Here is a 114,028-nt window from a genome sequence, read left to right as displayed (position 1 = left end):
TCCCCGGGCCCTCGCGGAGCTGGAGCTGCCCGTGCCCAGCCGCATGCTGGCCATCGCGGAGCTGGAGTCGCGCGGCTACGAGGTGAAGGGCGACGTGGCCATCCTCCGCCGCAAGCACCCGGGGCTCGTGAACCGGCTCGCCGAGTGGCTCAACCCCGAGAAGCTCACCGTCCCCCGCGAGGCCGGCACGCCCGAGTTCCTCGACCTGGCGCGTCAGGCCCTGGACGTACTTCCGGGATGGCCGAGCGAGACGGAGCGCGCGCTGCGCTCCCGGGAACGCGCCGGTCCAATCACCGTCCCGAGCCCCACGCCCCTCGCGCCCTCCGCGCCACGCCCGCCTCCCGCGCCCCTGCCGCCCCGCGCTCCGCCCGCCCCCGCCCGCCCGAGCGACTGGATGCAGGACTTCCTCGACGCGCACGCCCGCCCGGGTGGCACCCAGCCACGCATCACCCGCTCGCGCGCGGCCGTCACGCCTCCCCGGCCCGCCACCTCCGCGGAGTGGATGAAGGACTTCGCCCCAGAGCCCGCGAAGCCCTCGAAGCCCGCGCCGAAAGCCAGGCCCGCCACCTCCGCGCCAGAGCAGACGTCCAAGCCAGAGTGGATGTCGGATTTCGAGGACTGACCCGATTGTCGCCCGCCCCCGTCGAGCGTTAGCGTCCGGGCGCAAAAGGAGGGGACACATGGGACACGAAAAACCAGTCGAACCGTTCTCCGATCTCCACGTCGAGGACGGAAAGGTCCGCGCGGTGTTGCTGCACGATCCCACGGTGGAGGGCCTGGACATGGCCATCTACATGGACGCCTCGGGCAGCATGAAGGAGGAGTACACGTATACGCGTCCCAAGCGCTCCTTCCTGGAGTGGTTGCAGGACGCGCCGCTCAAGGAGGAGTCCAACCAGGTCGAGCCCCAGGTGCGCTGGATGCTCGAGTACCTGGCCACCAAGGATCGCAACGGACTGCTGCGCGTGGCCTACTGGGCCTGCGGCGCCTCGGGCCGGGATGTCGACGTGCTCGGCGAGTACAAGGGCACGGACGTCAAGCAGCACAAGTTCCCCGGTCCCCAGCGGCTCGGCAACCACACGTACCTCGAGCCCGCGCTGCGCGACTACGTGAGCTACCTCAAGGAACAGGTGTCCCAGGGCGCCCGTCGTGGCTGCGCCGTCATCGTGACCGATGGCCGTCTGAATGACGCGGACGAGGTGAAGAAGTTCTCGGCGAAGGTCGCCAAGGACATCGCCTCCGGCAAGCTACCCCGGCTCAACTTCGTGCTCGTCGGCGTGGGGGACAACATCGACGAGGAGCAGCTCGAGGACATCGCCCACCAGGAGTTCCCCGGCGTGGGTCACCTGTGGTGCCACCGCATCGCCCAGGAAATCACCCAGGTGGCCGAGCTCGTCGCGGTGCTCGTGGACGAGAACATGACCGTCGCCGCGGGCGGCACCCTCTATGACGACAAGGGCCGGGTGGTGAAGACGTACGAGGGCCGCCTGCCCGCGGTGCTCGAGTTCGACGTCCCCGAGGGCACCCAGAGCTTCACCCTCGAGGTCAACGGCCAGCGCTTCACCCAGCCGCTGCCCGACGAGGACGACCACCACGACGAAGACGAAGACGAGGATCACCACTGATGGCCGGCCACGAAGTCATCATGAAGCCGTTCTCGGACGTGCACCGCCTGGGCAACAAGGTGGTGGCCACGCTGCTGCATGATCCGACGGTGGAGGGGCTCGACGTGGCCCTCTACATGGACGGCTCGGCGAGCATGGAGGACGAGTACGGACCGCGCGGCATCCTCGCCAGGCTCGCGCCGGTGAAGAACCTGGTCGAGCCGCAGATGCGCTGGATGCTCGAGTACCTGGCCAACAAGGACCGGGACGGCAAGGTGCGCGTGGCCTACTGGGCCACGGGGGACGGCAGCCAGCTCGAGGAGGTGGGCGAGCTGACCGGCCCCCAGGCCAAGGACTTCCGCTTTCCCGGCCCGCGTGCCTACGGCAAGGCCACGGTGATGCTGCCCGTGCTGCGTGACTTCGTGGCCCACATGAAGCAGCAGGTCCAGGTGGGCGCCCGGCGGGGCCTGGCCGTCATCGTCACCGACTCGCAGATCTCCGACGCGCCCAATGTCATGGCCTACGCCACGCAGGTGGCCAAGGAGATCGCCTCCGGCCGCCTGCCGCGGATGAACTTCGTGTTCGTCGGCGTGGGTGAGCAGGTGGACGAGGAGCAGATGGAGGAGATCTCCCACGAGACCTACCCGGGAGTGGGCCACCTGTGGTGCCACCGCATCGCCGACCGCATGGAGGAGATGGCGGAGCTCGTCGCGGTGCTCGTGGACGAGACCATGACGGTCGCCGCCGGCGGCACCGTGTATGACGAGCAGGGCAACACCCTGAAGGCCTACGAGGGCCGACTGCCCGCGGTGCTCGAGTTCGACGTGCCCGCCACGTGCAAGGCCTTCACCCTGGAGGTCGCGGGCCAGCGCTTCACCCAGCCCATCCCCGAGGAGCACGAGGAGGATGAGGACCACCACGAGGAGGAGCGCGCCCCCGAGCCCGAGCCGGTGAGCTCCCCCGCCCCCCGCAAGAAGCACCGCGGCCACGGCCATTAGCCGTCGCGACTTCCAAGGTCAGGAGGAGGGTGCTACCATAGCGGTCGGATGGAAGCGTGGTAGCCCCTCTCTGGGCAGCTTGTGAACAGCGCTACGACCGCGATGTGAGGGGCGATGAGATGGCCAGCGAAGGAACGCCGCACAATCTGTCCAAAGACAAAAAAGATGAGTTCAATCGACGCGCCGCGCAATCAGCGCCGGAGCTTGTCATTGGCCTGGTTGGCGCCATCGGGACAGACCTGGAAGCAGTCTCCAAGGTGCTTTCCACGGCCTTGATGGCAGAGGCGGCCTATCAGGCGAGAACCATCCGGCTCTCGTCCTTGCTGCACGAAATCGAAGGACTTGGCGTCGACCTGAACTCAAAGGGGGACAAGCTCACCTATTACGAGAAGCACATGGAGGCAGGAACCCGACTGCGCCAGAAGATGGAGCGCCCGGACGCGATGGCATGGCTGGCCTTGAGTGCCATCCGGCAAGCGAGAACCGAGATGCTCATGGCGGATCGCCGCAATGGGCGGCGCGCGTACATCCTGCATTCGCTCAAGCGACGGGAAGAGGTCGAGTCGCTCCGGGAAATCTACGGGTCGGCGTTCTTCCTCATGTCGGCTTATGCCCCGAGGGACAAGCGAGTCGACAAGCTCTCACGGAGCATCTCCGAGAGTCGCGGTCAATGGCGTCCAATGGATCTACGCAGCGAGGCCGAAGCCCTCGTGCGTACCGATGAACGCGACCTGGACGAGCCCATGGGTCAGGACGTTCAACGAGCCTTTCCGGAGGCGGATGTTTTCATCGACGCGACGAATCCGAGGGAAATGGACCTCAGTATCCGGCGCTTCGTCCGGCTCATCTTTGGTCACCGCTTCCACACGCCAACTCGGAGTGAATGGGGCATTTTCTTCGCGAAGGCCGCGGCCATGCGCTCCGCCGCTTTGGGACGGCAGGTGGGTTCAGCCATCACGACCCCAACAGGGGAACTCCTCGCCGTGGGCACCAATGAAGTCCCCAAGGCCGGCGGAGGTTTGTACTGGGAGGGCGACGAGCCAGATGGACGAGACTTCGTGGGAGGTGTGGATACGAGTGACCGGCACAAGCACGATCTCATCTCCGAACTCCTCCGGCTCTTGCAGGAAAAGCAGTGGCTATCCGAGGCCTACCGCTCGATGGATGTCCAGGAGCTGCGCACGCAGGTCTTGAAGAAGGACGCGGTGGGAACAGGACCCTGGCGGGACTCGCGAGTGACGAATCTCATCGAGTTCATGCGTCCCGTTCACGCGGAGATGGCCTCGCTCATGGAGGCCGCGCGGCGCGGTGTATCCGTCCAAGGCAGCGTGATGTACGTCACGACCTTCCCCTGCCATGAGTGTGCACGGCACATCATCGCCGCGGGCATCTCCCGGGTCGTCTATGTCGATCCCTACCCCAAGAGCCTCGCGGCGGACCTCTACTCGGATTCCGTTTCCCTGGAGGGCTCGGAGGGAGGCTCCACCGGGAAGCTCATCTTCTCGCCGTTCGTGGGTGTTGCGCCGAGGCGGTACATGGAGTTCTTCGAACTCAAGGGAGAGCGGAAGGACAAAGACGGCAGTGTGATCGCCTGGGTGCCCACGGAGGTGGTTCCGAAGCATTCAGGAAACTACACTGTGTACCAGAGCATGGAGGTCGAACATCTTGGTCGATTCGCCTCCATCGTGGAACGAATCGGACTTAACTTCAGGACGGCAGCAGAATCAGGTGAGGAGGACTCCAGTGAGTAAGCCGGGATGGCTCAAAGCACAGATCGATGACGCCAAGGAGGAGATTCGTCACTGGCCGCAGTGGCTGCGGCAGGCACGAGGCCTTGAGTCGCTGGAGGATGCCCCCCCCAAACAGCCCGAGGAAGGCTCGGAGAAGAACCTCCCGAGAAATGAACCCCAGGGCATTGGGGCATGAGAGGGAGGCAGTGGCTGACCTGGGTGGAGTGCGGACAAGCGCGCTCCCCGAACAGCCGCGCCACCTCGCCTTGAGCGCACCTCCCCACCAGGAACACCGCGCCTGGCCGCCCTCCCAGCAGGGGAACGCAGAGGGCTAGAGCTGTTGGCTGGCGGCTCGAGCGTCCGAGGGAGATGGACCCATTCCTCCAGTTCCCTCAGTTCTCGCCAGAGAAGGGCCGCGCCCCGCCGAAGGGAACTACCGAGTAGTATCGAGGCCAGTTCCAGCCCATGGCCGCCAGCAGCAACTTGTCGACCTACCCGCGCCACCGCCTGCCAGCAGCTGGTGCTCGGTTCCCCTCTCGGAATCGCGCCCGCCTGTCTTCGTACCTCCATTGATATCCAGGTGCTTAGGAGCCCCATGTCCGAGCCCAAGAAGAGCGCCCGCTTCAGCAACATCCGGGAGAAGAAGCCCCACGTGCACGGCCCCGGCTGCAAGCACGACCATGATCATGACCACGACCACGGTCATGCCCATGTCCACGAGGCCAAGCCGCACGTGCACGGCCCCGGCTGCAACCATGATCATGACCACGACCACCACGCGCCCCGGCCGAAGCGGATCCGCCCGCCCGGCAACCGACCCGCGGAAGGTGGAGGCACGGCGCTCCAATTGGACCTGGAAGGCGCGCTCCCGGGCGAGACCGATGAAGTCGGCCGCTTCGAGAAGCTGGAAGCGGCCCTGAAGTCCCACCACGGTGTCACCGACGTGCACCTGCGCCGCGACGCGGGCCACACCGAGGTGTGCATCCACTACCAGCCCGAGGGCGTGGCGCCCCAGCAACTGCTCACGCTCGCCCAGCTCACCAGCGCCACCGTCGCCGAGCGCTACCACCAGCACACCTGGTTCGTGCGCGGCATGGACTCGGGCGACGCGGCGGCCGTCATCGAGCACGCCGTGAGCCGCATGAACGGCATCCTCTCCGCGAGCGTGGCGTACGCCAGCGAGCGGCTCGTCATCGAGTACGACCGCGAGTCCCTCACCCTCGAGGACGTCGAGGCGCGCGTGAAGGCGCTCGGCTACGGGCTGGAGGTGCCCACCGCGGGCCATGTCTGCTCGCACCACGCCCATGGCGGTGGCCTCGCGCCCCTGCTCGAGATGCCCCTCGTCGTGGCCGCCGGCGTGCTGCTCGCCACAGGCTGGCTGCTCGAGCGCTTCGCCCCCGTGCCCGCCCTCGTCCCCACCCTCGTCTGGGCCCTGTCCATGGCCAGTGGTGGCTTCTTCGCCATCAAGGGCTCGGTGCAGTCGCTGCTCCAGCGGCGCATCGACATCGAGACCATGATGGTGGTGGCCGCCCTGGGCGCGGCGGTGCTCGGCGCCTGGTTCGAGGGCGCCTTCCTGCTCTTCCTCTTCAGCGCGGGCCATGCGCTCGAGCACCGGGCGATGGACAAGGCACGCCGGTCCATCGAGTCGCTCAGCGCCCTGCGTCCCGAGGTGGCGCGCGTGCGCCGGGGCGAGGAGCTCGTCGAGCTTCCCGTGGAAGAGGTGGCCCAGGGCGCGCGCATCGTCGTGCGCCCCGGCGACCGCGTGCCCCTGGACGGCATCATCCGCGAGGGCAAGAGCTCACTGGACCAGGCCGCCATCACTGGCGAGTCCATCCCCGTGGCCAAACAACCCGGCGACGAGGTGTTCAGCGGCACCATCAACTGCGAGGCCCTGCTCGAGGTGGAGGTGACGCGGCCCGCCTCGGAGTCGGTGCTCGCGCGGGTGGTGGACATGGTCGCCCAGGCCGAGGCCCAGAAGGGCCCCAACCAGCGCTTCGCCCAACGCCTGGAGCGCACCTTCGCTCCCCTGGTGATGATCGCCGCGCTCGTCTTCCCGGTGGTGCTCATCCTGCTCGGCACCCCGCTCAAGGAGGCCGTGCTGCGCGCGGTGGCACTGCTCGTGGCGGCCTCTCCCTGCGCGCTCGCCATCTCCACGCCCTCGGCGGTGCTGTCCGCGGTGGCGGCGGCGGCGCGCGGCGGCGTGCTCGTCAAGGGCGGCATCTACCTGGAGCTGCTCGCGGGCGTGCGCGCCATCGCCTTCGACAAGACGGGCACGCTCACCGTGGGCCGGCCCCAGCTCCTCACCGCCTCGCCCACCCCGGGCGTGTCCCGCGAGGAGCTGCTCGGCACCGCCGCGGCCGTCGAGTCGCTCTCCGCCCATCCGCTCGCCCACGCCGTGGTGCAGGCCGCCTCGCGCGAGGGCCTCTCCCTGCCCCCGGGCGCGAAGGATCTCGAGGCCATCCACGGCCAGGGCATCCGCGCGAAGCTCGGCGAGGAGGCCGTGGAGGTGGGCAGCCTCGCGCTCTTCGCGGGCCAGTCCCTTCCCCCCGAGCTCACCCCCGAGGTGAACCGGCTCGAGGAGGCGGGGCAGACGACCATGGTGGTGCGCCGCGCGGGACGCTTCCTCGGCGTGCTCGGGGTGGCGGACACGCTGCGCTCGGGCGCGCAGCGCACCGTCCAGGAGCTCAAGGCAGCGGGCATCGAGCGCACGGTGATGCTCTCCGGAGACAACGCGCGCGTCGCCCGCTCCATCGCCTCGCGGGTGGGGCTCGACGAGGCGCGTGCGCCGCTCATGCCCGCGGACAAGGTCACCGCGGTGCGCGAGCTGGGCAAGGAGCGCTCGGTGGCGATGGTCGGCGATGGGGTGAACGACGCGCCCGCGCTCGCCGCCGCCGCGGTGGGCGTGGCCATGGGTGGCGCCGGCTCGGACGCGGCGCTGGAGACCGCCGACGTGGTGCTCATGAGCGATGACCTCTCCCGGCTGCCCTTCGCCCTGGGCCTCGCCCGCGCCGCCACGTCGGTGATGCGGCAGAACCTGATGATCGCCCTGGGAGTCAGTGGCGTGCTGATCATCGCCGCCATCCTCGGGCTCACGCGGATCAGCGAGGCGGTGGTGCTCCACGAGGGCAGCACGCTCCTGGTGGTCGCCAACGGCTTGCGCCTGCTCGGCTACAAGTCCTCGGGTCCACGCGACGTGTCCGAGGCGCCCGCCATCGGTCAGCCCACGGCGGGCTAGGGACGGGGCGCGGGCCTGGCTCCTCCACCGGAGCCGGGTCCCCTCTTCCCCACTGCTCTCCGGCCCGCCCGCCAAGCGGGCTGCACCCGGGGACGCTGGTCCTGTCGGGGAGTCCTCCCCACTTTCTCGTGCGTACACCGGCAGGGGTCCGTCCGGGTCCCCCCACAGAGAGAGAGTCGCGGGATGCGCATCCATCATCTGAATTGCGTGACCATGTGTCCCCCTGGCGGAGCGTTGATGGATGGCCGACAGCGGCCCAAGGGAGTCCCGGCGGCCCTGGTGTGCCACTGCCTGCTGGTGGAGACGGAGCAGGGGCTGTTGCTGGTGGACACGGGCTTTGGCCTGCAGGACGTGCTGCACCCGAGGCCCCGGCTGAGCTCCTTCTTCCTCGGGCTCAACCGGCCGCAGCTCCACGAGGGCCTGACGGCGGTGCGGCAGATCGAGCGTCTGGGTTTCAAGGCCAGTGACGTGCGGCACATCGTGCTCACGCACCTGGACTTCGACCACGCGGGAGGACTGGATGACTTCCCGATGGCGCGGGTGCACGTGATGAACGCCGAGGTGGAGGCCGCGGCGGCGCAGCGCACGTGGCTGGACCGCGAGCGCTTCCGGCCGAGGCAGTGGAGGACGCAGCCGCACTGGGTGACGTACGCGATGCCACGCGGAGGCGAGCGCTGGTTCGGCTTCGAGTGCGTGCGCGAGCTGTCGGGCCTGCCGCCGGAGATCCTCCTGGTGCCCCTGGTGGGGCACACGCTGGGACACGCGGGCGTGGCCATCCAACAGCCGGACGGCTGGCTGCTGCACGCGGGGGACGCGTACTTCCACCATCAGGAGATGAATCCGGATCGTCCCACGTGCACGCCGGGGCTCCTGCTGTACCAGGAGCTGATGCAGAAGGATGGGCGGATGCGCCGGCTCAACCAGGAGCGGCTGCGCGCGCTGGTGCGCCACCACGACCGGGACGTGAAGGTGTTCTGCGCGCATGACGCCGTGGAGTTCGAACGCCTGGAGGAAGATGCGCGCTTCCACGAGGAACATGCCCTGCGCGGCCTGGGCTCGGTGCGGCCCGAGACAGGCCTGACGGAGCCCTCCCTGCCCACTTGAGGACATTGACACGGTTCAACCCGGCGTTTCGCGCACTTCCAGAGTACCCGGGAAAGACGGATTGTATGTCTTTGAGCCCGGGGGATTCAGTGGACGGCTCCTCGCATGCGATGATGGACAGTCAATCCATCACTCGCCTGGGAGGGGCCTGTGAACGCTACTTCAACCATCTTTTCGGATTTCCATGACCTCGATCAGGCCACGACCTCGAAAGAGGCCGTGCGCTTCCTGGATGCGCTGAACACGTCTCAGCAGGTGCAGGAGATGCAGCAGCTCACGCACCTCATGCTGGGAGTGGCGCCCGGCCAGCGCATCCTGGACGCGGGCTGCGGCGTGGGCGATGTCACCCGGGATCTGGCCACGCTGGTGGGCCCTCGGGGCCACGTGGTGGGCGTGGACCTGAGCGAGGCGCTGCTGGCCGAGGCCCGCGCGCGCACGCAGGGCACGGGGCTGTCCGTGGAGTACCGCAAGGGAGACCTGCACACCCTGGACTTTCCCTCGGAGAGCTTCGATCGCTGCCGCTCCTCGCGCGTCTTCATCTATCTGGATGATCCGCGCAAGGCGCTGAGCGAGCTGCTCCGGCTCACGCGTCCAGGCGGGGCGGTGGTGCTCTTCGAACCCGAGTTCGACACCTGGGCGTTGGACGGACCGGATCGGGGGGTGGTGCGCGCGCTGATCCACTTCTGGACGGATCAACTGCGCAACCCGTGGATTGGCCGGCAGTTGCCGCGGATGTTCCACTCGCTGGGGGTGGACCAGGTGGCCATGCGACCCGTGGTGGGCACGTGGGTGCCGCGCATGCTGGAGACGTTCGGCATGTACCCGGTGCTGGAGAAGGCCATCGCCGAGAGGGTGGTGACGCGCGAGCAGGTGGACGCCTGGCTCCAGTTCCTCAAGGAAGGCGAGAAGAATGACAGCTTCTACGGCTGCATGGCCGGCATGGTGGTGCGCGGCATCAAACCGGGTCCCTGAGGGACTCGGGGGTGCCTAGGATGGGGCGCATGTCGATTGCGCATGAGGAAGGGTTCTTCGAGAGCACACCGGGGGTACGGCTGCACGGCCAGGCCTGGCGGCCCTCAGGCGAGCCGCGCTCGGTGGTGGGAATCGTCCACGGAGTGGGCGAGCACGGTGGCCGGTTCACGAACGTGGTGGAAGCACTCGTCTCGAGGGGCCATGCGGTCCATGCGTTCGATCTCCGGGGGTATGGCCGCTCGTCGGGGCAGCGTGGCCATGTGAGGTCCTGGTCCGAGTACCAGGACGACATGCGCGCCTTCCTGAAGCGGATCTCCACGAGCGAGCCCGGCAAGCCCGTCTTCCTGTACGGCCACAGCATGGGGGGCCTGGTGGTTCTGGACTACGTGCTGCGCTACCCCGAGGGGCTCGCGGGCATCATCATCAGCGGCGCGGCGCTGGAGTCCGTGGGGGTGGCGAAGCCGTGGCTGGTGAACTCGGCGCGGGTCTTCTCCCGCCTCTTGCCCCGGCTGCCGCTCCCGGTGCCCCTGGAAGCCGAGGCGCTGAGCAGCGATCCGGCCTGGGTGAAGCGCTACCGGGAGGATCCGCTGGTGCACCGCAAGGGCACGGCGCGCTGGGCGGTGGAGGCCCTCGACGCCAACGAGTGGATCAAGGCCCACGCCGCGGAGCTGCGCGTGCCCCTGCTGATGCTCCACGGCGCCGAGGACCGCATCAACACCGTGGAGGGCTCGCGGCGCTTCTTCGACGCGGTGAAGCTGACGGACAAGAAGCTGCACCTGGTGCCGGGCGGCTACCACGAGCCCCACAACGACCCCGGCAAGGAAAAGGTGTTCGAGCTGGTGGAGGAGTTCCTGAGCGCCCACCTGCCCCACTGAGCCGCCCGTTCCGGCGGCATTTCTATTCACGTTTCCTGGTGCCCAAGCGGAAGAACCGTTAGATTCCGAGGGGTTGGAGCACCAGCGAGCCGCTGGTTTCTATTCACCTTTCTATTCATGAGTTCGCTCGAACGGATGCTGGGGGTGCTGTCCCGCCTGCAGGTGGCGCAGGCGAAGGACCTGGCGAGCGAGCTGGGCGTGTCCCAACCCACGGTGTCACGCCTCATCCAGGAAGCGGGCGAGCGGGTGTGCCGGATGGGCCAGACGCGAGCCACCCGCTACGCCCGCACGCGCACACTGCCCCGGCTCGGCACCCGGCAGCCCCTCCACCGCATCAGCGAGACGGGGAAGGTGGAGCGGTTCGGGGAAGTGCACCTGCTGGAGGGAGGGCGTCATTGGTTCACACTGGAGCAAGGACGTTCCTGGCTTCACCTGCCCGCGGGCACCGGCTCCCTGTTCGAGGGACTCCCGCCCTTCATCGTCGACATGTGCCCACAGGGGTACGTGGGGCGGACATTCAGCAGGCAGCACCCCGAGTTGGGATTGCCGCTCCGCCTTGGAGATTGGAACGATGATCACCACCTCATCGCCCTGGCCGTGCATGGGGCGGATTGCGTCGGCGACCTCATCCTGGGTGAGGACTCGCTGAATCAGTGGCTCGCCCACCCACGCGAACCAACCGATCGCAGCGCGTACCCGGAGCTGGCCCGCCGCTCCGACCGGGAGCAGCCCGGTTCCTCCGCGGGAGGAGAACACCCCAAGTTCCTCACGTACTCGGAAGGACGGCATGTGCTGGTCAAGTTCGCGAGCGACGATGAGGGCGCGATTGCCCGCCGATGGAGGGATCTGCTGGTGTGCGAGAGCCTCTCGCTCGAGGTGATTCGAGAGGCGGGCATCGAAGCCGCCACGGCACACTGGTTCGACGAGGGCGACTACCGCTTCCTGGAGGTCGAGCGCTTCGACCGCGTGGGGGAGAGAGGAAGACGCGGGATGATCTCACTCAAGGCCCTGGACAACGAATACATCGGAGACATGGGCCCTGGGTCCTCGTGGACGAGTGTTGCACCAAAGCTCCAGGCGGCAGGATTCATCCAAGCCGAGGATGCAAGGCGCATGCGGTGGCTCGATGTCTTCGGACAGCTCACCGGCAACGATGATCGCCACTTTGGCAATCTGAGCTTTCTGGAAACAGGCGAGGGTCGGCTTCGGCTCGCGCCCGCGTATGACATGCTACCGATGAGGTTCGTGCCCTCGACGACAGCGGTGGTTGATCGCCCCTTCGTGCCGGATCCTCCCACCGCGAGAACGCTCGACATCTGGCCGGAGGCCGCCCACCACGCGAGCCTGTTCTGGACCCGGGTCATCGAGCACGAGGCGCTCAGCGATGGTTTCCGGGCCCTCGCCAGACAAGGCAAGGAGGCGCTGGAAGCACTCCGGGAACGACTACCTCTTTGAGCGCCATTACCGAGAGCGCTTGGACGAGGTGGCCCGGTGGGACGGTTCAACGAAACGAGTCCACGACAAAGACCGAGGCATTGGAGAACTCGATAATGGCCGTCCCGGGCTTCGACTCGGGGCGTTTCCTGAGTTGACCATCCCCGAGTCGGGCCACCGCGCAAATGGGCACGGTATCCCCGTCCGGTGGTTTCGCTTCGTAGTACCGAACGACAACCTGTGGTCCACTCGTCCACACCCGCCCATAAAGCCGCGTGGCGGGATCGAGCGTACCAAGCGAGCCGTCAAGGACGCTCTCGACCGGCCCCTCATAGAGGGTAATGGGCCTTGCGCCAATCTGGTTGGCGTCGAGTTCCACGTCCGCAGCGTCACTGACGTGCATCCGAAGAATCCGCATCGTTTTCAGGGCTTCTTCCGGACACTTCTCCGGTCCAGGAGTACCATCCGCTCTCAGGGGCACTCCCGCCGACGGACAGCCAAGGGACATAAGAATCAGGCCAATAATGGGAAGTAGGGGTGCTCTATTCGCTGACATGATGGGCGCTCCTACTGGCGCGTGAGGCGTTCATCTAGAACGACGTAAGCCTGCCTCCAACCGTCCTTCCGGTAGATTTCCAAAATCAGTTCCGCGTTTCCGTTCTCCGTCGTGAACGCGCTCCGGTCCACGACGACGGCCACGTTTCCGGATTCGCCGGGTGCGATTTCGTCCCGGTCCGCACGTAAGGCGAATGGCTTCTTGTCACCAAATACGTAGGGCTCCGGGTTCTCCCCCGGCCGAATCGTCACCAAACGAGCTTCAAGCAGATTCCACGGCTTCGATGGGTCATGGTTCGTCACGGTGAAAAGGACCGCAGCCTTTGCTTTGCCCTTGTAGATGCGAACAGTCGTTTCCTCACCTTCGCTCTTGATGACGCGCTTCTTCAGCAGTTTGAACGGGGTCTGCTTGCTGGCACCCGCAGCCAGGAGTTTTGCGAGCGCATGGTCTGGCGTGTCTTCCCGATAGAAACGGCGCACGTCATCCATCAAGCCGTCTCGCATCTCACGGGCGGTTTTCAACTGGTCCTTGAGTTCCTCTCGGGTATCCGGCGCAAGGAAGACGTTCACCTGCTGGTCCGGCCACTCGCCCTCCTTCCTTGTGGCACCTGACAAGGTGAAAGGTACTTCTGTCCCATCCGCAAGCCTCACCACCAGAAGAAATCGGTCCTCGGGCTCAATGCGAACCAGCGGCACGACGACCACCGATTTCCCGGTACAGCCTACCGGTTCAAAGCGACCTTCCCATCCCAACATCTTCGTTCCCGCCGCATCGCATGGTTGCTGAAACCGGAGGATGGTTGCTGCGTCAGGGGTCACGTACAGCCGATCAACCCCCTCGTCATGGCGGCCAAAAATGTAGGCACTCCGCACGTTGACATCACGTCCACGAGCCATGGCCGCCGACGCCAAGAGGACGAGAAGAAGAGCAGACCGGGGAGGTAAGAAGTTCCACATCCTGTAGGTGAACCTACCAGATAAGGAGCGCGAGCGGCCAGTCATCTGTGCGAGAGCCCATCGTAGCGTCTCGAAAAGAGACTACCCTGCGCTGGCAGCATGAAACACTTGACTTCCGTTGCGTTCGTGAGTGTGGCCCTGCTTTGGGGGCTGTTCGTGTCTGGTTGCTCGGCCAGTAGGGCGCACTCCACCTGTTCCGGTGGGACGCACTGTACCTCGAAGCGCCCCATACTCCTGACGCAAGCGGCCACGATGGACTGCCGCCCCGGCGACTCAACAATGTCCTGTTGCATCAAGACGAATGACCGAAGAAACGGACTGGGAAGAACTCCGGACACTGGCTCAGGATGTTTTCGAAAGTGGCGCCCCGTTGGAACTCACCGACGAGACGCGCGCCCTTCTTTCGCGGACCGCTCAGCAGGTGGCCATCAGCCAGCAGGACGCGGAAGACGCTTTGCGCGGCCTGTCCACCGCGACGACGTTGCTCAGGGAAATCCGCCAGCGCATCCGGGATGGGTCGCATCGACTTGGGGATGCCTTGGACCGGGCGGGCACACGCCAAAGGAAAGGGGACCTCGACGGGGCACAGCAGGCCATGCGCGACCTGCTCGCCGTGGAGGTGGTCCCCCTCTACCGGAAGCACGCCGAAGTCCAGCTTGAGGAGTTGACCGGACTGATGGAGGTGCGCGCAACCGGGCGGCTCAATCCAGACCTGCCCGATCGGCCGCAGCTTGCCGTTCTCGCTCAACGCATCCAGCAGGGGCACGCCCTGGAACTCACCGACGACTTGCGCGTCCTCCTACGCCGGACCACCCCCACGGCAGCTATCAGCGAGGCCGAGACGGAAGAGGCCCTCAAGAGCCCCGAAGGCGCCGAAACCCTCATCGGGATGATTCTCTCGCGCTTCCAGAAGGGAGAGCGTCGATTCCTGCGCTCGATGTATCGGATGACGAGCCTCCGGGACGCGGGAGACCTTGAAGGCACACGCCAGCAGATGCGCGACGTGCTCGCCGTGGAGGTCGTGCCGATATACCGCGAGATGGCCGAGGAGCAGCTAAGGGGCCTCGACAGCCCACCCCCAGAGTAGTGAGTCCTCGAGACCGGCGGCGGGAGCGGGGCACCCATCGCAGGAGCCTCGTAACGCGTCGCTAATGACCAGAACAAGTTGGCGGCGGACAGCCCATCACGCCCTGTCCCCGGCTATCGTTCCCCAGTTGACTGACCTAGCCTTGGACGCGTGAAAAAACTGAATTGTACCCCACGCCTCTGGGTAGCGGTGCTGGTGGGTGGGCTCGTTTCGGGCTGTGCAGCGGCCATCGCGTGCCGACCGTGAGACTCCACGGTGGACTGCTGCATCAAGAAGTACCCGCTGAGCCCTCTGGAGAACTGCACCGCCAGCCGCTCGGACGTGATCCGGGTCCTACGGGACATTTCGCTGAAGATCGACGATGAGGAGTTCGAGAACAACAAAGACCTTCCGGAGTGGAAGCAGGAGTGCATCAAGAACTACGTCAGGTGCCAGGACGACAATTGGGGCGGGCCATGTTACGACTGCATCCGTCGCTGTGAGGGCCAGCACAAATGGCCTGCGGACATGTGCCCTCCACCAGAAGACGAATAACCATGTCGGCCAAGATCAATTGGGATTCCATTCGTGCACTAGCCCGACGAGTGCTTGAACACGGCAATCCGCTGGAACTGACGGAAGACACGCGGGTTCTCTTGCTCAGGACCGCTCTAGAGGTGGGCATCAGTCAGCAAGAGACAGAGGATGCCCTCCGAGGCGTGGATACGGCCACCACGCTGCTAAAAGAGGCCATGCGGCGCATCAACGACGGCTCCGACCGGATTACCCGAGCACTACGCCGGATGTCCGATCTACGGGACAAAGGGGACCTCGACGGTGCCTGCCAGCAGATGCGCGACGTACTCGCCGTGGAGGTTGTTCCCCTCTACCGCAAGCAGGCCGACAAAAGACTCAAGGAGTTGACCCAACTGTCGGAGGTGGCCGCAACCGGGCGCGTGAGTGCGGACCTGCCCGACCGGCCACAGCTCGCCGTTCTCGTGCACCGCGTTCAGCAAGGGCACGCACTGGAACTCACCGACGACCTGCGCGCCCTTCTGCATCGAACCGCGCCCACTGCTGGAATCAGTGAGGCCGAGACAGAAGAGACTCTGAAGAGCCCGGGAGGCGCCGAGTCCCTCATGGGAATGATTCTTTCGCGCTTCCGTGACGGCCGGGAGCGGATCACCCGCGCCCTGTTCCGGATGACGAGCCTCCGAGACGCGGGGGATCTCGAAGGTGCGCGCCAGCAGATGCGGGACGTACTCGCCGTGGAGGTCGTGCCGCAATACCGCCAGATGGCCGAGGAGAACCTGGCGGGCCTCGACAGACCACCCTTGGAGTCGTAATGCGTTGGAGGAATAGAAAAGGCCAGACGCCCGAAGCGCCTGGCCTTTCCATCAACCCCGCCTCCCACTCACAGCGGGATGTTCTCGTGCTTCACCAGCGCGTCGAGCGCCTCCTCCATCACCGCGCGCGCGCTCGCCGTGTACCGGTAGAGCAGTCCGTGCACCTCGCGGTCCGCGTCGTTCCGGTTCTCGCACTGCTTCGAGTACTCCTCGAAGGCCTGCAGGCTGCTCACGATTTGTGACAAGTGATTGGGGCACTCGCACTTCACGCTGCTCGCGTACTCCAGCAGCGTGCCCAACTGCTCCTGCGTATAGCGCGGCGGCTTGGGCCTGGCCAGCACCGTCACCGTGGCCATCGTGGCCGAGCCCGGCGCGTTCATCTGGATGGGCGAGACCGGCGCCGGAGGCGGCGTGGGTGGAGGCGGAGGCGTCCGGACAATCTCCAGCGCCGGGACCGTCTGGGGCTTCAACACGTCGTCCAGCACCGCCAGGTGCACGTGTGCCCGCAGCAGCGAGAGCGAAATGGGCCCCTGCAGCAGCCGCACCTTGCCCTCCGGATACTGCTGCAACACCCCGCGCCGCGCGAAGCGGTACGTCACGATGGCGTGCCTGGCCCGCGAGTTCTCCAGCAGCGCCGGCACCACGTCCGACTGCACCGCGTTCAGCTCCAGGAAGTCCAGGGCCAGCACGTCCGGCCGCTTTGCCGGCACTTCGTTCCGGAAGGCCTCGATCGACGTTCCCGACCACACCACCTGCACGTCCCGAAGCGCCTGCGGATTCTCCCGCAGCTGCGACGGAAAGGACTCTCCCAGAAGGGCCAGCTTCACCATGACACTCACCTCGTGATCGCCACCCAGCGTGAACCGATCCATCCCCTCGTTCAACGCGCCCCTCGCTCCCCTCCCGGAAGGCGGAGACAGGCATCCACTTCCCGACGCCCCACTCCCTCGGGACGTTCAGCAATGAACGCCTCCCGTGACCCCAGGTTGCTCCCTCGGACTCCCGTCCAACGAGGCCCGCAAGCTCCCCGACGTCGCCGCGTCCACGACTCCCGGGCAGGGCACGGGCCCCACGGTGTTGGCCAGGACACCTTCACCCCCCACCGCGGTGGGTTCGCGTCCGTTCACCACCGGGCGGCAGCCTGCCCGAGCCCTTCCGCGAGGCGAGCGGGCGTCCCAGGTTGGCACCTCGTGGACCACTCGGAGGCCGGGTGGAGGTCGGGGCATGGGCAACCGGTGGTGGAGTGCGTGGGCATGGGTGAGCCTCGCGGTGGTATGGCTGGCCTGCGGCGGGACGCTCGAGGATCCCTCCCAGACGAGTGGCGGGCTCTGTCAGCCGCGAACGTGTGAGGAGCAGGGCTTCGACTGTGGAGTGACCATCGACGGCTGCGGGGGCGTGCTGCGCTGTGGCACCTGTGCCTCGGGTGAGGCGTGCGGTGGAGGCGGCCAGCCCAACGTGTGCGGCCCGGCCACCTGCACTCCCGCCACCTGCGACTCCCTGGGTGCCAACTGTGGCGACGTGCCGGATGGCTGCGGCGGACGGTTGCACTGCGGCGCGTGCACCTCGCCAGACACCTGCGGCGGCGGCGGCGTGGCCCATGTCTGTGGCCGGGCCCCCTGCACACCCACCACCTGCGCGGCGCTGGGCAAGAATTGCGGCACCCTCTCGGATGGCTGTGGAGGGACGCTCGAGTGCGGCACCTGCGCCGCGGACGAGACGTGCGGCGGCGGCGGCGCGCCCAATGTCTGTGGCCAGGCGCCCTGCACGCCCACCACCTGCGCGGCACTGGGCAAGAATTGCGGCACCCTCTCGGATGGCTGTGGAGGGACGCTCGAGTGCGGCACCTGCACCGGCAACGCGACGTGTGGCGGCGGGGGCGTGCCCAACACGTGCGGCCAACCCCCGTGCGTGCCCCATACCTGCTCGGAGATGAAGCAGGAGTGTGGCCTGCTGCCGGATGGATGCAGTGACGCCGTGCTGGACTGTGGCACCTGCTCGGCGGGCGAGACGTGCGGCGGCGGCGGCACCCCCAACACGTGCGGCCCGGCCTCGTGCAGCCCCGCCACGTGCGCCGCCCAGGGAAAGAATTGCGGACTGGTCTCCAATGGCTGTGGCGGCCTGCTCGATTGCGGCATGTGCTACGGCGGCCAGACGTGCGGCGGCGGCGGCGTGCCCAATGTCTGTGGCAGCGCGCATTGTCTGCCTTCCACGTGCGAGGAGCTGGGCAAGGACTGTGGCCTCGTGCCGGACGGCTGCGGCGGCATGCTGGACTGCGGCACCTGCTCGGCGGGCGAGACGTGCGGCGGTGGCGGCACCCCCAACGTCTGCGCGGTGGCCGGGTGCAGGCCCTCCTCGTGCGGCCTGCTGGGCAAGACGTGCGGCACGGTGGCGGACGGGTGTGGGGGCACGCTCGAGTGCGGCACCTGCTCGGCGGGCGAGACGTGTGGCGGCGGCGCGGGCGGCGCCAACGTGTGCGAGCAGACGGCCAGCGTGTGCGTGGATCAGGACCTGGGCAGCGCGCTGCCCGTGCGGCTCAAGGGCAGCACGCGCCACGCCCGCGATGACCACCAGGCCTCCTGTGGCGGCCTGGGAGCGCCCGACCGGGGCTTCCTGTGGACGGCGCCGCGCACGGGCACCTACGGCTTCGACACGGCGCGCTCGGCGATGCACACCCTGGTGAGCGTGCGGCAGGGAGGCTGTGGGGGCGCGGAGCTCGCGTGCGCCACGGGTGGCATCAGCTATGGCGGCGGGGCCCGGGTGTCGGTGCGCCTCACCGCGGGACAGCGGGTGCTGGTGGGGGTGGACTCCCCCCAGGGTGGCGACTTCAGCGAGGGGGACTTCGAGCTGCACATCACCCAGCAGACGGCCGCCGAGGCCGCCAGTTGCTTCGACGGCGCGGACAATGACGGGGACCGGTGGGTGGACTGCGCGGACACGGACTGCCAGGGAGACGTGCTGTGTGACGGGCGCGGGTGCTCGGACATCAACCTGGGCAGCGCCCTGCCCGTCACGTTCCTCGGCGACACGGTGCACGCGGGGGACGGCTTCCAGGGCACGTGCGGGGAGCTCCTTCAGCAGGATCGGGCGCACCTGTGGACCGCGCCCCGGGATGGCACCTTCGTCTTCGATACCTCGGGCAGTGACGGCAACGCGCTGTACGTGCTCACCGGGTGCCGGGGCCAGGAGCTCGCGTGCGCGTCGAGCCGCACGGGCGCGCCCCGGGTGAAGCTCACCCTGGAGAAGGGGCGCACGGTGCTCGTGGTGGTGGACGGCATGGCCCGGAGCGACACCGCCTGGCCCATCCGCTACACGCTGCACATCTCCGAGGACGCCGCCGGCCCGTGACGAAACACGAAGCGCCGGGCTCCCCCCAGGGGAACACCGGCGCCCGCGCACGTCCTCACGTCATTGTCTGGCTCAGACGTCTGGCTCAGACCTCGTAGCCGGTCTGCTCGAAGACGATGACCTTGCGCGACTGGGGGAAGAGGATGACGGTCAGCCGGAACCAGCCCGTCGAGCCCGCCGCCACGAGCTGCTCGTAGTAGTGCGTCACCACCTGCACCGTCTCCGTCCCGTTCGAGTAGGTGGAGAGGATCTGCGAGTGCAGCGGCTGGAACTCCGAGTACAGGGTGTTCTTCCAGTCCGCGTAGGAGATGGCCTGGGTCGAGCCGAAGTAGGCATACGCCTCGTACTCCTGGAACCCGAGGACGGCCGCGTCCGCCTGGGCGAGGGTCGCCGAGCCCGAGAAGTCGAAGCGGCGCAGCGAGCCCTCCGTCCAGCGGTACTTCGCGTTGCCCGTGTTGAGCGTCGACTGGAGCGCCGAGGTGATGGAGCCCTCGGACAGCGACAGCTCCGCGAGGCCCTGGCCCACCTGGGCCGCCGGCTCCTCGCGCGAGGTCTCCACACCGCCACCGCACGCCGCCAGCACGGCCACCGACACCAGGCTCAACGTCTTCATCACGTGACGCATCATCGGACACCCTCTCGAGTTGAAAGCCAATGCCATGTGTCACGCGCCTCCCCTGAATTCAAGTGACAGGAATGAGAATCATTTCATGAGAAGGAATGGGCCTCACGAGGGCTCGCGATCCAGCGCGTCCAGGGCGGTGCGCGCCTGGAGATCCTCCTGGCGGTGGGCCTGGACCTCGGCCACCTCCTGACGGCGGATCCATCCCTGGCTGGCGGCATGGCGCGCGGCGGTGACGGTGTCGTCCACGGTGAGCATCTGACTGCCCGCGGCGCGGATGTCCTCGGCGATGGCCGCCAGCTCGCGCTCGCGGCCCGAGCGATGCCACACATTGCGGATGTACACGCAGCGCACGCGGCCGGGGTACTCGCGCACGATGGTGCGGTAGTGCTCGGCGTCCTCCTGTCCGCTGTCCCCGATGAGCAGGAAGGGCAGCGGGGCGAACGCGTCCATCAGGCCGCGGATCTTCTCCAGCTTGTGGCCATGCCCTCCCCCGGGCGCGAAGCCCGTGCGGCTCAAGCCCCAGTCCCGCAACAGCAGCGGCCCCGCGGGGATGTGGTGCAGGCCGAGGAACTCGTCCAGGTGCTCGTACAGGTTCCAGGGGCTCGAGGAGACGTAGAAGATGGGGTTGTACGCCGAGCCCGTGCTGCCCTGGCTCAGCGCCTGGTAGAAGGCATCCACGCCCTCGAAGGGCAGGCGCGTGCGGTGCTCGGTGAGGAAGAGCGTCCAGAAGCGCTTGAGGACGTTGGTGACCTCGGTGACGATGACGGTGTCGTCGATGTCGCTGATGACGCCCAGCTCCGCCTCGGGGCCGGACACCAGCACCGGGGCGCACACGCGCGTCACCCCCCGCCGCGACACGGGCGAGAGCAGCTCCAGCTCCACGTCGTGCCAGCCCGCCTTCACCCCCTCGGGAGGCTCCACCCACAGCTCGAGGAAGCCCTCCTCGTCCGTCGTCCCCTCCCAACGCTTGTCTCCCCAGCGCACCGCCACCCGGGCGTTGGGAATCTCCAGCGTCATGTAGCGCTTCCACGAGGCGATGGCGCTGCCCACGAGCGTGTAGCGCTTCCAGGGCGGGCGCACCTTGCGGTCCTCCAGCACGCGCGCCTTGATGAGGCTCGCGCGCGTCGTCCCATAGCCCCGGTAGGGGAGGATTCGTGGAGGACGCGCCAGCCGGAGCTTGTGCCGCAGCCTCCAGCTCAAGGTCTCGGCGTGGTGCTCGACCTGGAAGGCGAGCCGGACCAGGGCGTTGGGCCGTTTGCGGGTCATGGACCTAGAGCTACTGACTTCCGCCCGTGGTGACAATGGCCCAGCCCTGGGTTCTCACCCGCGTGCCCGGGTGGGCGCACGCGCCAGGAGCACCCGCGGATGGAGCAGCAGCGCGGCCGCCTCGCGCAGTGTCCAGTAGAAGCGATCCGTGGCGCGCAGGGCGCGTCCGGGCACGAGCGCGGGACTCGTGGCCACCTCCAGGCCGTGGAGCCGGAAGTACTGGCGGGCCCTGAGCAGGTGGAAGGGATCCGACACCACCACCGCGCGCCGCACCCCGAGCGTCCCCAGCACCCGCGCGCACAGCCGCGCGTTCTCCTCGGTGGAGCGGCTCTGGTCCTCCAGCAGGCAGGCATGACCGGGGACCCCGAGCCGCATCGCCAGCTCGCGCATGACGTGGGCCTCGGCGGGCGGGTGCAGGCCCACGCCCCCGGAGAAGAGCAGCCGGGGTGCCAGCCCCTGGTGGTAGAGCGCCACCGCCCGCTCGACCCGCGCGCGCAGGGCCGACGAGGGCTCGCCTCCGGGCAGCACCCGGGCCCCGAGCACCACCACCACCTCGGCGGCGACCGCCCGCTCCTTCTGGCCGAACCGGTCCACCACGAAGGCCAGGCCGAACAGCCCCCCGGTCATGGCGCCCAGGCCCAGCAGCAGCCCGCGCCGGAGGGAACCTGGCGTCTGACGCAGCGCGAGTGGAGGCATCGTCCGGCGGACCCTAGCAAAGGCCCGCAAAAGGAATCGGGGAGGAGCCGCCCCCGCGACTCCCCCCCGACTCACTTCCCCCTGCACTCCCCCGAGTGCACTGCTCCGCACGCCCTCCCCATGTTGAAGCGTTGAAACGAATCCCCGACCCGCCACCCTCGACCTGACCGCCCGTCCAACCCGCCGCCCACCGACCCGCCGCCCTCGACCATCCCCCGTCTCGAGCAGGGGTAAAGCACTCCGCGTGCCAGGGGTGGTGCCCCCAGCCGCTCTCGTGATTCCAGGTACTTACGTTTCTCCCGAGCGCCCGGGCCCCGTCCGGGGCGGTAAAAATGACGTCCACGCTCCAAAACGGGACAGGCCTTGCATCCAGGAAGACGGGAAGTGGGGCACCGTCCCGCCGGGACCAGTCGCCTCACGCTCGCCTCGTCGCTCGCCAGTTACCCCTCCCAAGACGTTGGCCGATGTGACGTGCCCTTGATTCCGCCCCCTGCGCGGGGTTAGTTAGTTAGCAATAGCTAACCAATTCAGCGGGCGGGTTCATGGGGCGTCCCCGACAGGTCCTGGACGAGGAGATTCTGGAAGCGGCACGCGCCTGCTTCATCGAGCACGGCGCCTCCGTGAGCACGGAGACGATCGCGTCGCGCCTGGGCGTCTCCGGTCCGGCACTGCTCAAGCGCTTCGGCAGCAAGCGGGAGCTGCTCAAGGCGGCCTTCGCCGTGGGAAGCGCTCCCCCGTGGCTGCCCATGGTGGAGGAGGGGCCGGATGAACGGGACATCTCCGTGCAGCTGCGCGAGCTGGCCCTCACCATCGATGCCTTCTTCCGCAAGATGGTGCCGGCCTTCTCGGTGCTGCGCGAGGCGGGCCTCACGCCCCAGGAAATCCGGGGAGACTCGGAGGACTCTCCGGCGGCGCGGGCCCAGGACTCGATGACGGGCTGGTTCAAGCGGGCCCAGGAGCGGGGCCTGCTGCGCGAGGGAGACCCGAGCCTCATGGCCGGCCTCTTCATGGCGGGGGTGCAATACCGCTACTTCCTCGCCCACATCACGCAGCAGCGCGTCCCCACGGAGGAGGAGGATCCGTTCGTGGAGCGCCTGCTCAACATGCTCTGGCGGGGCATCGCGCCGCCGGACCAGGCCTCACCCGCCAGGTAGCCGCCCCCGAAGCACGCGCCCCCCGGGCAGCCGCACCGCCCAATTCCACCGCCGCCGCTCCCCCATCCGCAGCATCCGGAAGACGAGCCCCCATCGCGGGGCCAGTCCCCCCGTGGGGGTGATCCGCCAGCGCACCCCGAAGCCGAGCACCTCCGCCTCCGCCTCCCGGGGAAGACGTCCCTGGTCGTGCAGCGCCAGGGCGAAGCGGTAGCCCTCCACGCCCGCGTGGGGCTCGAAGGCGCGCGGGGGATGGGCCCGGGCCCAGGCATCGAACTCCCCGGCGAAGGCCTCCCCGAGCGCCCGCTCGAGCACGGGCCACGCGCGCCGCACTCCCCGCCGACGCTTGGCGAGCAGCGTGTCCGCCGTGGCCCGGACCCGCTCGGCGTCGAAGCCCGTGGGCACCGGCTCCCCCAGCTCCAACGCGCGCATCAGCTCCGCCTGCGCCCGGGCCAGCTCCTCGCGCGCGCGGCTCATGCCGTCTCCCGGCGCGCCACGCCCCGGGCCATCGCCCCCCGAATGGCCTCCAGCTCGCCCACGAGCTCCTCCACGGGCGGGAAGCGATCATCCCGCTCCAGCAGCGCCGGCACCGCTCCCACCCGCGCCGTCAGCTCCTCCAGGAGGGCCAGGGGTCCCTCGGGCAGCGCGTGCGCATGGGTGTCGTGGTACAGCCCGCCGTGCCGCACCCCGCCCGCCACGTGCACGTAGAAGAGGCGCTCGCGCGGCACCGCCGCCAGCACCGCTCGCGCGTCCGTGCCCAGGTTGAGCGCGTTGGCGTACAGGTTGGCCACGTCCAGCAGCACCCCCGCCCCCGTGCGCTCGAGCACCCCCGTGAGCAGCCCCGCCTCGGAGAAGGCGGGAGCGGGCCACTCGAAGAGGCTCGCCACGTTCTCCAGCGCCAGGGGTACCGGGAGCGCCGCCTCGGCCCGCCGGATGTTGTCCGCGAGCACCTCCAGGGACTGCTCGTGGCGCGCCACCGGCAGCAGGTGCCCGGACTCCAGGCCCCCCGCGCGCACGAAGGCCAGGTGCTCGCTCACACACACCGCGCCCAGCCGCTCGGCGAGCCGCGCCAGCCGGGAGAGCCGCGCGGGCGAGGGAGGCTCGGCGCCACCCAGCCCCAGTGACACCCCGTGCACCACCACCGGCACCCCACGCTCCTTGAGCTGGAGGAGCGGCTCGGGCAGGGCGCCCCGGTCATCGAACTGCTCGGCCAGCACCTCCACGAAACCCAGTCCCTCCCAGGTGTCGAGGAAGTGCGCGAGCTGCCGCCGCCAGCCTACTCCCACGCCCTCGAGCCGCTTCAATCCCCGCCGCCTCCTCCACAGCCGCCGCAGCCGCTGCTTCCGCCGCTGCAACTGCTCGAGCTGCTGCAACTGCTCGAGCTGCTGCAACTGCTCGAGCTGCTGCTGCTCGAGCCGTCCCCTCCGGAACCGCCACCTCCCGCGGGGCTCGGGGGAAACAGGTAGTCGCGCAGGAGGGAATGGCCGCCGACCAGCGCGAGCCCGCCCACCCCGAAGAGCGCCATCGCCAGGGCCACGTCGCGCGTGCTCATCGTCTGGGCACTGCCCTCCGAGGCGGCGGTGGTGCGCAGGGGCTCATGACGCTTGCGCAGCAGCCTCAGCGCCTCCCGGCCTCGGGGAGTGAGCCGGGAGCCGCCACTCAGCAACGCGAACCCCACCCCTCCTCCCAGGAGGATCTGCAGCACGAGGAAGCCCACGGGCCTGTCCCGGGACAGGCCCACCATCACCTTCATGACCCCGAGCGCGAGCGCCGCGAGCAGGAACAGCCGGGGATGGTGCCTGTAGCGCGAGTCCTGCTCGGGCGTGCGCATGAAGCCTCGCGCCCGCAGGGACTGCACGATCCGGGAGAGCTCCGTCTGGGCCGCCTCGCGCAACTCCCCGAGCGACGTCTTGCCCTGGGCCACCGCGGCATGCACGACCCGCTCGAGCTCCAGCGCCCGCGTGGGCAGGGCCTTGGCGACGCTCAACTCCTCATCCTCTTCCCCGAACTTCAGCGCGCCGTCGTGCACGAGCGCCACCACGGCCGCCCTCACCGCCGTGTCCTCGCTCTCCAGCGTGGCCGCCAGATAGGGGTTCAGGTCCAGCTCGGCGGGCGTGGGGACGTCAGACGGCCGGTTGAGCAGGCGTTTCCAGATCACCGCCCCCACGCAGACGAACAGGAGGAACGGCCCGTACATGGCGAGGAACTGCTGCCCATTCCAATCCAGTGGATTCATCGAGCGCTCCCGGCGCCCCCCCGCCCTGGCACTCCGCCTGAATGGGGGCAGCGCGTGTCCCCACTCTACACCGGACGCGCGTGACGTCGCCGTGACATCCCCGGGACACTCCTGGCACGCCGTCGGCCCCCCGAGAGCGCTCAGTCGCCCGCGCCGAGCGCCCGGTCCAGGTTGTACGCGGCGCTGATGAGCGACAGGTGGGTGAGGGCCTGGGGGAAGTTGCCGAGGGCCTCGCCAGCCGGTCCCGTCTGCTCGGCGAACAGGCCCAGGTGGCTGGCGTAGCCGAGCATCCGCTCGAAGAGGAGCCGGGCCTCGTCCAGCAAGTCCGGCCGGGTGACGCTCGCGCGCGTCATCGCCTCCACGAGCCAGAAGGTGCACAGGTTGAACGTGCCCTCGCGGCCGGTGAGCCCGTCCTGGCTGGCCTCCGTGTCGTAGCGGAACACGAGCCCGTCCGACGTGAGCCCTCCCTCCTTCGGCGGCTTGCGGATGAGCTCCACGGTGGAGAGGATGCGCGGATCCACCGGCGACAGGAAGAAGACCAGCGGCATGAGCAGCACGGAGGCGTCCAGGGCCTGGGCGCCGTAGTACTGCACGAAGGTGCTCCGCTCCTGGCACCAGCCCTCGTTCATGATCTCCTCGAACATGGCGTCACGCTCGTGGATCCACCGGGCCAGGTCCGAGGGGAAGCTGCGCTTGCCGGCCAGGCGGATGGCCCGGTCCAACGCCACCCAGCACATCATCTTCGAGTACACGAAGTGCTGCCGCCCCGAGCGCACCTCCCAGATGCTCTCGTCCTTGCGCCGCCAGTTGTCGCACAGCCAGTTCATCAGCCGGCGCAGGTGGCTCCAGAAGTCATAGCTGATGGGCGCGCCGTGCTTGTTGTACAGGTACACGCCGTCCATCAGCTCGCCGTAGATGTCGAGCTGGAGGTGGTTGTGCGCCGCCTCGTTGCCGATGCGCACCGGACGTGAGTCGCGATAGCCCGCCAGGTGCGACAGCTCCTCCTCCAGGGGCACCTTGGTGCCATCCAGCGCGAACATGAGCGGGAGCGGCTCGTTCTCGCCCAGCTCCGCGATGCGCTGCTCCAACCAGCGCATGAACGCGCCCGCCTCGTCCGAGAACCCGATGCGCAACAGCGCGTACACCGTGAAGGCCGCGTCGCGGATCCACACGAAGCGGTAGTCCCAGTTGCGTCCGCCGCCGGGGGACTCCGGCAGACTGCACGTGGGCGCGGCCACGATGGCCCCCGAGGGCTCGAACGTCATCAGCTTGAGCGCGAGCGCCGAGCGATACACCACCTCGCGCCAGCGCCCCCGGTAGGTGCACTGCGACAGCCAGTGCCGCCAGTAGCTCACCGTGTCGCGGAACAACTCCTCGGCGGACTCGTGCCCCATGGCCTGCCTGGCGCAGGACGAGGGCGCGCCCTCGATCAGGGAGAACACCATGGACTGGCCCTCGCGCAGGGTGAAGCGCGAGGTGACACGCTTGCCGTCCGTCTCCAGCTTCGCCTTCGTGGCGAGCGTCAGGCTGAGCGTGGGGGACAGGAAGCTCACCCCATGGTCGAGCATCCGCACCGAGTGCTCGTCCCGCGCGTAGTTGAAGGCGGGCAGACACTCCATGCGAAAGGGCATCTCCCCGCGCACCACGCGGATGCGCCGCACCACCATGCGCACCGGCGCCTGGGTGCCCAGGGGCATGAAGTCCACCAGCTCACCCACGCCGTTCTCGCTGTAGAAGCGAGTCACCAGCACGTTGGTGTCCGGCCAGTAGAACTGCTTGTGCACCACCTCCGGCTGGCCCGGCAGGCGCTCCGGCCGGATGAAGAAGTGGCCGCCCTTGTCCGCGTCCAACAACGCGGCGAAGACGCTCGGGCTGTCGAAGTGCGGAAAGCACAACCAATCCAAGGTGCCGTCGGTCGCCACCAGCGCCACCGTGCGCAGATCCCCAATCACACCATGGTCCTCGATGGCGGGTGATCGCGCTGTCTTCTCCCCGTTCATGGGCCTCTCCCTCGCTGTACTTCGAAGTAGGGAGTGGACCCCGGCGTCCGCCAGCCCGAAGTGCTCACGGACGCGCTGGGAATCCTCCAGATGTCCGCACGCCGACCCTCCAGCGCGCCGGGCGGCTGGCTACCCGAGGGACGCTTCCCGGAGCGTGCGCACGAGTGCCCGCGCGGGAGAGCCCCACTGGGCCTTCACCTTCAAGGGCAGACACACCAGCTCGTGCACGCCCACCTTCACCTCGCTCAGGTCCAGCCCCTCGATGAGCCACATCCCGGCCTCGCGCAGGCGCTGGTGCACGCCGAGGCCCTCGGTGTGGAAGCCCGCGCGCGACACGTAGTCCACGCCCACGCACGCCACGCGCCGCTCCACGAGCAACTGCGCCGCCGCGTCCGACAGCATCACGAAGTCCTCGCCGTGCGGCCGCTTCCACCACTCGCGCGAGGAGTTGCGCGTGCGCAAGAGCAACCGCTCTCCCTCGCGCGGCTCGTACTCGGCCAGCGAGTCGGCCCGGATGCAGTCCACGTCATCCAGGTGCAGCACGCGCGCCTTGCCCACCGTCGCGCTCAAGGGCAGCCGCTCGGTGTCCTCCAGGTCCAATTCCAGACTCGGCGGCGCCGTCACATACGTCCCCATCCACGCGGCCCGCTTCAACCACTCGGCCTGTTCCGCGGCGCTCTCGGGCATCCCCGTCCGCCCCGCGACCACTTCTTGCCCGGACGGCTCCTCCGCGAACGGTATCGAGATGTCCAGCCAGGCTCCTTGCATGCGTTCCTCCTTGAGTGGTCAGACGGGCCCCCAGCACCACACCCTAATTCCCCTCCCCCCGCGAGGCGATGGACGCATTGTCACCCGCTTCTCACCCTCGGGAAAAGGCGATGACGTCCTTGACGCCGCTCTTTTTGTCGCCCTCCACCACCTCGGCGTAGTCCTCGGGAGGATGGCGCGCGGTGATGAGGGATTCGAGCGGCCCGCGCCACCTGCTCTGGAAGTGAAACAGGTCCTCGATCGCCGCGTCGAAATCCTCCGCCGCGGCGTTCACCGTGCCGAGCAGCACCTGGTTGTCGAGAACCACGCGCTTCATCAGCGCGCCCTCGTCCACCTTCTGCTTCTCGCTCGGCGGCACGCCGGTGAAGACGAACACCCCGTTGGGCGCGAGCCCCTCGAGCAGCGCGAAGGCGGCGCTCGCCACGCCCGCCGCCTCATACACCACGTCCGCCCGCCCCCGCTGTTTCACGAGCTCCTTCACGGAGTACTCCTCGGAGGACACGTAGGGCACGCCCACCGCCTCGCTCAGCTCCGCCTTCTTGTTGGGCTTGCGGGAATGCGAGTACACGGTCGTCTGGTAACCCGCGCGCACCAGCGCCATGGCCCCGAGCAACCCCACCGGCCCCGCGCCCAGCACCACCGCGTGCGAGGCCCGCTCGTCCTTGGAGGGCACCCGCTGCTGGATGAGCTTCACCTGGCGCAGGCTCTTCTCCGCGATGGTCAGCGGCTCGGTGAGCACGGCCACCTCGCGCAGCTCGCGCGGCACCCGGTGCAGGTAGCGCGCGTCCTCCACGAAGAACTCCGCGCAGAAGCCGTGCGCGCCCTGAATGCCCCGCTCCGTGTACTCCCCCGTCACGCAGAAGTCCGCGTGGCCCTCGCGGCACGGCGTGCACTGCTCGCTCGCACAGGGCCGGCGCACCCGCGGCACCACCAGGTCCCCGGGCTTCAGGTCCTTCACCTCCGCGCCCACCTCCACCACCTCGCCCAGGCACTCGTGGCCGACGATGAGGTAGTCCTCTCCCTCGGGGGCCCGGCCATGCTCGCCCCGCGCCACCTCCCGGTCGGTGCCGCACACCCCCACCTCCAGCGTGCGCACCCGCACCTGGCCGGGCGAGCCCAGCCGCGGCTCGGGCACATCGATGACCTTGACCTTCCCTTCCTTGGGGAACAGCACCACCGCCTTCATCGCACCACCTCCCGTGGGCCCCTGTCGTGCATCACCTCGCCCCCTGGCGCAGCCCCCTTGGGCCCATCCCCTCCGGGTGGTGGACACTCGGTCTCCCCGGATGCGCACCGGTCAACAGGGCCCGCCCGCGCGTTTCTCGCGTGCCCCGACCCCGGGTCCAGGTCTATGAGGGGAGCGTGAGCGATACCCCTTCCCCGAAAACCTCCTCACGCTCCCTGTTCATCGGAGGCGCCAGCTTCCTGCTGCTCTCGGTGCCCTTCTTCGTCTTCGGCCTGGGCTTCCTCGACACCAAGGCGCGCATCGAGCTGAAGTGCGAGCGAGGCGGCCCCTGCACCCACACCCGCGTGGGCTGGCTCACGCGCGAGGCACCCACCACCTTCCAGCTCGGCGAGTTGCAGGGCACGCGCATCGATCGGCGCCGCAGCTCCCGGGGCGAGGACGAGAGCATCTACCGGCCCATGCTCGTCACCACGCGGGGCGACTTCCCCATCGCCGCTCATTGGATGGAGCAGGAGAAGCAGGCCCGGAGCGCCACCGTCTCCGTGGATCGCTTCCTGAGCACGCCCGGAGCGCCCGGCTTCAGCATGTGGCACGACGACCGGCCCCGTGCCAGCCGCATCGGCGTCCTGTTCACCGCGACGGCCACCCTCGTGATGCTCTTCGGGCTGTGGCTCACCTGGCGGGCCGTGCGTCGCCGGGGCGAGGAGCGCCGCGCGAGTTGAGCCGGGCCCCCTCCTCCCGGAGGAGCTGCCCGCGCAGCAGGGTGGGCGAGTAGCCCAGCATGCGGCGGCAGGTGCGCGAGAAGTGGGCGAGGTCGGCGAAGCCCGCGAAGTGGGCGGCACTCGTGGCGTCCAGGCGCGCGAAGGCCCCCAGCGCGACGAGCAGCCTGCGCCAGAGCTGATAGGTCCGCATGGGCATGCCCACCTCGCGCACGAACAGCGCCCGGAGGTGCGCCCGGGACAGACCCGTGCGCGCGAGGACGAGGCGCGGATCGGCGGACGGATCCTTCAGGGCCTCGAGCACCCGGGCCACGCGGATATCGGGCCGGCGGCGAGGCAGCTCCCGGGCGAGCCACGTTGCCGACTCGCGGGCGAGGCCATCGAGCACCTCCGCGCGCGTCAGCCACGCGCCATGCGCGGCCGAGGCGTCCTCGAGCCTCCGCGCGAGGTGGGACTCGAGCACGAAGGCCCCTCCGCGCAGACGTGAGTAGTCGGCGATGTGCGGCGCCGCCAGTGGGTCATGGAGGAGCGCGAGCGTGGGTCCGGGACTCGAGGTGGCGTGCCGCACATGGGGAGGCACCACCACCACGCGCCCGCTCACCGTCCCGCGCCCCGGCTCCATCACCGTCACGTCGGCGTCCAGGCCGATGAGGATCGCCACGCCGTGCTGGGCATGGAGCGTCGATGACACGCCGGTGGAGGCGCGCACCGCGTAGGTGTCGGTGATGAGGGCTCCGATCCGCGATTCGTTCAAGCGCTCCATGGGGCTCGAAGCCTAGCGTCCCCCGCCGGTGCCGAGCCCTGGAGGAGTGCGCCATGATGAACCTACTGTCCGATGAGCTGCGCCGCGATCCCCATCCCGCGTATGACCGGGCGCGCGACGTCTCCCCCGTGCTTCACGAGCCGAGCGCGGATGCGTGGATGATTTTCGACCACGAGGGCGTCAAGCGCGCGCTCCACGAGCACGAGACCTTCAGCTCGGTCGTGTCACCGCCGGACAACAAGACTTCCCGCTGGCTCGTCTTCACCGATGCGCCGCGCCACACGAAGCTGCGTGCCCTCATCATGCGAGCCTTCACCCCGCGTGCCGTGGCCAACCTCGAGCCTCGTATCCGGGAGTGGTCGTCCCAGCTCCTGGATGGGCCACTCGAGCGGGAGAGCATGGACCTCGTCGAGGAGCTGTCGGTCCCCCTGCCATTGAGGGTGATCACCCAGATGCTCGGCGCGCCCCAGGAGGATCTGCCACGGTTCAAGCACTGGAGTGATGCGATCATGGCGCTGAGCTACTTCCTCGCGGGAGGAGCGGAGGCCGAGCGGGCGGGGCGGGAGTTCCGCGAGGTGACGGACGAGATGCAAGCGTATCTCACGGAGCTGATTGCCCAGCGGCGGGCGGAGCCGAGGGAGGATCTGCTCACCCAGCTCGTCGCGGCCGAGGTGGATGGCGAGCGGCTGACGGAGGAGGATCTGCTCGGCTTCTTCCAGTTGCTGCTGTCGGCGGGGCACGAGACGACGACGAACCTCATCAGCAACACCGTGCTCTGCCTGCTCGAGCATCCGGAGCAGCTCGCCCGTCTACGGGCGGACCCGGGCCTGTTGCCCCTGGCGATCGAGGAGGTGCTGCGCTACCGCTCGCCCGTCCAGACGATGTTCCGCGTGACGAGGCGGGACGTTGCAATGCACGGCCAGGTGATTCCCGCCGGCAAGCTGGTGATGCCGATGATTGGCTCGGCGAACCGGGATCCGCGCAGGTTCCCCGAGGCGCACCGCTTCGACATCACGCGAGACCCGAACCCGCACCTCGCGTTTGGCCATGGCATCCACTTCTGCATCGGGGCTCCGCTGTCACGGCTGGAGGCGCGGATCACCCTGGGCGTGTTCCTCGAGCGGGTGAAACACTTCGAGCTCGCGAGCAACGCACCCTGGGAGCCGCGCCGGGCGATCCACGTGCACGGCCCCGTCCGTCTGCCATTGAGGATCGGCGGAATCTGAATGGCGGGATGACGAGGCTTCAACCCGCTCAGCTCCAGACTACCCCCCCCCACTGGCCCGCGAAGGAGGCACCTGCTCGCCATTGGCGATCAGGACGGAAGCGGTCGACTCCGAGGTGGACACCTCTTCCTTTTCCTTCTTCTTGTAGTAGCGCACGTCGTAGACGGTCACCGGCTCCTTCGTTCCAGGCAGCCTTCTCTCACCGGCCCCCACGCACTCGAAGCTGTACTCCACCTGCTGGCGAAGCCTGTCTTGGATGAGGATCTGATCCCGCTCGGCCGATGAGGCCAATCGCGCCGCGGTGTTCACCGCGTCCCCGAGCACCGTGTAATCCAATCGACCCAGCCCCTTGGCGCCAATGCTGCCGGAGAGCAACTCCCCCGAGTCCAGACCGATGCTGGCCCCATGGACATAGGGGGAGTGCTCGCCATAGCGCGAGGCCATCGTGCGCAGCTGGTCGCGGGCCGCCACGCAGGCCACCAGCGCCCGCTCCAGGTGCCCCGCGTCGCGGAACACGGCCATCACCGCGTCGCCCACGAACTTGTCCACCACGCCCCCCCGGGCGAGCAGCTCGGGGACGATGACCTCGAAGTTGGCGTTCAACCTGCGGATGGCGGCGTCGGGCTGCTCCTGGCGCGCGACCTGCGTGAAGTCCTTCACGTCGATGAAGGCCACCGTCGCCTCCACCCGCTCGCCCAACACCACGTCGGGGCCGCGCAGCAGGGGCAGCGCCCGCTCGATGATGCCGCTGTGGACGAACATCCGGAACAGCAGGTTCTCCTCCATGGAGTGCAGCATCTGGCGGGACTTCTTCACGTGCTGGATCGTCTTGGAGATCGTCGCCTCGAGATCCTGGAAGTCGATGGGCTTGACGAGGAAATCGAACGCACCGCGATTCATCGCCACCCGGATGTTGTTCATGTCGCTGTAGGCGGAGACGATGATGACCTTGACGAGCGGATTGACCTCCCCCACCCGCGAGAGGAACGTGAGCCCGTCCATCCGCGGCATGTTGAGATCGGAGAGCACCACATCCGTGTCGGGATGCTGGCGCAGCTTCTCCAGGGCGTCCTCGCCATCGCAGGCGAAGACGAACTCGTAGAGCGACTCGCGGATCTGCTTGCGGAAGCGCTGCTTCATCAACAGCTGCACATCCGGTTCATCATCGATGACCAGGATCTTCGCCGCCCGGGAGGTGCGGCGCTGATCCACCAGCGCGGCGAAGGCCGCCGCCATCTCGCTCGCGGACTGGAAGCGGCGCGCGGGCTCCGTTTCCAGGGCGCGTTTGAAGAAGGCATCCACCTCCTTGCCCAGCTCGGGCAGCAGGCTCGAGGGGGGCTCGGCGACAAGGGGGATCCCCCGGGAGACGAGCGCGCCGGGGACGTCATCGCCAAAGGGAAAGAAACCGGTGAGCGCCCGGTAGGCCACCACCGCGAGCGACCAGAGATCACTGCGGTGATCGATGCCGGCTCCCCCCGACAGCTGCTCGGGACTCATGTAGCGCGGCGTCCCCATCACCTCCCGGGGCGGCTTCATCGCGACCGCGCCGCTGGTGCCCAGCCGCGCCAACCCGAAGTCGAGCACCTTCACCACTTCCTCGGTGTCGACCCGGGCCAGGAAGAGGTTGGCGGGCTTGAGATCCCGGTGGATGATGCCCGCCGCATGCGCGGAGGCCAGGGCCCTGGCCACCTGGTTGAGCAGCGAGGAGACCACCGCCAGCGGGAGCCGGCCCTGCCGGCCGAGGCGGTTCTCGAGATCCTCTCCCTCGAGCAGCTCCATCACGATGTAGGGCGTGTCCTGATCGACGCCATAATCGTGGATCTGCACCACGTGCGGGTTGTGCAGCCGGGCCACGGCCTTCGCTTCCTGCTCGAACTGGTAGCGGGCCGAGGGTGAGGCGACGAAGTGCGAGGCCATCAGCTTGACCGCGACCCGCCGCTGGAGTTGCGAGTCCAGAGCCACCCAGATGGCCCCCATGCCACCACCCCCCAGGTTGTGCTCCAAGCTATACCTGCTAGCAATCAGCCGTCTGGACATGGACAAGCGCGTCAAGGCCTCGCTGGAGGGTGAATCGGTGGGGGTGAAACGTGACAGCGGCCATCACGTGGGGAGGGCATCATGGCACAGTCTCCAGCCGAAGTAGAGCAGGGCTGGCTGGCCTCCCTCCCCTGGAAAACAGTGGCCGAGGGAGGCACCTGCTCGTTCCTTCTCGTCCCCGGAATCACGGGCAGCCCTCGTGGAAACGGGGCTCGGAGGAACATGTGGCGGAGTCCGCCACTTCCCTCTTCCCCGAGATGCGCTCCCCTTGGCATCGTGGCACCGGTGCCCTCGGAGCCCACCCACTTCCGCTCGTCTCTCGGCTCCTGAGAGCCTCTCTCGCATGAAGACGTGGCGTGGGTGGGAGTTTCGCGCGGCGTGTAAATACATCGTGAACTCGCCTGAGGTCCAGGCATCTTGTCTGGGTGACGGACAAGGGCCGCCTCGGTCGCCCCCAGCCTGCCCCCGGCTCTCTACCAAGCAGGCATCCCCGGACTTACCAGAGGGTCAAGCCATACGCACGTGGCCACGTACCGAGCGTCTCGGCCTTCATGCCAGACATTTATTCAACATTAAACAATCGCCGTGATGCCTCTGGACGCATCCAGCGCTCATCGACGCCTGGCTATGTGATTGCGACCAGGAAGCGAGTCGCGACCTGAAAGGGACGGGACGAAGGGAGGTGAGTTTTTTACAGGATGTCCACGCAATTGTCCCGGAGTCGTCCCCCGCTCATTTCCTCATCCCCTTGAAATGACTCGGCTTTCAAGCGCCACGAGGGCTCGGCACGACGAATGCTATGGCTCTTCCCCGTGGTCGACAGGGGTCGACACGAAGTACGGGGCAGGTCGGGCAGTACGGGGCGGTACGGGGTTGGGCGGGTCGGGGCGGTACGGGGTTGGGCGGGTCGGGGCGGTACGGGGTTGGGCGGGTCGGGGCGGTACGGGGTTGGGCGGGTCGGGGCGGTACGGGGTTGGGCGGGTCGGGGCGGTACGGATGTGACGAGCGGCGAAAGCCACTCGTGAAGACGGCTCGGGGTATGGGGAAAGGGATTGGGGAGCCGGTCCTTGACGGCACAGTCAAGTCGCGAGGACCGGCCTACCCACCCCATCCGAAGCGCGTCTCTTGTCTCAAGGGCTCGGCGAACTCGGGCCTTCGGCGACGAAGGAGGAATGAAGGCACGGCGCGGGGCGCACACCACCCGCCCACCGTGTCCCCCTCTCGAAGCCCGAACAGGAGACGTCCATGTCCACGCCAGGCGAAAACCCTTCCTCGATGAACTGGATCAACACCTTGGAGCACGAGGCGCGCGCGCTGCTGGATGCATTGGACGCGCATCCCGCCGCCCGGCGGCTCTTCGAGGGAAGCATCGACACGGAGAGCTACGCGCACTACCTGGTGCAGACGTACCACTACGCGCGGTGGAGCACGCCGCTCCTGGTCGAGGCGGGCAAGCGCATGCTGCGCCTGGGCCAGCACGCCGCGTTGGGACAACTGCTGCTTCAGAAGGCCTCCGAGGAGCACGGGCATGAGCGCTGGCTGCTGGCGGATCTGAAGAACCTGGGCTGGTCGGCCGAGCGCGTCGAGCGGACGGAACCTGGCCCCGCGGTCAGCGCCTACGTCGCGTGGAATCGCTTCACCTCGCGCCATGGCAGGCCCGAGGCGTTCCTCGGCACGGCCTACGTGCTGGAGTACCTGTCCGTGCACCGCGCCAGCCGAGCCGTGGAGCGGCTGCTCGCGGCCAGGCGAATTCCCCTCATCCACAAGGCCGTCACCTTCCTGCGCGCGCACGGAAGCGCGGATGTCGGGCACGTGGAGGAGCTGACCTCCCTGTTGAGTCCCCTGACGGATCCGGAGGAACAGTCCGCGCTGCTGCTGTCCGCGCGCACCACCCGCGTCCTCTACCTGGGACTCTTCGCGCAAGGGATGCACGAGGACGCGGCGGAGTGCCTCAGGGACGCAGGGCCCGGGAGATGAAGTCCGTCCGGCCCTCCGCCCCTACTCGCTTGTAGATGGCCCGCAGGTGGGTCTTCACCGTTTCCACGGAGTACTTCTCGCGCTCCCCCTTGAGCAGCCGGGTCAATTCCTCATCATCGCATCCCTCGCGCACCAGGCAGGTGGCCACCTCGATCTGCCGCGGGGTCAGGATCCGAAGCCATTCCCTGGGCAGCAGCATGAACTCCTCCATCGTGACTTCCCAGAACCGGCCATTCTCCAAGCGCGGAAGGCGCCTGAACGTCACCTTCAGCTCCTCACCCGGGCGGTTGCTCCTCCACGTGTCCCTCCCCGGAACCGGGTCGCGCTCCGTGCGCACCAGCTCGGTCAACCGCTCCACCCAGTCGCGGGGAATCCCCGCGAGATTGAGCGAGGAGCGGGAGAACCATTTCTCCAGCAACGGGGTGACGGGCGCCGTTCGCAGCAGCTCCCGCGATTGCTCCGTCAACACCAGGGACGCGGAGGTCTGATGCGCGAGCGCCTCCAGGAGTTGTTGGCGGAAGCCCAGGGAGGCGAGCCGCATGACATTGTGGAACGCGCTCTTCAGAAAGGGCGTGAACCACTGGAGGATGAGCCGGTGCTCCTCGGAGAAGGGCTTGGAGCGATCACTGTACAGCGCGACCGCGCCCTGGCCCTGCTGGCTCTCGGGGGAGATCAAGACCGACAGGACATGTCGCAGCCGCAGGTGCGCCTGACGGCTGCGCCGGTACGTCTCCGTGTTCTCGAGCTTCTCCCCCCGGAGCATCTCCGTGTCGCTCAGCGCCGTGTTGGGCTGTCGGGAGAGCCATTGGAAGACGAAGTCCTCCTGGAACCACTGGTAGTAGCCCTGGAGGAAGGAAGCCGTCTCCCTCGCCTTCCAATCGAAGCCCGTGGGGAGCGATGGATCCATGAGGCACAGCGCCACATGGTCCGCTTGGAAGAGCCTCGCCAGGTCGGCCTCCGTGGACTCGTGGAGCTCCGACAAGGTCCATGAGTCGAGGAAGGCATGCATCAACTCATAGGCGAGCAGGTGCTGCTTCTTGTTGAAGTCCGGCAGGTCCATGGTGCGGGCCCTCCATCGCCCGAGACGGAGAAAGCTCATGGTGGGGCCCTCCGCCCATCCCCCGAAAGGAGTAGACCGGTCCGGGCCGCCTCCCGAGCAAGCGGGGCGCCTCACCCGGAGCGCCGCGCACGAGGCCCCGGAATGTTCAGGTGTGGAGATGCGCCGTGACCCACTCCACGATCTCGGCGGCGCGATCCCGGGCGAACATGTGGTCTCCGCCAGCGAGCACCCGCATCCGAGCCCTGGGCAGCAGTTGCTCGAGACGGCGACCGACCCCCACGGGGCTGATCGGATCGGCATCGCCCCAGAGGAGCAACGTCGGGATGGAGATCCGGTGGAGTTGCGCGGTGAGATCCGTCCGCTCGGACAGGATCCACTCCGCCGCCCTGGGATACTCCGCGCGGTAGGCACTCCGCCAATCACTGCCACCCAGGCTCGTGACATCGACGCCGCCGGAGGTGGCCACCAGGACCAGATGGCTGATCCGCTCTGGATGGGCGAGCGCCAGCCGCACGGCGACAAGGCCACCCATGGATTGGGCCACGACCACGCTCGGATTTTCCAGCTTGCTGGCGGCATGGGCGAGCGCATCATCGAGGTTCTGGATGACGGGCTCATGCGGCTCGTGGCCGAGACCTGGCCAGTTCAGGTAGGTCTTACGCCAGCTCGTCGGCAGCAGCGCGCCGAGCGGATGCCAGAAGGACGCGGCACCACTGGCACCGGGCAGGAACAGGAGATGGGGGGTCATGGCGCCGACAACCCTGCCACAACACGTCCGTTCATGTCAGGCGGACCGAGGGTCAATCTTCGCGAAGGCGCGGGCCTCGGTGAGCTGTTTGGAGCCAGGAAGTACCTGGCGGGCACGCTCGGAGATGAGCGTGGCCTCCTCCGTCTTTTCCTGCTCACCGAGTGCCTCGATGAGGCCCGACCAGGATTCTTCCAATATTTCCAACGCCCGCGTGGAGGCTTCGCGGTAGAGCGCTTCCGCGGCCTCGGGAGAAGCACGCACGACGCTCATGAACCGAGCCAGTCCCATGAGGGATTCAGGGGACCTGCCGGAGGCGTCGACGGCGTCATGAAGCATCCGCTCGACCTGCTCGAAGACGGCATCCGCTCGCTCCGCGTCGTCCGGACCCCAGAGTTGGGCCCGACTTGCCAGCAGGAGGGCGGGCACGAATGTTGGACAACGGGCCCGGAGGGTTTCGAGCAGCTTTAATTGCTGGGGACTGCCCAGCTCCAGGTTCCTGGCTTCGGCGAGCAACTGCTGCAATTCGCGTGGACTGGAGTGCATGGCTCCTCAAAGGGTGTTGTTCAATCCGAGGCCCTTGACTCTACTCCGTTGGGGGCATGGCCGGAGCGAAATGAATTCCCTATGACGGCCGTACTGTTCAAAGGAGACAGCATGGCCGTGCAGTACGATCCGAAGATCATCGCCCAACATGCCCAAGCGCTCTACCGCCGGGCCTCGCGCATCGTTTTCACCTCCGGCATCATGGGGCTCATCATGGGCGCCGGGGCCCTGGGCGTCGCATCGAACAACTCCCCGAGCAACACGGTGCTCACCCTCGTGGGCGCCCTGTTCGGCACCCTGATTGGCATCAGCATCGGCCGGGGCCGCGCGTTCGTCTACCAACTCCAGGCACAGCAGGCGCTCTGCCAGGTCGAGATCGAATCGAACACGCGGCGCGCGGTTGCCCTCACCTCCGCGCCGCCCGTGAAGAGCGATTGAGCAGGGATTTCACGGCGCGCAGCCGGGCGCGGGACCCTTCTCCGCTCCCACGATCCGCGTGGCCCACTCCTGGGCCACGGCGAACCACCGGGGCGCGTCTGGAATGAGGTTGAGCATATGACCCTCTCCGGGCAACACCCGGGCCTCGACACACGGCACCCGGGGACCGAGCCGGGGCGTCTCGGCGGCGATCAATGTCCGAGCATCCGAGCAGATGCCGCTGGGAGTGGGACCACAGAAGATCCTGTCCTCGGTGCCATTGACGAGCAGCACCGGGACGCGGATGTCCAGCGGGCGCGCGAAGATGGCGGGCACGGCGGACAGCTCGGCGAGAGTGCTCGTGCTCTTGGTCCGCTCGTCGAGGGCAATCACCGCGGGGTCGGCCCGGCTCGGAAGATAGAACACGGCCTCGCGCGTGCCGGGCATGGTGGTCAGGTACGTCGAAGCATAGCCTCTGCCAGAAAGGATCGGATCTACCTCGGCGGGATGCAGGGACCTTTTGAAATTCTCCACACCAGAGGGCACGGGGGTATGGCTCGCGCCACTGAGGATGACGGCATCGACATCCTGGTAGTCGGTCACCTCGTACCAGGAGGTCAAAGAGCCATAGGAGTGGCCGACGAGCACCACCTTCTGGAAGCCCAGCGCGCCCTTGGGCCCCCACACCGTGCCCGCGCGCAGTGCCTGGACCACCTGGTGGACGACGTAGGCGTTGGCCTCGATGGTGACGAGCTCGCCTGGAGGGCGGGAGCTCGCTCCGCTGCCAATGCGATCCATCGCCAGGGTGGCGAAGCCCGCGTCCAGCGCCGCGTTCACGTAGGAGTAGCGTCGGGTGCCACCGGTGGGGTCCGGGAAATCCCAATACAGATGAGTATACGTGGCGCCGTGCACGAGCAGTTGCACCGTGCCGGGGGATGGGCCCTCTGGCAAACACAGACGCGCGAACACCTGCTGGTTCCTGGGCAGGTCTGGCGCGAGCGCCACCGGGATCCGATTGCCCTGGCAATTCCATCCGGCCGCGAGCGCCGGATCCCCCTGTCCAAGAAACAATCCCAGCGCGAGCACAACCAGAGCCGTGTTGGCGAGCGATCGCCACGTCCACGTCATCTTCATGTCCATACCTCCCAGGGTCAGGCGGGGACACCCTAACGCCGGCGCAAGGCTTTACACGAGGTCCCCCTCCCTTCAGGCCGCGAGCGGTGGACGAACAGGGCGGACCCAAGGGGTACGCGGGAGCTACCCGGGGGAAAGTCAAAGGACTCTTCCCGACACCTCACTCCCTTCGAATTGTCTAACACCCGGGACTGTCAATCATTGCCACCGTCACCCCACCCGGGCCCGGGGCCGGCGCACCTTCCGCGCGCCGCACGCCCGCGCATGTCGCGCCAGGGCCTCGTCGAGCGCCGCGTCGTCCAGCTTCACGCCCTTCTCCCTCCACAACTTCTCCACAGACAGCACGTCCTCCTTCACGCGCGCCTCCAACCTGCCCACAAGTTGTCCACGGTGCAGCAGCGGGCACACGTACCAGCCCCAGCGCCTCTGCTCCCCGGGTTTGTACACCTCCCAGACGTACTCGAAGCCGAAGAGCTGCTTCACCAGCGTCCGGTCCCACAGCAGTGGATCCAACGGGCCCACTATCCGCATCCGCTCGTCCGGCGCCGTCACCGGCCGGGAGCGGAAGCCCGCCGGAGTCAGGTAGCGCCGCGGTGAGTCAGGCAACACCACCTCTTCCAGCACGCCCTCGCGCACCAGGGCCTCCGGCAGGGCCGAGCCTCTCACCGGGGACAGCATGGACCAGTGCGCCCCCGCCGCGCGCGACAGCAGGCCCGCCGCCTCCACGCGCTCGCCGAGGGCCCAGCGCATGAAGCCTTCCTCCGTGGTGTACCCCGGCGAGACATGCGCCACCTCCGGCAGGGCCCGGCGCGGCACGTCGTAGCGCTTGCCCCCGGGAGTCCGGCCGCACACGACGATGTCACAGCGCGTCCACAGCACCTCGAGCGCCATGGTGGTGGCCTTCGCCGTGCCCTTCCACCCACTCCAGTCGAGGGGATCCACCGCGCCGTGGTCGGTGAGCTCCGCGGCCGTCAGCGGGCCATGGGCCTCCAGCTCCTCCAGCACGGCGCCCAGCACGGTCGCGGGCAGCCGCTCGAGCCGCGTGGCGTGCCTCCACCACGGCGCCTCCAGGGAGCGCTCGCGGTAGTGGGGAAAGGCATCGGCGGGCAGCAGGCAGCGCTCCTTCGCCCAATGCTCGAAGGCATGGCCCGGGTAGAGGTGGCGGTACACGTCCCCCCGTACGAGGCCGTCCACCCGCGCGAGCGCCACCAGGTCCGCGTTGGTGCCGATGACGTCGAGGGGATCCAACTGGATGTGGCGCAAGTGGCGCAGCAGCGCGCGCACGCCCTCGGCGCCCGGGGGATGCACGGGCGCGGCGAGGGCGAGGTGGCTGACGAGGAACGCGCGCGCCTGCTCGGCGGGCAGCGTCACGGCGGGAGGAGTCGTCTTCGGCACGGGCCGCTCATCCTACCGTGGGCAACGGCTCAACTCCTCGCCCGTCCAGCACCACGCGCCCACCTCGCCGCGCAGCTCCTTCAATCCCCCGTCACCCCGCCAGCCCGTCCGCGCGCGTCCCTCCCCGAGCCAGGACATTCCCCGGGGCAGGCGCAGCTCGAGCTGGCCGGACGAGGCCATCACCGGTACGAGCCACGCCTCGCCCGCGAGGCCCCGGCGGCGCGAGCACCCCATGAACGCGCAGGGAGAGCCGCGGATCCGCTGGCGCCGCTCCCTCCCGGCGCCAAACCACATCCCCACCTTCTTCACCGCGAGCTGACGCGCGCCCGCCGCCTCGTCGAACTCCAGGATGCGCAGCCAGACGTCTCCCCGGCTCCCCTCCGGCTCCTCCTGCCTCGTATAGGAGAGGAAGGCATGCGCGGGCCGTCCCACGAGCGACGTCACGTCGAGCACCCACAGGGGAGCGGTCTCGTACCGGGGATCGTCCTGGAAGCGATAGCGGCGTCCGTCCTTCAACAGGAAGCCGAAGGGGCTGTCCCGCCCCACGTGCATGAGGGCCGAGGGCGCACCCGAGGGAGGTCGGCGCCAGGCCAGCCTGCCCGAGGCCCGGAAGGCCAGGGCCTTCAACGCCATCACCTCGGCGGGTGGCAGCGCGTGGGGCGGCAGCCGCGCGTGGAGCCCGGCCAGCGGCGCCAGCTCGGAAGGCATCCGCTTCACCTGGCGGGGTGAGCAGTCCAGGGGCGTCCGGCTGCACACGGGGGTCCGGCGGCCCAGGCACCTGCTCACGATCCTGCTTCCAGGCGCGCCCCGCGTCACGGCCGCGCAGAGCGTGCGCCGCGTGTCGTCGTCCCTCGCCGGCAGCCAGCAGGCCACCCCCTGACGCCAGGGCTCTCGCAGGGAGATCTTCACGTCCGCTCCCACCGGGCACCGGTCCTCCGCGTCCCCGGGCGGCTCCCCGGGCCGGGGCAGCGGCTCGATCGAGACCTCCACGTCGTGCATCGTCTGGAACAGTTCCTGGACACGCTCGTCGGCGGAAGGAGAGCCGCCTCCGCCCGGCGCACCGCCCAGTACCGCCGCGAGACACAGCACGAGGATCATCGAGGGCATCACCCTTCTCCACGAAAATCCAAGGCAATACCCTGCTGCTCCCGCTGCCGTCCGTCCAACAAAACCCGCTCCGATAAGGCTCACATGTGAAGGGTTCAGGACGAAGGGCCCGTCCGCACCCCTGCCCGAGTTGAGTCTTTTCTCACACCATGAGTTTCCAATTTATCCGGGTTGTACATCTTTATGTATTGATTGTTGTCGGCGGAAGTCGGCGCAGGTGGACCGCGAACGAGCGACCGGCTGCGCCGTGCATGGGGGGAGAGCCATGGACAAGAAGAGGATCGTCCGCGGGTGTATCCGCGGAAGCCTGATGGTGTTGGCGTTGGCCGGCTGCGGGCAGAAGGCCTCGAGTGGCGGGGAAGCACCCGGTGCCCGGAGCGGACTCCTCACGGGAAGCTGTGAGGTGAGGCCTCCCGTGCCCCCTGTCTTCGAGCCCGAGCTGGAGTGGGCCTGGACGGGCAGCGATGTCATGCCCTCGCACACCAACGTGATGATGGCGCCCGTGGTGGTGGACACCAACGGGGATGGCGTTCCGGACGTCGTCTTCAACTCCTACGCGGGAGAGAACTACATCAGCGATGGCATCCTGCGCGCGGTGGATGGCGCCACGGGCGTGGAGCTGTGGGCGGTGACGAAGCAGGAGCACCGGGTGCGCGGCGCGTCGAGCATCGCGGCGGGTGACCTCGACGGGGACGGGCGGGTGGAGATCTGCACCGTGGCCCAGGACAGCCGGGGCCTCTTGTGCTTCGAGCACGACGGCACCTTCAAGTTCCGCACCGTGGGGCCGGGCAACAACTGGGGGGGCCCGTCGCTGGCGGACCTCGAGGGAGACGGGCAGGTGGAGATCATCAACGGCCATGCCGTCTTCGACCACACGGGAGCGCTCAAGTGGTTGGGCAGCGACGGCCCGGGAGGCACCACCAACGGCCCGATCTCCTTCGCGGTGGACATCGATCAGGATGGCAAGCTCGAGGTGATCAACGGCCGGGCCATCTACCAATACGACGGGCAGCCGCGGTGCGTGAACACCGACATCGGCCATGGGCTCGCGGCGGTGGCCAACTTCGACGCCGATCCCCAGGGCGAGGTGGTGGTGGTGTGGAGCGGCTATGTGACGTTGATGGATGATCTCTGCCAGTCCTTGTGGACCATGCCCATTCCGGGTGGCGGCGTGGGTGGCACCCCCAACATCGCGGACTTCGACGGAGACGGCCAGCCGGAGATCGGCGTCGCGGGCACGGACCGCTACACCGTCTTCGAGGCGGACGGCAGCGTGAAGTGGACGAGTACCATGCGCGATCACAGCTCCAACCGCACGGGCTCGTCCACCTTCGACTTCGAGGGGGATGGGCGCTCGGAGATCGCCTACGCGGACGAGGTGCGGCTGCGCATCTACGACGGCACCACCGGCGCGGTGCGCTTCGAGGTGCCCCACAGCTCCTGCACCGCCTACGAGCAGCCCATCGTCGCCGACGTGGATGGAGACCACAACGCCGAGCTGCTCGTGGCGCAGAACACCACCTGTGGCTTCGGCTCGTTCGCGGGCCTGCGCCTGTACCGGGACAGGAAGGACGGGTGGGTGAACACCCGGCGCGTCTGGAACCAGCACGCCTACTCCATCACCCACGTGAACGAGGATGGCACCCTCCCCACCCACCCCGCCACCGCCTGGTTGAGCGGCTTCAATTCCTTTCGTTCCAACAGCCAGGGCAGCCCCGGCACGTCCGCCTTCGCTGCGCCCGATGTCAGGGTTTCGGACCTCACCGCCACGTGTGACGCCACGACCTGGACGCTGACGCTCCAGGCCCGCGTGCGCAACACGGGGGACGCGGCGACCTCGGCCGGGTTGAAGGTGGCCTTCTACCAGGGAGCTCCCGCCTCGGGCGGCCAGTTGCTGGGAGTCGCCTCGCTGCCCCAGGCCCTGCCCCCGGCGGGCGAGGCGAGCGCCACGTTGAAGCTCACCACCGCCCCGGATCCGAGCGCCCGGCTCTGGGCCGTGGCCGATGACGACGGCACTCCGGGGGCGGGCCGCGAGCTGGAGTGCGACGAGGGCAACAACGCCGCCTCCTTGGACGCGGGCCCGCGGTGCGCCCCTTCTCCGAGCAGGACGTGGGTGCGCCGCGGCGACCTGCTCCTGCCCCGGCTGATGCACGCCGCGGCCCTCCTGGCGGATGGCCGGGTGCTGGTGGCTGGCGGCTTCAACCGCACGGCGGAGGTGTACGATCCCCTCGGCGCGACCTGGTCGGCCACCGCGAGCACCCTCGTCCCGCATCGCGGCCACGCCATGACCCGGCTCGCCGATGGCCGGGTGCTGCTCGTGGGCGGCTCCACCCGCGCCAACGCCGAGCTGTATGTCCCGGCGCTCGGCGAGTGGAGGGCGGCGGGACTTCTCCACAAGTTGCGCTACCACCCCACGGCCACGCTCCTGCCCGATGGCCGGGTGCTCGTCGTGGGCGGCGCCACCTCCGAGGACGGTGGCGGGATGCTGGGCTCCAGCGAGCTGTACGACCCCGCCCACGACACCTGGTCGCTCACGGGCACACTGGGCACCGCTCGCTCGCGGCACACGGCCACGCTCCTGCCCGACGGCCGGGTGCTCGTCGTGGGCGGCGTGGATGGCTCGGGCAACTCCCTGGCCTCGGCCGAGGTGTTCGACCCCGCCACGGGGAGCTTCTCGCCCGTGAGCGCCACCCGGGTGGGCCACGGCGTGCATACCGCCACCGCGCTGGCCGATGGCCGGGTGCTCGTGGTGGGCGGCCTGGCCCCTGGCGTCCCGTCCGCCGCGAGCGCCGAGCTGTATGACTCCACCACGGACACCTGGACGACCACGGGCCCCGTGCGCACGCCCCGCCGCGCGCACACGGCCACGCTGCTGCCCGGCGGCGAGGTGCTCGTGGCGGGTGGCTACCATCCCTCCACGGGCATTCTCACCACCGCGGAGCGGTTCGACCCCGTCAGCGGCACCTGGAGCGACACGGCCCCCATGAACGTGGACCGCTACGGCCACACCGCCACGCTCCTGGGCGATGGCACGGTGCTCGCGGTGGGAGGCGTGAGCAACCACGACTCCGCCTCCACCGAGTCCTACTCCCCCTGAGCACCCGCCCCCCGGAAAGCCCCCGGGGGGCGGTGCCTCATGCATCGCCTCCCCGGGGCGTCGTCGCCTCGCACAGGTGCTCGATGAAGTCCGGCAGCAGCTGGGCGGAGAGGATCCAGATGCGTCCCTCGCCCAGGTCCGTGAGCCGGGCCTCGCCCAGGTAGTCCCGGTGCTCCTCCTCCACGTAGTGGATGAACACGTCCAGGCCGCGCGCCCGGTACCACTCCGCGGCGCCAGCCAGCAGCGCCAGCATCGCCTGCTGAGCCTCGGGCAGCGACGCGTCCACCAGGGGGATGATGCGCAGCCCGTTGAGCACGTGGAACAGGTTGAGCCCCGCGTGCGCCGCCTCCATGATGCCCACCGCCACCGCGCGGCCGTCCTTGCGCGCCACCAGCACGTGGCGCTCGCGGCCCAGCCGGGCCCCGCTCCACTGCTGCTTGAGCCCCGACAAGTCGAAGCGCTCGGGCACCAGGTCCAACGCCTCGCGGTAGGCCACCGGGCGTGTGCGCTCGAGCCGCGCGAACAGCGCCTGCTTCTCCTCGTCCGTGGGCTCGCCCAGACTGAAGCCCTCGGGCATCACCCACTCCCGGCGCGCGTCCGCCTCCATCAGGTGGAAGTTGAGCACGCATGCCTGGCCCGTGTGCTGGTACCACTCGGCGAAGTCGAGCGCCGTGAAGCGCACCCAGCGCACGTTCGCCTCGCAGTACGCGAGGAACCACTTGATGTCCGGATCCGTCTGCGCCGGCTCGAAGCCGCGCAGGTAGATGTCGCGCAGGGCCTCGCGCGCCGTGCCGCGGCAGCGCTCGCCCGCGGGCAGGTGCCGCGCCAGGTGGTGTGCCATCCAACTGCCCGAGTACGGCTTGAGCCAGGACAGGCTCGCCTCCACCGTGTCGCTCTGGGGCACGGGCCGCACCACGCGGTAGCCCAGCCGGGGCGCCCGCTCCAGGCGCTCGTGTGCCTCGCGGTACTCGGCCTTCATGCGCTCGAAGTCCGCGGGCGTCTTGCCCGACAGCCGGAAGTAGCCCGAGCGCTCGTAGAGATCCCACGTGCCCTGATCCCACTGTCCGGACACGCGGGTGTTCGGGTGGCTCAGCTCCTCCACGAGCATGCGCCAGGCCGCCCCGTCGCCGATCGGCTCCACCTTCATGCCGCAGCGGCGGCCGGCGCTGGTGCCGCTGATGTTGCGCACCTCCGCCTTGACGTACACCGGGGCGCGGCCCGGCAGCTCCACCTCCATCTCGCTCAGCACGAGCCCCGGGTAGAGCAGGTCCTCCCCCGGCTCGGTGGCGAAGGACAGGCCCTCGTAGCTGATGTCCATCAGCTCGCGCTGCACGCGAACCTGGGGCCAGAGCGGATGGGCGAAGCGCGCCACGCAGCCGCCCCACGCCGGGGCGCGGCGCAGCCGACGGTGGCGGTAGCGCACCAGCTCGGAGGGCAGCTTCACGCTCCACAGCCCGTCCTCGTGCTGCGCCTCGTCCACCTGGAAGCGCAGCACGGAGCTGAAGCCATACACCTCCAGCAGGAAGGGGCCGGGCGGCAGCACGCCCCCACGCACCTCCCAGGCCACCCGGGCGTCGTACTTGTCGAAGAGCGCCGCGGACAGCTCCACGTCCCCATGCTCCGAGCGCGCCCTGCCCCGGCAGCGCCGCGCCACGAGCGCCTCGAAGATGCGGCCGATGCGATCCGCGCGCACGATCCGCTCCTTCCAGATGGGGCTGGCGTGCGGCAGCTCCAGGTGGCCCTCGTCTCGCCAGCCCTCCAGCATGGAGACGATGTGGCGACCCTGTGCGAGCGGCGGCGCCACGAAGCGCAGACTCAGCTCCGGCAGCGCCTCGGGCGCCGGCCGATGGATCTTCATCACCTCGGCCCTCAGGGCCGTTGCCTCCCCTCCCACCCCCAACACCACGTTGGCCCGCTGCCCCGGCTTGAGTGCCGGAGTCCTCTGCAGGCACACCGTCAAATGCTCCGGCGACAGTTGAACCAACCGTCCCTCCGGAGAACGTTCACCTTCCACGGACGCCACCGCCGCCAACCCCGGACCCATGCGATAGCCCAGGACGCTGTCTCGGGCACGCATGCGCTCCGCCACCTTTTTCGTCGCCATGGGGAACTCCACCTTCGGAATTCCGCCAATGTGGACACACTCCCCGGCTTGTGCAGCCTCACCGGATGTCGCCGGGCCCTCCAATCGTCGAGCACCCATCGGCCCCCCCGCAGGTGCTCACCCGACGACATCTTCCCTGTCCTTCGGGAGGGGCTTGCTCCTTCGCCCCCTCGTGCGCAGGGCGGACGCCTTCTGACACCTCGCCAACTCTTTCCCGCCATCCCCGGGTGTCTCAAAAACCAAGAAAAACTCGTGTTCCTGATCCGTTCAAAGCAGGAAAACCCGCGTTCAAGGTTTCACTGGAATGCACTCCGGTTACGCTCTCACGCGAAAAACATGGGGATGGCTTCCGCCTGGGGCGGCGGGTCCTATAGGCTTGGATTTCTCGAATGGCTGGTTCGATGCTTCCCTCCGCGCAGGACGATGTGCGCGGCCGGCAGATGGGCAACTACGAGGTGCTCTGCCGCCTGTCCACGGGAGGCATGGCGGAAATCTTCCTCGCCTCCAGGCGTGGCCTGGCGGGGTTCCACAAGCCGGTGGTGCTCAAGAAGATCCTCCCGGACATCCAGGGCCAGGAGGAGTTCGTCCAGATGTTCCTGGACGAGGCGCGCGTCACCGCGGCCTTCAACCACCCGAACATCGCGCAGGTATTCGATCTGGACGTGGCCGGGGACGAGCTGTTCCTGGCCATGGAGTTCGTGCCGGGCGCGACGCTCCTGGAAGTGGCGCGCGCGTGCCTGGCGGCCAAGGAGCCCATGCCCATGGGGCTGGGGCTCGCGGCGGTGCGCGACACGGCGCTGGCGCTGCACTACGCGCACACCTTCACGGACGCGCTGGGCGAGCCCTCGCCCGTCATCCACCGGGACGTGGCCGAGAAGAACATCATGGTGACGTACGAGGGCGTCACCAAGCTGCTGGACTTCGGCATCGCCAAGAGCGTGATGGAGGTGAGCCGCACCCAGGTGGGCATGGTGAAGGGCACGAGCGGCTACATGTCGCCGGAGCAGATCCTCGGCCAGCCGCTGGACGCGCGCAGCGATCTGTTCAGCCTGGGGGTGGTGCTGCACGAGTGTCTCACGGGGGCGCGGCTGTTTCCGGGCAAGGCGCCCGCGGCGGTGATGAACGCGGTGCTGCGCGGCCCCATCCCCGAGCCCTCGCGCGCCAACAAGGCCGTGCCCCCCGAGCTGGACGCCATCGTGCTCAAGGCCCTGGCGCGCCAGCGCGAGGACCGGTACGCGACGACGCTGGAGTTCGCGCGCGAGCTGGAGCGCGCCGTGAGCGGCCTCATCTGGCTGCCCGAGCAGAGCGGGGCGCTCCTGCGGCGCCTCTTCGCCGAGCGGCGCGAGCAGACGCGGCAGGTGCTCGCGGGCGCCCGGACGTCCACGGGCGAGGTGAAGCTGTCCGCCGCCCCGGCCGATTCCCGCGAAGGCGCCACCCCGGCCCCTCCCGCTCCGGCGCCCCGCCTGCCCACCGTCTCCCCCGCTCCTCCGCAGGCCTCGCGCGGGCCCTCGTCGTCCAACACGGACATCGTCCCCTACTCGCCCCTGGTGCCTCCTCCGGCGGCTCCCGTCGCCGCGGGTGAGCCCCGCGCCGCCTCTCCCGCGCCCCGCGCACCCGCGCGTGCCTCCATGGAGCGCTCACGGCCCGTGCTGCCTCCACCCACCCGGCCACGCCCGCCGGGCCGCGTGGACCCCCCTCCCGCCCCCGAGGAGGCGCGGGAGCCGGAGAAGACGGCCCTCGTCCGATCCCGGCGCTCCATGACTTCCGAGCACCGCGCCTCCTCTGCCGCCGAGAGCCGCCCCGCCTCCCCCGAGGCCCCCGCTTCCCGCTCCCCCGCCGAGAGCCGCCCCGCCTCCCCCGAGGCTCCCTCCTCCCGCGCCCTGCCCACGCGCGCCATGCGCATCCCCACTCCGGACGCGTCCCCCCGCGCATCCACCGCCGCGCCACCCTCCGACGTGGAACCGGACGAGGAGACCACCCGGCCCCACCGCCGTCCCGCCCTGCCCCTCCTGCCCGACGACACGAGCGAGGACTCGTCGGAATACCCCACCCTCCCCTACCAGACCCTTCCCTCCCTCCCCCCGCGCGCCCGCGCGCCGAGGACCGAGGAGGAGCTCCTGCTGTCCTCGGGCACCCACTCCATCGCGGCCTCGCGCTCCGGGTGGGGGCTCCGGGTGGCCCTGCTGGTGCTGCTGGGGCTGCTGGGGCTCGCGGCGATGTTCATCGCCCTGCGCTGGGACGGAGGTCTGGTGTCCTCGTGGCTGCTGCCTTCCCCGGCCGCCCAGGCGGCCCCGCCCGCCGCCTCGCCGGGCCCCGAGGGCTCCAAGGCTCCATGAAGCGCCACGCCCCTTCCGCCGAGCGCAACCGGGACCCCCTGCTGCCCGTGCTGCGCGAGGTGCTGCCCGCCCAGGGCACCGTGCTGGAGCTGGCGAGCGGCACCGGCCAGCACGCCGTCTTCTTCGCGCGCGCCCTTCCCGGGCTCACCTGGCAGCCCACCGACGTGGATCCCACCGCGCTCGCGAGCATCGAGGCCTGGCGCCAGGAGGAGGGCCCGCCCAACCTGCGTGCCCCGCTCGCGCTGGACGTGCTGGCCGAGCCCTGGCCCGTGGAACGCGCGGACGCGCTCGTGGCCATCAACCTGGTGCACATCTCCCCCTGGGAGGCCTGCCAGGGGCTGCTCCGGGGCGCGGGGCGGGTGCTCGCTCCGGGCGCGCCGCTCGTGCTCTACGGCGCCTGGTTCATCGAGGGACAAACCCCGGCGCCGAGCAACCTCGCCTTCGACGCCTCGCTGCGCGAGCGCAACCCCTCCTGGGGCGTGCGCGAGCTGGGCGCCGTCACCGCCGAGGCGCGGCGGCACGGCCTCGAGCGCGAGCGCGTCATCGAGATGCCCAGCAACAACCTCACCGTGGTGTTCCGCGCCCGGGCGGGGTGAGGCTCACGCGGGCAGCGGGGCGGTGAGCGCGGCGAACATGAGCTTGAGCGCCCCATCCCGGGCCACCAGCAGCTTCGTCGCGGCCACCACCCACTTCACCGTGCGCCGCGACACCTTCACCGGTCCGGGCTCGAGCACCCGGCCATTGCCGTACAGCTTGCGCAGCGTCATCACCGCGAGGAACAGCGGCCACAGGCAGAAGAGGCGGATGCCGTGCTCCTCGCGGGGCAGGCCCAGCACGTACTCGAACGCCTGGCGCAGCTCCCGGTGCGCCACCGCCACCAGCCGGCCATGGGCCTCGAGCGCCGCGCCACGGTTGCCCGGCTCCAGCAGGACCTCGGGCGTCAGGCCGTGCTCGGCCAGCAGCGGCCGGGGCAGCCAGCAGAAGCCCCGCTCCAGGTCCTCGCGCACGTCCTTGAGGATGTTGGTGAGCTGTAGCGCGTTGCCGAACGCCACCGAGCGCGGCTCGAGCGTGCGCGCGCGTCCGGCGATGGCCGGCGAGTACCACTCGAAGAGCCGGGTGAGCATCTCCCCCACCGTGCCCGCCACGTAGTAGCAGTACTCCAGGGTCTCCTCGAGCGAGTCGAGGCCCAGGCCCCCACCCGAGGCGCGGCCCTTGTTGCCCATGCGCCCCATGCCCTCGGTCATCAGCCGCAGACACGTGGCCACGTGCTCGCGCACCGGCGCCGCGTGCTCCCCGAGCGCCTCCAACACGAAACCCGTGCCCTCCACCAGCCGCACCTCGGCCTCGGGCGCCTGGGCGCGCAGCTCCCGCGCCGCCTCCCCGGTGAAGCGCCGGGCGTCCTCCCGCCACCCCTCGGGCAGCGTGCTCAGGCGCGCCAGCTCCGCGAGCAGCACCGCGCTGGCCGGCCCCCGCACCTCGTCCTCCAGCGTGTCGGCGATCCGGCACAGCAGGTAGGCCACCAGCACCGCCGTATCCAGCGGCGCGGGCAGCACGGGGATGTTGAGCGCGAAGGTGCGAGACACCGCCGGCAGCACCTCGCGGCAGAAGGCGAGCGCGGAAGAATCGTTCAACATCGGCATGGTCGACGCGAGGGAATCTCTCGGGTTGTCCCTGGTCTCGGAGACCTGATGCGTACTAAGAGGGGCTTCGCGGTAGGGCTGGGGGCCACGGGGGGGACTCAACTCCAAGGGAGCTCCTTCGCGTGACTCCCGGTTTCTGCCGCCACCGGATCGTCCACCCGGGCCGACAGCCGTCCATCCATCTCCCGGGTTCGCGTCACGAGGGTCGGCATTACCCCAGCCCGCCCCCGGGTGCACGCACTCCTTGGAGGACCCCTCATTCTTCCAGGAGGGAGTGTGGACCCCTGGCCGCTCGGAAACTGCCCGACCCGGGGGAAAGGGGCTCCCTCCGTCCGCCGGTGGACTCCTCCAATCCTGAAATTCCTGTCATTTCTACGGCCTTCCTCCTCGGGAAACCCCGTAACCTCTCGGAATCACACGGCTCGTTCCCGGTATGCTTCTGGCATTCCAGGGCTGCATGGCTTTCACTGAATCCGTGAGCTCCGAGCAGCCGGCGCAAGCCTTCTCGCTCTACGTCCCGTTCCCGCAGCAGGCGCAGATGGATCTGCTGCCGGCGGACACGCGTCACACCCTGTTGGGAGAGCTGTTCCAGATGGCGGTCCAGGCGGCGCGGGAGCGGGACTTCCTGCCGCGCGCTGCCCCCGTCACCCTGGAGTTCCAGCTGGCTGGCTGCGACGTGCGACTGGAGCTGGATGCCGAGCGTGCCCGCCTCACCCTGGTGTCCCTGTCGCGCACCTGGCACTGAGCCACCGGGGGCCTTTGTCCACAGTTCGGGTTGTCCCCAGGCCCCGCTGTTTCTTCACTGGATAGAGAGTGATCTTGATCTAGAAGAGGTAACAGCAGGGGGTGTGGGCTTGTGGAAAAGTCCGTAAGCGCTCGTCATCCTTGAGGATTCCCGAGGATGCTACATGTGGGGAAGTTGGCGCTTATCCCCGGCCATCCACAAGGGTGGGGAGCGCGGTGGGGTTGTCCACAGGGACTCCCGGTTTGCTCCACAGGCCGTCCACAGGGGCTGTGGGCTATGCTGCGCGCCCATGTCCGACCCTGCCCAGGGGCCCTCCGCATCATCTTCTCCCGTGCCGTTCGATCCCCACCGGGGAGAGCGCATCGGACGCTACGAGGTTCTCTCCCAGTTGTCAGTGGGGGGCATGGCCGAGCTGTTCCTGGGCTACACGTCGGGGCCGGGGGGCTTTCGCAAGTACGCGGCCATCAAGCGCATCCTGCCGGACGCGCGCAGCGACGAGCAGTTCGAGCGGATGTTCCTGGACGAGGCGCGCATCACCGCGGCGTTCAGCCATCCGAACATCGGCCAGGTGTTCGAGCTGGGGCAGGACCAGGGGGGGCTGTTCCTGGCGATGGAGTTCATCGCGGGGCAGAACCTGGATCAGGTGATTGCCCTGGGCCGGAGGCTCGGGGGGACGCTGCCCCTGGGCTTCGTGCTGTCGGTGGTGCGCGACGTGTGCCTCGCGTTGCACTACGCGCATACCTTCACCACGCCCGGGGGCAAGCCCCATCCCGTCATCCACCGGGACGTGGCCCACAAGAACGTGATGGTGACGTACGACGGGATGGTGAAGCTGCTGGACTTCGGCATCGCCAAGGCGCGCGGCGCCCGGGCGAACACCCAGGCGGGCATGGTGAAGGGCACCACCGGGTACATGTCGCCGGAGCAGGTGCGGGGCCAGCCGCTGGATGGCCGCAGCGATCTGTTCTCCGTGGGGGTGATGCTCCACGAGCTGCTCACGGGCGAGCGGCTGTTCGCCGCCGGGTCGGAGATCCAGGAGATGCAGATGATCCTGGGGGCGTCCATCCCCGATCCCCAGCCTCGGGGAGGGCAGGTGTCGGCGGAGATCCGCGCGGTGGCGCTCAAGGCGTTGGCGCGCGATCGGGAGCAGCGCTACGCGACGGGCCGGGACATGGCGCGGGCGCTGGAGGCCGCGGCGGGTCCCCTGCTCTTCGACGCCGAGCAACGCGCCGCCTTCATGGCCGAGCACTTCCAGAAGCAGCGGGAGGGCACGCGCCAGTTGCTGCAGACCGTGGACGAGACGCTGGATGGCACGTCGAAGGTGGCTCCGATCGCGTCGCGGCCGGAGCCGGAGCCCGCGCGCGCTCTCGAGGACGTGCGTCGTCCGGGAGTCGAGAAGCGGCCCGTGCCCCGGCGCAAGACGGAGCCGGAGGTGCCAGCCACCCCGCCGGACCGGGTGGTCACCACGGGCCGGGTGGTCACCCGGGAGTTCTCGAACGCCCCCGCCGCGCCCCCGGACACGCGGGAGACGCCAGGCCTCAAGGTGGCGAAGAGCTCCCTGGGCTTGTGGGCCGGGATGCTGGTGCTGGGCGGGTTGCTGGGCCTGGGAGCCATGGAACTCCGGCAGGTCTTCCTGGCCGAGCCGATCCCCGCTCCGCCTCCGGGCTCCGCGGAGGATCCCTCTCCCCTGCTTCCCCTCGGGCCCTCGCGTCCCCAGGGACCCGTGCCGTTACCCGAGACCGCGGCGGAGCCGACGAGCCCTCCGGCCGAGGAGGCCTCGAAGGCGTCCGCTTCCACCGCGGAGGCGACCGGGGCGGCTTCCCCCGCGCGTCCGGCGAAGCAGGGGTTGCTCACGCTCGTCACCCGGCCCGAGGCCGAGGTGTTCCTCAACGGGCGCTCGCTGGGCAAGACGCCCCTGTTCAAGAAGCCCGTTCCGGTGGGACAGCTCCGGCTGCTCCTCCAGGGCCAGGATGGCAAGCGGCGCGAGCTGTTCGTGCCCATCGAGCAGGGCAAGCCAGCGGTGCTCAACCTGACGCTGGCGGACCTCCCCGTGCGCTGAGGCGCGGCCCGCCCGCCGGGCCTACCCGTCCGAGCTCTCCTGCGAGTTGTTCTTCCAGCCCCAACCCTTGCCGGGCTTGTCGCCGAGCGTCTCGGCGTTATCCCGGTTCTTGCCGGCCAGATCCGTGGGGACGTCCGGGTTGCCCACGATGAGCACGCCGCCCGAGTGGCTCTTGCTCTGGTTGGTGTCGATGGCGTTGGCGAGATCCTCGGGCTTGGCGTAGTAGCTGGAGCCGTTGGAGGGATCCTTCACCAGGTAGCGGCCCTGGTTGTCCATGCCATCGATGAGCACCCAGTGCGGGCTGCCCGACGCGTCGTCGGGGCTGCCGGAGATCTTCGAGTCCAGCATCACCGCGGCCTTGTCGCCGTTGCGCAGCGCCTCGTCCATGACGTTGCGCTCCAGGCCCTTGGTGCTGTGCTTCACCTCGAGCCCCTCGGAGGTGAGCATGTCGGCCATCTCCGCGGGCGTGGTTCCATCCCCCTTGGTGAAGCGGCTCTTGAAGTCGTTGATGACGCCCTGACCCCGCTCGCCCTCCACCTTCTCACGGCCCTCCTTGGCTCCCTTGAACATGGCGGCCACCGTCTCGCCGCAGTCGCTGTTGCCCTCCTGCTGCAACACCGGCGCCTCGCTGTTCCACCCGCCCGCGTCCTTCTGCTCCAGCGCCACCACGTTGTTCTGCGAGTTGCGCGCGTTGTTCAGATCCAGCACCGACTCCTGATGCTGCTCGATCGCCTTGTCCAGCGCCTCGATCTGCTCCTTGGGGGCGCCGTACTTGATCAGCCACTGCTTCTGGTTCTCGAGCGCCTGCTGGTAGTCGTCCTTGACCGTCTCGAGCTCCTTGGTCAGCTTGGGCGGAGGCGGGGGAGGAGTCTGGGTCTCGGGCTCGGTGGTGGAGCTCTTGGTGACTCGTGGGAGGGTGACGGAGTTCGGGGGAATCGTCAGGCTCATGGGGGACCTCCCGGGGGCGGGAAATGCGCGGGTTCAGCTTCTCCCTAGTATCGCAACGTTTCGGAGATTGTTTCCAGTAGGGCTCGAAGTTTGCTCTCTCCGTGACCAACCAGGCAGCCGAGCCGGAGGCCCGAAATGTAGGACAGGAGACGCTGACGCTGCTGACGCCGCCGGGTGAGCGTTGTGCGGTGACGCCCGTTCCTGTCGGTTCCAGGCGACGCTACGCTCACCCCTCCTCGTCCTGATGTCTTCCCGGGCGCACGCGCAAAGGGGGGAGCTGCTTGCCCATGACCACGCTCCGGTGGCGCCTCGGTGCCCTGCTCGCGCCCGTGCTGCTCCCCTTGCTGCTCCTCGTGCTGATCCTCCTGGGGGCGGCGCCTCCCGAGCCCGCCGCTCCCGCGCGCGCGCGCATGCGCGTGGTCTTCCTCAATGCGCTGGGGATCGGGGGGGGCTTCTCCCGCCAGTTCAGGGGCGCCATGCACGCCGCCGCCCATGACCTGGGCATCGAGCTCATCGACATCGACGTGGGCCACTGGCCGGGGCAGATCCTCGAGCAGGCACGCCAGGCGGTGAGCGGGCCCGACAAGCCCGACTACCTCATCACCTCCATCCACCGCGGCATCGGCGCCCGCGTCCTCGAGGTGGCCGAGCAGGCCCAGGTGCCGGTGTTCGTCGTCAACTCCGGGCTGGCGCTCGAGGAGCGGGCGCGCTTCGGGGGGCCGCGCGAGCACTTCACGTGGTGGGTGGGCCAGATGGTGCCGGACGACGTGGGGGCGGGTGAGCGGCTGGTGCGGCTGCTGATCGACGCGGCCCAGGCGCGTCGGCGCTCCTTGGAGCGGGGGCCGGTGGAGGGGCCGGTGCGGCTCATCGCCATCGAGGGCCAGTGGGGGGACACCTCCGCGAAGCAGCGCCACCTGGGCCTGCGCCAGGCCCTGTCCGGAGAGAAGGACGCCGAGCTGCTCCAGAGCGTCACCGCCGCCTGGCAGCGGGAGGAGTCCCGGCGCAAGACGTTCCTCCTGCTGCGCCGCTACCCGGAGCTCGAGGTCATCTGGGCCGCCAACGATGACCTGGCGATGGGAGCGGTGCAGGCCCTGGAGGAAGCGGGTCGCCGCCCGGGCGAGGACGTGCAGGTGGGGGGCATCGACTGGACGCCCGAGGCGCTCCAGGCCGTGCGCGAGGGCAAGCTGGTGACGAGCCTCGGAGGACATTTCCTGGAGGGGGCGTGGGCCCTGGTGCTCCTGTATGATCACCACCAGGGGCGCGACTTCGCCTCCGAGCGGCTCGACTGGCGCACGGCGTTCCTGCCCGCCACGCGCGCCAACGCCGCGGGCTACCTGGAGGTGCTCGCCCGGCCGGATTGGGAGGCTTTCGACTTCCGGGCCTTCTCGAAGGCGGTCAACCCGCGCCTGACGCACTACGATTTCTCCCTCCAGGCCTTGTTCGCGCAGCGGCATCGCCGCATGGACCCGAATGGCAACCCCTGAGTCGCACGCGGTCACCTCTGGAGCCCGGGAGCGCGCGTCGGCGGCGGCCTGGGGCTCGCGCTGGCCGCGCTCCGGCAACCGGCTCGGACGACGGCTGCTGCTCTACATCCTGCTCTTCAGCACCGCCGTCAGCCTGCTGGGCACGCTGGTGCAGCTCGGCACCGACTACCAGCGGGAGGTGCGGCAGCTCGAGGAGCGTTTCAGGCAGATCCGCTCCAGCCACACGCAGGGCCTCGCCGAGAGCCTCTGGACACTCGACGAGACGCTCCTGCGCACCCAGCTCGAGGGCATCACCACGCTGCCCGGCATCGTGCTCGCGGAGGTGGACACCGAGCTGGGCACCCACTACGTGGCCGGCGGCGGCGAGCCCCGGGAGTTCTCCCACGACTTCCCGCTGTACCACGGTGCGCGCCTGCTCGGGACGCTCCGGGTGGGGGCCAACCTGGCGCACGCCCGCGCCGAGCTGCGCAGCCGGGTGCTCGTCATCCTCGCGACGGAGGCGGGCAAGACGTTCCTCTTCGGCCTCTTCGCCTTCTTCCTCATCCAGCGTCTGGTGACGCAGCACCTGGCCACCATGGCGGCCTACGCGCGCGGCCTGGACACGCAGCACCTGGAGGCGCCCCTGGTGCTGCGGCGCACGGGCACGCACCGGGTGCGCCAGGACGAGCTGGACGAGGTGAGCGCCGCCATCAACGAGATGCGCGAGTCCTTGCGCAAGGAGCTGGAGGAGCGGCAGCGTTCCGAGGCGGCCTCCGCCTTCCTCTCCAGGGCCGGCGCGGTGCTCGTGGAGTCGCTGGACCTGGAGAAGGTGCTGCCGCGCATCGCCTTCGTGTGCGTGGGCCCGCTGGCCGACTGGTGCGTCATCGACCTGCGGGAGGACGGGGTGCTGCGCCGGGTGGGCGGGGCGCACGTGGACGTGGCGAAGACGCCGCTGCTGGACGAGCTCCAGCGGCGCTACCCTCTCGGCCCGGACTCGAGGGTCCCGGCGGCCGTGGCCATGCGCACCGGCACGTGGGTGTTGGAGTCCCGCGTCACCCGGGCCGGGCTGCGCGCCTGGTGCGTCGACGACGCGCACGTCCAGCTCGTGTCGGAGCTGGGCCTGGGCAGCGTGCTGGCGGTACCACTGATGAGCCGGGGGCACGCGCTGGGCGCCATCACGTTCGCCGCGGCCGGGCCGGAGCGCTACGGGCCCGCCGAGCTCGCCCTGGCCGAGGAGCTGGCGCGGCGCACCGCCATCGCCATCGACAACGCGCGGCTCTACCGCCAGGCGGAGCAGGCCCTGCGGCTGAGGGAGACGTTCCTCTCGGTGGCCGGGCACGAGCTGCGCACACCCCTGCTGCCCCTCCAGTTGCGGCTGCAGAGCCTCCTACGCCGCGGCCGGAACGCGGCCCCCCTGGAGCCGGAGGTGCTGCTCGGGGAGATCGCCGTCGCCGAGTGGCAGACGCGGCGGCTCGGACTGCTGGTGGACCAGTTGCTCGACGTGTCCCACCTCATCGCCGGCAACGCGCTGGTGCTGCGGCGCAAGCGCATGGACCTGTGCAAGCTGGTGGAGGGGGTGCTCGAGGGCGTGCAGCGGCAGATCTCCGACAGCGGCTCCGAGGTGGTGCGCGAGCTGTGCAGCCCGGTGGAGGGCGAGTGGGATCCGCGCCGGCTGGAGCTGGTGGTGATGGGCCTGGTGCAGAACGCGCTGAAGTTCGGCGAGGGCCGGCCCATCGACGTGCGCGTGACGCCCCGGGAGGGCTCGGTGGTCCTGGTGGTGCGCGACCGGGGCATGGGGATGTCGAAGAGCGAACAGGAGCACATCTTCGACCGCTTCAGCCGGGGGGTGCCGGAGCAGCACTTCGGGGGGCTGGGGCTCGGCCTCTACCTCACGCGCGAGGTGGTGCGGGCCCACTCGGGCTCCATCTCCGTGGAGAGCGCGCCCGGGCAGGGCACCACGTTCACCGTGGTGCTGCCGTTGGGCGAGGCCCCGGGGCCGGTTGCCTGAGGGGTGCTCGGGCCCACCCCCGCGCCCTGTCTCGGCACCCCGTCTTTACAAAGATGGAGCCGAGGTGGAATCCTGGACAGCCATGGGTGACGGTAAAACCAGGAGTAGCCGGTTCCGAAGCAAGCATTCGCGCGAGCAGCCGGCGCCGAACACGGGCCGCTCCAACCGCGATGCCCAGGTGGAGGACGCTCCGCCGGTGGCGCAGGTGGGGCGCTACGTGCTGCTCAAGCAGTTGGGACAGGGCGGCATGGGCGTCGTGTACTCGGCGTACGATCCGGACCTGGATCGCAAGGTGGCCCTCAAGCTGTTGCAGTCGGACGGCCACTCGGACGCGGAGGCGGCGCGCGCGAGGCTGTTGCGCGAGGCGCAGGCCATGGCCCGGGTGACCCACCCGAATGTCGTCCCCATCCACGACGTGGGCATGTGGGGCGAGCACGTGTTCCTCGCCATGGAGATGGCGGACGAGGGCACGCTCAGCGGGTGGTTGGAGAAGGAGCGGCCCTGGCGCGAGGTGCTCGAGGTCTTCCTGGAGGCGGGTCGGGGCCTGCTCGCGGCGCACGAGGCGGGGCTGGTGCACCGCGACTTCAAGCCCGCCAACGTGCTGATCGGCCGCGGCGGCCGCGTCTACGTCACCGACTTCGGCCTGGCGCGCAAGATGGGGGAGTCCGTCGTCCCCGAGGAGCCCCTGCCCGAGCAGGCCCAGGGCCTGGTGCCGCCCGAGCGCCGCATGCTGGAGACCACCCTCACCCGCTCGGGCGTGGTGATGGGCACGCCCAACTACATGTCTCCCGAGCAGTACGAGGGGGGCGAGCTCGACGCGCGCTCGGACCAGTTCAGCTTCTGCGTGGCGCTCTACTGGGGCCTCTACCGCAAGCGCGCCTTCGACTCCACGCGCATGCGGGCCTTCATCACCTCGCGGCGCAGGGAGGAGCTGGTCTCGGCGCGCACCCAGACGCTGGACGTCGCGCCGGCGCCCGTGGTCAAGCGCAGCCCGGCCGCGGACCTCATCCAGGAGCCGCCGCGCGAGTCCAAGGTGCCCACGTGGGTGCGCCAGGCGCTCATGCGCGGCATGTCGCTGGATCCCCAGGAGCGCTTCGCCTCGATGCGCGAGCTGCTGGAGGCGCTGTCGCAGGAGCGGCGGCGCGTGCAGCGCCAGCGCTGGGCGGCGGCGGCGTGCGCGGCGGGCGTGGGGCTGTCGGTGGTGGGCGGGGTGGTGTACCGCCAGTCCCAGGTGTGCACGGGCGCCGACGCGCTCATGGCCGAGGTGTGGGGGCCCGACTCGGGCGCCACGCTGGACAAGGCCTTCCAGGCCACCGGACGACCCGGCGCGGGGGAGATGGCCACGCGCGTCGCCCGGGTGCTGGAGGAGTACGCGGCGGACTGGAAGCGGCAGAGCACCGAGGCGTGCGAGGCCACGCGCGTGCGCGGGGTGCAGACCGAGGAGCTGTTGTCCCAGCGCGTGGTGTGTCTGGACCGGCGGCGCCAGGACATGCGGGCCGTGGTGGGCGTGCTGGCCGACGCGGACGCGAAGCTCGTGGACCGGGCGCTCGACGCGGTGTTCGCGCTGCCCTCGCTGAGCGAGTGCGCGGACGTGGAGTCGCTCGCCGCGCAGCAGCGCCTGCCGGTGGACCCCGCGCGCCGCGCGGAGATCGCCCGGCTCGGAGGGGAGCTCGCCGGGGTGAAGGCGATGCTCGACGCGGGGCGCTACCGGCCCGCCCTGGAGAAGGGCTTCTCGCTGGAGACCCCCGTGCTCGCCACGGGCCACCTGCCGCTCATCGCCGAGCTGCGCTACGACCTGGGCGCGCTCCAGTCCAACCTCGGCGCGGCCGCCGAGTCCGGGCGGCTGCTCACCCAGGCCTTCTTCGACGCCGAGTCGGGACGGGCCGATCGGCTCAAGGTGTCCATCGCCACCCGGCTCAACTTCGTGGAGAACGGGCAGAAGCACTTCCCGCAGGCGGACAGCTGGGCGGGCCTGGGCGAGGCCACGCTGCGGCGTCTGGGAGGAGATCCGGCCCTGGAGGCCGACCTGCTGACGAACCGGGCCAACTCGGCCATCACCCAGGAGCACTACGCGGATGCCCGCACCCTGCTGGAGAAGGCCCGCGCCCTCCAGGAAAAGGCGCTGCCCCCCGGCCACCCCAAGCGCGCGCGCACCCTCTTCCAGCTCGGCCGCGTGCTGTTGGACATGAACGAGCGGCCCCGGGCGGTGGCGCTCCTGGAGGAGGCGCTCCGGCAGACCCAGGCCGCCGTGGGGCCCCTCCACCCGGACACCGGCAGGCGCCATGGCCTGCTCGCCGGGCTGCTGCTCGAGATGGGACAGCCGGAGCGGGCCCTGGAGCATGCGCGCGCCGTGGTCGCCGCGCACACCGCCGCCTTCGGTGAGCACAGCCCCCAGGTGGCCAGCGCCCTGGACGGGGTGGGCCAGTGTCTGCTCAAGCTCGGACGCTCCGAGGAGTCGCTCGCCACCTTCGAGCGGGCGCTCGCCCTCAAGCGCGAGGCCCTGGCTCCGGACGACGAGGACCTCCAGTACTCCTACGACGGGGTGGGCCAGGCCTTGATGCGGCTGGGCCGCACGCGCGAGGCGATCGAGCCCCTGCGCCGGGCCGTCGCCTTCCCCACGATGAGTCCGGACGCGCTGGCCGAGTCGGGCTATGCCCTGGCGCGTGCCCTGTGGGCGACCGACCCGGGGCCCGAGGCGCGCGGCGAGGCGCGGCGCGAGGCGGCCCAGGCCCGCGAGCGCTTCCTCCAGGCGGGGCTCGCTCCCCGTGCGTCCGAGGTGGACTCCTGGCTCGAGTCCCTTCCCCAGGAGTCCTCGTCCCTGGCCCTCCGGCGCTCCGTCCGGCGATAGGAACCGGACAGCGCACGGGAGCCGTTTCGACGGGGTGCCACGGGCGTGGAAGCGTGTTAGCGTCCCCACCGTGTCGTCTTACGAGGAAGATGAGAATCTGGATGCGACCGCGACTCTCCAGCGCGTCGCTCCCGGCCGCGTGCGGATGAAACTGCTCGTGTTGTCCGGCTCCGAAGCGGGTCGCGGCTATTCGCTCGACCAGCGTGAGTACATCGTGGGCAAGGCTCCCACGTGCGACATCATCCTGGCCGACAAGACCATCTCGCGCCAGCACCTGCGGATCGAGGTGCATGAGGAGCATGTGCTGGCGGTCGACCTCGACTCGCGCAACGGCTCGTTCTGCGAGGGGCTGCGCTTCTCGCAGATGGAGCTGCGCCCGGGCAGCGTCATCACCCTGGGCACCACCGAGCTCAAGGTGGTGCCCGAGGACACCCGCGAGCGCTCCATGCCCCTGTCCGGGCGCGATCACTTCGGCGCGCTCGTGGGCACCAGCCGCAAGATGCGCGAGGTCTTCACCCTGCTCGAGCGCATGGCGCCGGGCGGCTCGGACGTGCTCATCCAGGGCGAGACGGGCACGGGCAAGGAGCTGTGCGCCGAGGCGCTCCACAACGAGAGCAAGCGCGCCAAGGGCCCCTTCATCATCGTGGACCTGGCGGGCATCGCCCCCTCGCTCATCGAGTCCGAGCTGTTCGGGCACGTGAAGGGGGCCTTCACCGGCGCCCAGACGGACCGCGCCGGCGCCTTCGAGCGCGCCGCGGGTGGCACCGTCTTCCTCGACGAGGTGGGCGAGCTGCCCCTGGATCTGCAACCCAGGCTCCTGCGGGTGCTGGAGCGCCGGCAGGTCAAGCGCGTGGGCGCCAATGACTACCGCACCGTGGACATGCGCGTGGTGGCCGCCACGCACGTGGACCTGGAGGGCGCGGTCAAGGCGAACAAGTTCCGCCGCGACCTCTACCACCGGCTCGCGGTGCTGCGCGTCACCCTGCCCGCCCTGCGCGAGCGCCCCGAGGACATCCCCCTGCTCATCGACACCGTGCTCGGCCGCATGGGCAAGCCCCCGAGCGCCCTGTCGGACCAGACGCGCGCGCTGCTCAGCCAGTACCCATGGCCGGGCAACGTGCGCGAGCTGCGCAACGTGGTGGAGCAGGTGGTCAACCTGGGCGAGGAGGCCCTGCCGGAGCTGCCTCCCCTGGGCGCGGGCGCCGAGCAGGCCATGGGCGCCTCCACCGCCGAGCTGGATCTGCCCTTCAAGGAAGCCAAGGAGCGGCTCATCGAGGGCTTCGAGCGCGACTACCTCAAGGGTCTGCTCGAGCGCTGTGAGGGCAACATCTCGCGCGCCTCGCGCGAGGCCGGCATCGATCGCGTCTACCTGCGCAAGCTCCTGCGCAAGCATGGCCTGGAAGATCGCGACGGCGGCTGACGCGCGAAGGGCCCCCGCGCTCCCGGGGGTCATTCCAATCCTGTGGTATAGGAAGTCGCATATCACCCACGGGTGGTAGTGCTTCCCGTTCCCCTTCGATAGGAAATCCCCCATGGCCGAGTCTTCGACCCCCGGTGGTTCGCCCCCTCCCGCCTCCTCCTCCACCGCGCCCTCCGGTGACACCGACAAGGCCCAGCTGCTCAAGCAGGTGGGCGACATGATGCAGGCCATCCAGAAGATGATGGCCCTGTTCAACGGCGCCGAGGAGCCTGGCACTCCGGCGTCCTCCGCTCCGGGCAGCGCGAAGGCGGCCGGAGTGGACGGTGGCGCGATCGACGAGGCCCTCGGTGGCGGTGAGTTCGGCAAGACGCTCGGCCAGGTCATCGACAACGAGTTCGGCGAGAAGCTCGTCCAGGCGCTCAAGGGTGAGAACGGCGAGGCCCTCAAGAACAAGCTCAACGACTCCATCCAGAAGCTGTTGGAGCAGCAGAAGAACAACAAGGCCGAGGTCGCCAAGACGCTCCTGGAGGCCTCCGAGAAGCTCAAGAAACTGCTCGAGCGTCCCCGGGGCTCGGACCTGCGCGAGACCGCCCGGATGCTCGGGGACGTCCTCGGCGAGGCGCTCGGCAAGATTCAGCAGTTGGCCAGCGTGAATCCCGTCCGGAAGCTCGGCGAGACGACCGTGGAGCTGCTCTCCCAGCAAGGCCGCAAGGGCACCTGACGCACCCGCTCCCGCGCCTCTCCCGAGGGCCTCCGGACCTTGTCCGGGGGCCCTTCGTCTTTCCTCCTGGCCGGGGTGGAGCGCATGCGTCGGCTCGCTCGCCCGCTCCTCGGATTCGAGGTGCTCGATGGGTTCCGTGGACCCACATGGACCCCCCCTCTTGGTTGGGTGTACAACTCCAGACTTCACGCAAGGGGTAGAGCAACATGGCCGTCCGTATCGGACAACCAGTCATTCCGAAGCAGCTCCCGTCGGATCAGAAGCTGCGTGAGGACGTCCGCAAGGACAGCCGGGACACGGGTAAACCCGCGGCGGGTAAATCCCAGGGCAAACCCGCGGCGGGCGCGGCCAACGCCAAGGCTCGCACCGAGGGCACCAGCGCGGGCGCCAGGCCCCTGCTCAACGAGGGCACCAGCGCGGGCGCCAAGCCCCTCGGCAACGAGGGCACCAGCGCGGGCGCCAAGGCGCTCCAGAGCAAGGATGGGATGGACGTCGGTGGCCAGGTCGGCCATCAGGCGCGTCTGGATGGAGGTCAGGGCCTCGCGGACAAGCAGGACGCGAAGAGCCGCTTCCAGCAGCCCGTGCGCACCGGTGGAGCCCACGTCCCCACCCAGGGCCCGACCGTGTCGCCCTTTCGCGAGGCCGCCGTCGCCTCGACGCTCGAGCAGGCCGAGCAGGAGAAGTCCGAGGAGACTCCTCGGGGCGACTCCGCCCGCGAGGCCATGGAAGGCCGCGCCAAGCTGCGCGCCGCGCTGATGGATCGCCTGCTGGCGGGCATGAAGGACGTGCACGGCCGGCTCGCCAAGTTCATCAAGAACCCGGGCCGTCTGGGCGTGGTGAACCTGTCGCTGGTGCTCAGCGAGAGCTCCCTGACGTATGAGCTGTGGAAGGAGCCCAGCACCGTCCCCGAGCGCCGGGCCCGCATGGCCCAGACGCTGGGCGTGGCCAACTCGCTCGGCGACAACTACCTGCTCCAGGCGTTGATCACCGAGGTGCACGACTGCTTCGAGGAGTTCAAGGCCAGCCGCTCGGGCAAGGACATCCGCCAGCAGTACGACGAGGTGCTCGAGCTCTACGAGAACGCGGGCGTGCTGCCCGTCATGCCGGGCTTCGACATGGGCCCCATGCAGGCCGAGCTCAAGCGCGTGGGCCTGCCGATGGAGAAGAACTTCCTCCAGTCCCTGCTCGTCCATCCGCGCATCCTCGCGGTGGGCCTGGAGGCGGAGGACGGAGACGATCCCCAGGTCATGGTGGCGGGACTGCCCGTGGCCCAGCTCGGCACCATCGTCGCCCAGTTGCGCCGCCTCAATCCCCGGCTCACCAACCGCCAGGTGCTCAACCTGATGATCCTGGCCTCCACCGACCTCAAGAAGGGCATGCGCAAGGTCCTGGGCAAGGCCGAGGTGGAGAACGTGCAGGAACTGGCCAAGCAGCTCCTGCGTCTGCAGGGCGTCGAGCTGCTCTACCCCTGAAGTCCCCGGGGGCGGAGCCCGTGCCGGCCGGAGCCCCCAGGAAGGCCCCGAGTGCCGCCGCTCCGCTCCCGAGCAGTCCCTTCCCCCTCCTTCCCGCTTCGTCGGGCGCTCCGGACTCCCGGCGGCGCGCGGCTCCCTCCTGTCCGCTCGGCCCACCTGGTGACTCCCGTCACCAGGGTGGTGACTCCCGTCACCACCTCAGGGCCCGTACCTGGGTGACTGCGGTCACCCCCTCTCCCCACCTGCCTGAAGCCGCTTCCCGTCAAATCAACCATTTACATCTATACGGGACGAATTGCGGTCATTGGCACACATGATGCTCTATGTAGCGCACATCAACCACATCGGATGAGCGGTTCCCACCCCTGCTTCGAAGGTTCTCCCCACCATGCAAATCAACAACAAGCAGAGCCCGATCGTCTCCTCTTCCTCGACCAGCACCGCTCCCGCCGCTCCCGCCGCCCCCCAGGAGCCGGTCGCGACGCCCAAGGGTGAGACCCCGGCGGCCACGGGCTTCGGTGCCGGCTCCACGTTCGCCACCGCCTCTCGTCCGGCCGTGGCGCTCTCCGCGGGCCAGGTCGCTTCCGCCGCCGCCAGCGTGGGTCCCCTGGCGCTCGACAGCCAGGAGGCGAAGAACGCCATCCAGAAGTCGCTCGCGCACCTGCGCTCCACCGCTCCCACCGCCGGGCGCGGCCTGGTGGCCGGTGGCGATGTCTCCTCGAAGCTCACCCCCCGCCAGGTGTTCAAGGACGAGCTGGGCATGACGCACGTGCGCCTGGACCGCACCCACGAGGGCACCAAGGTCTTCGCCGAGCAGGTCATCAGCCACCTGGACAAGGACGGCAAGGTGGCCAGCACCACGGGCACGCTGTCCAACATCCCTAATGGCCTGGGCTCGGCGCCCGTGAAGCTCGAGGCCAAGGACGCGCTCGCCATCGCCCAGAAGCAGTTCGCCGGCACCACGGACCGCGCCCCCACCTCCGAGCGCGTCGTCGCCCAGGACAAGGACGGCAACTACCGCGCCGCCTACCACGTGCAGCTCACCAAGACCTCGTCCCTCGGCGCCGAGGAGCGTCCGCGCCGCATGAACTACCTGGTGGACGCCAACACCGGTGAGCTCTTCAAGAGCTTCGATCAGATGGGCGGCATCGAGGTGCCGCACGCCAAGGCGGGCCCGTCCACTCCGACCACGCCCTCCACGCCGGCTCCGGGTACGCCCGCCGGCAAGGGCAACGACACCACGATGTACAGCGGCAAGGTGGACCTCTCGACCACGAAGCAGGCCAACGGCACCTACACGCTGGAGGACAAGAGCCGGGGTGGGGGCGTGGTGACGTACGACGCGAAGAACAAGTCGACGGCCAGTGGCACGACGCCCTTCACCGACGCCAACGACGTGTGGGGCGAGGCGGGTGACAACGCGCGCAACAAGGCGGCGGTGGACGCGCACTACGGCGCGGAGATGACGTACGACTTCATGAAGGACGTGCTGGGCCGCAACTCGCTGGATGGCAAGGGCGAGAAGCTCGTCTCCTACGTGCACGTGAACGAGCAGGACGGCGGCGCCATGGTCAACGCCTACTGGGACGGCGAGAAGATGAACTACGGCGATGGCGACGGGAAGAACGCCGGTCCGCTCACCACGCTGGACATCGCGGGCCACGAGATCGCCCACGGCCTCACCGAGCGCACCGCGGGCCTCATCTACGACGGCGAGTCCGGCGGCCTCAACGAGTCCTTCAGCGACATCATCGGCTCGGGCGTGGAGTGGTACGCCGCGCAGAAGAACAAGTCGGTGGAGTTCGACTGGAAGGTGGGCGAGGACGCGTGGACGCCGGCCAACGGCACCGGGGATGCGCTGCGCTACATGGACGATCCGACCAAGGATGGCTACTCGGTCGACCACTACAGCAACTACCCGAAGCAGACGGAGGTGCACGGCTCGAGCGGCATCGCCAACAACGCCTTCTACCTGGTGACCGAGGGCGGGAAGAATCGCACGTCGGGCCTGGGCGTGGACGGCGGCATCGGCATGGAGAAGAGCCAGAAGATCTTCGGTCGGGCGCTCACCACGTACATGACGCCCAACACCAACTTCGCCCAGGCGCGCGAGGCCACCATCCAGGCGGCCACGGACCTGTACGGCGCGAAGTCGGTGGAGGTGCAGAAGGTGAAGGACGCCTGGACGGCGGTGGGCGTGAAGTAGACGGCGACCAGAACGGGGGGAGGGATTGGGGAGAGTCCCTTCCCTGAACGCGGCGAGGGCCTGGAACCAGGAGATTCCAGGCCCTCGCCGTGTCTTCTTCGCTCACGCCGTGCGGTGGCTCAGTCCCCGCTGCACACGTCGGACTGCGGGCACTTGGCGAGGGCCGTGTTGATCTGATCGAGCACGTTGGTACACGACGTCGCGGCGATGGCGTCCAGACAGAACTGGAGCTTGTCTCCGTTGATGCGGTTGTCACACTCCGCCACGGGCCAGCGGCTGTTCCAGTTGCCCTTCTCCGCGGTCATGCACTCGTCGCGCGTGGTGTACTTCTTCCCGGAGGCGATCTCGCCGCATTCGTCGTAGCGGTCGCACGTGCTGTCGGCCACCGCGTTCACCGCGTCCGACTGCTTGTCGGTGATGTCGGCGATGGTCGAACCGCAACCGAGGAGGCCCGCCACACCGACGACCATGATCCATGCGTTCATTTTCATGGCCGGGAGGTAGGGATGGCCCGCTCGCATGGCAACGGTGCGGGCGCTCATCTCCGCCCGCGCGTGTCGACTAGCGGATGGGCGCGGGGAACGCTAGATGGGCCCGATGGCCATCCGGACTCCCTTCCCGGATACCCCACAGCCAGGAGTCGGACGGATGAAGAACAAGACGGTGATCGTGACAGGCGCCAATTCGGGAGTGGGACTCGCCACCACGGTGGAGCTGGCCCGGCGCGGCGCCACCGTCGTGATGGCCTGTCGCAGCGCCGAGCGCGGAGAGGCCGCGTTGAAGCTCGCCCGCGAGCGCAGCGGCTCCCACCAGCTCGAGCTCCTGCCGTGTGACCTGGGCTCGCTCGAGAGCATCCGCGCCTTCGCGAGCGCGGCGCGCGAGCGCCACCCGGTGGTGGACGTGCTCGTCAACAACGCGGGCGTGGTGTCGCTCAAGCGCGAGACGACCCGGGACGGCTTCGAGGCCCAGCTCGGCGTGAACCACCTGGGCCACTTCCTGCTGACGCTCCTGTTGCTCGAGCCGCTCAAGCGCGCGCCCCAGGGCCGCGTCGTCACCGTGTCCTCGGGAGCCCACCGCGTGGGCAACATCCACTGGGCCGATCCCCACTTCACGCGCGGCTACAGCGTCTGGCGTGGCTACGCCCAGTCCAAGCTCGCCAATGTCCTGTTCACCAAGGGGCTCGCCTACCGGCTGCGCGGCACCTCCGTCACCGCCAATTGCTTGCATCCCGGCGCGGTGGGCACCCAGCTCGGCGTGGACCGGGACACGGGGGGTGGCCGGGCCATCATGAAGCTGCTCTCCTACGTCTTCATCACCCCCGAGCAGGGCGCCGACACCTCCGTGTACCTGGCCTCCAGCGACGAGGTGTCCGGCGTGTCCGGGGAGTACTTCTACCGCCGCAAGCCCGCCCCCGTGTCCAAGCTCGCCGAGGACCGCGAGCAGATCGAACGCCTGTGGTTCTGGAGCGAGAAGCAGGTGGGCGAGCTGTTCCCCTTCCCCTGAGCCTCGAGAAGGCATTATCTCGCGCGGTTCCTGCGAGGGTTCGGGTTGCCGAGAACCATTTCTCGAGAATCGAGCGGAGAAGTCCTTCCTGATATGTGATTTCTCGGGAGTTGAGAGGGGTCGTCGCGTGCCCTGGGGTGGTGACTGCCGTCACCAGGCGGTGACTGCCGTCATCGCCCTCCTCCCCTCGGAGCGAGGGGTTTCTCACGGGCCGATGGTGACTGCCGTCACCGGAGGTGATCGCCCCCCTCTGGCCCCTTCCGTCGCTCGTTGATGTGCGGCGCGAGGGGACTCCCCTCTGTATCTCCCTGTAAGGGCAGTGGTTCCGGGAGTTTCCCCCTCTTCCACTTTTCCAGTGCCCCTGGTAGCCTTTATTTGGCACATCACCTGCACAACCCCCCCTCGCGCTTATCGACGTTTTTCAATCTCCCCCCTTCTTCCCGGGTTCCCGTCCATGACCACGATCACCCGCACCACGCAGACCACCACCACCACCACCGTCAGCAACGACCTTCCCAACCCGGCCCAGGCAACTCAGGTGGCGGCTCAGCTGGCGCAGGCCATCAATCAGCTGGGGCAGGCGCTCACCGCCGCCACGCAGCAGACCGGTGCGGCGCTGCCCAAGGACGGCATGATGCAGGCGCAGAGCCAGGCGCCGGTGAACCTCTCGGGTAGCGCGGCCCCGGGTGGCATGGACGTGTACAAGGCGGCCGCCGCGCTCGACAAGCACTTCGCCGTGGCCGAGGGCATCGGCACCAACGGCAAGGGCAAGGGCTCTGGCGACGGCAACATCGGCCTGGGCGAGCTGAAGAACCTGGCCAACCCGGCCAATGGCGCTCCCCCCGAGCTGCAGCAGGCCGCCCAGTTCCTGCTCAGCCACCCGTCCATGGCCAAGGTCATCGACGGCGCCAAGGGCAAGGGCGGTGACGTTCACATCAACCGCGCTGACCTGCAGAAGATGATGGCCGGCGCGCCCGCGGGCAGCCTGCCCGGGCCGGTCTCCAACGATCTCGCCCCGAAGATGTCCGCCGCGATGGCCTCGCTCCTGGGCGCCAGCCCCACCGCCGGCAACATCCCCACGAGCGCCCCGACGACGGCGATGAGCCCCGCCACCGCCTCCGGCACCTTCGCGAGTCCCACGCAGGGAGCGCCGATGGACGTGTACGGCGCGGCCCAGGCGCTCAAGAACCACTTCGCCGTGGCCGAGGGCATCGGCACCAACGGCAAGGGCAAGGGCTCGGGTGACGGCAACATCGGCCTGGGCGAGCTCAAGCAGCTGGCCAACCCGGCCAGCGGCGCTCCCGCCCAGCTCCAGCAGGCCGCGCAGTTCCTGCTCGCTCACCCCGCCATGGCCAAGGTCCTCGACGGCGCCAAGGGCAAGGGCGGCGACGTCCACATCAACATGGCCGATCTGAACAAGCTCCTGGCCAACGCGCCCGCGGGCAGCGGCGCCGGGCCCTCGGCGGCCCAGTCGCAGCTCCAGAACCTCCTCGGCAACGCGCCCGCCCCCACGGCCAACGCCCAGTCGCAGCTCCAGAACCTGCAGAACATGGCGCAGACGCTGTCCTCCGCGATGGCCTCGCTCCTGGGCTCCAGCCCCATCAGCGGCTCCGCGCCCATGCAGCAGCCCATGGGCGCCTCCGGCACCGCGGCCCCGGGTGGAATGGACGTCTACAAGGCGGCCTCCGCGCTCGACAAGCACTTCGCCGTGGCCGAGGGCATCGGCATGAACGGCAAGGGCAAGGGCTCGGGTGATGGCAACATCGGCCTGTCCGAGCTCAAGAACCTGGCCAACCCGAAGAGCGGCGCCCCCGCCGAGCTGCAGCAGGCCGCCCAGTTCCTGCTCGCTCACCCCGCCATGGCCAAGGTCATCGACGGCGCCAAGGGCAAGGGCGGTGACGTTCACATCAACCGCGCCGACCTGCAGAAGATGATGGCCAGCGCGCCCGCCTCCACGGCCAGCATGCCCACCGCTCCTGTCAGCACCCAGGGCGCCCAGGGCGGCAACAGCCTCATGAACATCTTCAACCAGGCCGCGGGTACGGCTTCCCCGACGACGGCGATGAGCCCCGCCACCGCCTCCGGCACCTTCGCGAGCCCCACGCAGGCGAAGCCGATGGACGTGTACGGCGCGGCCCAGGAACTCAAGAACCACTTCGCCGTGGCCGAGGGCATCGGCATGAACGGCAAGGGCAAGGGCTCGGGTGACGGCAACATCGGCCTGTCCGAGCTCAAGCAGCTGGCCAACCCGGCCAGCGGGGCGCCTCCCCGGCTGCAGCAGGCCGCTCAGTTCATGCTCGCCCACCCGTCCATGGCCAAGGTCATCGACGGCGCCAAGGGCAAGGGCGGCGACGTCCACATCAACATGGCCGATCTGAACAAGATCCTCTCCAGCGCGCCCGGTGGCAGCGGCGGGACCCAGGGCGTGGCGGGCACCTCCGCCAAGGACATCATCATGGAGCAGGTGAAGGCCACCGCCTTCAAGATGAACATCTCCTGAGCCGCACCCCCTGAGCCGCACCCTTCCTTCCCCGCCAGGACCCGCGCAGCACGCGGGCCCTCGCGGGGAAGGTCGTTTCTGGACCCCCGGGCGAGCCTCAGGAGGACAGGTGCCTGGACTCCCGGGTGCGCGCGGCCAGCCGCAACAGCTCGTCGTCGGAGAGCTGCTCGGTGGCCAGCGCCGAGGGCTCGGCCTTCACGCGATCCACCCGGCCATCCCGGGCCACGTGGAATTCGCCGGTGGCCTGGCCGGGAATCCTCGCGGGATCCACCCGGGCCTCGCTGAGCATGGGCTTCATCTTGTCCAGCGACACCTTCTCCTTCACCCGGCCGATGAACCAGGCGCGGATGTTGTCGCGGCACTTGTAGTCGAAGTCTCCCGGGCTCTGCGTGGCGAGCATCAGCCCCAGCCCTCCCGAGCGCGCGCGCTTGAGCAGGTTCTCCATGGGCTGCTTGGTGGACGGCTGGCGCATGGCGGGCAGGTACAGGTCCGCCTCGTCGAAGAGCATCGCCGCCTGCAAGGGGGTGGAGGGATTGCGGCTGAGCCAGCGCGTCACCTCGATGAGCAGCTGGGACACCCAGAAGAGCACGTTGTTGTTGTCCCCGAGGAACTTGGTGCTGACGATGCTCAGGCGCGTGCGGCCCGGGAGTGCGTGGGCGCCCCGGCCGAGCAGCAGATCCATGTCGAGCTTCTCCGCCTCGCCGTCGAGCAGCATCCTGGCGTCCAGCCGCAGCCGGTCCAGGTCATCGGCGAGCTTGTCGAAGAGCTTCACGTCCAGGCGCCCCACGGCGTTGACCAGACGCGGATCCTTGTCCCCGATGAACTTCACGAGCCGCTCCAGGGAGACGCTCTCGCGCGTGAGCTGCACGTACTGATCGATGGCCTGGGCGAGCAGCGTGCGGCAGGACTTGTCCTTGGGGCTCTGGCGGTAGTCCAGCATGCCCGCGAGCGCCTCGGCGGCGTGGCGCGTGGCCTGCTGTCTGTCGAAGTCCGGCAGGGCATCGAGCCCATCCGGGACGATGGGGATGGCGAGCGGACGGCCACCGGGATGGCCCGGGGTGAAGAGCGCCACGTCGAGCCGATCGCGCAGCGCGCCCTGTCGCATGGCCCGGCGCGGGTCGCCCACGGTGCTCGTCCAGAAGGCATCGGAGGCGTAGCCCGCGAGGTCTCCCTTGCGATCCACGAGGATGGTGGGCACGCCCTGCAAGGCGAGCTGCTCGACGATGTTGAGCGCGAGCGTCGTCTTGCCACTGCCCGAACCGCCGAGGAACGCGGCGTGCCGGGTGAACTCGTCGGGGGAGAAGACCACCGGCTCGCGCAAGAGGCTGTCCGTCTCGCCGACGCGCACGGGCTCGCGCTTGCGCGGGGACTCGGGGCGAGGAGGTGGCGCGGTGCGGGAAGGGCTCACCGGTTGGATGGGGACGCCGTAGCGGGCGGTCTCCGTGAGCGAGACGTCGTCGGTGCTCGTGGTGCCCGCCGGCTGGATGGGGACACCGTAGCGGGCGGTCTCCGTGAGCGAGGCCTCCTCGTCACGGGAGGGGTTCAGCGATTGGTTTGAGGCGCGGGCCTCGGTGCGGTCGGAGACGGGTTGGGGGGCGCGGGAGGTTGTGGCCGGCTCGGAGGAGTCGGCGGCCTTTGCGGCGTGGGAGCGCTGGGAGGTGTCGGCCGGTTTGTGGAAGACATGGGGGGTGACCTGTGTGGGAGGTGGAGAGGACGCCGAGCGCAGTTGATCCAACGAGAGGATGTCGCGCAGGGGCTTGAGCTGGGTGAGGGGCTGGGAGGAGCGCAACCAGGCGGCGAAGTCGGGGCGGGAGCCGTGCTGTTCGCGGAAGGCGCGCAGGGCGATCAGCGTGCGGCTGTCGCTGTCCTCGAGCACCGCGCGGCGGCCGCCCTTGCTCAGCAGCTTGCCGAGCTCCGCGGCGGCCTGGGTCTTGGGGTTGCTCGGGAAGTCGCTGGTGCGGATGACCACGGGCGTGCGGCCCCGGGCTTCCTTGCGGGTCTGCTCGATCTGATTGGCGAGCCCTCCGCCTTGCGTGCCCCGGTTGCACAGGGCCACGTGCAGCTTCTCGTCACCCGGAGAGACGTCCACCTGGAGCACCTCGCCCAGGCGCCGCACGTCGAAGCGGTGGCCCGTCTCCAGCTCGTCCGCGATCGCCTTCAGCGCCCACACGAGCAGCTCGGCGAGCGGGCCATCCTCCTCGGGCGGAGGCGTGGCCTGGGTGGAGCGGAAGTCGTTCCAGGCCTGATCCAGCGCGAGGAGCTTCTTGGTCTCGTTGGGGGGAGGCCGGGTCTCCTTCGGTGCGTCCCGCAGGGGAAACTGCGCGGGCAGGGCCTGATCGCGCACCGCCTGCTCCCGCCAGCGTCGGCAGGCATCGAGCACTTCGCGCGTCGTCAGACCCGCGAGGCGCTCGAAGCCCTCGTGAGGAAAGGGATACGTGGGCTCGGCGGGGTCGAAGGGAGCGTCCTCCATCGAGTAGAGGTGCTCCAGCCGGCGCTCGGTGATGCGGCGCGCTTCGTCCACCGAGCGCTGATTCTCCAGCTTGAGGGGCTCGGGGTCGCGCTCGATGCGATCCAGGGTGGAGCGATGGAGCTTCTCCCGGAGCCCCGTCCAGAAGGTGTGCAGACAGCTGATGACGATCAGCGACGAGGGAGCGCTCTCGGCGAAGTCGCACAGCAGGTGCATGGCGCGCTGGAAGGCCTGCGCCTGGGCGGCCTCGACGTCGAAGCCCTCCAACTGGTCCACGCACAAGACGAGGGACTGATTGAGCGTGGCCATGAGCCGGCCCAGGTGCTGCACCATCTCCTGGGGATGGTTGTCGTAGGTACGGGGCACCATCCCGCCGAGCACCTTGCGATCACTCGTGGAGAGATCCTCGCAGCGCAGGTACTTGAGCACCCGGCTGCGGATGCGCGTGTCATCGCGTTGCAGGTAGAGCAGCGCGCGCAAGAGGTCCAGGTCGAGCTTCTCGAAGGCGGGCTGCTTCTGCAGATCATCCGCGGCGCTCTCCACCAGGACGGGGATCTCCTCGGGATCCTGCTCGGGATCCGCGAGCAGGGCGGCCACCGGACCACACTGGGAGAGCAGCACGTCGGAGAGCTTGCGCAGTCCGGAGCGGGGCTCACCCGGCTCGCAATAGGGCTGATCGAGCGAGTCGATGAGGTTGGACAGGACGTAGCGCCCGTAGTTGGACGTGGACGTCGTCATCTGCAGGTAGCCCACGAAGCCGAGCGAGCGCTCGTGCACGAGCGAGCGGAAGGTGCGCAACAGGTGCGTCTTGCCGCATCCCGAGTCACCGAGCAGCAGCAGGATGCGTCCCGAGGGTGTCCCGGGAGGCGTGGTGGCACGCTGGAGCATGCGCTCGAAGGTGGCGCGCGCATCCTGGTGGATGGACTCCACGTCGAAGGGGTCTTCGCGCCACACCTCGTGGCGGTGCTGGATGGAGTGGAAGACCTCGGTGCGATCGGACAGGAAGGCGGCGAGGCGCGAGTCGTGTGGGTTCATCGGCGTTCCCCCGGGAGCCGGACGAGATGTGGAAGCGTTACAGGGCGATGAAGTGGAAGGTGGCGCCGAGGTAGCGCGTCTCCGAGGCGGAGACATCCGCTGGATCCATCAGGTTCACCATGTCGGCGCGGCTGAGTGACAGCAGGCGCTTCTGGTTGGCCTCGATGAGCCGGTTCTTGAAGGTGCTCTCGTCCAGGGCGGGGTCTCCCAGCGCTCGCCACACATGGGAGATGAAGACGCGATCGTCCCCGAAGCGTCCGCTCGTCGCCGCCCGGGCGGTGCTCAACACGCGCTCGGCGAAGTCGGGCAGGCTCTCGTCGACGGAGCGCGGCGCGGGGGCCGGGACGGGCTCGGGTGCTCGCGCCGGAGCGGGCGCCGCGGTGGCCTGGGGAGAAGGGGACGAGGCGGGCAGCACCCAGGATTGAAGGGCCGCCAGCCGCAGGCTCTCCGCGTCCGTGCGCCGCGCGCCCACCTTCCGGGCCGCGAGCTGATCCAGCGCCTGGGACGCCTTCACCTCGCGCGAGGACTGGAGCACCTGGCCGAGCAGCAGCGATTGCACCGCCGCGAGCGTGAAGGGCTTGTCCGTCGTCACGCCGAGCTGCTTCCAGCACAGCTCGTCCTGCACCTGCTTGAGCGTGCGCGCGCCCACCCGCTCCAGGCCGAGCTGCTTCTGCACGAGCACCGCGCGCAGGTGCTTCGCCGCTCCCAGCTTCTCGCCCTGGCTGTTGGGCAGATCCAACGCGCGCGCCGTGAGCCAGGTGAGCCGCAGCTTCTTCCAGTTGAGCCCCTTGGGCAGGCGAGGCTCGCCGAGGAACTCGAGTGCCCGCGCCTTGCCCTCCTTCGTGAGGCCCAGGCCCTTGCGCGCCGTCTGCTCGATGAGACCCGCCGCCGCGAGCGCGCCCAGCGCCGCATCGAGCTGGGTGCTCCACTCGCCGGGACTCCAGCGGTGGGCCGTGAAGGGCTTGAGCGCGCTGGATACCTTGCTGCGCGCCCCCTTGCCCTCCGCCTGCGTCAACAGCCAGACCAGCACCAGCTCTCCCACCCGAGACACCTCAGAGCCCTGCATCTCCATCCTCCCCTCGCGGCGGTGGACCTCCGAGGCCCTGTCGCCGGATCGAGATGACTTCCAGCAGAGTGTCGCGGATTTCCTCGAACCTGGCCACCACGTCGTCGGCCAGGAAGCGCAGCACCCAGTAGCCATGCCGCTGCAGCGCCAGGTCCTTGCGCCGATCCCTCCGGTAGCGCTCCGGGTCCCGGAAGTGGTGGTAGCCGTCCACCTCGACGGCCAGCCGCAGCCGGCGCGAGAGGAAATCCACCTCCACCGCCCGGCCCCGGAGCCGGAACTCCGCCTTGGCATTGAGCTCGAAGAGGCCTCGGGTGGCCGGCAGGGAGTCGAGCACCCCATACAGGAAGCGCTCGGCCTCGCTGCGCGCTCCGTCCGCCGCCTCGGACTCCCGGTCCGCCACCTCGAGCTTCCGGGCCGCCTCGCCGTAGCGGGTGAGCACCTCGTCCGGAATCCCGTCGGCCGCCAGTTGCCGCAGGGGAGCCTCCAGGGCGCGGGCCTTGTGCACGCCCAGTGCTTCCATCCGCCGCACCAGCTCCTCGGCGGAGGGCACCGCCAGCTCCACCCGGCCCTCGCGCACGAGTGCCCGCGTGTGGCTCTCCGGACCGCGCAGGTACGCCTCCAACCCGGAGCGCTCGGTCTGGAGCGCCACCACGAGCGAGGGCACGCTCTCACACGCCCGGGCGCAGACGCGCGCCGCCTGCTCGAGCCACCCCGCCACCGTGCCCGGGTCCGACACCAGGATCGCCGGCGCCGCGCCGCCCGGCACGAGCGCATGCACCGCCCCGAGCGCGCGCATCGCGTCCCCCTCGCACGCGGCCAGCACCGCGTCCAGGGGCCCGGTGGAATTGGGGACAACTTGTGGAAGCTGGAGCAGGGCGCGGCACGCGGCGGACACGTCCCCGGGAGCCAGGGAGGGAAGCAGTGCCTGGAGCAGGACGCCGCGCTCGTGCTCCGTCTTGCCCTTCAGCCGTGAGGCCAGCTCGCCCGGGTGCAGCCCCGCGGCGGCCCCGAGGTGCTCCGCCGCGTCGGTGGTGGGCGGGCGCGCCTGGCCGAGCGCCTCCATCCACTCGCGCAGCAGACCTTCCGGGGTGGTGCTCGTGCAGACGCACAGGGCCTGGCCGCGCGCGTCGAGCCAGCGGCGCCACAGGGCCAGGGCCGCGCCGGGAGGGCCCGCCAGCACCGTGAGGGTGGGAATGCCCTGCTCGCGTCGGCGCTGGTGCCGCTCCAGGGCGGGGGGAGCGGCGGACTCGGGACGAGGGGTGGGCATGCCCCCGAGCGTCCCCGAGGCCGGGTGCTGGCGGCAATACCCCCTGCCCCTTGCTTTTTCTGTCGCTTGCCCGGCTTCATCCGTCTACTCACGGGCTGTCCCTTTCTCCCTGGAGGCATACTTCATGGCCGCGCTCACCTTTGGCTTCCTCATGGACCCCCTCGAGTCGGTGCGCGTGGATCACGACTCCACCTTCGCGCTCATGCTCGAGGCCCAGCGCCGGGGTCACCAGGTGCGCTACTTCGAGCAGCCCTGGCTGCGCTTCAACGGCTCGCGCGCCGAGGCGCGCATGCGCACCGTCACCGTGCGCCGTGAGCCCGGTCGCCACTTCGACGTGCTCGGCGAGGCGCTCCAGCCCCTGTCCGAGCTCGACGTCCTCTTCCTGCGCAAGGATCCGCCCGTCGACGCGGAGTTCATCCAGGCCACCCAGATGGTGGAGCTGCACAACGGCCGCGCGCCCGTCTTCATCAACAACCCCACCGGCATCCGCGACGCCAACGAGAAGCTCTTCGGCCTGCGCTTTCCGGAGCTGATGCCCGAGACGCTCATCGCGCGCGACATGGCGCAGCTCTCGCGCTTCGTCGCCAGCCACCCCGCGGGCACCATCCTCAAGCCGGTGGAGGGCTTTGGCGGCCAGGGCATCGTCTTCATGCAGCCGGGAGACCGGAACCTGCGCTCGCTCCTGGAGGTGCTCACGGTGGGAGGCCGCAAGGCGATCGTCGCCCAGGCCTACCTGCCCGAGAGCCGCCAGGGCGACAAGCGCATCATCCTCGTGGACGGCGAGCCGTGTGGCGCCGTGCTCCGAGTGCCCTCCCAGGACGACCACCGGGGCAACATGGCCGCCGGTGGCACCCCCGTGAAGACGAGCCTCACCGCGCGCGAGCGGGAGATCTGCGCCCGGCTCAAGCCCTCGCTCCAGGAGCGGGGCCTGTACCTGGTGGGCATCGACGTCATCGGCGACTGGCTCACCGAGGTGAACGTCACCAGCCCCACGGGCATCGTGGAGATCGACAAGCTGGATGACTCCAACGTCGAGGCGAAGGTCATCGATCTGGCCGAGCGGATGGCGGGCTCGCGCAGGTAGGCCCGCCGGGGAGACTCCTACCGGCTCTCGCCCATCACCGACAGCGTGGCGGTACAGCCCTGGTTGCTCGCCGCGTCCGTGGTGTTCACCGTGGCGGTCAGCACCCGGCGGTCCTCGACCTGGGACACCGAGCCCATGACGGTCACGTCGAGCGTCACGAGCTGGTCGCTCCCGGAGCGGGCGAGCCGGGTGGTGCGGCTGTCGATCCGGAACGAGCCGAGCAGGCCCTCCTCCCCGGACTCGGGCGCGTAGACGTCGCCGGACAGGGGCACCTCGATCTGCGTGGTGGGATCGATGACGTGGAACAGCACTCCGCGCCCGTCGCGGGTCTGTTCGAGTCGCACGCTGGGCGGCAGCAGGTAGGGGCTGAAGCCGCACTCACCCGCGGGCGTAGTGCTCTCGATGGAGTACACCCCGGAGATGTCCGGGCAGGTCTCACGGCACGGCGCCTGCGAGGTGTCACAGCCGCTCGCCACGAGCGCCAGGAGGACGACGGAGCTTCCAGGGAATCGGATCATGATGCCTCCCAGGGTGTGCACCCGCGCCGGGAGGGCCAGCCGGGAAACGTCCAGGCGAGCACGGGCGTGTACACGGTTGGATAGAGCGGGCGCCCTGGGTCCGACAGTTGTGTGGGAGGATTCGCTGGGCGTGAGCACTCCTCTTCCATCCGACGAGACGCTCGACTCGATTGGCACCGCGGGCGTGCGCGTGTGGCAGCGTCGTGGCGGCTACCGCTTCACCCTGGACGCGGTGCTGCTGGCGGCCTTCGCGGCCACCGAGGGGGGACAGGTGGAGGGGCCGCTGCTGGAGCTGGGGGCGGGCAGTGGCGTGGTGTCCTTCCTGCTCGCGTGTCAGTTCGGCCTGGGCCCCGTGGACGCGCTGGAGCTGCAGCCCGAGGTACATGCGCGCCTCGCGCGCGCCGTGGCGCTCAACGGCTGTGACGGGCGGGTGCGGCCGGTGCTCGGGGACCTGCGCGAGGCCCGGACGTCCTGGGCCCCGGGGGCGTACGCGCACGTGGTGTCCAATCCGCCCTTCCGTCCGGCCCACGCGGGGGTGCGCAGCCCGGATGACGAGCGGGCCGTGTCCAAGCAGGAGCTGACGTGTGACGCGGCCGCGGTGGTGGCCGCCGCCCGGCACTCGCTGCCTCCCGGGGGGCGGGTGAGCCTCATCTACCCGGCGGCGCGGGTGGCCGAGGTGCTCGGGCTGTTGAGCGCGGCGCGGCTCCACCCCATGGCCCTGCGCTTCGTGCATGCGCGCGCGGGCGCTCCCGCCACGCGCTTCCTCGTGCACGCGGTGCGCGATCGGCAGCGGGGGCTCGCGGTGCGTCCTCCCCTGCTGGCCCATGGCGAGGGGCCGGGGGGCTACTCCCCCGAGGTGGCGGCCCTCATGGAGCCGCCCCGGGCCGAGCGTCCCGCTCCCCTCTGGGAGGGGCACGGCGGGGAGTGAGAGTCAGGGCATGGACGGGAAGAGGAAGCGCAGGATTTTTCCGAAGCGCTCGGACCAGGCCCTCTCGTTGTGCCGGCCACCCTGCACCACGGTGTACTTCAGGTCCGCGTCCTTCCAGCCCTTGGCCTTCAGCGCCTGGTACAGGTCCTCGGCATCGCTCACCGTCTCCGCCTCGGGGCCATCTCCCTCGTCGGTGCCGATGTCCTCCCAGATACGCAGGGACGTGGGGCCGTTGTACTGCTCCACGCGCTGGAGGATCTCCCGGTCCGCCCACCACACGGAGGGCGAGATGACGCCCAGCCGGGTGAAGGTGTCGGGGTACTCGAGGCCCAGGTAGAGCGACACGAGCCCCCCGAGCGACGAGCCCGCCAGGCCCGTGGAGGCCGCATCCGTCCGGGTGCGGTACTCGCCGTCGATGAACGGCTTGAGCTCCTCCACGAGGAACCGGCCATACGCGGCGGCGCGGCCGGCCTCGGGGTAGTTGGGCGGGAAGGGCACCGGCGTGTACTCGGCGATGCGCTCCTCCTCGGCGTTGTAGATGCCCACGATGATGAGCGGCTCCACCTCACCCGCCTCGACGAGCTGCTGCGCCGTCTCGTCCACGTTCCATTCCCTCCCGTACGCCGCCGTGGTGGCGTCCATGAGGTTCTGCCCGTCGTGCATGTACAGCACGGGGTAGTGGCGCGAGGCGTTCTCTGGCTCCTCATAGCCGGGCGGCAACCACACGATGACGTCGCGCGCCCGGAGCGTATCGTCCTTGGGCTGCACCCCGAAGTGGTACTTGATGTTGCCGGTGCGCACCTGGGGGGGCGGCATGGTGCCGAAGTCCGCCCACCACTCCACGGTGAACGGGACGTGCTCGTAGTCCTCGCCGGTCCTGAACACGTGATCCTCGATCTCTTGTCCCATCGCGTCCTTCTCCACCGTCTCCCAGGAACCGCGCGTCGCCTTGAAGGCCAATAATGTGCCCGGTTGGAAGGACAGGGAAGCGGCATACCGATTGTCCATGGCCTTGTGCAGCTTCACGCCGGCGCCATTCCAATTGCCCAGCTCGGGTTGATTGCCGGACAACCAGATGACGTCGTCCGGAGGCGTCGTCGCCGGCACCGTGACCAGGAAGACCGTCTGCGGACCGGTGCGCCCCCCGGGTGGGCCCCAGCGCTCCACGGTGAAGCCCACCTTCTCCTCGTCGGCGCGAGCGGCGTAGCGCCAGGAACCCGCCGGCCGTCCCGACAGCTCCAGCGGTACCTGCTCCTCGGCCGAGGCCATCTTCGCCGTGAAGGTGACCTCCTGGCCTTCGGGCAGCTTCGCCCGGGCCGAGAAGAGCTGACCGCCCTGGTAGAACAGCTCCAGGCCCCGCGCGGAGGCCCGGAAGGCGGGGTGCTCGCCCTGGAGGAAGATCTGGGCGTTCACGGGGGTCTCCGGGGGCACCGTCACGTCGAACTCGACCTCGGTGTAGACCTCGGTGGGAGTGGGGCGGCAGCCCGACAGGGCCACCAGCGCCGCCAGCAACAGCGGCGTGAGTCGCGGAAGGGGAAGGACGGACGTGCGCATGGGGGCTGTTCCGGAATTCGGGGAAGACGGGACCCAGGCTACCATGCGGCCCCCGCGCCGGGCTCCGCCGTGCCTCGAGCGCCCGCCTTGCGTGCGTGCGTCCGGGGCGCACCAACACGCGGGTTTCTTCCCGCTTGGGCACCAAGACACGCCATGATGCGCCGCCATATGGGAAGCACGAAGCATCCATGGCGACGGTTCGGAGCCCCCCTGGCGTTCCTGGTGGGAACGCTCCCCATGGGCTCCTTCGCTCGCGCCCAGGACGAGGCGCCCCCGACGGCGGCCCCCGCGGCGGAGGCACCCGCGGCCGAGCGCGCCGACACACTCCAGCCCGCGCCTCCGCCCGTGGAGGAGACCATCACCCACTGCGGGAACAAGGACGTGGGCCCGAGCGAGGGCCAGTTGCAGCCGCTCGGGCACGGCTTCTACGCGGATGGGACGCGGGTACGGCGGGGCTGCACCCTGCTCCTGCAACGTCCACTGAAGGACAGACCGGCCATCCCCTTCGCGCCGGACTCCTTCAAGCCGCTCGGGTGCGGCTTCATCCGCTACGCCACGAGCATCTACTGGCACAAGCCGCTGGCCGCGGGTGACACCGAGGAGGAGCCGGGCGGCGAGCGGGGCGAGGTGCTCACGCGCCTGGACCTGGCGGACGCGGAGACCTTCGAGGTGGTGGAGGGGTGCCGGCCGCGCGACGCGCGCTTCTTCTACCTCAACCACACGGATCGGCCCGCGCTGCCCGCCTTCATCGCCGTGCCGCGCGACGAAGGGGCGGGGTACGAGGAGCTGGGGTGCGGCTTCGTGCGCTACGCGGGCCGTGTCTTCTTCGGCACGCGCTCGCTCGAGGGGGCGCATGCGCCGTCCTTCGCCTCGGTGCAGGGGCGGCTGCCCGCCGCGGAGTGTGGCGAGGGGATGTACGGGAAGGATCGCGCCAACGTGTGGTGGCAGCACGAGCAACTGCGTGGCGCGAGCGCGAAGGTGTTCCGCGTGCCCCGGGAGGACAACCCGGACTTGCGCGTGGCGTGCAGCGGCAAGCGCTCGTTCGTGCTCGCCGAGGCGCAGAAGAAGCCCCACCCGCTGTGCCGGGGGGCGAAGAAGCCCGCGAAGGCGAAGCTGGTGAAGAAGAACAAGTGAGCGCGCGGGCCGGAGGTACCCGGCCCCCTCCGTGGGGTGTTTGTCTTTGACGCGCGCCCCGCCCTGATTCCCCTCCTCTCCCACCGCACGTTCTTCTCGGCTCTCGAGAGGTGAGTGTCGGGAGGTAAATGTAGGTGGAAATCATGAAATATACAGAATGGGGAAACATTTGACGCCATGTGCCGACAAATCAGGAGTCAGGCTCACACACCATCCCCTTCGACGCTCCTCCCGAGGTACCCACCATGACGACCCTCTCCAAGATCTCCACCTCGTCCCTCCCGTCGTCGCGCGTGCGCACCGAGGCGCCGACCGTGCGCGCTCCGGTCGAGGATCCCCGTGCCTCGGCTCCAAAGGCGGCGGGCTTCGACGCGCGCTCGAACTTCGTGGATCGGCCCACGGGCCGGCGCCCGAGTGGCACGGAGACGCCGCCCGCCGCGTTGCTGTCGAAGACGGCGTCACTGAAGAGCGTGGCGGACTCCAAGCCGGTGCCCCTGTCGGGCCCGCCGGTGGTGGCCGTGTTCGATGGCGGCGTGGACTGGAACCACACGGACCTGAAGGACTCCATGTGGACCAACCCCTGGGAGGTCGCGGGTGACGGCCTCGACAACGATGGCAACGGCATCGAGGACGACATCCACGGCTTCAACGTGGGTTTCGGCTCGGGGGATCCGCTCCGGGGCGAGGGCATGGATCACGGCACGCACGTGGCGGGCATCATCGCGGCGGCGGACAACGGGCTGGGCAACACCGGCGTGGCGGCGGGCAAGGCGCAGATCCTGTCGGTGGGAGGGATTTACGACGGAGCGGATCTGCTCACCAACTTCGAGCGCTCGGTGGACTACGTGGTGGACATGAAGAGCAAGGGCGCGAACATCCGCGCGGTGAACGCGAGCTTCGGTGACGAGTACCGGGACGCGGCCTCGCAGAAGCGCTGGAAGGACGCGGTGCAGAAGCTGGCGGATGCGGACATCCTGTTGGTGGCGGCCACGGCCAACGGCAATGGCAGCAACATGAACAACGTGAAGGACTTCCCGGCGAACCTGGATCTGCCCAATGTGTTGACGGTGGCGTCCATGGACAAGCGCAATGACAAGCTGGCGCGCTATTCCTCGCACGGGGACAAGGTGGTGGAGATGGCGGCGGTGGGCGAGGACGTGCTGAGCACGGTGCCCGGTGGTGATTGGGAGGAGATGAGCGGCACGTCGATGGCGACTCCGCGCGTGGCGGCCACCGCGGCGCTGATGTTCGCGGAGAACCCGAAGCTGACGGCGGCCGAGGTGCGCGACATGCTGGTGGCCACCACGGAGAAGGATCCGGACCTCAAGGGCAAGGTGAGCTCGGGCGGCAAGCTGGACATCGACGCGGCGGTGGCCGCGGCGCGCGCCTCGGCCGGACGCGTGGCGCAGGCCGCCTGAGGCGGCGAGGTCACCCTCGGTTTCGAGGGGCTTGGGGTGAGTGGGGTGGACGAGCGGAGCGTTCACCGGTACTTCTGCCCCGCTTGGTGAGCCACCCCATTCCTCGCATCCGTATCTACTCGTCCCAGTCGGGACAGGAGCGCCTGATCCGGCGCGAAGTGGTCCGGCTCGTCCTGCATCTGCCCTTCGACCACCATGACCTCGCGCTCTCCGTGCGCCAGGCGCTCGACCTCTACCTGAGCACCATCGGACAAGGGCCTGAGATCCTCTCCGAGTGGTATGACCTCGAGACCGAGCCCTTCCCACTGGACGACGACAACTGGGAGATCATCCGCGCCGTGATGGCCCCACCCCGAGGGGGCCGCTTCCTCGATGACCTGGAGAATCCCCAGGAGGCTCAGCGGTACATCAAGAATCAATTCGAGCGCGCCGTGGAATTATCGGGGGGAGCCGCTGGGGTCAGCGGCTATGGCTTCTTCTATCGGGCCCGTCTGCCCTGGCGCGATCCGGGCAGCACCGTCAGTCTGGTGAGCTTTTCCTGGCCCACGGAGGACCTGGAAGAACGAGGGCCCAAGAGGATGCGCGAGTTGATCCTGGAACTGGCCAGCCTGTTGCCTTTCTCGTCGGGGCACGCGGGCCTCGCCTTTTCCTCCACCCACTCCTCTACTCTGTCTTTTGGGCAGATTCGCGAAGAAGCCTTTCGTCATCCGGGCATCGACGTGACCCATGGAAGTACGTCACTGGGGCGGCGGATCGATGGTGTCCATTGGATCAACCTCCTGGGCCAGTCCCTGCTCGGCGAAGTGGGAGGCATTGGCGGCCTCCAGGACCGGCTGTACTCCCCGGGCACCCATGTCCAGGAGATGGATGGAGGACGAGCCGTGGTGACACTCGGGCAGTGGCCAAAGGCGGGAGACACGTCTCGGGGTGACTCCCTGCCTGACTATCGGGAGCTGGCACGGGCCTTGGAACCCTGGCTGTCCACGTGGTCGGAGGACTACGCCCTGGTGGGCGCTTCTCCCTCCGAGACTCAGTCATGGTGGCGCCGCTTCCTCGACTCCTGATGCAAGCGTGCCGGATTCTGGACTTTCCCGTCCGTACGAGCCACAGGGTCCTCTTCGGCCCGACGTAAGGTTGCCGGTGGTTCCAAGGCAAGCAGACCATATTGGGAGGTCCCATGTTCCAACCAGCGCGGTGGGCGCTCATGTCCAGCATTACGCCCAGTCCTTCGACTCGGCGACGAGCGCTTGTCGGCAGAACCCGGCGCTCTGTGCACGAGTGGCTGGGGAGGAAACCGTGGTACCGCAGGCCGCGCGACGGCTCGCTTTCACCCTTGAGGACGTGCGGCACTGGGAGCGGCGCTTCCTCGGCTGATCGCCCATCCACTCTGGGGCACCGAAGCGCTCGCCCCCTTCCAGACACCGTTCACGCGCAGCACCTGGCCGTGGACCCGGCCGGACTCCTCGCCCACGAGGAAAGCCACCACACTCGCCGTTTCCTCTACTTATACTCAACGGGGCAGCCGTCTTCGAGTTCACCCCGCCATCGCATCACAGGAGTCCACATGCTTGAGTTCCGTGCCGCCGTCGAGGCCGGTGACTTCACCGCCCTCGGCGACCTGCTCGCCGACGACGTCGTGTTCCGCAGCCCCGTCGCGTTCCGCCCGTACCAGGGTCGCGCCGTCGTGGCCGCGATCCTGCGCGGGGTCGGCCGGGTCTTCACCGACTTCCGCTACGTCCGCGAGCTGGCCGACGCGGACGGCCGCGGCTCGGCCCTGGTGTTCGAGACCGTCGTCAACGGGGTCAGCGTCCACGGGCTCGATCTCATCCGGCTCGACGACGCCGGGCGCATCAGCGAGCTCACCGTGATGGTGCGTCCGCTCTCGGCGGCGAACGCGTTGGCGCAGGCGATGGCCGCCGAGTTTCCCCGGATCCAGGCCGAGGCCGCCGCCGCCGGAGAGACCCGATGAACCGCGGGGCCTGTGTCCCGTGGGTCACGAGGCCCCCGCCGCAACGTGCTCTTCAGGCTGTTCCCGATGAGAACACCTCTCCCGGATGGCTATTCGTGGCCAAAGGCATCGGTGTAGCTCATGTCATTGAAGTCATAGATTGAGGAGTGACCGGGGTCGCCGCGCGGACGTTCGACGCCCTTGGGAACGAAGAACACCGCCGACAGTGCGCCACAGAGACGGGGCGGGAGCGTCATGGGTTGCAGGACGACGTACGCGCGGCTCATCCTGAACGACATCTGCGACAGAGCACTGCGTGAATGGGGCCCTCGGATGGAGTCCAGTGGCACCCCCCGGTCGGCCGCCAGTTTCTCCATCTCCGTTTCCCACTGTTTCCAGTCGAGGCTGTTCGCGCGTCGCAGCAAGCCCTGACGCACGGCCTCGTCGAGGCTCTCCCTGGGATTGATCGGTGGGGGAGACGTGTCGATGTACGCCTCCACCGGAGCGTCGCCCCGGCTCATCCAGGGAGAAGACGTACTGTGCGGGCCGCCCATGGTGACCACGCCTTTATACGCTGGATGGACCCTGTCGACCTCCCGCCCGAAGAACCGCAGGGCGATGGGGTTGAGTTCCTCGTGGTTGTCCCGACTCATCGTGAAGAAGCCGCACGGACTCTTGTTGTCATACGTATGGATGGCGACTGGCGTGGTGGCATCCAGACCGGTGACGACCTGCCGATGGAAGCCGCTGGCCAGCACGGCGAGGAGGGTCGTCCCCGGGGCGAGCTGGATCGACCAGATGGTCGGCTCGTAGGCACCGAGCATCAGTGCGACGGGCTTGCCGGGATGGTTGACGGTGACCGTCATGGTCGAGGCGGCCCGGCCGCTCTGGTCGATCCGCACCGTGCCTTCCCTGCCCGCGTAGGCACCGCCCGCGAGCACGGCGAAGTCGGCGGGAAAAGTCACGCCCGGGAAGCCACAAGCCGAGTCGACAGGCGGCGCCTTGGGTTTGCTCTCCTTCGCCTCGGCGGACAGCGCCTCCACCTTCCACGGTGAGAACACGAACGACACTTCGCCCCGCATCATCGGGCGTGAAGGGGCGCCCCGCTCATGGATGACCAGCAGGTTGTCCGACATCCAGGCAATGCGCGGAGGCAAGCTGCAGGTCAACGTCACTTCTTGCACGGCCTTGGTGTCGTGGGCCGTCCGTTCACCGGTGCGAAGCACCTTGATCACGGTGGAACGAACACTCGCGCCTTCGTGGTCATCCAGAGCGATGGCCTGGTAGGCACCGCTCGGCGACGGAATGAGCTGCGACACGTGCCCGCCCCAGAGGCGATGACCCAATGACGTGAGCGATTCCAGCGCAGACAGTATCCGAGACCGATTCATGAGAGTCCTTGTTGCCGGTTCGTACTTGGAGTGGAAATCATCCGTTGAACTTCCACCCATCGTCAAACCAGGGGACGCCCGAAGTGCCTTCGGATCGGCGTACGCGTGAAGGCTCGCTCACCTGAGGGGCGCGCGACCTCCGGCAGGAGCCGTACCGTCCACAAGACGAGCTGCGCCTCTTGCGGCCGTTTGCGCCGCCCCTGCCCCATCTGAGGCGCGGCCGGACCACGCTCGACGAGGTGCTGGGCCATTTGCTGCGAGCCATCGGTGCCCTGCCGTACATGGGCGAGGGCACCAATGGTCTCGCCGTAGGCGCGGGCCCACGCGCCGTGGGCAGAAGTGCTCCCTGATGGATGCCGAGGCGCTCGTGAGAAATGCTCCAGGTGGTTCCGTTGTGGGGCCATTCGGGAGATGCTGCCCTCATGCGGACGGTCTCGGTGACACAGCGGGCGATGGCGGTGAGCCTTGCCTTCGTACTTGTTTCCTGTAGTGCGGCGCGCCCCCCAGCGGTCGGACCCACCGGTCCCCAGGACCTGGCCAGGTACGTGATTGTTCTCGAGCGACGAGCAGATGGGCAGGTAGAGCACGCCTGGATTCCGTTGAAGGAATTCGATCTGACGAAGTTCCAGCACGCCATGAGCACGATGAACGTCCGTCGAGACATCGTGCGGGTTTCCTCGTCGGGCTTGAATACGTATTGTGAGGGGCGGCGTGCACAGTGCGAACAGGACTGTCTCAAGAGTGGCAGGCCATTCGCGATTGGTCGCCGCAAATACCTGGACACCCGGGGGCAGCCGTGGCGCGTTGCCAGGGGTGGTGGTGTCCGGAAAACTGCATGGATGCTTTTGTTGAATGCACGAAGGGCCGCGGCGAGTGGGCAGAGGAGTACGTAGCCGAGTTCGATGCGGTAGAACCCGCCATTGACTGGCTCAAGAAGCATCGCAGGGAGCTTGCCGTGGGCACCGTCGTGGTCATTGCCGGTGTCGCCTTCGCCGTCGTGGTCGCTGGTTCGGCAGGCGCGGTACTCGTTTTGACGCCACTCCTGGTCATGGCGGAACGCTCCCCGGGAATGCTCTCCGATATCCAGCTCGCGGGGGTGTGCAGGTGACAATCTTTGAGGAACTCACAGGCGCGGCGCTTTTCATCGAGACCCGGCGGCGGGCAGCGGAGGCGAAGGGTCGACAGGACGAAGAGAAGCTTTGGCGCTATGTACGCGCATTCAACCACTTCGTCCTCATTACCGGCCAGATCTACCGATTCGAAGACTCACTCGAGGGCAAGGTTTCAGCGGAACGCCCTCCCGTCAGCGTACGCCTGGACAATCATGAGGAGACGCTCGCGGAACTGGCCGTGGAACTGCTGCTCAAGACCCTGGACGAAACATCCGAGCCCGAACAGAAGCAGTATGTGCGCCTGCTCATCGCCCTCTTCGACTTCATCGCCGGGACTGGACAGCTCGATGAGGCCGAGGACTACTTCATCAATCAACTGGACCATGCCCCGCTGGCCATCGCGCACTTCACCAGCCATGAGGAAGCCGAGGCCTGGATGAAGAGCGTCGCGGAACCACCGAGCCCGGTCCGCATCCTCATCGGTGATGCGTATTACCAATTCTGGTATACGCGTGAGGACAATACGCGCGGGATGTATCGCGAATATTGCATGGAGCCGGCGCTGGAGGCGCTGACCGCCAGGGGAATCCCACCGCGGACTCCTTCGTTCGCCACACGCGTGGAGGCGGAGGAATGGTTGATGAGCCACCCAGCCAATCCCTATGCCTTCGTGGCAATCGCCGGGGAGCACTACTTCGCGGTGCATCACCCGAGGTTGAAGCGTCACTCCCTCCACCACGTGGCGTCAGCCCTGAAAGACTGGGAGGAACGCAAGAGGGCCGTGGAACTCGATACGGCCCTGGAGGCCTCGGCTCTATCAGATGGAGCCGATGAGAGCGATACGCGCGGCGGCTCGCGGTAGTATGAGGAGGGGAAACCATAGGCCAGGCGCCTCGGGTAGGCTCGGTGCATGCGTTTCCTGGGCTGGGATTTGAGCGATCCGTTCGCGCGCAGTCCCCGCGCCGTGGACGTGGCCGTGGTGGATGTCCACGGGCGGGTGGACTTCGAGCAGCGGCGGTGGCCCGCGCCCGACGGCGAGGGGCGGCTCGACCCGGAGGCCCTCGTGGCCGCGTTTCCCGTGGGGCCCACGGACGTGGTGGTGGTGGACGGGCCCCAGGCGCTCGCGCGACCGGGGGCCCGGGTGCGCGAGGCGGAGCGACTGCTGCGGGCTCCGGGGCGGACTCCGGATGTGCTCCCCGTGCCGGGCGCGCCCTTCCATGGCTTCGTGCGCGGTGGCGTGTTGCTCTTCGCGGCCCTGCACCGGCTCGGAGCCTTGGAGATGCTGGACGTGGACACGCCCGAGCCGGGCCGGGCGCGCTTGTTCGAGGCGTTTCCCGGAGCCACGTGGCGCCACCTGGCTGTGGAGAAGTTGGGGAAGAAGGACTCCCCCGAGGGACGGGCGGCGAGGCGGGAGCGGCTCGAGGCGGAGGGGCTGCGCTTTCCGGGAGCGGGGCTGCCCACGCATGACGAGCTCGACGCGGCGCTCTGTGCGTGGCTGGGGTGGCTCACCCGCACCGCGCCCGAGCGCGTCCATGCCGTGGGCCTGCCCTTGTGGAGGGACGCCGAGGGCTGGCTGCGCGAGGGGCGCCTCCTGGACGTGCGGCGCACCTGACCTCGGATGTCACCTCCTCGGGTATGGCGATGGTGCTCGGGGCGAAGCTGGGCAATGCCTTCAGCTATGGGCCGGGGGGCCCATGTAGAGCGACAGCAAAATTGACCCCCTGGCGACACGAAAACTGACCCCCTCCCGGGGCCTCCAGACCAAGGAGGTCAGCTCGATGGGAGAGACGGCGGAAGTTGTGGCACCCCGCGCGACGGAGGTGCCGATGGTGGAGCAGGAAGTGGTGCGGCGCATCCGCGTGCTGGCGGAGGCGGGCTGGGGCCACAAGCGGATAGCGGGTGAGGTGGGGGTGGCGCGCAACACGGTGCGGCGCTACCTGCGTGCGGGCAGCGCGGCCGACAAGCAGGTGAGGCCCAAGGCGAGGCGGCTCGGCGAGGAAGAGCAGCAGCGCGCGGTGGAGTTGTGGAATGGAGCGGCGGAGGGCAACGCCGTCGTCGTCAAGGCGCTGCTGGAGCAAGAGGGAGTGGAGGCCAGCGTGCGCACCGTGCAGCGAGCGGTGGAGGAGAGACGGAGGCAGGTGCACGTGGCGCAGGTGGCCACGGTGCGCTTCGAGACGAAGCCAGGGCAGCAGATGCAGGTGGACTTCGGCGAGAAGAAGGTGCGGCTGGGCGGGCAGGTGGTGAAGGTGTTCCTGCTGGTGGCGGTGCTGAGCTTCTCGCGGCGGCTGTTCGTGCGGGCCTTCCTCAATCAACGCGGAGACGACTGGCGTGAGGGCGTGGCCGCGGCCTTCGTGCACTTCGGAGGAGTGCCATGGGAGGTGCTCGGAGACAATGCCCGGCCCCTGGTGGACGAGCACGACAGACAGGCCGGCACCGTGCGCTTCCACCCGGCCTGGGTGGAGTTCTGCAAGGACTGGGACGTGACGCCCAAGGCGTGCGGGCCGTACCGCGCACGCACCAAGGGCAAGACGGAGTCAGGCGTCAAGTACGTCAAGCGCAACGCGCTGGCCGGCAGGGACTTCGAGTCCTTCGGCGCGATGGAGGCGCACCTGGTGAAGTGGATGGCCGAGGCGGATGCACGCGTGCATGGCACCACGCACGAGCGGCCCCTGGACAGATTCGAGCGCGAGGAGAAGGCCGCGCTGCGCCCGCTGCCCGCGCGCTCGCTGCCGCGCCGTCAGCAGCGGCTCAAGCGCAAGGTGGCCAACGACGCGCTGGTGGACGTGGACACGGTGCGCTACAGCGTGCCGCACCGGCTGGTGCGCGAGAGCGTCGAAGTGCAAGTGGGAGAGGCCGAGGTGCGCATCTTCCACGCGGGCAAGCTGGTGGCCACCCACGCACGCGGCAAGGAGCCGCACGGGCGCGTCGTCGACCCGGCGCACTGGGAAGGGCTGTGGCGAGCACGCGCGGTGGAGCCCGTCGAGGACGGCTCCAAGCTGGCCGTGCACGGGCGCTCGCTGGAGGACTACGCCGCCGTGGTGGAGCAGGACGCGAAGCGGGGTGCCGCATGAGCCACGAGCTGGTCCACGCGCGCGTGCTCGAGCACCTGGAGCGGCTGCGTCTGGGGCACCTGGCCGAGCGGCTGGACGCGCTGCTGGCGGAGGCCGCGCGCGGCGAGCCCACGTACCTGGACTTCCTGGACGCGCTGCTGCGCGAGGAGATGGGGGCCAAGCAGCGCAAGCGCGTGAGCATGGGAATCACCATCGCGCACTTCCCCGCGGTGAAGACGCTGGAGGACTTCGACTTCAAGGCGCAGCCCTCGGTGGACCAGAAGCTGGTGCGGGAGCTGGCCACGGGACGATTCATCGCCCAGGCCGAGAACGTGCTGCTCTTCGGTCCGCCGGGCGTGGGCAAGACGCACCTGGCCATTGGACTGGGGCGTGCGGCGGTGGAGACCGGGCACTCGGTGCTCTTCACCAGCGCCACGGCACTGCTGGCGGCACTGGCCAGGGCCGAGAGCGAGGGCGTCCTCAAGGACAAGCTCAACTACTTCGCCAAGCCGAAGCTGCTGGTGGTGGACGAGCTGGGCTACCTGCCTTTCGAGAAGCGCAGTGCTCACCTCTTCTTCCAACTGGTGGCGCGTCGCTACGAGAAGGGCAGCATGCTGCTGACCACCAACCAGATGGTGGGCCAGTGGGGCGGCGTCTTCGGCGATGACGTGCTGGCCGCGGCCATCCTCGACCGGCTGCTGCACCACAGCCACACGCTGCTGATTCAAGGCGATAGCTACCGGCTGCGGCAGAAGAAGAAGGCGGGGCTGCTGAGCCGGGGCGCGTCACAAGCCACCAGCAGCGCAGCTGAACCCGAGCGCTGAGCCTCGGCAGGCGCCTGCGCTCGCCCTCGCTCGAGAAGCAGCGAGGGCGAGCTCCGGCGGACACAGGACGCAGAACGACGTAGCATCACGACGTAGGAACCGGGCCCTGGGAGGGGGTCAGTTTTAGTGACGTAAGGGGGTCAAAAATTCCTGTCGCCTGACAGCCCAGGGGGTTGGTGGATCCTGAATGAGCCGGAGGTGCACCTGGGCCGTCAGGTGCTGGTGCCGGACCGGGCGGGCTGGCGCCGGGAGCGGGCCCCCGGACTGTTGGAGCGGGATGACCCCTTCTTCGACCTGGCGCCCGACTGGGTATGTGAGGTGTTGTCTCCGTCGACGGTGGCCTTGGACCGGGGGCGCAAGCTGGCCATCTATCACCAGGAGGGGGTGGGCCATGCGTGGCTGGTGGACCCTCGTGCTCACACCCTGGAGGTGTATGGCCGAGGAGAGAAGGGCTGGCGGCTCGTCTCCCATCACGGCGGCGAGGAGACGGTGCGTGCCGAACCCTTCGACGCCGAGCCGCTGGAACTGGGGCTGCTCTGGGCGCCGAAGGCCACCCCGGCTCCCGGGCCCTGATGACCTCTCCTCCACGGTGGGAACCCAACAGGGTATGCCAACTCCCTTGACTTGACTGGTCAAATCCGTTTCCGTGAAGGCTCACGGAGGGGCATCGCGTGGCGAACGAGAAGAGCGGAGAGGACAGGCGGTTGGGGCCCTTCCAATTGGGCTGGCGCTATGACGAGGTGGGTCCGGATCTGGGTCGTCTCTACGAAGCGCGCCATGTGGCGACGGGCCGGCCCGCCCTGACGTTGCTGCCGGGAGAGCGCGTGGAGTGGACGCCCGAAGGCGACTGGGCCGTGAGCCTCTTCTACAAACGCGAATCCGCCTCGGTGTCGCTGCGAGTGGATGAAGCGCCCCCGTCGGCGCGAGCCACGGAACTGGCGGACATCCTCGTGCTGACGGACGCGGCGGTCCGGCGCGTGGAGGACAATCCCAGACTGTCAGCACACCTCGCGTCGGGACGTCCGCCCCGGCCCTGGTGTACCCGGCTCATGCCCGCCCTCGCGGGCCTCGCGAGCGTCTCCCTGTCGTTCGGTGTCTGGCTCTACGCGACGAGTGATTCCAGATGTCAGCCGCTCGCACCCGTCGTGGTGTCCGAGGCTCCTTCCGAGGCGGATGCTCCGCTCCTGTCCAACTCGGAGTCACCGGTTCCACGAACGCTTGCCTACCCATTGCCCGCCAAACCCTTCAGGAATCAGGCCGCGGCGCCCTGCAAACCCCAGGTGGATGAAGTGGAGATCAACGGTGGATGTTGGCTGGCCGTGAAGCGGAGTCCTCCGTGCCTCGACGTCCAGGCGGAGTACCAGGGCACGTGCTACGTACCCGTCTCGAAGGACCGGGGACGTCCGCCCCAATCCGCCCAACCCTGAACCATACCCGGAGCGGGACGTTCCAGGCCCGCTCGGGTTCGGGTCAGTAGACGATGCAGTCGAAGTTCTCGATGACAGCTCGGAGTTGTTCTGGCGTGCTCTCGAGCCGTTCCACCAGGGTGGGCGCGTAATAGGTCAGTGCCCTGGTTGGAGTTGGATGGGCGTGGAGGTCGCCCACGATGACGTCACCGATCAGACCCGGCCACTTGACGCTACGGAGTTCGGGGGCCCTGCGAATGGGGTCCAGAATGGTGAAGCAGGGCCACTTGGGGAAGCGCAGGGGGGTTGGGTCACAGCCCATGATGCGGCAGCCATCCAGACGGGCCTCGGTGAAGTCACAGTTCTCGATGAAACCGTGCTGATACTCCGGTTCACTCCCGTATTCGGGCCAGTGCCCGAAATCACAGCCCGTCAGCCGGCCCTTGAACCGGCAGCCCTTGAGCGAGGCTCTTACCCAGTCCTGATGGTTCTTCAATTCCTGCTTCACCTCGAAGGTGCAGTCAATGAACCGGGCGCCGAGGATGTGTAATCGCCTGGCTGATACCTTCAAGACGACAGTGCAGTTGCGCAGCGTCAGGTCGGGGCCAAGGAAATAGAGCGAGTCTTTGTCTGTCACCTCGAACCGCTCGTTTTCGAGTTCCTTGTTCTTGATGATGACGTTCTCGAGCCAGCCCATGGCCATCTTTCTAAAAGGTGATCATCCGGAAGAATTCAGTCGCCATTCGCCTGCCATGTCGCGCCAGATTCGACTCTGTCCCGGAGAGGATCTCGTATTGGCGGCCTGTCTTGAGGTCAACCATGTCGACACCCTGGCGGTTCCACTTGAGGATTGCTTGGAATTGTTTTTCCACCTTGGCGTGCACGTAGCGCCCCCGGGCCTCTCGCTCCAACAATCGCGCCAGCCAATACTTGCCCTTCTTCTGGGCCGCGCCGATGGCGAGCCTTTCGTTGGCCGAGAGCCTGTGGGGCCCCCATTCCTTCGCAGCCTGGGTGACGACCTCCTGAATCATGTCCCCCACCCTGTCCTCGGTGGGAATGTCCGCCACCGACTTGCCACGTGGCAGATGCCAGTGTTGGCCATCGCTGAGTTCCACCTGTTGGTTGCCACCCCGGTGACGCATGATGGTTGCCCAAGATCGGCCTCCAGGTGCCTTTCCTGCTCCACCGCCCGGTCCCCGCTTGAGCATCACCACCGCGAAGCCACCCTGTGGTGATGTCGCCACCGTCTCCACCGTCTCCACCGCCTCCACCGCTCGTGCCAGGGCCCCTTCCCGTGCCAGTGCCGTCTCTTCGGCCTCCACCCGGCTCATGACGGAGGCTCCGCCCTGGGCCTTCCATTGTCTCCCCGCGAGGCCAAAGCCCGGAAGCGACTTCACCCGCGCCGCCACCTCGCCCATCGTGCGCCCGGAGAGCGAGGCCACCGCCAGGATCATCGCCCGCGCCGCGTCCTCGCCCAGCACCTTGCCGAAGGCGTCACCCGCGGCGCGCAGCTCCTCGAAGGTGGTGGCTTCATGGGCCTCGGTGGCCAGTCGGCTCCACCCGTCCATCAGTCCCCAGACGGTGTCCAGTCCGAGCCACCCCATCAGAATCACCGTCAGTCCCGCGGCCAGAGCCTTGGTGGTGGGCTCGGGCACCACCCACATCATGCAATAGATTGCCACCGTCCAGACGGCCAGGGACACCATCGCCCTCACATCCAGCAGCTCGTGTGCCAGGGCCCGCCAGGTCTCATCGAGCACCGAGCCAAAGGCGAAGGCGAGGGCCAGCGTCCGCCGGTCATCCGCGCGGAGGTAGGGCCCATCGTCCAACAGGCCCAGGCAGTCTCCGCCGCCCCGGTACTCACACCACTTCAGGTACCGCGCCTTCAGGGCGTCGTCGGCCACGGGGGTGAGCAACACCGGGCCCGGCTGGTTGCGTGGCACGAGGGTGTAGCTCCGGCCCCGGTACGTCTCCCATTCCCAGTCGCCCCCGCTCTCCACTGTCTCGATGTCTTGCCGCGGCTCGCGCGAGGGGCGCAGCAACGCGTGGGCGGCCTCCCGTGGCGTCCCGTGCTTCAGCCGCACGTCGCGGGCGAGCCGCCGGAAGGTTTGCTGGAACTCGCCCGGGGAGATGGGCACCGGCCGGGTGGGGACAGTGCGCGGCTCCATGAATTCCAACTCGTACACGGTGGCTGATTCAGGGCCGGGCTCCGCCGTGAGCGCGGCATGCGCTCCGGGCTGCTGAGGGGGAGCGGGCGACGGGGAGTGGGAACCCATCCGGGCGTTGTTCCGGGAGACGTCCGTGGCGCACGCGGCATGGAGGAAGAAGATGAGCGGCCAGCCGCCCCAGCCAGTCCGGTTCCTCATGCGAGGCCGAGCCTCCCGAGCGTCACCTCGCGTACCCGGGGAATCCGGAAGCGGTAGAGGAAGGCATCGGCGAAGTAGTGCGCGAGCACCAGCGCGTTGGTCACCGTCACCCCGAGCGTCCACAGCGGCTCCTGGCCCAACAGCCAGCGCGTGGCCGAGCCCCCCGTCGCCGAGTCCACCAGCGGTACGAAGGGGCTCTGTGCCACGCCCACGAGGATGAGCGGCAGCATCACCCCCAGCATCGCCGCCCACACCCCGCCCCCGCGCAGTCGCGCGTCCGGCTCTCCCGGTGTGGGCTCGAGCATCCGCCCCGTGAGGAAGAGGTACTCCAGGCCGTGGATGCCCGCGCTGAGCACCACGCCCCACGCCGGCCACACCAGGTACACCCCCACCACCGCCACGTGGCTCAGCACGTACAGCCGCCTCGGGCCGCTCATCCCCGAGGGCCCCCGCAGCGCCTGGACCATCCGCCCCGCGAACACCGCCCACACCCCGAGCAGCACCCACGTCGTCGCGTACGGCAGCGCCCCGTTCTCCGCCTGCCCCACGTTCACCAGCGGCACGTCCCCCGCCGCGTCCGTCACCGGCACCGCCAGCGTGCGCGCCATCATCAGCACCAGCGCGAGCGGGACGAACACCCGCTGCAGCCGCCGCTCGGCCTCGCCCAGCGCGGGCGCTCCCGAGGCCCGGGCCCGCAGCCCGTGCAGCGCCCACAGCCCCTTCACCTGCGACAGCGTGTGGTGCGCCGCCAGCAGGTGGATGCACGCGGCGAGCATCAGGTTGAGCTGGGGCGCGTGCTGGCCCGCGTACCACAGCACCCCCAGGCACACCGCGAACACCCCCGACGAGGCTCCCAGGAGCAGCCACCCCTGCGAGGGCGTGGTGCGCAGCAGCTCGCGCCGCGTGCCCACCAGCAGGAAGGTGAGGATGACGTGCGTGCCATTGAAGAGCACGTACTGCGACGCCCATCGCCCGAGCGCCCACGAGTACCCCTGGTGCCCCTCCCCCGTCGTGTCCGCCAGCCACACCGCCACGAGCGTGAGCAGCGCGGGCACCAGCACGAGGCTCACGTCCACCCGGGGCGAGAACAGCCACAGCCCATCGAAGCGGACGGCCGGGGCGGACGAAGCCGCCGGGGAGGAGAGCGCGGGAGCGGGCGGGGACATGAGGCGCGCAGTATAGGCGCCTGTCCCCTGGCTCCGCCTCCCGCCCGGCCGCTCTTCCGTCGAGCACGCCCCACCCGTGCGTGCCGCTCCCCTCCTCCGCCCGCGTCCCCCGTAAGATGCGCGCCCGCATGCGCTCTCGCTCCCTCCTGCTCTCCGTGCTCGCGCTCTCCTCCCTCGGAGGCTGCGCCAACTGGCGCGCCTCCGTCGCCGAGCCCCTCCGCCGTCCCATCTCCGACGCCCCGTCGGTTCCCCCCGAGGCCAACGTGCCTCCGATGCCGCTGGCTCCGCCCGCGCCTCCCGCTCCGCCCCCCGAGGCGCCTCCCCCCGCCCCGACGCTCCGCCCGCGCCCCCCGCGTCCGCTTCCGCGCCGGTCGACTCTCCTCCCCTGGCCACCTCCGCCGCCGAGGTGGACGCGCTCTACGCCCGGGGTGTCGAGGCCCTCAAGGCCAAGGACGCCCCCGCCGCCCTCGAGGCCTTCTCCGCCTGCGCCCGCGCCGCCCCCGAGCGCGTGGACTGCCAGTGGGAGCTCGGCTGGGCGTACTCGCTGCTCAACCGCTGGCCCGAGGCGCTCGCCGCGTGGAACGTGGTGCAGCGGCTGGACCCGGCCCACCCGGATCTCGAGGACGCCCTCACCCAGGCCCGGGGCCAGACGGCCCTCCAGCGGCAGCTCGCCGAGCCCGCGGCTCCCCCGACCCCTCGCCCCTCGCCTCCCGCCGATGCCCGCCTGCGCATCCGCGCCGTGGGCGACGTGATGCTCGGCACCTCCTTCCCCGAGGGCCTCTTGCCCCCGGATGATGGCGCCGCGAGCCTCGCCACGGTGGCGCCGCTGTTGCACGACGCGGACCTCACCTTCATCAACCTCGAGGGGCCCCTGTGCGACCACGGCGAGACGCAGAAGTGCCGCCGCGGGGGCAACTGCTACGCCTTCCGCTCGCCCACGCACTATGGCCGCTACCTGAAGGACGCGGGCGTGGACCTGGCCTCCACCGCCAACAACCACTCGGGTGACTTCGGCGAGCTGTGCCGCCGCGAGACCGAGGCCACGCTCGATTCGCTCGGCATCGCCTGGAGCGGCCCCGCGGGCACCGTCGCCACCGTGGAGAAGAACGGCCTGCGCGTGGGCATGGTGGCCTTCCACACCTCGCCCAACTGCAACCACGTCAACAACCACGCCACCGCCGCCGCCCTGGTGCGCCAGGTCAAGGCCGCGCATGACCTGGTGCTCGTCTCCTTCCATGGCGGCGCGGAAGGGGGCAAGGCGCTCAACATCCCCCTGGGCACCGAGATGTTCTACGGCGAGAACCGGGGCGACCTGCGCGCCTTCACCCACGCCGTCATCGACGCGGGCGCCGACCTCGTCATCGGCCACGGCCCCCACGTCGTGCGCGCGCTCGAGTTCTACAAGGACAAGCTCATCCTCTACTCCCTGGGCAACTTCGCCACCTACGGCTCCTTCAACCTCAAGGGGCCCCAGGGCCTGGGGATGATCGCCGACGTGGAGCTCGACGCCCAGGGCCGCTTCCTCTCCGGGCGTCTGTTGCCCACGCGCCAGGAGGGCCGCGGCATCCCCCAGCCGGACCCCGCCGGCGAGGTGCTCCCGCTCGTGCGCCGCCTCACCACCGAGGACTTCCCCACCACCGGCGCCCAGGTCTCCCCCGACGGCCGCATCTCCCCCCGCAAGGTCTCCGCTTCGCGTGAAGTGAAGTAGTCCGTTCTCCAACGGGTTTCGGCGCAAGCAATTGGAACCCCCACGAATGTACTGGGATTGAAAAGAGAGGATTGACGCTCGCGGGGGCCGGGACGCGAGCGTGTATTTCCTGTCATCTCGAGGGGGGGGCCTGCGCGGACGGGGCAAATGCGATACAAAGGGAGGGCCGTGCGTACCCTTCATTTGTCTCGCTATTCGTCGCTCCGGGCCTTCGGGCACCGGGATTTCGTCCACGTCTGGTGGGGAACGCTCATCTCCAACATCGGCACGTGGATGGAGACGCTCGCACTGGGCGTCTTCGTCACCACGGTGACGGGCCGCGCCGAGGCCACCGGAGGCATCGCCGCGCTGACCTTCCTGCCCGCGGTGGTGATGTCGCCGGTGGGCGGAGCGCTCGCGGACCGGTTCGATCGGCGCAAGTGGGTCGCCGCGGGCACGCTCGTGCAGGCGCTGCTGGCGCTGGTGCTCACGGTGCTCGCGCTCACCGGCCGGCTCACCGTGCCCGCGGTGGCCGTGCTGTCGCTGCTCAACGGGTGCACCAACAGCCTCATCAACCCGGCCTTCTCCGCGCTCATCTCCCAGTCGGTGCCCCCGGAGGACCTGTCCAGCGCGGTGAGCCTCAACTCGGCGCAGTACAACCTCGGGCGCATCATGGGCCCGGCGATCGCCGCGGGAGTGCTCGCCGCGGGGGGAATTGCCTGGGCGCTGGCCATCAACACGCTGTCCTTCGTGGCGGTGCTCGTGGCGCTCTGGCACGTGCGGCCCCTGGAGCGCGTGGGCGAGCGGCGGCACGAGCCCCTGTGGTCCGGCATCCGGCGCGGCGCCCAGGTGGCCCGGGACGACGCGGGCATCCGCCTGGCCATGGTGGGCGCGCTGCTGGTGTCGGCGCTCGTGGCGCCCTTCATCGGGCTGGTGCCGGTGTTCGCCATCCGCGTCTTCCAGCAGGGGGCGGCCGCCACCTCGCTGCTCGTCACCATGCAGGGCGTGGGCGCGGTGCTCGCGGCGATGCTGCTCGGGCCCCTCATGGAGCGGCTGGGGCGCCGGCGCCTGCTCGAGGCGTGTCTCATCCTGCTGGGGCCCATGGCGGCGGTGTACTGGATGACGCCCACGCTGCACGCCGCGGCGCTCGCCATCGTCGGCCTGGGCGCGCTCTACATGGCCTCGCTCACCTGCATCAACACCACGTGCCAGCTGCGCGTGCCGCGCGAGCTCCAGGGCCGCATCAGCAGCCTCTACAGCATGATGATCGCCGTGGGGTACGCCGCGGGGGTGTGGTTGCAGGGCCTGTTGGCCGACCGGTGGGGCGTGCGCCTCGTCACCGGCGCGTGCGCGCTGTTGTTCCTCGCGCTCGTGCTCACCCTGCGGCTGTTGCGCCCGCGCGCCTTCGAGGCCACCGAGGCCCCGTGCGTGGTGGACCCGGCGCACCGCCCGGCGCCCGCGCTGCACCTGGAGGGCAACGACTTCTGAGGCCGCCCGCGCGGGGAAGACCGCGCGGGCAGGCGGGAGGCGTCCGTCTACTTCGCTTCCACGGTGAGCACCATCCAGCGCTCCGTGCCGTGGTCGATGCGGATGTTGTTCGCCCCGGCCTCCTGGAGCTGGTGCACCACGCGCTCGAGGAACTGGAGCTGCTCCTGCGTGGCGTCCACGAACACGTTCTTCACGCCCGGGCCCTTGCCGGGCTTGGGCTTCTTGGCCGCGGGAGGCGCGCCGGCGGCGGCGGACTCGACGACGGTGGGCACCACGCGCAGCGGGGCGGCCGAGGACTCCTCGGCGGGCGCGTCGGCGTCGGCGTCGGTGTCGGCATCGGCGTCGGCGTCGGTGTCCGGCTGGGACTCCTCGGCCCGGTCGGCGCGGGCTTCCACCTCGCTCAGCGCCTGCTCCCGCAGCTCGTTGAACGTCTTGGCGTTGAGCGAGGCGCCGAAGCGGTCCTTGTATGTCTCCATCGCCTCGTTGCGGCTGATGTCGGGCTGGGAGCGGAAGAGCTCGAGCAGGAACGCGCGGCGCTCCTGGGTCTGATCCTGGGAAATCCTTGCCATGTGTAGGGGAACCTCGGGGGGTAATCGCGGCGTGCAGCGCGCGGGGCACGGCACGCCGGGCGGCGCAAACTACCCGAGCCCCGCCGCGAGAGGAAGTCACCTCTGGCGCGAGCGTGCCGCTCAGCGCGTCTGGGGAAAGATGGCCGCCATCTGCCGCAGCTGGGCGAGGAGCTGGCCGTCCTCGCTCCACAGGTCGGCCAGCTCGTCCGCGTAGCCCAGGGCGGCGTGCCGGGACTGGCCCGCGCGCAGGTAGAAGGACTCGGGCGAGGCGGAGGCGAGCGGCAGGGGGGCGTAGAAGTGCACCGTGTAGTCCATGGTGGCGCCCAGGGCGGGGCCGTCCACGCGGGCGAACGCCGCCGGGGGATAGGCATCCAGCAGGCCCACCACGAGCGGCGCGTCGAGCGGCTCGGCCACGCGCGGGCGGATCCACCCGCCCAGCCGTGCCTCGGCGGCTCCGGAGGAGGGCAGCGCGCCCACGCACCAGCGGTAGTCGAATTGGGCGCAGAAGGCGGGCATCGCCTCGGTGGGCGCCGAGGGCAGCGCGTGGGGCGGGGGCACCTGGGGCGGGCGAGCCTCGGTGAACACGAGCGGCGTGTCGCGCGAGGTGGCGAAGGTGGCGCTCGCCAGACACGCCACCTGCCCCGCCTGCTCCAGCCGCGCGGACAGGTGCGAGACCTGACGTCCGGCGCGCTCCAGGCGCACGGTGATGAGCGCGTCCTGCTCGGTGACGGGGGCGCAGAAGTGCACGGTGAACGAGCGTGGCATGCGCTCGGGCTCGTTCAGCTCGCGCATCATCGAGCGCAGGAGCGCGCCGCCCAGCAGTCCGCCGTAGGAGCCGCGTCCCTGGAACCAGTGGGGAAGCACCCGGCCGGCATAGCGCCCCTCTCCGAGCGCGTTCCAGGTGGTGGAGCTGGCGAAGGGAGGGCCGTGCGGGGGGGCTTTCATGGGCGGTCCCTATATCCGCCGCGAGGGGCGCATGCCACGTACCCGGAGTCAGCGGGCCCTCGGCGTCACCTGACTTTTCCATCCTGGTGGGAGGGGTGTGACGTACGAGGTGTGGCGGGTTCTTGAATTGCGGTTTTCATGGAGATAACCTGGTTTTCCATGAACTTCCTGCGTGGCTGCCTGGCCATGTTCCTGCTGGTGGGCCTCTCCGGGACGGCGGGCGCGACGGCTCCCGTGGCCGAGGTGGTGGCCACGCAGGTGCTGGCGGCCGACTCCCTGCGCGCCCACACCTTCAGCCTGCTGGCGCGTGGCCAGGTGACGGAGGCCATCGACTACTGGGTACTGACCACGGGCAAGGAGGCCCCGGCCTGGTTGTTGGCGATGCGCACGTCGTTCGAGGCGGGCAAGCAGGTGGCGGGGGCATGTCAGGGCGTTGCCCAGAGCATCCACACCGCCTTCACCCAGTTGGGCGGCAAGCCCGAGTTCGTGCAGCTGACGACCCGCTCCCAGAAGGAGTTCGGGTACATCATGTTCAAACTGACGAACGGCAAGGACGTGAATGTCAGCCACACGGGCTACCACGTGCTGGTTCGGATGCAGGGCCGTGCCTATGACGCCTACACGGGCGCCGCCGGAATGCCCTGGGCGGAGTACATGAGCCGGTTGGGCGCACGCTTGGAGATCACCGAGAAGGTCGTCGAGACCGTGGCGAGGGTGCGATGAGTCCATCCACTCTTCCTCCCGCTACCGGGTTGAAGCCCGCGGTGCCCATGCTGGAACTGCTGCTGCGCGTCCGTCAGGACATGGACACGCGCCCGGTGGGCCCCTATCGGTACATCGGGATGCCCGATGTCGATTGGGTGAACTGTTTCAAGGGCGGGTACCGCGAATGTCTTGATGTCCTCGGCGTTGACGAGGGGTCGGACGTATTGTTTGGCGTCTGGCTGAGGGATGTCAGACTCGCGTGGCCCGGAGAAGGTTGGGAACCCGCGTACCTGCGTGAATGTGGCGGCGATCAGACGCGCGCGCTGCGCAAGTACCTGGACTACGTCGCGGAGTTCCGCACGCTCTCTTCCGAGGACCTGTCCGCGATTTCCTGGCGCATCCCGGAGGATGTCCAGTTCGCCACGCGCGCTCCCCAATTGATGCCCACGCGGGCGCCCCAACCCACCTTGGACTTCCTCATGGAGATCCGCCGGGAGATTGGCGATACCGAGGGACGCCTGGGGATGTTCATCGGTCCCATCACGGTGCGGCGCATGGAGGGACTCATCGCCGGCTATCGTCTGTGTCTTGGACTGGTGGGCGCTCGGGACGAGGAGTACGTGCGCTTCGAGCGCTGGCTCCAGGACGAGAAGGGTGTGCCCACGGGTCAGGAGTGGGCCCAGCCCTTCCTCTCCGCCTGTGGGGGAGACCACGAACAGGCCATCCGCCGGCTGCTCGGCTTCGCCGCCGAGTTCCGCGCAGCCTGAGCGCTTTCTACGAGGCTTTCAGGGGATAGCCTGGGTTTCCATGAGCTTCCTGCGTGGCTGCTTGGCCATGTTCCTGCTGGTGGGCCTCTCCGGGACGGCGGGCGCGACGGCTCCCGTTGCCGAGGTGGTGGCCACGCAAGTGCTGGCGGCCGACTCCCTGCGCGCCCACACCTTCAGTCTGCTGGCGCGTGGCCAGGTGGCGGAGGCCATCGACTATTGGGTGCTGACCACGGGCAAGGAAGCACCGGCCTGGTTGTTGGCGGCCCGCGCGTCGTTCGAGGCGAGCAAGCAGGTGGCGGGGGCGTGCCAGGGCGTCGCCCAGAGCATCCACACGGCCTTCACCCAGTTGGGTGGCAAGCCCGAATTCGTGCAACTAACCACCGAGCACTGGGAAAGCGTCGGATACATCGTGTTCAAGCAGGGGAACGGAAATGAAGCGAGTATCAGCCACACGGGCTATCACGTGTTGGTTCGGATGCAGGGCCGCGCCTATGGCGCCTATACGGGCGCCGCCGGAATGCCCTGGGCGGAGTATATGAGCCGATTGGGAGCGCACTCGGCCATCACCGAGAAGGTCGTCAACACGACGGCGAGGGTTCCATGAGTCCATCCACTCCTCCGCCCACGGGGCTGAAGCCCGTGGTGCCCTTGCTGGAACTGCTGCTGCGCATCCGCCAGGACATGGATGCGCGCCCGGTGGGTCCCTACCGGTACATCGGGATGCCCGATGTCGATTGGGTGAACTGTTTCAGGGGTGGTTACGGATTGTGTCTGGACTCACTGGGTGTGGACGAGGGGCCGGACCTGCTCTTCAACACCTGGTTCCGTGACATCAAACGCGCGTGGCCGGCGGAGGGTTGGGAGTCTGTCTACTTAAGCGAATGTGGCGGGGATCAGACGCGCGCGCTGCGCAAGTTCCTGGACTACGTCGCGGAGTTCCGGGCGATCTCCCCCGAGGCGCTCGCCGCGCTTCCCTGGAACGATTCGGAGTGCGAGCAGCTCGCCACCAGCACGCCCCGGTTGGCGCCCGCGCGGATGCCCGCGGCCACCTTGGATTTCCTCATGGAGATCCGCCAGAGGATCGGTGACAGCGAGGGGCGGTTGTTCATGTTCATCGGCCCTATCACGGTGCGGCGCATGGAGGGTCTCATCGCTGGCTACCGCTTGTGCCTCGGACTCGTGGGTGCCCGGGACGAGGAATACGTGCGCTTCGAGCGCTGGCTCCAGGACGAGAAGGGCGTGCCCGCGGGCCAGGAGTGGGCCCAGCCCTTCCTCGCCGCCTGTCAGGGAGACCACGAACAGGCCATTCGCCGGCTGCTCGGCTTCGCCGCCGAGTTCCGTTCCGTCGCCTGAGCGCTCCTCGCGGGGCCTCGTGCTCCCGTGGCGGGCGGGCGGGCGGGCCCTCTTCCGGCTCCGGGTAGCCGTGGGCCGAGGGCCCGCCGCACATTGACGGATGCGCGCAACCCCGCGCGTCCGCATCCGAGGAGCCTTCCCATGGCCGACAAGCCGAGGAAGTACAGCCCCCTGCATCCGCACGAGAACCCCAGTGGCAAGCCTCCCTTCGCGAAGGATCGCGTGGAGCGGGGCCTGGAGGCCGATGACACCCGGCCCCTCTACGCCGCCGACTCCATCCACGCGAGCTCGGAGGAGAAGTTCGCCCTGGACAGCAATGCTCCCGTGGGCGGCCCCGTGCCCGACGTGCGCAGCCCCATCGACGAGGCCGACGAGCAGTTCCGCCGGCGCCACGTCCGCACGGAGTCCGAGGAAGAGGAGGCGGATGCGCGCTGAGCGTCAGGGCTTGGGGGCCGGTGCCTTCGCCGGCTCCTTCGCCACCAGCTTGCCGAGCCCCAGCGGCCCCACCTGCTGCTGGATGACCTCGGGGTCTCCCACCAGGACGATCTGCATGGCGTCCGGGCCCAGGTAGGCCTCCGCCACGCGCTGCACCTCGGCGGGCGTGGCCTTCTCCAGGCCCGCCACCGTGCGCGCGTACTCGTCCAGGGGACGCCGACGCAGGAAGAGCTCCGAGGCGCTGGAGCCCAGGCCCTCCACCGACTCGAAGCTGCCGGGGAACGCGCGGATGAGGCCCTCGCGCGCCGGCTCCAGCTCCCGCGGGGTGATGGGGCGCTCGCGCAGGCCCTTGAGCTCGTTGACGAACTCGGTGACCGCCGCGCCCGTCACGTCCGCGCGCACCGACGCGGACGCCGTCACCGGCCCCACGCCCAGCCGCGCGTCCGAGCCCGAGTTGGCCCCATAGCTGTAGCCCTTGTCCTCGCGCAGGTTCATGTTCAGCCGGCTGCCGAAGAAGCCGCCGAACACCGTGGTGGCCAGGTCCAGTGCGGACTCGTCCTCATGGCCCGCGGCGATGCCCGGCCGGCCCATCAGGACGATCGTCTGATCCAACCCCGCCTTGGGCACGAACACCACCTGGCCGCGCGCGGGCGTGGGGGGCGCGGGCGGCACCGGGGGCAGCACGGCCTTGCCCTTCCAGTCGCCGAAGGACTTCTTCGCCAGCGCCACCGCCTGCTCCAGCGTGATGTCGCCCGTCATCACCAGCGCCGTGGTGCGCGGGCCCACGTTCTTCTCGTAGAAGGCCTTCACGTCGCGCACCGTCACCGCGCCCACCGTCTCCGGCAGGCCGCTGGTCGGGTGCCCATAGGGGTGCGCCGCGCCGAACACCACGTCGAGGAACGTGCGCTGCGCGAGGAAGCCCGGGCTGCCCAGGGCGCGCACCAGCTCGGCCAGTTGCAGCTTCTGGCGCCGCTCGAAGTCCTTGGGCGCGAACGTGGGCTGGCGCACCACCTGGGTGATGAGCGCCAGCGCCGCCTCGGTGTTGCGCTGGAGCACCCGCACGCCCAGGACGGCCCCGTCCGAGCCGACGCTCACCGAGGGCGACACGCCCAGGTTCTGGAAGGCCTGGTCCAGGGCGAGCGTGTCCTTCCCGGCCGCCCCCTCCAGCATCATCTTGTAGGTGAGATCCGCCAGGCCCCACTTGCCCTGGGGGTCGGTCGCGCTGCCCGCGGCGAAGGCGGTGCCCACGTACACCAGTGGCAGCTCCTTGCGCGTGCTCACCAGCACGGTGAGCCCGTTGTCCAGCACCGCCTGCTCGAAGCGGGGCAGCACCAGCTCGGGCGCGGGGCCGGCGGTGGGGGGCTGATCCCGGAAGGACTCGGGGTCCGCAGGGGGCGTGGCGGGGGCCTGGGAGCCGGGGGCCGGGGACGGCTCGGGCGTGGGCTGGGGCGCCGAGCGGCAGGCCGCGGCGAGCAGCGCCAGGGTGGAGACGGCGAGGAACAGGCGGCGCATCACGGCTTCTCCTTCGAGGGGGTGGAGGACGGGCTCGACGGCGAGGGCACGGCGTGGAGCACCACGCGCTCGGTGGGCTTGAGCGTGTCGCGGGCGAAGTCGCGCACGCGCTCGGGCGTCACCGCGTCGTAGCGCTCCAGGTCGTGCACCAGGAAGCCCGGGTCACCCCGGAAGTGGTTGTAGCTCTGCAGCGTGTCCGCCTTGCCGCCAAAGCCTCCCACCGACTGGAGCCCGGCGAGCATCTGCGTCTCGAAGCGCGTGCGCGCCTGGTCGAGCTCCGCGGACGTCGGGCCCGAGCGGCGCATCTCCTCGAGCACCGCGTCGATCTCCTTCACGAGCGCGTCGCTGGACACGCCGGGCCGGGCCACCGCCTCCACGGTGAAGACGGACTGGGCGCCGAGGCTCTGCTGGGAGGCGCTCACGCTCTGGGCGAGCCCCTTGTCCACCACGAGCCGCTTGTAGAGCCGGCTGGACTTGCCCGTGCCGAGCACGATGCCGAGCATGTCCGCGATGGCATCGCCCTCGCTCAGGTACGGCGGGGTGTGCCAGCCGATGACGACCAGGGGCAGCGTGCCGATCTTCTCGTCGTGCCGGACGAGCTTCTCCTCGGTGAGCTTCACCGGGGCCACCTCGGGGCGCGCGGGCTTGGGGTTGCTCGGCAGCGTGGCGAAGTACTTCTCGATGAGGGCGCGGGCCTCTTGGGGCTCGAAGTCCCCCACCACGGCGAGCGTGGCGTTGGCGGGGGCGTACCACTTGCGGAAGAAGGCCTTCACGTCCTCCACGGTGGCGGCGTCCAGGTCCGCCATCGAGCCGATGACCTTGCCGTGGTAGGGGTGGGGCGCGGGGAAGAGCGTCTGCCAGAACTTCTCCTGGGCGATGCCGTAGGGGCGCGTCTCCACGCCCTGGCGGCGCTCGTTCTTCACCACCTCCTGCTGGGTGCGCAGCTTCTTCTCGTCGAGCGCGTCGAGCAAGAAGCCCATCCGGTCGCTCTCCAGCCACAGCGCGGTGGCGAGCTGGTTGCTCGGCACGGTCTCGAAGTAGTTGGTGCGATCGAAGTTGGTGGTGCCGTTGAGGTCCGTGCCGCCCAGCTGCTCGAGCAGCGCGATGTGCACGTCATCCGGCACGTGCTTGGAGCCCTGGAACATCATGTGCTCGAAGAGGTGGGCGAAGCCGGTGCGGCCCGGCTGCTCGTCATAGGCGCCCACGTGGTACCAGACGTTGACGGCCACCACGGGCAGCTTGGGGTCGCGCGCGAGCAGCACCTCCAGGCCATTGGGCAGCGAGTACTTGTCGTAGGGGATGGAGAGTGCCTCGCGTCCGGGCTGGAGCGGCTTCGCCTCTTGCTGGGCGAAGGCCGGAAGGCCAAGGGCGAGGGCGGTGGCGGCGATGAACGCTTTCATGCGAGCGGGGCCCTCCTCGGGGTAGGTGAGAGGCAACCCGCTTAGCACGTGCCCTCGCGAGGACGGAGCGCGGAAAGTCGGCGCGTCCGGGGCTCAACCCCCGGGTGATGGGGCCCGCACGGGCAACTCCAGGCGCAGCCGGGCGCCGCCCTCGGGACGGTTCTCGGCCACGAGCGTGCCGCCGAAGCGTTCCACCAGCTCGCGCGACAGGGCCAGCCCGAGCCCCGTGCCCTTGTCGGGGCCCTTGGTGGTGAAGAAGGACTCGAAGAGGCGGGGCATCACCTCGGGGGGAAAGCCCGGGCCGTTGTCCTCCACCAGGAGCGCCACGCGCTTCCCATCGGCCACGCCCGTGACACGCACCTCGCCGCCGTGCACCCGCGCCTCCTCCAGGGCGTCCCCCGCGTTGACGAGCAGGTTGAGCACCACCTGCGCCAGGCGCCGGCGGATGGCGAAGACGCCGGGCAGCTCCGGGGGCAGCGCCACCGTCAGTCGCGCCACGTGCTTGAGCCGCACGGCCGCCAGCCGCGCCGCGTCCGTCACCACGTCCGCCAGCGCGCACTCGGTCGGCTCCTCCATGTCCATGTGCGAGAAGCCCCGCAGGTCCGAGACGATCTGCCGGATGCGCTCGACGCCCTGGCGCGTCTCCTCGAACACCTCGCCCAGCTCCGCGTGGGCCTCTTCGGGCAGGGGCTGGCGCAGCACCTCGGTGCGCAGGAACTCCAGGTTGGAGCGCACGAAGGCCAGCGGGTTGTTGATTTCATGCACCACGCCCGCCGCGAGCCTGCCCACGGTGGCCAGCTTCTCCGTCTGGGCGCGCTGGCGCTCGGCCAGGGCGAGCTTCTCCAGGCTCTCGCTGCGGGCGCGCTCCAGACGCACGGCGTGCTCGGCCTCCTGCGCCTTGCGGGACTGCTCCGCGCCGTACATGCCGAAGAACGTGGCCGAGCCGATGAGCAGGGCCCAGCCGAGCGCCGCGATGGGCCGGCCCTGGGCGAGCAACATCAGCATCGTGCCCAGGGTGCAGACGATGCCGCTGAGCAGGGCGGGCGTCCCGTCGCGCGGCTGGATGAGCGCGATGATGAGCGGCATGCTGGGCAGCAGGTGGAGGTAGGGACTGCGCTCGTCCCCGGTGACGTGGATGAGGGCGAGGAAGCAGCAGCTGGCGGCGATGCTGTTGACGTTGGCGAGCCGCTGCTCCCAGCGCGGGCCCAGCCCTGGGTACAGCACCGTGTACAGCAGCATCTGCGCGGACCAGAGCAGCCGCACCCCCAGGGGAGCGAGGCTCCAGTGGCCCAGGGCGAGCCAGTCCAGCGGGTAGAGCAGCGGGATGATCGCGGCGAACATCACGGTCGTCCGTTTGCGCCGCCGCCACGTCTCCGGATTCGTGCTCGCCTCGGACGGGGGGGTCGGGGAGGTCATGGACGGGGCACAACTCCGGCAGTCAAGGAACTCCAGGATGATAGGATGTCCTGGTCAGACCTGCACGGTCAGTCCTCGGTCCAGGTCATGCCCGGGTGGCGATCACCACGCACAGTCCAGCCCGGGCGTAACGTTCGGGCAGGGGGTCGCGGTGCACGGCCACGTGGAAGCCCCGGGCTTCCAGGAGGGAGCGGGCACGTGGCAGCAGGAAGGTGAGGTAGTACATGACGAAGGGAGGCCGCCAGAGCGCGTTGCGCACGTGCATGGCGGCATTGAAGGCGCGCGCCATCCAGTAGCCGGGGCGCCAGGGCGAGGGCCGATCCGCGGTGACGAAGAGGAAGCGGCCACCCGGGCGCAGGACGCGGTGGATGCCCTCCACCAGACGGGGCTCGTCGCGCTCGAGGATGTGGCCGAAGGCCCCGAAGCTCGTCACCAGGTCGAACGCCCCGTGCCATGGCAGCGCCAGGGCGTCGCCGCGCACCAGCTCCACGCGGGCCTCGCCGGGCGCGTGCTCCAGGTTGCGCCGGGCCTCGTCGAGCATGCCCTGGCTCACGTCCACGCCCACCACGTCCTGGCGGCACAGGGGGCGCAGGTGGCGCAGGGCGGCTCCCGTGCCGCAGCACACGTCCAGGGCCCGGTCCACGCTCCGGGGGGCTCCGGCCAGGGCGAAGCTCGCCGTCAGCACGTCCTCGGGCGTGCGGAAGGGCGTGTAGTCGAACTTCGGGGCGAGCAGGTCATAACCGCGCTCCACGGACTGCAAGCCCTGGTGGAGCAGCTCTCCGAGACCGGGTCCCTTGGGATGGAACATGCACTGCTCAATGCATCATGGGCGAGGGTTCATCCAGGGGCCTGCCGGGGGAGATGTCCGCTTCCGTCCGGGCCTCGAAGGCGTTGCAGCCGCAGTCCCCGGCCACCATCAGGTCGAAGTCCTCCAGCTCCGGCTGCCGGCATTGAGCGATTTCCGAGCCGCTCGGGTGGGTGCTCTGGCTGTTGAAGTAACGGCAATCCTTGCAGTGGCCTGAGTCGTGGTTCGCCATGGGTGTACCCTCGTGCGTGGGGAAGCCCCCCGTGAGAGATGGGGGTGCGAGGGGCGCGTCACAAGGCCGCCCCGGGGTGCGCTCCCCGGGCTCCTCCTGGATGGCCGCTGTGCCCTCCTGCGTTCGAGGGGGGCGGAGGGCCGGGGAATGCCGGGGCCGCGTGTCCGTCCGCCGGGAAGGGCGCTACACTGGGCCACCACCCGTCCCCTGGAGGTCCTTCATGCGCTCTTCCCGCGCCGTGTGGCTCGCGCTGGCCCTCACCGCCCTGCCCGTCCAGGCGCGCGAGCCGAGGCCGACCCGACATGTCTCGCTCGACGTGGTGCGGGCTCCGGTGGAGCAGGTGCTGCGGGGGCTCGCGGAGCTGGGCGGGCTGAACCTGGTGCTCTCCGAGGAGGTACGGGGCACGGTGACGCTCACGCTGCGCGACGTGCCGTGGACGCAGGCGTTCCAGGGGGTGCTGGTGTCCCAGGGGCTGGGCATGGAGCGCAAGGGCAACATCCTGCGCGTGGCGCCCCTGCGGGTGCTCCAGGAAGAGGCCGCGGCGCGGGTGCGGCTCGCCCAGGCGCGCAAGGACGAGGGCCCGTTGCGCACGTGGTTTCTCCCCGTGAGCCACGCGCGGGCGGCGGATCTGCTGCCCCAGGTCCAGGCGCTGTTGTCGTCCCGGGGGCGGGTGAGCGTGGACGCGCGCACCAACACGCTCATCGTCACGGACGTGGAGGCGCCCGTGCTGCCGTAGGCCGGGGCTCAGTCGCCGACGATGCCCACGCGCACCCGGTGGTACTCGGTGCCGGTGGCCACCTTGAGGGTGAAGTCCGCCACGTCCTCGGCGTAGACCTGCCGGCCGCCGGTGGGCAGGGCTTCCACGGCGACGCGGTACTTGCCCGTCTTCAGGCCGCTGGGCATGACGGGCGGGCACACCACCACCCAGTCCAGCTCGCTCTCCTGCAGGGCCTGCAGCGCGCCGCGGTGATCCTCGAAGGCGTGGCGCAGGAAGGGGGGGAGGCCGTGCTCGCCGGTGAGGCCGCCGGCCGCGTGGGGCAGCAGTCCCGCGGCGCCCACGGACACGAGCCGCTGGACACCCTCGGCCTTCATGGCCGCGAGGATGGCGCGTGTGGCGTGGGTCACCACCGAGACGGGGTGGGTGGCGTCGCGGGCGCCGATCGCGCTCACCACGACGTCCGAGCCGCGCAGGGCCTCGGCGACGGTGGTGCCATCCTCCAGGCTGCCCTTCTTGACGAGGAGCTTGCCGTGCTTGATGCCCAGGCGCTTGGGGTCCCGGACGTATGCCGTCACCTCGTGCCCCTGCCCCACCGCGTCGTGCACCAGCGTGTGCCCGACGCGTCCCGTCGCTCCAAAGACCGTCAACCGCATGGGTGTTGCTCCTCCGGAACCCTCCCGAGTGCATGCGCGGAGCCCCCCGCGGAGTCTCCGATGCACGGGAGTTGCCGGGAACCCGCGGCGGGCGGGTGCTGGGCCCCGGTATAGCGAACCCGGTGCCGGGTTGTCCCGGGGGTGTGCGGCGGGAAGGTGCGTCCCGGATGGGCGACGGGTCCATCCCGACCGCGGACGTCTCAGGGGATGAGAGAGGGCTGCCCGTGGGAGGCGTACTCCCGCCCGAGCAGGGCGTTCAGCTTGTGCTGCTCCTGCTGGAGTCCATCCAGGCGCTGGTCGAGATGCCGCAGGTCCGAGTTGGCCCGCTCAGCGGCTTGCTCCAGCATCTCCAACCGGGTGTTGTGCTGGTCGAACTTCTCGGAGACCTCGACCCGGAACGCGTTCATCTCCCCATGGAAGGTCTGGCGCCAGTTGATGTCTCGCAACTCTGCCTGCTCGCGCAGACGCTGGATGTCCGCGGACAGTTGCCGGTCGCGCTGCTTGCTGGCGGCGGCTTCCTGGCTGACCCGGGAGGTTAGATCCAACAACTGCTTCGCCTGGACTTCCATCTGCTTCGTCTGGGCTTCCAGCTTGTTTTCCAGCACTTGCTGGCGCTGCTCCAGGCGTCCAAAGCCCTGCCCCATCAACGTCAGGATGCGCTGCTCACCCGGCGTGAGGGCCGGATCATCCTTCACCGTGGACATCGACATGCACTGATCCATCGACGCACTCCTCTCGTGGAGACCGCGCGGGCAAGATGACTCATCAGGTCACCCGCAGTCAACCCACTCGAAAGGTCAGGGAAGGGAGTGCTTCGGGCCGCCTACTCGCCCGTCAGCTTCGCCTCGAGCTCATCCAGCTCGCGCTTCACGCCGAGGTCCGACTCGCGCAGCTTCTCCACCTTGCGCACCGCGGAGATGACGGTGGAGTGGTCCTTGCTGAAGCGCGCGCCGATCTCCGGGAACGAGGCCTTGGTCAGCTTGCGGCTGAGGTACATGGCCACCTGGCGCGCGTGCGCGAGCGCCTTGTGGCGCCGGTCCTCCTTGAGCGCCTCGGCGGGCACCTTGTAGTAGCGCGCCACTTCCTTCTGGATGGTCTCCACGTCCACCACCTGGCGCGTGGGCAGCACGTCCTTGAGCACGTGCGCGGCGAAGTCCACCGTCACCGGCTGGCGGCTCAGCGAGTGGATGGCGCTCACCTTCACCAGCGCTCCCTCCAGCTCGCGCACGTTCTTCTGGATGGCCCGGGCGATGAAGTGCGCCACCTCGTCCGGCAGGTCCAGGCCCTCGAGCACCGCCTTCTTCTGGAGGATGGCCACGCGCGTCTCGAACGTGGGCTCTTGAATGTCCGTGATGAGCCCCATGCTGAAGCGGCTGCGCAGCCGCTCCTCGAGCCCCGGCACCTCCGCGGGCACCATGTCGCTGGTGAGGATGATGGCCTTGCCCAGCTCGTGCAGCGTGTTGAAGGTGTGGAAGAACTCGCGCTGCGTCTCCTCCTTCCTCCCGAGGAACTGCACGTCGTCGATGAGCAGCACGTCGCACTCGTCGCGGAACTTGCGCCGGAACTCGGGCATGCGCTGCTCGCGCACGCTCTCGATGAACTCGTTGGTGAACTGCTCGCTCGACAGGTACACCACGCGCTGGCTCGGGTCGCGCTCCCAGATTTTATTGCCGATGGCATGGAGCAGGTGCGTCTTGCCCAGGCCCGTGCCGCCGTAGATGTAGAGCGGGTTGTAGGCCCGCCCCGGGCTGTCGCTCACCGCGGCGGCGGCGGCCGCCGCGAGCTGGTTGCTGTCGGCCACCACGAAGGTCTGGAAGGTGAAGCGCGCGTTCATGCGCGGGGGCCGGGCGCCCTCGGGCTTGTGGGACGCGGGAGGCGCCTGGAGGGTGGGCGCGGGGGCCAGGCCCGGCACCACCTCGTAGGCGAGCTGCGTCGGACCGTCCGTCACCCGCGCGAGCGTGGACTCGAGCAGCGGGCGGTAGTGGTCGTCCAGCCAGTCGCGGTAGAAGCGGTCCGGCACGCCCATGACCAGGGTGTCCTCGCGCACCTCCAGGGGCCGCATCCGGCCAATCCACCCGAGCGCGTACTCGAGCTTGTCCTGGCGGAGACAGTCCAACATCCTCTCCCAGAGGATCTCGGCACTTGAGCTGGCGGGCAGGGGACGGGCGAGCGCGTTCACGGAAGGGCTCCAGGCCACCGGCGGAGCGCCGGGTGGGAGTCCCGGGTGCTAACACGCACCCCCGGGCGATCAAGTTCGCGGCCCC

95 protein-coding genes (1 of these 95 cut by a window edge) are annotated in these 114,028 nt (G+C 69.3%); 52 read left to right on the top strand and 43 right to left on the bottom strand.

Annotated elements, in window-relative coordinates:
- From CYFUS_RS00480 to yjjJ, 9 genes are all read left to right on the top strand, one after another.
- On the top strand, positions 1-622 hold the final stretch of the coding sequence (locus CYFUS_RS00480) for a hypothetical protein (protein ID WP_095983407.1). The gene continues 683 nt to the left of window position 1, outside the view; only the last 622 of its 1,305 coding nucleotides appear in the window; its start codon lies off the left edge, out of view; the stop codon is at positions 620-622.
- 58 nt (positions 623-680) lie between these two features.
- A complete protein-coding gene (locus CYFUS_RS00475) occupies positions 681-1,625 on the top strand; it encodes a vWA domain-containing protein (RefSeq protein WP_095983406.1) in 945 nt (314 codons plus the stop codon).
- The gene (locus CYFUS_RS00470) at positions 1,625-2,602 is read left to right on the top strand and encodes a VWA domain-containing protein (protein ID WP_095983405.1); all 978 of its coding nucleotides are present in this window, start codon (positions 1,625-1,627) and stop codon (positions 2,600-2,602) included. The genes CYFUS_RS00475 and CYFUS_RS00470 overlap by 1 nt, the downstream gene beginning before the upstream one ends.
- 119 nt (positions 2,603-2,721) lie before the next feature.
- Positions 2,722-4,353: an anti-phage dCTP deaminase gene (locus tag CYFUS_RS00465; RefSeq protein WP_157758144.1), complete on the top strand. Its 1,632-nt coding sequence runs from the start codon at positions 2,722-2,724 to the stop codon at positions 4,351-4,353.
- 574 nt (positions 4,354-4,927) lie between these two features.
- Complete coding sequence (locus CYFUS_RS00460) at positions 4,928-7,567, top strand: heavy metal translocating P-type ATPase (RefSeq protein ID WP_095983403.1); 2,640 nt, start codon at positions 4,928-4,930, stop codon at positions 7,565-7,567.
- A 183-nt stretch (positions 7,568-7,750) separates the two neighbouring features.
- A complete protein-coding gene (locus CYFUS_RS00455) occupies positions 7,751-8,671 on the top strand; it encodes an MBL fold metallo-hydrolase (RefSeq protein WP_198316422.1) in 921 nt (306 codons plus the stop codon).
- Positions 8,672-8,821: 150 nt separating this feature from the next.
- Entirely contained in the window at positions 8,822-9,643 is an 822-nt protein-coding gene (locus CYFUS_RS00450) for a methyltransferase domain-containing protein (protein WP_157758143.1), read from the top strand.
- 29 nt (positions 9,644-9,672) lie between these two features.
- Positions 9,673-10,518 carry an alpha/beta hydrolase gene (locus CYFUS_RS00445; RefSeq protein WP_157758142.1) on the top strand — a complete coding sequence of 282 codons (846 nt, stop codon included), beginning with the start codon at positions 9,673-9,675 and terminating at the stop codon, positions 10,516-10,518.
- A 117-nt stretch (positions 10,519-10,635) separates the two neighbouring features.
- A complete protein-coding gene (yjjJ, locus tag CYFUS_RS00440) occupies positions 10,636-11,973 on the top strand; it encodes a type II toxin-antitoxin system HipA family toxin YjjJ (protein WP_095983399.1) in 1,338 nt (445 codons plus the stop codon).
- A gap of 46 nt (positions 11,974-12,019) precedes the next feature.
- Here yjjJ and CYFUS_RS00435 read toward each other — a convergent pair whose 3' ends face one another.
- Together CYFUS_RS00435 and CYFUS_RS00430 are read right to left on the bottom strand one after the other, a co-directional pair.
- Entirely contained in the window at positions 12,020-12,355 is a 336-nt protein-coding gene (locus tag CYFUS_RS00435) for a hypothetical protein (protein ID WP_420042674.1), read from the bottom strand.
- 164 nt (positions 12,356-12,519) lie between these two features.
- The gene (locus tag CYFUS_RS00430; protein ID WP_269770194.1) at positions 12,520-13,464 is read right to left on the bottom strand and encodes a DUF2381 family protein; all 945 of its coding nucleotides are present in this window, start codon (positions 13,462-13,464) and stop codon (positions 12,520-12,522) included.
- Positions 13,465-13,765: 301 nt separating this feature from the next.
- Here CYFUS_RS00430 and CYFUS_RS00425 point away from each other — a divergent pair, with 301 nt between their 5' ends.
- The gene (locus tag CYFUS_RS00425) at positions 13,766-14,551 is read left to right on the top strand and encodes a DUSAM domain-containing protein (protein ID WP_095983396.1); all 786 of its coding nucleotides are present in this window, start codon (positions 13,766-13,768) and stop codon (positions 14,549-14,551) included.
- A 536-nt stretch (positions 14,552-15,087) separates the two neighbouring features.
- Positions 15,088-15,876, top strand: a complete 789-nt coding sequence (locus CYFUS_RS00415) for a DUSAM domain-containing protein (RefSeq protein WP_095983394.1) — start codon at positions 15,088-15,090, stop codon at positions 15,874-15,876.
- A 68-nt stretch (positions 15,877-15,944) separates the two neighbouring features.
- Here the strand turns inward: CYFUS_RS00415 and CYFUS_RS00410 are convergent, their stop codons facing one another.
- Positions 15,945-16,748: a hypothetical protein gene (locus CYFUS_RS00410; protein WP_095983393.1), complete on the bottom strand. Its 804-nt coding sequence runs from the start codon at positions 16,746-16,748 to the stop codon at positions 15,945-15,947.
- A gap of 352 nt (positions 16,749-17,100) precedes the next feature.
- Here CYFUS_RS00410 and CYFUS_RS00405 point away from each other — a divergent pair, with 352 nt between their 5' ends.
- Positions 17,101-19,221, top strand: coding sequence for a tryptophan synthase alpha chain (locus CYFUS_RS00405; protein ID WP_232537282.1), 2,121 nt, complete (start codon positions 17,101-17,103; stop codon positions 19,219-19,221).
- A gap of 85 nt (positions 19,222-19,306) precedes the next feature.
- On the opposite strand, the gene CYFUS_RS00400 is transcribed toward CYFUS_RS00405, so the two are convergent.
- The 3 genes from CYFUS_RS00400 to CYFUS_RS00390 form a co-directional block, all read right to left on the bottom strand.
- Positions 19,307-19,849 (bottom strand): hypothetical protein, encoded by a 543-nt coding sequence (locus tag CYFUS_RS00400; RefSeq protein WP_095983392.1) that lies wholly within the window; start codon positions 19,847-19,849, stop codon positions 19,307-19,309.
- 99 nt (positions 19,850-19,948) lie between these two features.
- Positions 19,949-21,112 (bottom strand): App1 family protein, encoded by a 1,164-nt coding sequence (locus tag CYFUS_RS00395; RefSeq protein ID WP_095983391.1) that lies wholly within the window; start codon positions 21,110-21,112, stop codon positions 19,949-19,951.
- 54 nt (positions 21,113-21,166) lie between these two features.
- A complete protein-coding gene (locus CYFUS_RS00390) occupies positions 21,167-21,808 on the bottom strand; it encodes a YdcF family protein (protein ID WP_095983390.1) in 642 nt (213 codons plus the stop codon).
- A 542-nt stretch (positions 21,809-22,350) separates the two neighbouring features.
- Here CYFUS_RS00390 and CYFUS_RS00385 point away from each other — a divergent pair.
- Entirely contained in the window at positions 22,351-22,962 is a 612-nt protein-coding gene (locus CYFUS_RS00385; protein WP_095983389.1) for a TetR/AcrR family transcriptional regulator, read from the top strand.
- Here the strand turns inward: CYFUS_RS00385 and CYFUS_RS00380 are convergent.
- The 6 genes from CYFUS_RS00380 to CYFUS_RS00355 all read right to left on the bottom strand — a co-directional run bounded on the left by CYFUS_RS00380 (position 22,948) and on the right by CYFUS_RS00355 (position 29,149).
- The gene (locus CYFUS_RS00380) at positions 22,948-23,436 is read right to left on the bottom strand and encodes a hypothetical protein (protein WP_095983388.1); all 489 of its coding nucleotides are present in this window, start codon (positions 23,434-23,436) and stop codon (positions 22,948-22,950) included. The two genes, CYFUS_RS00385 and CYFUS_RS00380, sit on opposite strands and share 15 nt — an antisense overlap.
- Positions 23,433-24,263: a DUF692 domain-containing protein gene (locus tag CYFUS_RS00375; protein ID WP_095983387.1), complete on the bottom strand. Its 831-nt coding sequence runs from the start codon at positions 24,261-24,263 to the stop codon at positions 23,433-23,435. The genes CYFUS_RS00380 and CYFUS_RS00375 overlap by 4 nt, the downstream gene beginning before the upstream one ends.
- Positions 24,260-25,195 carry a TIGR04222 domain-containing membrane protein gene (locus CYFUS_RS00370; protein WP_095983386.1) on the bottom strand — a complete coding sequence of 312 codons (936 nt, stop codon included), beginning with the start codon at positions 25,193-25,195 and terminating at the stop codon, positions 24,260-24,262. Before CYFUS_RS00370 ends, CYFUS_RS00375 begins: the two co-directional genes overlap by 4 nt.
- Positions 25,196-25,335: 140 nt before the next feature.
- The gene (locus CYFUS_RS00365) at positions 25,336-27,195 is read right to left on the bottom strand and encodes a glycoside hydrolase family 15 protein (RefSeq protein ID WP_095983385.1); all 1,860 of its coding nucleotides are present in this window, start codon (positions 27,193-27,195) and stop codon (positions 25,336-25,338) included.
- A 129-nt stretch (positions 27,196-27,324) separates the two neighbouring features.
- Positions 27,325-27,963: a cyclase family protein gene (locus tag CYFUS_RS00360; RefSeq protein WP_095983384.1), complete on the bottom strand. Its 639-nt coding sequence runs from the start codon at positions 27,961-27,963 to the stop codon at positions 27,325-27,327.
- A gap of 91 nt (positions 27,964-28,054) precedes the next feature.
- Positions 28,055-29,149 (bottom strand): glucose 1-dehydrogenase, encoded by a 1,095-nt coding sequence (locus tag CYFUS_RS00355; RefSeq protein ID WP_095983383.1) that lies wholly within the window; start codon positions 29,147-29,149, stop codon positions 28,055-28,057.
- Positions 29,150-29,325: 176 nt separating this feature from the next.
- Here CYFUS_RS00355 and CYFUS_RS00350 point away from each other — a divergent pair, with 176 nt between their 5' ends.
- Positions 29,326-29,871, top strand: a complete 546-nt coding sequence (locus CYFUS_RS00350; protein WP_095983382.1) for a hypothetical protein — start codon at positions 29,326-29,328, stop codon at positions 29,869-29,871.
- On the opposite strand, the gene CYFUS_RS00345 is transcribed toward CYFUS_RS00350, so the two are convergent.
- The gene (locus CYFUS_RS00345; RefSeq protein WP_095983381.1) at positions 29,822-30,631 is read right to left on the bottom strand and encodes an AraC family transcriptional regulator; all 810 of its coding nucleotides are present in this window, start codon (positions 30,629-30,631) and stop codon (positions 29,822-29,824) included. The two genes, CYFUS_RS00350 and CYFUS_RS00345, sit on opposite strands and share 50 nt — an antisense overlap.
- Before the next feature lie 53 nt (positions 30,632-30,684).
- On the opposite strand from CYFUS_RS00345, the gene CYFUS_RS00340 reads away from it, so the two are divergent.
- Positions 30,685-31,857 (top strand): cytochrome P450, encoded by a 1,173-nt coding sequence (locus tag CYFUS_RS00340; protein WP_095983380.1) that lies wholly within the window; start codon positions 30,685-30,687, stop codon positions 31,855-31,857.
- 39 nt (positions 31,858-31,896) lie between these two features.
- Here CYFUS_RS00340 and CYFUS_RS00335 read toward each other — a convergent pair whose 3' ends face one another.
- A complete protein-coding gene (locus CYFUS_RS00335) occupies positions 31,897-33,894 on the bottom strand; it encodes a protein kinase domain-containing protein (protein ID WP_095983379.1) in 1,998 nt (665 codons plus the stop codon).
- Between the two features lie 1,245 nt (positions 33,895-35,139).
- On the opposite strand from CYFUS_RS00335, the gene CYFUS_RS00330 reads away from it, so the two are divergent.
- Positions 35,140-35,871, top strand: coding sequence for an iron-containing redox enzyme family protein (locus CYFUS_RS00330; RefSeq protein WP_095983378.1), 732 nt, complete (start codon positions 35,140-35,142; stop codon positions 35,869-35,871).
- Here the strand turns inward: CYFUS_RS00330 and CYFUS_RS00325 are convergent.
- The 3 genes from CYFUS_RS00325 to CYFUS_RS00315 all read right to left on the bottom strand — a co-directional run bounded on the left by CYFUS_RS00325 (position 35,846) and on the right by CYFUS_RS00315 (position 38,222).
- Positions 35,846-36,970, bottom strand: a complete 1,125-nt coding sequence (locus CYFUS_RS00325; RefSeq protein ID WP_157758140.1) for a helix-turn-helix transcriptional regulator — start codon at positions 36,968-36,970, stop codon at positions 35,846-35,848. The two genes, CYFUS_RS00330 and CYFUS_RS00325, sit on opposite strands and share 26 nt — an antisense overlap.
- A gap of 106 nt (positions 36,971-37,076) precedes the next feature.
- Positions 37,077-37,679: an alpha/beta fold hydrolase gene (locus tag CYFUS_RS00320; protein ID WP_095983376.1), complete on the bottom strand. Its 603-nt coding sequence runs from the start codon at positions 37,677-37,679 to the stop codon at positions 37,077-37,079.
- A 36-nt stretch (positions 37,680-37,715) separates the two neighbouring features.
- Complete coding sequence (locus CYFUS_RS00315) at positions 37,716-38,222, bottom strand: hypothetical protein (RefSeq protein WP_095983375.1); 507 nt, start codon at positions 38,220-38,222, stop codon at positions 37,716-37,718.
- Between the two features lie 111 nt (positions 38,223-38,333).
- Between CYFUS_RS00315 and CYFUS_RS00310 the strand changes: the two genes are divergently transcribed.
- Positions 38,334-38,660, top strand: a complete 327-nt coding sequence (locus tag CYFUS_RS00310; RefSeq protein WP_095991720.1) for a hypothetical protein — start codon at positions 38,334-38,336, stop codon at positions 38,658-38,660.
- Between the two features lie 9 nt (positions 38,661-38,669).
- On the opposite strand, the gene CYFUS_RS00305 is transcribed toward CYFUS_RS00310, so the two are convergent.
- The 3 genes from CYFUS_RS00305 to CYFUS_RS00295 all read right to left on the bottom strand — a co-directional run bounded on the left by CYFUS_RS00305 (position 38,670) and on the right by CYFUS_RS00295 (position 42,275).
- Positions 38,670-39,773, bottom strand: coding sequence for an alpha/beta hydrolase (locus CYFUS_RS00305; protein WP_095991719.1), 1,104 nt, complete (start codon positions 39,771-39,773; stop codon positions 38,670-38,672).
- Between the two features lie 210 nt (positions 39,774-39,983).
- Positions 39,984-41,168 carry a winged helix-turn-helix domain-containing protein gene (locus CYFUS_RS00300; protein ID WP_095983374.1) on the bottom strand — a complete coding sequence of 395 codons (1,185 nt, stop codon included), beginning with the start codon at positions 41,166-41,168 and terminating at the stop codon, positions 39,984-39,986.
- A 12-nt stretch (positions 41,169-41,180) separates the two neighbouring features.
- On the bottom strand, positions 41,181-42,275 hold the full coding sequence (locus tag CYFUS_RS00295; RefSeq protein ID WP_095983373.1) for a hypothetical protein: 1,095 nt from the start codon (positions 42,273-42,275) through the stop codon (positions 41,181-41,183).
- A 265-nt stretch (positions 42,276-42,540) separates the two neighbouring features.
- On the opposite strand from CYFUS_RS00295, the gene CYFUS_RS00290 reads away from it, so the two are divergent.
- Positions 42,541-45,372 carry a kelch repeat-containing protein gene (locus CYFUS_RS00290; protein ID WP_095983372.1) on the top strand — a complete coding sequence of 944 codons (2,832 nt, stop codon included), beginning with the start codon at positions 42,541-42,543 and terminating at the stop codon, positions 45,370-45,372.
- Positions 45,373-45,409: 37 nt separating this feature from the next.
- Here CYFUS_RS00290 and CYFUS_RS00285 read toward each other — a convergent pair whose 3' ends face one another.
- Positions 45,410-47,476, bottom strand: coding sequence for a PilZ domain-containing protein (locus CYFUS_RS00285; RefSeq protein WP_232537281.1), 2,067 nt, complete (start codon positions 47,474-47,476; stop codon positions 45,410-45,412).
- Positions 47,477-47,865: 389 nt separating this feature from the next.
- Here CYFUS_RS00285 and CYFUS_RS53715 point away from each other — a divergent pair, with 389 nt between their 5' ends.
- Positions 47,866-49,812, top strand: a complete 1,947-nt coding sequence (locus tag CYFUS_RS53715; protein WP_095983370.1) for a serine/threonine-protein kinase — start codon at positions 47,866-47,868, stop codon at positions 49,810-49,812.
- Positions 49,809-50,408 (top strand): DUF938 domain-containing protein, encoded by a 600-nt coding sequence (locus CYFUS_RS00275; RefSeq protein ID WP_095983369.1) that lies wholly within the window; start codon positions 49,809-49,811, stop codon positions 50,406-50,408. Before CYFUS_RS53715 ends, CYFUS_RS00275 begins: the two co-directional genes overlap by 4 nt.
- Positions 50,409-50,411: 3 nt before the next feature.
- Here the strand turns inward: CYFUS_RS00275 and CYFUS_RS00270 are convergent, their stop codons facing one another.
- Complete coding sequence (locus tag CYFUS_RS00270) at positions 50,412-51,446, bottom strand: phytoene/squalene synthase family protein (RefSeq protein ID WP_095983368.1); 1,035 nt, start codon at positions 51,444-51,446, stop codon at positions 50,412-50,414.
- A 463-nt stretch (positions 51,447-51,909) separates the two neighbouring features.
- On the opposite strand from CYFUS_RS00270, the gene CYFUS_RS00265 reads away from it, so the two are divergent.
- Positions 51,910-52,197: a hypothetical protein gene (locus tag CYFUS_RS00265; protein ID WP_157758139.1), complete on the top strand. Its 288-nt coding sequence runs from the start codon at positions 51,910-51,912 to the stop codon at positions 52,195-52,197.
- A 289-nt stretch (positions 52,198-52,486) separates the two neighbouring features.
- Positions 52,487-54,256 carry a serine/threonine-protein kinase gene (locus tag CYFUS_RS00260; protein WP_095983366.1) on the top strand — a complete coding sequence of 590 codons (1,770 nt, stop codon included), beginning with the start codon at positions 52,487-52,489 and terminating at the stop codon, positions 54,254-54,256.
- 21 nt (positions 54,257-54,277) lie between these two features.
- Here the strand turns inward: CYFUS_RS00260 and CYFUS_RS00255 are convergent, their stop codons facing one another.
- The gene (locus CYFUS_RS00255) at positions 54,278-55,204 is read right to left on the bottom strand and encodes a papain-like cysteine protease family protein (RefSeq protein ID WP_095983365.1); all 927 of its coding nucleotides are present in this window, start codon (positions 55,202-55,204) and stop codon (positions 54,278-54,280) included.
- Positions 55,205-55,491: 287 nt separating this feature from the next.
- On the opposite strand from CYFUS_RS00255, the gene CYFUS_RS00250 reads away from it, so the two are divergent.
- From CYFUS_RS00250 to CYFUS_RS00220, 7 genes are all read left to right on the top strand, one after another.
- The gene (locus tag CYFUS_RS00250) at positions 55,492-56,688 is read left to right on the top strand and encodes an ABC transporter substrate-binding protein (protein WP_095983364.1); all 1,197 of its coding nucleotides are present in this window, start codon (positions 55,492-55,494) and stop codon (positions 56,686-56,688) included.
- Positions 56,675-58,675, top strand: a complete 2,001-nt coding sequence (locus tag CYFUS_RS00245; protein ID WP_095983363.1) for an ATP-binding protein — start codon at positions 56,675-56,677, stop codon at positions 58,673-58,675. The genes CYFUS_RS00250 and CYFUS_RS00245 overlap by 14 nt, the downstream gene beginning before the upstream one ends.
- Before the next feature lie 82 nt (positions 58,676-58,757).
- Entirely contained in the window at positions 58,758-61,523 is a 2,766-nt protein-coding gene (locus CYFUS_RS00240; protein ID WP_095983362.1) for a protein kinase domain-containing protein, read from the top strand.
- 145 nt (positions 61,524-61,668) lie between these two features.
- Positions 61,669-62,943 (top strand): sigma 54-interacting transcriptional regulator, encoded by a 1,275-nt coding sequence (locus tag CYFUS_RS00235; RefSeq protein WP_232537280.1) that lies wholly within the window; start codon positions 61,669-61,671, stop codon positions 62,941-62,943.
- A gap of 112 nt (positions 62,944-63,055) precedes the next feature.
- Positions 63,056-63,664, top strand: a complete 609-nt coding sequence (locus tag CYFUS_RS00230) for a hypothetical protein (protein ID WP_095983361.1) — start codon at positions 63,056-63,058, stop codon at positions 63,662-63,664.
- 206 nt (positions 63,665-63,870) lie between these two features.
- Positions 63,871-65,136, top strand: a complete 1,266-nt coding sequence (locus tag CYFUS_RS00225) for a hypothetical protein (RefSeq protein ID WP_095983360.1) — start codon at positions 63,871-63,873, stop codon at positions 65,134-65,136.
- 388 nt (positions 65,137-65,524) lie between these two features.
- Entirely contained in the window at positions 65,525-67,342 is a 1,818-nt protein-coding gene (locus tag CYFUS_RS00220; RefSeq protein WP_095983359.1) for a M4 family metallopeptidase, read from the top strand.
- A 119-nt stretch (positions 67,343-67,461) separates the two neighbouring features.
- Here the strand turns inward: CYFUS_RS00220 and CYFUS_RS00215 are convergent, their stop codons facing one another.
- On the bottom strand, positions 67,462-67,812 hold the full coding sequence (locus CYFUS_RS00215; RefSeq protein ID WP_095991717.1) for a DUF6184 family natural product biosynthesis lipoprotein: 351 nt from the start codon (positions 67,810-67,812) through the stop codon (positions 67,462-67,464).
- 178 nt (positions 67,813-67,990) lie between these two features.
- On the opposite strand from CYFUS_RS00215, the gene CYFUS_RS00210 reads away from it, so the two are divergent.
- On the top strand, positions 67,991-68,845 hold the full coding sequence (locus tag CYFUS_RS00210; protein ID WP_095983358.1) for an SDR family oxidoreductase: 855 nt from the start codon (positions 67,991-67,993) through the stop codon (positions 68,843-68,845).
- A gap of 454 nt (positions 68,846-69,299) precedes the next feature.
- A complete protein-coding gene (locus CYFUS_RS00205; protein WP_095983357.1) occupies positions 69,300-71,345 on the top strand; it encodes a hypothetical protein in 2,046 nt (681 codons plus the stop codon).
- Positions 71,346-71,442: 97 nt separating this feature from the next.
- Here the strand turns inward: CYFUS_RS00205 and CYFUS_RS00200 are convergent, their stop codons facing one another.
- From CYFUS_RS00200 to CYFUS_RS00190, 3 genes are read right to left on the bottom strand one after another with little or no spacing between them, the layout of a single operon-like run.
- On the bottom strand, positions 71,443-74,847 hold the full coding sequence (locus CYFUS_RS00200; protein ID WP_095983356.1) for a helicase HerA domain-containing protein: 3,405 nt from the start codon (positions 74,845-74,847) through the stop codon (positions 71,443-71,445).
- A gap of 37 nt (positions 74,848-74,884) precedes the next feature.
- Complete coding sequence (locus CYFUS_RS00195; RefSeq protein WP_095983355.1) at positions 74,885-75,913, bottom strand: hypothetical protein; 1,029 nt, start codon at positions 75,911-75,913, stop codon at positions 74,885-74,887.
- Positions 75,900-77,180 (bottom strand): DUF559 domain-containing protein, encoded by a 1,281-nt coding sequence (locus CYFUS_RS00190; protein WP_095983354.1) that lies wholly within the window; start codon positions 77,178-77,180, stop codon positions 75,900-75,902. Before CYFUS_RS00190 ends, CYFUS_RS00195 begins: the two co-directional genes overlap by 14 nt.
- 124 nt (positions 77,181-77,304) lie before the next feature.
- On the opposite strand from CYFUS_RS00190, the gene gshB reads away from it, so the two are divergent.
- Positions 77,305-78,264, top strand: coding sequence for a glutathione synthase (gshB, locus tag CYFUS_RS00185; RefSeq protein WP_095983353.1), 960 nt, complete (start codon positions 77,305-77,307; stop codon positions 78,262-78,264).
- A 17-nt stretch (positions 78,265-78,281) separates the two neighbouring features.
- On the opposite strand, the gene CYFUS_RS00180 is transcribed toward gshB, so the two are convergent.
- Entirely contained in the window at positions 78,282-78,782 is a 501-nt protein-coding gene (locus CYFUS_RS00180; RefSeq protein ID WP_157758138.1) for a hypothetical protein, read from the bottom strand.
- 130 nt (positions 78,783-78,912) lie between these two features.
- On the opposite strand from CYFUS_RS00180, the gene CYFUS_RS00175 reads away from it, so the two are divergent.
- Complete coding sequence (locus tag CYFUS_RS00175; RefSeq protein WP_095991716.1) at positions 78,913-79,710, top strand: tRNA1(Val) (adenine(37)-N6)-methyltransferase; 798 nt, start codon at positions 78,913-78,915, stop codon at positions 79,708-79,710.
- Between the two features lie 3 nt (positions 79,711-79,713).
- On the opposite strand, the gene CYFUS_RS00170 is transcribed toward CYFUS_RS00175, so the two are convergent.
- Positions 79,714-81,264 (bottom strand): alpha/beta hydrolase-fold protein, encoded by a 1,551-nt coding sequence (locus CYFUS_RS00170; RefSeq protein ID WP_095983351.1) that lies wholly within the window; start codon positions 81,262-81,264, stop codon positions 79,714-79,716.
- A gap of 237 nt (positions 81,265-81,501) precedes the next feature.
- Here CYFUS_RS00170 and CYFUS_RS00165 point away from each other — a divergent pair, with 237 nt between their 5' ends.
- The 4 genes from CYFUS_RS00165 (at position 81,502) to CYFUS_RS00150 (ending at position 85,785) form a co-directional block, all read left to right on the top strand.
- Entirely contained in the window at positions 81,502-82,398 is an 897-nt protein-coding gene (locus tag CYFUS_RS00165; RefSeq protein WP_157758137.1) for a hypothetical protein, read from the top strand.
- A gap of 245 nt (positions 82,399-82,643) precedes the next feature.
- Positions 82,644-83,816 (top strand): S8 family peptidase, encoded by a 1,173-nt coding sequence (locus CYFUS_RS00160; protein WP_095983349.1) that lies wholly within the window; start codon positions 82,644-82,646, stop codon positions 83,814-83,816.
- Positions 83,817-83,902: 86 nt separating this feature from the next.
- Positions 83,903-84,880, top strand: a complete 978-nt coding sequence (locus CYFUS_RS00155) for a type VI immunity family protein (RefSeq protein ID WP_157758136.1) — start codon at positions 83,903-83,905, stop codon at positions 84,878-84,880.
- A gap of 500 nt (positions 84,881-85,380) precedes the next feature.
- On the top strand, positions 85,381-85,785 hold the full coding sequence (locus tag CYFUS_RS00150; RefSeq protein ID WP_095983347.1) for a nuclear transport factor 2 family protein: 405 nt from the start codon (positions 85,381-85,383) through the stop codon (positions 85,783-85,785).
- Between the two features lie 89 nt (positions 85,786-85,874).
- Here the strand turns inward: CYFUS_RS00150 and CYFUS_RS00145 are convergent, their stop codons facing one another.
- Positions 85,875-87,083: a hypothetical protein gene (locus CYFUS_RS00145; protein ID WP_157758135.1), complete on the bottom strand. Its 1,209-nt coding sequence runs from the start codon at positions 87,081-87,083 to the stop codon at positions 85,875-85,877.
- Positions 87,084-87,990: 907 nt separating this feature from the next.
- Here CYFUS_RS00145 and CYFUS_RS00140 point away from each other — a divergent pair.
- The 7 genes from CYFUS_RS00140 (at position 87,991) to CYFUS_RS00110 (ending at position 93,568) form a co-directional block, all read left to right on the top strand.
- Positions 87,991-88,263, top strand: a complete 273-nt coding sequence (locus tag CYFUS_RS00140) for a hypothetical protein (protein ID WP_232537279.1) — start codon at positions 87,991-87,993, stop codon at positions 88,261-88,263.
- A complete protein-coding gene (locus CYFUS_RS52165; RefSeq protein ID WP_232537278.1) occupies positions 88,260-89,129 on the top strand; it encodes a hypothetical protein in 870 nt (289 codons plus the stop codon). The genes CYFUS_RS00140 and CYFUS_RS52165 overlap by 4 nt, the downstream gene beginning before the upstream one ends.
- Positions 89,130-89,177: 48 nt before the next feature.
- Positions 89,178-89,879, top strand: coding sequence for a DUF429 domain-containing protein (locus tag CYFUS_RS00130; protein ID WP_095983345.1), 702 nt, complete (start codon positions 89,178-89,180; stop codon positions 89,877-89,879).
- Positions 89,880-90,093: 214 nt separating this feature from the next.
- On the top strand, positions 90,094-91,338 hold the full coding sequence (istA, locus tag CYFUS_RS00125; RefSeq protein ID WP_095991713.1) for an IS21 family transposase: 1,245 nt from the start codon (positions 90,094-90,096) through the stop codon (positions 91,336-91,338).
- Positions 91,335-92,141, top strand: a complete 807-nt coding sequence (gene istB / locus CYFUS_RS00120) for an IS21-like element helper ATPase IstB (RefSeq protein ID WP_095983344.1) — start codon at positions 91,335-91,337, stop codon at positions 92,139-92,141. The genes istA and istB overlap by 4 nt, the downstream gene beginning before the upstream one ends.
- A 150-nt stretch (positions 92,142-92,291) precedes the next feature.
- Positions 92,292-92,714, top strand: coding sequence for a Uma2 family endonuclease (locus tag CYFUS_RS00115; RefSeq protein WP_332468451.1), 423 nt, complete (start codon positions 92,292-92,294; stop codon positions 92,712-92,714).
- A 98-nt stretch (positions 92,715-92,812) separates the two neighbouring features.
- Positions 92,813-93,568, top strand: coding sequence for a hypothetical protein (locus tag CYFUS_RS00110; protein ID WP_095983343.1), 756 nt, complete (start codon positions 92,813-92,815; stop codon positions 93,566-93,568).
- 43 nt (positions 93,569-93,611) lie between these two features.
- Here the strand turns inward: CYFUS_RS00110 and CYFUS_RS00105 are convergent, their stop codons facing one another.
- From CYFUS_RS00105 to CYFUS_RS00095, 3 genes are read right to left on the bottom strand one after another with little or no spacing between them, the layout of a single operon-like run.
- Complete coding sequence (locus tag CYFUS_RS00105) at positions 93,612-94,244, bottom strand: pentapeptide repeat-containing protein (RefSeq protein ID WP_095983342.1); 633 nt, start codon at positions 94,242-94,244, stop codon at positions 93,612-93,614.
- Positions 94,245-94,254: 10 nt separating this feature from the next.
- Positions 94,255-95,913, bottom strand: a complete 1,659-nt coding sequence (locus CYFUS_RS00100; protein WP_095983341.1) for a hypothetical protein — start codon at positions 95,911-95,913, stop codon at positions 94,255-94,257.
- Positions 95,910-97,079, bottom strand: a complete 1,170-nt coding sequence (locus CYFUS_RS00095; protein ID WP_095983340.1) for a hypothetical protein — start codon at positions 97,077-97,079, stop codon at positions 95,910-95,912. The genes CYFUS_RS00100 and CYFUS_RS00095 overlap by 4 nt, the downstream gene beginning before the upstream one ends.
- 406 nt (positions 97,080-97,485) lie before the next feature.
- Here CYFUS_RS00095 and CYFUS_RS00090 point away from each other — a divergent pair, with 406 nt between their 5' ends.
- Positions 97,486-98,787, top strand: coding sequence for a CapA family protein (locus tag CYFUS_RS00090; RefSeq protein WP_232537277.1), 1,302 nt, complete (start codon positions 97,486-97,488; stop codon positions 98,785-98,787).
- Positions 98,788-98,955: 168 nt separating this feature from the next.
- Positions 98,956-100,254 (top strand): MFS transporter, encoded by a 1,299-nt coding sequence (locus CYFUS_RS00085; RefSeq protein WP_095983338.1) that lies wholly within the window; start codon positions 98,956-98,958, stop codon positions 100,252-100,254.
- A gap of 47 nt (positions 100,255-100,301) precedes the next feature.
- Here the strand turns inward: CYFUS_RS00085 and CYFUS_RS00080 are convergent, their stop codons facing one another.
- Positions 100,302-100,823, bottom strand: a complete 522-nt coding sequence (locus CYFUS_RS00080; RefSeq protein ID WP_095983337.1) for a hypothetical protein — start codon at positions 100,821-100,823, stop codon at positions 100,302-100,304.
- A gap of 120 nt (positions 100,824-100,943) precedes the next feature.
- On the bottom strand, positions 100,944-101,768 hold the full coding sequence (locus CYFUS_RS00075; RefSeq protein ID WP_095983336.1) for an acyl-CoA thioesterase: 825 nt from the start codon (positions 101,766-101,768) through the stop codon (positions 100,944-100,946).
- 159 nt (positions 101,769-101,927) lie between these two features.
- Between CYFUS_RS00075 and CYFUS_RS00070 the strand changes: the two genes are divergently transcribed.
- The 5 genes from CYFUS_RS00070 (at position 101,928) to CYFUS_RS00050 (ending at position 105,028) form a co-directional block, all read left to right on the top strand.
- A complete protein-coding gene (locus tag CYFUS_RS00070; RefSeq protein WP_095983335.1) occupies positions 101,928-102,491 on the top strand; it encodes a hypothetical protein in 564 nt (187 codons plus the stop codon).
- Positions 102,488-103,240, top strand: coding sequence for a hypothetical protein (locus CYFUS_RS00065; protein WP_095983334.1), 753 nt, complete (start codon positions 102,488-102,490; stop codon positions 103,238-103,240). The genes CYFUS_RS00070 and CYFUS_RS00065 overlap by 4 nt, the downstream gene beginning before the upstream one ends.
- Positions 103,241-103,280: 40 nt before the next feature.
- Positions 103,281-103,844, top strand: a complete 564-nt coding sequence (locus CYFUS_RS00060) for a hypothetical protein (RefSeq protein ID WP_095983333.1) — start codon at positions 103,281-103,283, stop codon at positions 103,842-103,844.
- A 38-nt stretch (positions 103,845-103,882) separates the two neighbouring features.
- Positions 103,883-104,593: a hypothetical protein gene (locus tag CYFUS_RS00055; protein ID WP_232537276.1), complete on the top strand. Its 711-nt coding sequence runs from the start codon at positions 103,883-103,885 to the stop codon at positions 104,591-104,593.
- 141 nt (positions 104,594-104,734) lie between these two features.
- Positions 104,735-105,028, top strand: coding sequence for a hypothetical protein (locus tag CYFUS_RS00050; protein WP_095983331.1), 294 nt, complete (start codon positions 104,735-104,737; stop codon positions 105,026-105,028).
- Between the two features lie 3 nt (positions 105,029-105,031).
- On the opposite strand, the gene CYFUS_RS00045 is transcribed toward CYFUS_RS00050, so the two are convergent.
- From CYFUS_RS00045 to CYFUS_RS00025, 5 genes are all read right to left on the bottom strand, one after another.
- Positions 105,032-106,540, bottom strand: coding sequence for a M16 family metallopeptidase (locus CYFUS_RS00045; RefSeq protein WP_095983330.1), 1,509 nt, complete (start codon positions 106,538-106,540; stop codon positions 105,032-105,034).
- Positions 106,540-107,940, bottom strand: a complete 1,401-nt coding sequence (locus CYFUS_RS00040; RefSeq protein ID WP_095983329.1) for a M16 family metallopeptidase — start codon at positions 107,938-107,940, stop codon at positions 106,540-106,542. The genes CYFUS_RS00045 and CYFUS_RS00040 overlap by 1 nt, the downstream gene beginning before the upstream one ends.
- A 93-nt stretch (positions 107,941-108,033) precedes the next feature.
- Positions 108,034-109,356 carry a sensor histidine kinase gene (locus CYFUS_RS00035; protein ID WP_095983328.1) on the bottom strand — a complete coding sequence of 441 codons (1,323 nt, stop codon included), beginning with the start codon at positions 109,354-109,356 and terminating at the stop codon, positions 108,034-108,036.
- Between the two features lie 85 nt (positions 109,357-109,441).
- Positions 109,442-110,164 carry a class I SAM-dependent methyltransferase gene (locus CYFUS_RS00030; protein WP_095983327.1) on the bottom strand — a complete coding sequence of 241 codons (723 nt, stop codon included), beginning with the start codon at positions 110,162-110,164 and terminating at the stop codon, positions 109,442-109,444.
- A gap of 7 nt (positions 110,165-110,171) precedes the next feature.
- A complete protein-coding gene (locus CYFUS_RS00025; RefSeq protein WP_095983326.1) occupies positions 110,172-110,393 on the bottom strand; it encodes a hypothetical protein in 222 nt (73 codons plus the stop codon).
- Positions 110,394-110,613: 220 nt separating this feature from the next.
- On the opposite strand from CYFUS_RS00025, the gene CYFUS_RS00020 reads away from it, so the two are divergent.
- The gene (locus tag CYFUS_RS00020) at positions 110,614-111,129 is read left to right on the top strand and encodes a secretin and TonB N-terminal domain-containing protein (RefSeq protein ID WP_095983325.1); all 516 of its coding nucleotides are present in this window, start codon (positions 110,614-110,616) and stop codon (positions 111,127-111,129) included.
- A gap of 8 nt (positions 111,130-111,137) precedes the next feature.
- Here the strand turns inward: CYFUS_RS00020 and CYFUS_RS00015 are convergent, their stop codons facing one another.
- The 3 genes from CYFUS_RS00015 to dnaA form a co-directional block, all read right to left on the bottom strand.
- Entirely contained in the window at positions 111,138-111,764 is a 627-nt protein-coding gene (locus CYFUS_RS00015) for an NAD(P)-dependent oxidoreductase (protein WP_095983324.1), read from the bottom strand.
- 200 nt (positions 111,765-111,964) lie between these two features.
- Entirely contained in the window at positions 111,965-112,474 is a 510-nt protein-coding gene (locus tag CYFUS_RS00010) for a hypothetical protein (protein ID WP_157758134.1), read from the bottom strand.
- 113 nt (positions 112,475-112,587) lie between these two features.
- Entirely contained in the window at positions 112,588-113,943 is a 1,356-nt protein-coding gene (gene dnaA / locus CYFUS_RS00005) for a chromosomal replication initiator protein DnaA (RefSeq protein ID WP_095983322.1), read from the bottom strand.
- Positions 113,944-114,028 lie beyond the last annotated feature (85 nt).

The organism is Cystobacter fuscus, assembly GCF_002305875.1.
GTDB classification, from domain to species: Bacteria; Myxococcota; Myxococcia; order Myxococcales; family Myxococcaceae; genus Cystobacter; species Cystobacter fuscus_A.
The sequence above is the reverse complement of the archived record's forward strand: the minus strand, read 5'-3'. Positions and strand labels throughout refer to the sequence as shown.

Excerpts from the sequence above, each read along its gene's own strand:
- CYFUS_RS00475 (WP_095983406.1), top strand. The coding sequence starts at position 681 with ATGGGACACGAAAAACCAGTCGAACCGTTCTCCGATCTCCACGTCGAG.
- CYFUS_RS00470 (WP_095983405.1), top strand. The coding sequence starts at position 1,625 with ATGGCCGGCCACGAAGTCATCATGAAGCCGTTCTCGGACGTGCACCGC.
- CYFUS_RS00465 (WP_157758144.1), top strand. The coding sequence starts at position 2,722 with ATGGCCAGCGAAGGAACGCCGCACAATCTGTCCAAAGACAAAAAAGAT.
- CYFUS_RS00460 (WP_095983403.1), top strand. The coding sequence starts at position 4,928 with ATGTCCGAGCCCAAGAAGAGCGCCCGCTTCAGCAACATCCGGGAGAAG.
- CYFUS_RS00455 (WP_198316422.1), top strand. The coding sequence starts at position 7,751 with ATGCGCATCCATCATCTGAATTGCGTGACCATGTGTCCCCCTGGCGGA.
- CYFUS_RS00445 (WP_157758142.1), top strand. The coding sequence starts at position 9,673 with ATGTCGATTGCGCATGAGGAAGGGTTCTTCGAGAGCACACCGGGGGTA.
- yjjJ (WP_095983399.1), top strand. The coding sequence starts at position 10,636 with ATGAGTTCGCTCGAACGGATGCTGGGGGTGCTGTCCCGCCTGCAGGTG.
- CYFUS_RS00435 (WP_420042674.1), bottom strand. The coding sequence starts at position 12,355 with ATGCACGTCAGTGACGCTGCGGACGTGGAACTCGACGCCAACCAGATT.
- CYFUS_RS00430 (WP_269770194.1), bottom strand. The coding sequence starts at position 13,464 with ATGTGGAACTTCTTACCTCCCCGGTCTGCTCTTCTTCTCGTCCTCTTG.
- CYFUS_RS00425 (WP_095983396.1), top strand. The coding sequence starts at position 13,766 with ATGACCGAAGAAACGGACTGGGAAGAACTCCGGACACTGGCTCAGGAT.
- CYFUS_RS00415 (WP_095983394.1), top strand. The coding sequence starts at position 15,088 with ATGTCGGCCAAGATCAATTGGGATTCCATTCGTGCACTAGCCCGACGA.
- CYFUS_RS00410 (WP_095983393.1), bottom strand. The coding sequence starts at position 16,748 with ATGGATCGGTTCACGCTGGGTGGCGATCACGAGGTGAGTGTCATGGTG.
- CYFUS_RS00405 (WP_232537282.1), top strand. The coding sequence starts at position 17,101 with ATGGGCAACCGGTGGTGGAGTGCGTGGGCATGGGTGAGCCTCGCGGTG.
- CYFUS_RS00400 (WP_095983392.1), bottom strand. The coding sequence starts at position 19,849 with ATGATGCGTCACGTGATGAAGACGTTGAGCCTGGTGTCGGTGGCCGTG.
- CYFUS_RS00395 (WP_095983391.1), bottom strand. The coding sequence starts at position 21,112 with ATGACCCGCAAACGGCCCAACGCCCTGGTCCGGCTCGCCTTCCAGGTC.
- CYFUS_RS00390 (WP_095983390.1), bottom strand. The coding sequence starts at position 21,808 with ATGCCTCCACTCGCGCTGCGTCAGACGCCAGGTTCCCTCCGGCGCGGG.
- CYFUS_RS00385 (WP_095983389.1), top strand. The coding sequence starts at position 22,351 with ATGGGGCGTCCCCGACAGGTCCTGGACGAGGAGATTCTGGAAGCGGCA.
- CYFUS_RS00380 (WP_095983388.1), bottom strand. The coding sequence starts at position 23,436 with ATGAGCCGCGCGCGCGAGGAGCTGGCCCGGGCGCAGGCGGAGCTGATG.
- CYFUS_RS00370 (WP_095983386.1), bottom strand. The coding sequence starts at position 25,195 with ATGAATCCACTGGATTGGAATGGGCAGCAGTTCCTCGCCATGTACGGG.
- CYFUS_RS00365 (WP_095983385.1), bottom strand. The coding sequence starts at position 27,195 with ATGAACGGGGAGAAGACAGCGCGATCACCCGCCATCGAGGACCATGGT.
- CYFUS_RS00360 (WP_095983384.1), bottom strand. The coding sequence starts at position 27,963 with ATGCAAGGAGCCTGGCTGGACATCTCGATACCGTTCGCGGAGGAGCCG.
- CYFUS_RS00355 (WP_095983383.1), bottom strand. The coding sequence starts at position 29,149 with ATGAAGGCGGTGGTGCTGTTCCCCAAGGAAGGGAAGGTCAAGGTCATC.
- CYFUS_RS00345 (WP_095983381.1), bottom strand. The coding sequence starts at position 30,631 with ATGGAGCGCTTGAACGAATCGCGGATCGGAGCCCTCATCACCGACACC.
- CYFUS_RS00340 (WP_095983380.1), top strand. The coding sequence starts at position 30,685 with ATGATGAACCTACTGTCCGATGAGCTGCGCCGCGATCCCCATCCCGCG.
- CYFUS_RS00335 (WP_095983379.1), bottom strand. The coding sequence starts at position 33,894 with ATGTCCAGACGGCTGATTGCTAGCAGGTATAGCTTGGAGCACAACCTG.
- CYFUS_RS00330 (WP_095983378.1), top strand. The coding sequence starts at position 35,140 with ATGTCCACGCCAGGCGAAAACCCTTCCTCGATGAACTGGATCAACACC.
- CYFUS_RS00325 (WP_157758140.1), bottom strand. The coding sequence starts at position 36,970 with ATGAGCTTTCTCCGTCTCGGGCGATGGAGGGCCCGCACCATGGACCTG.
- CYFUS_RS00320 (WP_095983376.1), bottom strand. The coding sequence starts at position 37,679 with ATGACCCCCCATCTCCTGTTCCTGCCCGGTGCCAGTGGTGCCGCGTCC.
- CYFUS_RS00315 (WP_095983375.1), bottom strand. The coding sequence starts at position 38,222 with ATGCACTCCAGTCCACGCGAATTGCAGCAGTTGCTCGCCGAAGCCAGG.
- CYFUS_RS00310 (WP_095991720.1), top strand. The coding sequence starts at position 38,334 with ATGGCCGTGCAGTACGATCCGAAGATCATCGCCCAACATGCCCAAGCG.
- CYFUS_RS00305 (WP_095991719.1), bottom strand. The coding sequence starts at position 39,773 with ATGAAGATGACGTGGACGTGGCGATCGCTCGCCAACACGGCTCTGGTT.
- CYFUS_RS00295 (WP_095983373.1), bottom strand. The coding sequence starts at position 42,275 with ATGCCCTCGATGATCCTCGTGCTGTGTCTCGCGGCGGTACTGGGCGGT.
- CYFUS_RS00290 (WP_095983372.1), top strand. The coding sequence starts at position 42,541 with ATGGACAAGAAGAGGATCGTCCGCGGGTGTATCCGCGGAAGCCTGATG.
- CYFUS_RS00285 (WP_232537281.1), bottom strand. The coding sequence starts at position 47,476 with ATGGCGACGAAAAAGGTGGCGGAGCGCATGCGTGCCCGAGACAGCGTC.
- CYFUS_RS53715 (WP_095983370.1), top strand. The coding sequence starts at position 47,866 with ATGGCTGGTTCGATGCTTCCCTCCGCGCAGGACGATGTGCGCGGCCGG.
- CYFUS_RS00275 (WP_095983369.1), top strand. The coding sequence starts at position 49,809 with ATGAAGCGCCACGCCCCTTCCGCCGAGCGCAACCGGGACCCCCTGCTG.
- CYFUS_RS00270 (WP_095983368.1), bottom strand. The coding sequence starts at position 51,446 with ATGTTGAACGATTCTTCCGCGCTCGCCTTCTGCCGCGAGGTGCTGCCG.
- CYFUS_RS00265 (WP_157758139.1), top strand. The coding sequence starts at position 51,910 with ATGGCTTTCACTGAATCCGTGAGCTCCGAGCAGCCGGCGCAAGCCTTC.
- CYFUS_RS00260 (WP_095983366.1), top strand. The coding sequence starts at position 52,487 with ATGTCCGACCCTGCCCAGGGGCCCTCCGCATCATCTTCTCCCGTGCCG.
- CYFUS_RS00255 (WP_095983365.1), bottom strand. The coding sequence starts at position 55,204 with ATGAGCCTGACGATTCCCCCGAACTCCGTCACCCTCCCACGAGTCACC.
- CYFUS_RS00250 (WP_095983364.1), top strand. The coding sequence starts at position 55,492 with ATGACCACGCTCCGGTGGCGCCTCGGTGCCCTGCTCGCGCCCGTGCTG.
- CYFUS_RS00245 (WP_095983363.1), top strand. The coding sequence starts at position 56,675 with ATGGCAACCCCTGAGTCGCACGCGGTCACCTCTGGAGCCCGGGAGCGC.
- CYFUS_RS00240 (WP_095983362.1), top strand. The coding sequence starts at position 58,758 with ATGGGTGACGGTAAAACCAGGAGTAGCCGGTTCCGAAGCAAGCATTCG.
- CYFUS_RS00235 (WP_232537280.1), top strand. The coding sequence starts at position 61,669 with ATGAAACTGCTCGTGTTGTCCGGCTCCGAAGCGGGTCGCGGCTATTCG.
- CYFUS_RS00230 (WP_095983361.1), top strand. The coding sequence starts at position 63,056 with ATGGCCGAGTCTTCGACCCCCGGTGGTTCGCCCCCTCCCGCCTCCTCC.
- CYFUS_RS00225 (WP_095983360.1), top strand. The coding sequence starts at position 63,871 with ATGGCCGTCCGTATCGGACAACCAGTCATTCCGAAGCAGCTCCCGTCG.
- CYFUS_RS00220 (WP_095983359.1), top strand. The coding sequence starts at position 65,525 with ATGCAAATCAACAACAAGCAGAGCCCGATCGTCTCCTCTTCCTCGACC.
- CYFUS_RS00215 (WP_095991717.1), bottom strand. The coding sequence starts at position 67,812 with ATGGTCGTCGGTGTGGCGGGCCTCCTCGGTTGCGGTTCGACCATCGCC.
- CYFUS_RS00210 (WP_095983358.1), top strand. The coding sequence starts at position 67,991 with ATGAAGAACAAGACGGTGATCGTGACAGGCGCCAATTCGGGAGTGGGA.
- CYFUS_RS00205 (WP_095983357.1), top strand. The coding sequence starts at position 69,300 with ATGACCACGATCACCCGCACCACGCAGACCACCACCACCACCACCGTC.
- CYFUS_RS00200 (WP_095983356.1), bottom strand. The coding sequence starts at position 74,847 with ATGAACCCACACGACTCGCGCCTCGCCGCCTTCCTGTCCGATCGCACC.
- CYFUS_RS00195 (WP_095983355.1), bottom strand. The coding sequence starts at position 75,913 with ATGCAGGGCTCTGAGGTGTCTCGGGTGGGAGAGCTGGTGCTGGTCTGG.
- CYFUS_RS00190 (WP_095983354.1), bottom strand. The coding sequence starts at position 77,180 with ATGCCCACCCCTCGTCCCGAGTCCGCCGCTCCCCCCGCCCTGGAGCGG.
- gshB (WP_095983353.1), top strand. The coding sequence starts at position 77,305 with ATGGCCGCGCTCACCTTTGGCTTCCTCATGGACCCCCTCGAGTCGGTG.
- CYFUS_RS00180 (WP_157758138.1), bottom strand. The coding sequence starts at position 78,782 with ATGATCCGATTCCCTGGAAGCTCCGTCGTCCTCCTGGCGCTCGTGGCG.
- CYFUS_RS00170 (WP_095983351.1), bottom strand. The coding sequence starts at position 81,264 with ATGCGCACGTCCGTCCTTCCCCTTCCGCGACTCACGCCGCTGTTGCTG.
- CYFUS_RS00165 (WP_157758137.1), top strand. The coding sequence starts at position 81,502 with ATGGGCTCCTTCGCTCGCGCCCAGGACGAGGCGCCCCCGACGGCGGCC.
- CYFUS_RS00160 (WP_095983349.1), top strand. The coding sequence starts at position 82,644 with ATGACGACCCTCTCCAAGATCTCCACCTCGTCCCTCCCGTCGTCGCGC.
- CYFUS_RS00150 (WP_095983347.1), top strand. The coding sequence starts at position 85,381 with ATGCTTGAGTTCCGTGCCGCCGTCGAGGCCGGTGACTTCACCGCCCTC.
- CYFUS_RS00140 (WP_232537279.1), top strand. The coding sequence starts at position 87,991 with ATGGATGCTTTTGTTGAATGCACGAAGGGCCGCGGCGAGTGGGCAGAG.
- CYFUS_RS00130 (WP_095983345.1), top strand. The coding sequence starts at position 89,178 with ATGCGTTTCCTGGGCTGGGATTTGAGCGATCCGTTCGCGCGCAGTCCC.
- istA (WP_095991713.1), top strand. The coding sequence starts at position 90,094 with ATGGTGGAGCAGGAAGTGGTGCGGCGCATCCGCGTGCTGGCGGAGGCG.
- istB (WP_095983344.1), top strand. The coding sequence starts at position 91,335 with ATGAGCCACGAGCTGGTCCACGCGCGCGTGCTCGAGCACCTGGAGCGG.
- CYFUS_RS00105 (WP_095983342.1), bottom strand. The coding sequence starts at position 94,244 with ATGGGCTGGCTCGAGAACGTCATCATCAAGAACAAGGAACTCGAAAAC.
- CYFUS_RS00100 (WP_095983341.1), bottom strand. The coding sequence starts at position 95,913 with ATGAGGAACCGGACTGGCTGGGGCGGCTGGCCGCTCATCTTCTTCCTC.
- CYFUS_RS00095 (WP_095983340.1), bottom strand. The coding sequence starts at position 97,079 with ATGTCCCCGCCCGCTCCCGCGCTCTCCTCCCCGGCGGCTTCGTCCGCC.
- CYFUS_RS00080 (WP_095983337.1), bottom strand. The coding sequence starts at position 100,823 with ATGGCAAGGATTTCCCAGGATCAGACCCAGGAGCGCCGCGCGTTCCTG.
- CYFUS_RS00075 (WP_095983336.1), bottom strand. The coding sequence starts at position 101,768 with ATGAAAGCCCCCCCGCACGGCCCTCCCTTCGCCAGCTCCACCACCTGG.
- CYFUS_RS00070 (WP_095983335.1), top strand. The coding sequence starts at position 101,928 with ATGAACTTCCTGCGTGGCTGCCTGGCCATGTTCCTGCTGGTGGGCCTC.
- CYFUS_RS00065 (WP_095983334.1), top strand. The coding sequence starts at position 102,488 with ATGAGTCCATCCACTCTTCCTCCCGCTACCGGGTTGAAGCCCGCGGTG.
- CYFUS_RS00060 (WP_095983333.1), top strand. The coding sequence starts at position 103,281 with ATGAGCTTCCTGCGTGGCTGCTTGGCCATGTTCCTGCTGGTGGGCCTC.
- CYFUS_RS00050 (WP_095983331.1), top strand. The coding sequence starts at position 104,735 with ATGGCCGACAAGCCGAGGAAGTACAGCCCCCTGCATCCGCACGAGAAC.
- CYFUS_RS00045 (WP_095983330.1), bottom strand. The coding sequence starts at position 106,540 with ATGCGCCGCCTGTTCCTCGCCGTCTCCACCCTGGCGCTGCTCGCCGCG.
- CYFUS_RS00040 (WP_095983329.1), bottom strand. The coding sequence starts at position 107,940 with ATGAAAGCGTTCATCGCCGCCACCGCCCTCGCCCTTGGCCTTCCGGCC.
- CYFUS_RS00035 (WP_095983328.1), bottom strand. The coding sequence starts at position 109,356 with ATGACCTCCCCGACCCCCCCGTCCGAGGCGAGCACGAATCCGGAGACG.
- CYFUS_RS00030 (WP_095983327.1), bottom strand. The coding sequence starts at position 110,164 with ATGTTCCATCCCAAGGGACCCGGTCTCGGAGAGCTGCTCCACCAGGGC.
- CYFUS_RS00025 (WP_095983326.1), bottom strand. The coding sequence starts at position 110,393 with ATGGCGAACCACGACTCAGGCCACTGCAAGGATTGCCGTTACTTCAAC.
- CYFUS_RS00020 (WP_095983325.1), top strand. The coding sequence starts at position 110,614 with ATGCGCTCTTCCCGCGCCGTGTGGCTCGCGCTGGCCCTCACCGCCCTG.
- CYFUS_RS00015 (WP_095983324.1), bottom strand. The coding sequence starts at position 111,764 with ATGCGGTTGACGGTCTTTGGAGCGACGGGACGCGTCGGGCACACGCTG.
- CYFUS_RS00010 (WP_157758134.1), bottom strand. The coding sequence starts at position 112,474 with ATGTCGATGTCCACGGTGAAGGATGATCCGGCCCTCACGCCGGGTGAG.